The organism is Mycobacterium sp. IS-1556, assembly GCF_001499985.1.
In the GTDB taxonomy this organism is placed as follows: domain Bacteria; phylum Actinomycetota; class Actinomycetes; order Mycobacteriales; family Mycobacteriaceae; genus Mycobacterium.
In genome coordinates this window covers 229,844-341,600 of record NZ_LQIM01000038.1, presented here as the reverse complement: position 1 = coordinate 341,600, position 111,757 = coordinate 229,844, and the positions used below count along the sequence as shown (strand labels likewise).

115 protein-coding genes and 5 pseudogenes (2 of these 120 cut by a window edge) are annotated in these 111,757 nt (G+C 67.1%); 59 read left to right on the top strand and 61 right to left on the bottom strand.

The features are described from left to right. Positions 1-690, bottom strand: the 5' portion of a protein-coding gene (locus AU187_RS19985) for an RNA polymerase sigma-70 factor (RefSeq protein ID WP_082683741.1). Its footprint begins 201 nt before the window's first position; the window shows 690 of its 891 coding nt (coding positions 1-690); the start codon lies at positions 688-690; its stop codon lies beyond the left edge, outside the window. Further along, positions 687-1,850 carry an NAD(P)/FAD-dependent oxidoreductase gene (locus AU187_RS19980; protein WP_059102263.1) on the bottom strand — a complete coding sequence of 388 codons (1,164 nt, stop codon included), beginning with the start codon at positions 1,848-1,850 and terminating at the stop codon, positions 687-689. Before AU187_RS19980 ends, AU187_RS19985 begins: the two co-directional genes overlap by 4 nt. 155 nt (positions 1,851-2,005) lie before the next feature. Between AU187_RS19980 and AU187_RS19975 the strand changes: the two genes are divergently transcribed. Next, positions 2,006-3,139: an acyl-CoA dehydrogenase family protein gene (locus tag AU187_RS19975; protein WP_156425403.1), complete on the top strand. Its 1,134-nt coding sequence runs from the start codon at positions 2,006-2,008 to the stop codon at positions 3,137-3,139. On the opposite strand, the gene AU187_RS19970 is transcribed toward AU187_RS19975, so the two are convergent. The 3 genes from AU187_RS19970 to AU187_RS19960 form a co-directional block, all read right to left on the bottom strand. Further along, positions 3,140-4,099 carry a haloalkane dehalogenase gene (locus AU187_RS19970; RefSeq protein ID WP_059102261.1) on the bottom strand — a complete coding sequence of 320 codons (960 nt, stop codon included), beginning with the start codon at positions 4,097-4,099 and terminating at the stop codon, positions 3,140-3,142. It abuts the gene before it with no gap. Further along, entirely contained in the window at positions 4,096-5,655 is a 1,560-nt protein-coding gene (locus tag AU187_RS19965; RefSeq protein ID WP_156425397.1) for a class I adenylate-forming enzyme family protein, read from the bottom strand. The genes AU187_RS19970 and AU187_RS19965 overlap by 4 nt, the downstream gene beginning before the upstream one ends. A 66-nt stretch (positions 5,656-5,721) precedes the next feature. Continuing rightward, positions 5,722-6,681: an esterase family protein gene (locus AU187_RS19960; RefSeq protein ID WP_059102337.1), complete on the bottom strand. Its 960-nt coding sequence runs from the start codon at positions 6,679-6,681 to the stop codon at positions 5,722-5,724. Positions 6,682-6,971: 290 nt separating this feature from the next. Between AU187_RS19960 and AU187_RS19955 the strand changes: the two genes are divergently transcribed. Next, entirely contained in the window at positions 6,972-8,183 is a 1,212-nt protein-coding gene (locus AU187_RS19955; RefSeq protein ID WP_059102336.1) for an NAD(P)/FAD-dependent oxidoreductase, read from the top strand. On the opposite strand, the gene AU187_RS19950 is transcribed toward AU187_RS19955, so the two are convergent. After that, positions 8,152-8,799: an MOSC domain-containing protein gene (locus AU187_RS19950; RefSeq protein ID WP_197413465.1), complete on the bottom strand. Its 648-nt coding sequence runs from the start codon at positions 8,797-8,799 to the stop codon at positions 8,152-8,154. The two genes, AU187_RS19955 and AU187_RS19950, sit on opposite strands and share 32 nt — an antisense overlap. A 127-nt stretch (positions 8,800-8,926) precedes the next feature. On the opposite strand from AU187_RS19950, the gene AU187_RS19945 reads away from it, so the two are divergent. Continuing rightward, positions 8,927-9,361 carry a DUF4383 domain-containing protein gene (locus AU187_RS19945; protein WP_059102258.1) on the top strand — a complete coding sequence of 145 codons (435 nt, stop codon included), beginning with the start codon at positions 8,927-8,929 and terminating at the stop codon, positions 9,359-9,361. A 31-nt stretch (positions 9,362-9,392) separates the two neighbouring features. Here AU187_RS19945 and AU187_RS25555 read toward each other — a convergent pair whose 3' ends face one another. Beyond that, positions 9,393-9,533 (bottom strand): hypothetical protein, encoded by a 141-nt coding sequence (locus tag AU187_RS25555; RefSeq protein ID WP_156425396.1) that lies wholly within the window; start codon positions 9,531-9,533, stop codon positions 9,393-9,395. A gap of 593 nt (positions 9,534-10,126) precedes the next feature. On the opposite strand from AU187_RS25555, the gene AU187_RS19940 reads away from it, so the two are divergent. The 3 genes from AU187_RS19940 (at position 10,127) to AU187_RS19930 (ending at position 12,738) form a co-directional block, all read left to right on the top strand. Then, on the top strand, positions 10,127-10,687 hold the full coding sequence (locus AU187_RS19940) for a hypothetical protein (RefSeq protein ID WP_231740459.1): 561 nt from the start codon (positions 10,127-10,129) through the stop codon (positions 10,685-10,687). 51 nt (positions 10,688-10,738) lie between these two features. Continuing rightward, positions 10,739-12,325, top strand: a complete 1,587-nt coding sequence (locus AU187_RS19935) for a threonine/serine exporter family protein (RefSeq protein ID WP_059102257.1) — start codon at positions 10,739-10,741, stop codon at positions 12,323-12,325. A 92-nt stretch (positions 12,326-12,417) separates the two neighbouring features. After that, positions 12,418-12,738 carry a hypothetical protein gene (locus AU187_RS19930; protein WP_172800314.1) on the top strand — a complete coding sequence of 107 codons (321 nt, stop codon included), beginning with the start codon at positions 12,418-12,420 and terminating at the stop codon, positions 12,736-12,738. Positions 12,739-12,748: 10 nt separating this feature from the next. Here the strand turns inward: AU187_RS19930 and AU187_RS19925 are convergent, their stop codons facing one another. From AU187_RS19925 to AU187_RS19910, 4 genes are all read right to left on the bottom strand, one after another. Beyond that, complete coding sequence (locus tag AU187_RS19925; RefSeq protein WP_172800313.1) at positions 12,749-13,396, bottom strand: FKBP-type peptidyl-prolyl cis-trans isomerase; 648 nt, start codon at positions 13,394-13,396, stop codon at positions 12,749-12,751. Positions 13,397-13,433: 37 nt separating this feature from the next. Continuing rightward, positions 13,434-13,862, bottom strand: coding sequence for a nitroreductase/quinone reductase family protein (locus AU187_RS19920; protein ID WP_059167223.1), 429 nt, complete (start codon positions 13,860-13,862; stop codon positions 13,434-13,436). 122 nt (positions 13,863-13,984) lie between these two features. After that, complete coding sequence (locus tag AU187_RS19915; protein ID WP_059102254.1) at positions 13,985-14,269, bottom strand: DUF1905 domain-containing protein; 285 nt, start codon at positions 14,267-14,269, stop codon at positions 13,985-13,987. Between the two features lie 38 nt (positions 14,270-14,307). Next, the gene (locus AU187_RS19910) at positions 14,308-14,691 is read right to left on the bottom strand and encodes a VOC family protein (protein WP_059102253.1); all 384 of its coding nucleotides are present in this window, start codon (positions 14,689-14,691) and stop codon (positions 14,308-14,310) included. 194 nt (positions 14,692-14,885) lie between these two features. On the opposite strand from AU187_RS19910, the gene AU187_RS19905 reads away from it, so the two are divergent. Then, entirely contained in the window at positions 14,886-15,509 is a 624-nt protein-coding gene (locus AU187_RS19905) for a class I SAM-dependent methyltransferase (RefSeq protein WP_059102252.1), read from the top strand. A gap of 79 nt (positions 15,510-15,588) precedes the next feature. Here the strand turns inward: AU187_RS19905 and AU187_RS19900 are convergent, their stop codons facing one another. Next, a complete protein-coding gene (locus AU187_RS19900) occupies positions 15,589-16,155 on the bottom strand; it encodes a dihydrofolate reductase family protein (RefSeq protein WP_059102251.1) in 567 nt (188 codons plus the stop codon). Positions 16,156-16,409: 254 nt separating this feature from the next. Here AU187_RS19900 and AU187_RS19895 point away from each other — a divergent pair, with 254 nt between their 5' ends. Together AU187_RS19895 and AU187_RS19890 are read left to right on the top strand one after the other, a co-directional pair. Beyond that, positions 16,410-16,616, top strand: coding sequence for an antitoxin MazE family protein (locus AU187_RS19895; RefSeq protein ID WP_059102250.1), 207 nt, complete (start codon positions 16,410-16,412; stop codon positions 16,614-16,616). Next, positions 16,613-16,945, top strand: a complete 333-nt coding sequence (locus tag AU187_RS19890; protein WP_059102249.1) for a type II toxin-antitoxin system PemK/MazF family toxin — start codon at positions 16,613-16,615, stop codon at positions 16,943-16,945. The genes AU187_RS19895 and AU187_RS19890 overlap by 4 nt, the downstream gene beginning before the upstream one ends. Positions 16,946-17,622: 677 nt before the next feature. Here the strand turns inward: AU187_RS19890 and AU187_RS19885 are convergent. Together AU187_RS19885 and AU187_RS26165 are read right to left on the bottom strand one after the other, a co-directional pair. Further along, a complete protein-coding gene (locus tag AU187_RS19885) occupies positions 17,623-18,015 on the bottom strand; it encodes a nuclear transport factor 2 family protein (RefSeq protein ID WP_172800312.1) in 393 nt (130 codons plus the stop codon). Positions 18,016-18,370: 355 nt separating this feature from the next. Beyond that, positions 18,371-18,820, bottom strand: a complete 450-nt coding sequence (locus tag AU187_RS26165) for an SRPBCC family protein (protein ID WP_082683738.1) — start codon at positions 18,818-18,820, stop codon at positions 18,371-18,373. A 266-nt stretch (positions 18,821-19,086) separates the two neighbouring features. Here AU187_RS26165 and AU187_RS19880 point away from each other — a divergent pair, with 266 nt between their 5' ends. Together AU187_RS19880 and AU187_RS19875 are read left to right on the top strand one after the other, a co-directional pair. Further along, on the top strand, positions 19,087-19,872 hold the full coding sequence (locus AU187_RS19880) for a bestrophin-like domain (RefSeq protein WP_059102333.1): 786 nt from the start codon (positions 19,087-19,089) through the stop codon (positions 19,870-19,872). Between the two features lie 88 nt (positions 19,873-19,960). Beyond that, positions 19,961-20,365, top strand: a complete 405-nt coding sequence (locus tag AU187_RS19875; RefSeq protein WP_059102247.1) for a death domain-containing protein — start codon at positions 19,961-19,963, stop codon at positions 20,363-20,365. Positions 20,366-20,384: 19 nt separating this feature from the next. Here the strand turns inward: AU187_RS19875 and AU187_RS19870 are convergent, their stop codons facing one another. The 5 genes from AU187_RS19870 to AU187_RS19850 are packed head-to-tail and all read right to left on the bottom strand — an operon-like array spanning position 20,385 to position 24,351. Beyond that, positions 20,385-21,206 carry a thioesterase family protein gene (locus AU187_RS19870; RefSeq protein WP_059102246.1) on the bottom strand — a complete coding sequence of 274 codons (822 nt, stop codon included), beginning with the start codon at positions 21,204-21,206 and terminating at the stop codon, positions 20,385-20,387. A gap of 37 nt (positions 21,207-21,243) precedes the next feature. Beyond that, positions 21,244-21,945, bottom strand: a complete 702-nt coding sequence (locus tag AU187_RS19865) for an SDR family NAD(P)-dependent oxidoreductase (RefSeq protein WP_059102245.1) — start codon at positions 21,943-21,945, stop codon at positions 21,244-21,246. Positions 21,946-21,949: 4 nt separating this feature from the next. Then, the gene (locus AU187_RS19860; RefSeq protein ID WP_059102244.1) at positions 21,950-22,549 is read right to left on the bottom strand and encodes a TetR/AcrR family transcriptional regulator; all 600 of its coding nucleotides are present in this window, start codon (positions 22,547-22,549) and stop codon (positions 21,950-21,952) included. Between the two features lie 53 nt (positions 22,550-22,602). Beyond that, entirely contained in the window at positions 22,603-23,718 is a 1,116-nt protein-coding gene (locus tag AU187_RS19855; RefSeq protein ID WP_082683737.1) for a CapA family protein, read from the bottom strand. Positions 23,719-23,736: 18 nt separating this feature from the next. Continuing rightward, entirely contained in the window at positions 23,737-24,351 is a 615-nt protein-coding gene (locus AU187_RS19850) for a class I SAM-dependent methyltransferase (protein WP_059102243.1), read from the bottom strand. Positions 24,352-24,397: 46 nt separating this feature from the next. Between AU187_RS19850 and AU187_RS19845 the strand changes: the two genes are divergently transcribed. From AU187_RS19845 to AU187_RS19835, 3 genes are read left to right on the top strand one after another with little or no spacing between them, the layout of a single operon-like run. Continuing rightward, positions 24,398-24,889 carry a MerR family transcriptional regulator gene (locus AU187_RS19845; RefSeq protein WP_059102331.1) on the top strand — a complete coding sequence of 164 codons (492 nt, stop codon included), beginning with the start codon at positions 24,398-24,400 and terminating at the stop codon, positions 24,887-24,889. Then, positions 24,886-25,770: an alpha/beta fold hydrolase gene (locus AU187_RS19840; RefSeq protein WP_059102242.1), complete on the top strand. Its 885-nt coding sequence runs from the start codon at positions 24,886-24,888 to the stop codon at positions 25,768-25,770. The genes AU187_RS19845 and AU187_RS19840 overlap by 4 nt, the downstream gene beginning before the upstream one ends. Positions 25,771-25,808: 38 nt before the next feature. Then, positions 25,809-27,281: an MFS transporter gene (locus AU187_RS19835; protein WP_059102241.1), complete on the top strand. Its 1,473-nt coding sequence runs from the start codon at positions 25,809-25,811 to the stop codon at positions 27,279-27,281. 15 nt (positions 27,282-27,296) lie between these two features. Here AU187_RS19835 and AU187_RS19830 read toward each other — a convergent pair whose 3' ends face one another. After that, the gene (locus AU187_RS19830; protein ID WP_059102240.1) at positions 27,297-27,725 is read right to left on the bottom strand and encodes a type II toxin-antitoxin system Rv0910 family toxin; all 429 of its coding nucleotides are present in this window, start codon (positions 27,723-27,725) and stop codon (positions 27,297-27,299) included. 209 nt (positions 27,726-27,934) lie between these two features. Here AU187_RS19830 and AU187_RS19825 point away from each other — a divergent pair, with 209 nt between their 5' ends. From AU187_RS19825 to AU187_RS19805, 5 genes are all read left to right on the top strand, one after another. Further along, positions 27,935-29,059, top strand: a complete 1,125-nt coding sequence (locus AU187_RS19825; RefSeq protein WP_059102239.1) for an ABC transporter ATP-binding protein — start codon at positions 27,935-27,937, stop codon at positions 29,057-29,059. A 52-nt stretch (positions 29,060-29,111) separates the two neighbouring features. Further along, positions 29,112-30,278 carry a polyamine ABC transporter substrate-binding protein gene (locus tag AU187_RS19820; RefSeq protein ID WP_059102238.1) on the top strand — a complete coding sequence of 389 codons (1,167 nt, stop codon included), beginning with the start codon at positions 29,112-29,114 and terminating at the stop codon, positions 30,276-30,278. A gap of 2 nt (positions 30,279-30,280) precedes the next feature. Beyond that, positions 30,281-31,156, top strand: coding sequence for an ABC transporter permease (locus tag AU187_RS19815; protein WP_059102237.1), 876 nt, complete (start codon positions 30,281-30,283; stop codon positions 31,154-31,156). Further along, entirely contained in the window at positions 31,153-31,998 is an 846-nt protein-coding gene (locus AU187_RS19810) for an ABC transporter permease (protein ID WP_059102236.1), read from the top strand. Before AU187_RS19815 ends, AU187_RS19810 begins: the two co-directional genes overlap by 4 nt. Positions 31,999-32,070: 72 nt before the next feature. After that, a complete protein-coding gene (locus AU187_RS19805) occupies positions 32,071-32,943 on the top strand; it encodes an alpha/beta fold hydrolase (protein ID WP_082683736.1) in 873 nt (290 codons plus the stop codon). Here AU187_RS19805 and AU187_RS19800 read toward each other — a convergent pair whose 3' ends face one another. The 3 genes and pseudogenes from AU187_RS19800 to AU187_RS19790 form a co-directional block, all read right to left on the bottom strand. Then, complete coding sequence (locus AU187_RS19800; RefSeq protein WP_059102235.1) at positions 32,944-33,777, bottom strand: mycofactocin-coupled SDR family oxidoreductase; 834 nt, start codon at positions 33,775-33,777, stop codon at positions 32,944-32,946. Then, on the bottom strand, positions 33,774-34,580 hold the full coding sequence (locus tag AU187_RS19795; protein WP_059102234.1) for a mycofactocin-coupled SDR family oxidoreductase: 807 nt from the start codon (positions 34,578-34,580) through the stop codon (positions 33,774-33,776). Before AU187_RS19795 ends, AU187_RS19800 begins: the two co-directional genes overlap by 4 nt. After that, positions 34,581-36,196, bottom strand: a pseudogene (locus AU187_RS19790) (flavin-containing monooxygenase). A gap of 19 nt (positions 36,197-36,215) precedes the next feature. On the opposite strand from AU187_RS19790, the gene AU187_RS19785 reads away from it, so the two are divergent. The 7 genes from AU187_RS19785 (at position 36,216) to lipP1 (ending at position 43,421) form a co-directional block, all read left to right on the top strand. Next, entirely contained in the window at positions 36,216-36,641 is a 426-nt protein-coding gene (locus tag AU187_RS19785) for a 2Fe-2S iron-sulfur cluster-binding protein (protein WP_231740458.1), read from the top strand. Positions 36,642-36,732: 91 nt separating this feature from the next. Then, positions 36,733-37,914, top strand: coding sequence for an acyl-CoA dehydrogenase family protein (locus AU187_RS19780; RefSeq protein ID WP_059102233.1), 1,182 nt, complete (start codon positions 36,733-36,735; stop codon positions 37,912-37,914). A 13-nt stretch (positions 37,915-37,927) separates the two neighbouring features. Further along, entirely contained in the window at positions 37,928-38,836 is a 909-nt protein-coding gene (gene bphC, locus AU187_RS19775) for a biphenyl-2,3-diol 1,2-dioxygenase (RefSeq protein ID WP_059102232.1), read from the top strand. Then, on the top strand, positions 38,833-40,293 hold the full coding sequence (locus tag AU187_RS19770; protein ID WP_059102328.1) for an FAD-dependent oxidoreductase: 1,461 nt from the start codon (positions 38,833-38,835) through the stop codon (positions 40,291-40,293). Before bphC ends, AU187_RS19770 begins: the two co-directional genes overlap by 4 nt. 43 nt (positions 40,294-40,336) lie before the next feature. Further along, positions 40,337-41,494: a zinc-binding dehydrogenase gene (locus tag AU187_RS19765; protein ID WP_059102231.1), complete on the top strand. Its 1,158-nt coding sequence runs from the start codon at positions 40,337-40,339 to the stop codon at positions 41,492-41,494. Positions 41,495-41,634: 140 nt separating this feature from the next. After that, on the top strand, positions 41,635-42,474 hold the full coding sequence (locus AU187_RS19760) for an IclR family transcriptional regulator (protein WP_059102230.1): 840 nt from the start codon (positions 41,635-41,637) through the stop codon (positions 42,472-42,474). After that, positions 42,471-43,421, top strand: a complete 951-nt coding sequence (gene lipP1, locus AU187_RS19755; protein ID WP_059102229.1) for a LipP1 family hormone-sensitive lipase — start codon at positions 42,471-42,473, stop codon at positions 43,419-43,421. The genes AU187_RS19760 and lipP1 overlap by 4 nt, the downstream gene beginning before the upstream one ends. Here lipP1 and AU187_RS19750 read toward each other — a convergent pair. Further along, the gene (locus AU187_RS19750; RefSeq protein ID WP_059102228.1) at positions 43,376-44,587 is read right to left on the bottom strand and encodes an NADH:flavin oxidoreductase; all 1,212 of its coding nucleotides are present in this window, start codon (positions 44,585-44,587) and stop codon (positions 43,376-43,378) included. The two genes, lipP1 and AU187_RS19750, sit on opposite strands and share 46 nt — an antisense overlap. Before the next feature lie 99 nt (positions 44,588-44,686). Here AU187_RS19750 and AU187_RS19745 point away from each other — a divergent pair, with 99 nt between their 5' ends. From AU187_RS19745 to AU187_RS19735, 3 genes are read left to right on the top strand one after another with little or no spacing between them, the layout of a single operon-like run. Next, positions 44,687-45,028: a hypothetical protein gene (locus tag AU187_RS19745; protein WP_059102227.1), complete on the top strand. Its 342-nt coding sequence runs from the start codon at positions 44,687-44,689 to the stop codon at positions 45,026-45,028. 5 nt (positions 45,029-45,033) lie between these two features. After that, entirely contained in the window at positions 45,034-45,654 is a 621-nt protein-coding gene (locus AU187_RS19740) for a Dabb family protein (protein ID WP_059102327.1), read from the top strand. After that, complete coding sequence (locus AU187_RS19735) at positions 45,651-46,088, top strand: nuclear transport factor 2 family protein (protein WP_059102226.1); 438 nt, start codon at positions 45,651-45,653, stop codon at positions 46,086-46,088. Before AU187_RS19740 ends, AU187_RS19735 begins: the two co-directional genes overlap by 4 nt. Positions 46,089-46,136: 48 nt before the next feature. On the opposite strand, the gene AU187_RS19730 is transcribed toward AU187_RS19735, so the two are convergent. Further along, on the bottom strand, positions 46,137-47,024 hold the full coding sequence (locus AU187_RS19730; RefSeq protein ID WP_059167221.1) for an SDR family NAD(P)-dependent oxidoreductase: 888 nt from the start codon (positions 47,022-47,024) through the stop codon (positions 46,137-46,139). Then, positions 47,021-48,940, bottom strand: coding sequence for a flavin-containing monooxygenase (locus AU187_RS19725; protein WP_059102224.1), 1,920 nt, complete (start codon positions 48,938-48,940; stop codon positions 47,021-47,023). The genes AU187_RS19730 and AU187_RS19725 overlap by 4 nt, the downstream gene beginning before the upstream one ends. Before the next feature lie 101 nt (positions 48,941-49,041). On the opposite strand from AU187_RS19725, the gene AU187_RS19720 reads away from it, so the two are divergent. The 5 genes and pseudogenes from AU187_RS19720 (at position 49,042) to AU187_RS19705 (ending at position 54,079) form a co-directional block, all read left to right on the top strand. Next, on the top strand, positions 49,042-50,619 hold the full coding sequence (locus AU187_RS19720; protein WP_059102223.1) for an acyl-CoA synthetase: 1,578 nt from the start codon (positions 49,042-49,044) through the stop codon (positions 50,617-50,619). 15 nt (positions 50,620-50,634) lie between these two features. Then, on the top strand, positions 50,635-51,741 hold the full coding sequence (locus tag AU187_RS19715) for a zinc-binding dehydrogenase (protein WP_059102222.1): 1,107 nt from the start codon (positions 50,635-50,637) through the stop codon (positions 51,739-51,741). Positions 51,742-51,798: 57 nt separating this feature from the next. Next, positions 51,799-51,927: pseudogene (locus tag AU187_RS25550) on the top strand (enoyl-CoA hydratase); the annotation flags it as partial. An 8-nt stretch (positions 51,928-51,935) separates the two neighbouring features. Next, entirely contained in the window at positions 51,936-53,081 is a 1,146-nt protein-coding gene (locus AU187_RS19710) for an acyl-CoA dehydrogenase family protein (protein ID WP_156425402.1), read from the top strand. Next, positions 53,078-54,079, top strand: a complete 1,002-nt coding sequence (locus AU187_RS19705) for an acyl-CoA dehydrogenase family protein (protein WP_059102221.1) — start codon at positions 53,078-53,080, stop codon at positions 54,077-54,079. Before AU187_RS19710 ends, AU187_RS19705 begins: the two co-directional genes overlap by 4 nt. A gap of 38 nt (positions 54,080-54,117) precedes the next feature. On the opposite strand, the gene AU187_RS19700 is transcribed toward AU187_RS19705, so the two are convergent. Next, a complete protein-coding gene (locus AU187_RS19700; RefSeq protein ID WP_059102220.1) occupies positions 54,118-55,554 on the bottom strand; it encodes an HNH endonuclease signature motif containing protein in 1,437 nt (478 codons plus the stop codon). A gap of 129 nt (positions 55,555-55,683) precedes the next feature. Here AU187_RS19700 and AU187_RS19695 point away from each other — a divergent pair, with 129 nt between their 5' ends. From AU187_RS19695 to AU187_RS19675, 5 genes are all read left to right on the top strand, one after another. Then, entirely contained in the window at positions 55,684-56,166 is a 483-nt protein-coding gene (locus AU187_RS19695; protein ID WP_059102325.1) for a nuclear transport factor 2 family protein, read from the top strand. Positions 56,167-56,170: 4 nt separating this feature from the next. Continuing rightward, positions 56,171-57,022 carry an SDR family oxidoreductase gene (locus AU187_RS19690; protein ID WP_059167220.1) on the top strand — a complete coding sequence of 284 codons (852 nt, stop codon included), beginning with the start codon at positions 56,171-56,173 and terminating at the stop codon, positions 57,020-57,022. Beyond that, positions 57,019-57,963 (top strand): alpha/beta hydrolase, encoded by a 945-nt coding sequence (locus AU187_RS19685; protein WP_059102218.1) that lies wholly within the window; start codon positions 57,019-57,021, stop codon positions 57,961-57,963. Before AU187_RS19690 ends, AU187_RS19685 begins: the two co-directional genes overlap by 4 nt. 162 nt (positions 57,964-58,125) lie before the next feature. Further along, positions 58,126-59,202 (top strand): hypothetical protein, encoded by a 1,077-nt coding sequence (locus tag AU187_RS19680; protein ID WP_059102217.1) that lies wholly within the window; start codon positions 58,126-58,128, stop codon positions 59,200-59,202. 18 nt (positions 59,203-59,220) lie between these two features. Beyond that, positions 59,221-60,003 (top strand): SDR family NAD(P)-dependent oxidoreductase, encoded by a 783-nt coding sequence (locus AU187_RS19675; RefSeq protein WP_059102216.1) that lies wholly within the window; start codon positions 59,221-59,223, stop codon positions 60,001-60,003. A gap of 3 nt (positions 60,004-60,006) precedes the next feature. Here the strand turns inward: AU187_RS19675 and AU187_RS19670 are convergent, their stop codons facing one another. Further along, positions 60,007-60,819: an SDR family NAD(P)-dependent oxidoreductase gene (locus AU187_RS19670; protein WP_059102324.1), complete on the bottom strand. Its 813-nt coding sequence runs from the start codon at positions 60,817-60,819 to the stop codon at positions 60,007-60,009. Between the two features lie 34 nt (positions 60,820-60,853). After that, positions 60,854-60,961: pseudogene (locus AU187_RS26055) on the bottom strand (theronine dehydrogenase); the annotation flags it as partial. Positions 60,962-61,052: 91 nt separating this feature from the next. On the opposite strand from AU187_RS26055, the gene AU187_RS26050 reads away from it, so the two are divergent. Then, positions 61,053-61,175, top strand: coding sequence for a hypothetical protein (locus AU187_RS26050; protein ID WP_286132071.1), 123 nt, complete (start codon positions 61,053-61,055; stop codon positions 61,173-61,175). Here the strand turns inward: AU187_RS26050 and AU187_RS19660 are convergent. Beyond that, positions 61,172-61,450 carry a hypothetical protein gene (locus AU187_RS19660; protein WP_059102214.1) on the bottom strand — a complete coding sequence of 93 codons (279 nt, stop codon included), beginning with the start codon at positions 61,448-61,450 and terminating at the stop codon, positions 61,172-61,174. The two genes, AU187_RS26050 and AU187_RS19660, sit on opposite strands and share 4 nt — an antisense overlap. 7 nt (positions 61,451-61,457) lie before the next feature. Next, positions 61,458-62,588 carry a 3-ketosteroid-9-alpha-monooxygenase, oxygenase component gene (locus AU187_RS19655; RefSeq protein ID WP_059102213.1) on the bottom strand — a complete coding sequence of 377 codons (1,131 nt, stop codon included), beginning with the start codon at positions 62,586-62,588 and terminating at the stop codon, positions 61,458-61,460. Between the two features lie 99 nt (positions 62,589-62,687). Here AU187_RS19655 and AU187_RS19650 point away from each other — a divergent pair, with 99 nt between their 5' ends. Next, on the top strand, positions 62,688-64,394 hold the full coding sequence (locus AU187_RS19650; protein WP_059102212.1) for a 3-ketosteroid-delta-1-dehydrogenase: 1,707 nt from the start codon (positions 62,688-62,690) through the stop codon (positions 64,392-64,394). Here AU187_RS19650 and AU187_RS19645 read toward each other — a convergent pair whose 3' ends face one another. Further along, positions 64,395-65,060 carry a PadR family transcriptional regulator gene (locus tag AU187_RS19645; protein ID WP_059102211.1) on the bottom strand — a complete coding sequence of 222 codons (666 nt, stop codon included), beginning with the start codon at positions 65,058-65,060 and terminating at the stop codon, positions 64,395-64,397. It lies immediately after the preceding gene. A gap of 98 nt (positions 65,061-65,158) precedes the next feature. Between AU187_RS19645 and AU187_RS19640 the strand changes: the two genes are divergently transcribed. From AU187_RS19640 to AU187_RS19625, 4 genes are all read left to right on the top strand, one after another. Further along, positions 65,159-65,776, top strand: coding sequence for a PaaI family thioesterase (locus tag AU187_RS19640; protein WP_059102210.1), 618 nt, complete (start codon positions 65,159-65,161; stop codon positions 65,774-65,776). A 76-nt stretch (positions 65,777-65,852) separates the two neighbouring features. Next, positions 65,853-66,359 carry a DUF6328 family protein gene (locus AU187_RS19635; RefSeq protein WP_059102209.1) on the top strand — a complete coding sequence of 169 codons (507 nt, stop codon included), beginning with the start codon at positions 65,853-65,855 and terminating at the stop codon, positions 66,357-66,359. A gap of 36 nt (positions 66,360-66,395) precedes the next feature. After that, positions 66,396-67,325 (top strand): DoxX family protein, encoded by a 930-nt coding sequence (locus AU187_RS19630; protein ID WP_059102208.1) that lies wholly within the window; start codon positions 66,396-66,398, stop codon positions 67,323-67,325. A gap of 62 nt (positions 67,326-67,387) precedes the next feature. Then, positions 67,388-67,864 (top strand): RDD family protein, encoded by a 477-nt coding sequence (locus AU187_RS19625; protein ID WP_059102207.1) that lies wholly within the window; start codon positions 67,388-67,390, stop codon positions 67,862-67,864. Positions 67,865-67,879: 15 nt separating this feature from the next. Here the strand turns inward: AU187_RS19625 and AU187_RS19620 are convergent, their stop codons facing one another. Together AU187_RS19620 and AU187_RS19615 are read right to left on the bottom strand one after the other, a co-directional pair. Then, positions 67,880-69,331 carry a GntP family permease gene (locus tag AU187_RS19620; RefSeq protein WP_059102206.1) on the bottom strand — a complete coding sequence of 484 codons (1,452 nt, stop codon included), beginning with the start codon at positions 69,329-69,331 and terminating at the stop codon, positions 67,880-67,882. Next, the gene (locus tag AU187_RS19615) at positions 69,331-69,843 is read right to left on the bottom strand and encodes a gluconokinase (protein WP_059102205.1); all 513 of its coding nucleotides are present in this window, start codon (positions 69,841-69,843) and stop codon (positions 69,331-69,333) included. Before AU187_RS19615 ends, AU187_RS19620 begins: the two co-directional genes overlap by 1 nt. Before the next feature lie 123 nt (positions 69,844-69,966). On the opposite strand from AU187_RS19615, the gene AU187_RS19610 reads away from it, so the two are divergent. The 3 genes from AU187_RS19610 to AU187_RS19600 all read left to right on the top strand — a co-directional run bounded on the left by AU187_RS19610 (position 69,967) and on the right by AU187_RS19600 (position 72,049). Further along, entirely contained in the window at positions 69,967-70,683 is a 717-nt protein-coding gene (locus AU187_RS19610; protein ID WP_059102204.1) for a FadR/GntR family transcriptional regulator, read from the top strand. A gap of 66 nt (positions 70,684-70,749) precedes the next feature. Next, a complete protein-coding gene (locus AU187_RS19605; RefSeq protein ID WP_059102203.1) occupies positions 70,750-71,634 on the top strand; it encodes an SCO6745 family protein in 885 nt (294 codons plus the stop codon). An 88-nt stretch (positions 71,635-71,722) separates the two neighbouring features. Continuing rightward, positions 71,723-72,049 carry a YnfA family protein gene (locus AU187_RS19600; protein ID WP_059102202.1) on the top strand — a complete coding sequence of 109 codons (327 nt, stop codon included), beginning with the start codon at positions 71,723-71,725 and terminating at the stop codon, positions 72,047-72,049. 30 nt (positions 72,050-72,079) lie between these two features. On the opposite strand, the gene AU187_RS19595 is transcribed toward AU187_RS19600, so the two are convergent. Further along, a complete protein-coding gene (locus tag AU187_RS19595) occupies positions 72,080-74,032 on the bottom strand; it encodes a DUF7064 domain-containing protein (RefSeq protein WP_059102201.1) in 1,953 nt (650 codons plus the stop codon). A gap of 39 nt (positions 74,033-74,071) precedes the next feature. Next, positions 74,072-75,592 (bottom strand): carboxylesterase/lipase family protein, encoded by a 1,521-nt coding sequence (locus tag AU187_RS19590; protein ID WP_059167229.1) that lies wholly within the window; start codon positions 75,590-75,592, stop codon positions 74,072-74,074. A gap of 71 nt (positions 75,593-75,663) precedes the next feature. Here AU187_RS19590 and AU187_RS19585 point away from each other — a divergent pair, with 71 nt between their 5' ends. Then, a complete protein-coding gene (locus AU187_RS19585; protein WP_059102200.1) occupies positions 75,664-76,347 on the top strand; it encodes a hypothetical protein in 684 nt (227 codons plus the stop codon). 25 nt (positions 76,348-76,372) lie between these two features. Here the strand turns inward: AU187_RS19585 and AU187_RS19580 are convergent, their stop codons facing one another. The 5 genes from AU187_RS19580 to AU187_RS19560 all read right to left on the bottom strand — a co-directional run bounded on the left by AU187_RS19580 (position 76,373) and on the right by AU187_RS19560 (position 80,679). Next, positions 76,373-77,470 carry an LLM class flavin-dependent oxidoreductase gene (locus tag AU187_RS19580; protein ID WP_059167219.1) on the bottom strand — a complete coding sequence of 366 codons (1,098 nt, stop codon included), beginning with the start codon at positions 77,468-77,470 and terminating at the stop codon, positions 76,373-76,375. 18 nt (positions 77,471-77,488) lie between these two features. Then, positions 77,489-78,502 (bottom strand): ABC transporter substrate-binding protein, encoded by a 1,014-nt coding sequence (locus tag AU187_RS19575; protein WP_059167218.1) that lies wholly within the window; start codon positions 78,500-78,502, stop codon positions 77,489-77,491. Between the two features lie 26 nt (positions 78,503-78,528). Then, positions 78,529-79,251 (bottom strand): ABC transporter ATP-binding protein, encoded by a 723-nt coding sequence (locus tag AU187_RS19570; protein WP_059167217.1) that lies wholly within the window; start codon positions 79,249-79,251, stop codon positions 78,529-78,531. Further along, positions 79,248-80,069 (bottom strand): ABC transporter permease, encoded by an 822-nt coding sequence (locus AU187_RS19565; RefSeq protein ID WP_059167216.1) that lies wholly within the window; start codon positions 80,067-80,069, stop codon positions 79,248-79,250. The genes AU187_RS19570 and AU187_RS19565 overlap by 4 nt, the downstream gene beginning before the upstream one ends. Positions 80,070-80,349: 280 nt before the next feature. Further along, positions 80,350-80,679: a hypothetical protein gene (locus tag AU187_RS19560; RefSeq protein ID WP_502687778.1), complete on the bottom strand. Its 330-nt coding sequence runs from the start codon at positions 80,677-80,679 to the stop codon at positions 80,350-80,352. Positions 80,680-80,815: 136 nt separating this feature from the next. Between AU187_RS19560 and rbpA the strand changes: the two genes are divergently transcribed. Continuing rightward, complete coding sequence (gene rbpA, locus AU187_RS19555) at positions 80,816-81,151, top strand: RNA polymerase-binding protein RbpA (protein WP_059102195.1); 336 nt, start codon at positions 80,816-80,818, stop codon at positions 81,149-81,151. A gap of 37 nt (positions 81,152-81,188) precedes the next feature. On the opposite strand, the pseudogene AU187_RS19550 reads toward rbpA, so the two are convergent. The 4 genes and pseudogenes from AU187_RS19550 to AU187_RS19535 all read right to left on the bottom strand — a co-directional run. Continuing rightward, a pseudogene (locus tag AU187_RS19550) lies at positions 81,189-81,950 on the bottom strand (polyprenol monophosphomannose synthase); the annotation flags it as partial. Beyond that, entirely contained in the window at positions 81,938-83,578 is a 1,641-nt protein-coding gene (lnt, locus tag AU187_RS19545) for an apolipoprotein N-acyltransferase (RefSeq protein WP_059167214.1), read from the bottom strand. The gene lnt and the pseudogene AU187_RS19550, both read right to left, overlap by 13 nt. After that, positions 83,571-85,169, bottom strand: coding sequence for an amidohydrolase (locus AU187_RS19540; protein WP_059167213.1), 1,599 nt, complete (start codon positions 85,167-85,169; stop codon positions 83,571-83,573). The genes lnt and AU187_RS19540 overlap by 8 nt, the downstream gene beginning before the upstream one ends. Next, the gene (locus AU187_RS19535; RefSeq protein WP_059167212.1) at positions 85,170-85,682 is read right to left on the bottom strand and encodes an FxsA family protein; all 513 of its coding nucleotides are present in this window, start codon (positions 85,680-85,682) and stop codon (positions 85,170-85,172) included. Positions 85,683-85,729: 47 nt separating this feature from the next. On the opposite strand from AU187_RS19535, the gene AU187_RS19530 reads away from it, so the two are divergent. Then, positions 85,730-86,437: a dienelactone hydrolase family protein gene (locus AU187_RS19530; protein WP_059102190.1), complete on the top strand. Its 708-nt coding sequence runs from the start codon at positions 85,730-85,732 to the stop codon at positions 86,435-86,437. On the opposite strand, the gene AU187_RS19525 is transcribed toward AU187_RS19530, so the two are convergent. From AU187_RS19525 to AU187_RS19490, 8 genes and pseudogenes are all read right to left on the bottom strand, one after another. Then, complete coding sequence (locus AU187_RS19525; protein WP_059167211.1) at positions 86,421-86,819, bottom strand: PPOX class F420-dependent oxidoreductase; 399 nt, start codon at positions 86,817-86,819, stop codon at positions 86,421-86,423. The genes AU187_RS19530 and AU187_RS19525 overlap by 17 nt on opposite strands. A gap of 2 nt (positions 86,820-86,821) precedes the next feature. Next, a pseudogene (locus tag AU187_RS19520) lies at positions 86,822-87,202 on the bottom strand (PPOX class F420-dependent oxidoreductase). Positions 87,203-87,263: 61 nt separating this feature from the next. Further along, complete coding sequence (gene cobN / locus AU187_RS19515) at positions 87,264-90,869, bottom strand: cobaltochelatase subunit CobN (protein ID WP_059167210.1); 3,606 nt, start codon at positions 90,867-90,869, stop codon at positions 87,264-87,266. A gap of 265 nt (positions 90,870-91,134) precedes the next feature. Continuing rightward, the gene (locus AU187_RS19510; RefSeq protein ID WP_059167209.1) at positions 91,135-92,592 is read right to left on the bottom strand and encodes a flavin-containing monooxygenase; all 1,458 of its coding nucleotides are present in this window, start codon (positions 92,590-92,592) and stop codon (positions 91,135-91,137) included. Between the two features lie 63 nt (positions 92,593-92,655). Further along, positions 92,656-93,627: a glycine betaine ABC transporter substrate-binding protein gene (locus tag AU187_RS19505; RefSeq protein ID WP_059167208.1), complete on the bottom strand. Its 972-nt coding sequence runs from the start codon at positions 93,625-93,627 to the stop codon at positions 92,656-92,658. Then, positions 93,624-94,394, bottom strand: coding sequence for an ABC transporter permease (locus AU187_RS19500; protein ID WP_059167207.1), 771 nt, complete (start codon positions 94,392-94,394; stop codon positions 93,624-93,626). Before AU187_RS19500 ends, AU187_RS19505 begins: the two co-directional genes overlap by 4 nt. After that, positions 94,391-95,578: an ABC transporter ATP-binding protein gene (locus AU187_RS19495; protein WP_059167206.1), complete on the bottom strand. Its 1,188-nt coding sequence runs from the start codon at positions 95,576-95,578 to the stop codon at positions 94,391-94,393. Before AU187_RS19495 ends, AU187_RS19500 begins: the two co-directional genes overlap by 4 nt. Next, positions 95,575-96,222, bottom strand: coding sequence for an ABC transporter permease (locus AU187_RS19490; RefSeq protein ID WP_059167205.1), 648 nt, complete (start codon positions 96,220-96,222; stop codon positions 95,575-95,577). The genes AU187_RS19495 and AU187_RS19490 overlap by 4 nt, the downstream gene beginning before the upstream one ends. A gap of 134 nt (positions 96,223-96,356) precedes the next feature. Here AU187_RS19490 and AU187_RS19485 point away from each other — a divergent pair, with 134 nt between their 5' ends. The 5 genes from AU187_RS19485 to AU187_RS19465 all read left to right on the top strand — a co-directional run bounded on the left by AU187_RS19485 (position 96,357) and on the right by AU187_RS19465 (position 101,778). Next, complete coding sequence (locus tag AU187_RS19485; protein WP_059167204.1) at positions 96,357-97,289, top strand: TauD/TfdA dioxygenase family protein; 933 nt, start codon at positions 96,357-96,359, stop codon at positions 97,287-97,289. A 42-nt stretch (positions 97,290-97,331) separates the two neighbouring features. Then, entirely contained in the window at positions 97,332-98,486 is a 1,155-nt protein-coding gene (gene cobG, locus AU187_RS19480; protein WP_059167203.1) for a precorrin-3B synthase, read from the top strand. A gap of 9 nt (positions 98,487-98,495) precedes the next feature. After that, positions 98,496-99,122, top strand: coding sequence for a precorrin-8X methylmutase (locus tag AU187_RS19475; RefSeq protein ID WP_059167202.1), 627 nt, complete (start codon positions 98,496-98,498; stop codon positions 99,120-99,122). Continuing rightward, entirely contained in the window at positions 99,119-100,591 is a 1,473-nt protein-coding gene (locus AU187_RS19470) for a precorrin-2 C(20)-methyltransferase (RefSeq protein ID WP_059167201.1), read from the top strand. Before AU187_RS19475 ends, AU187_RS19470 begins: the two co-directional genes overlap by 4 nt. 110 nt (positions 100,592-100,701) lie before the next feature. After that, positions 100,702-101,778: a phosphotransferase family protein gene (locus AU187_RS19465; protein ID WP_059102177.1), complete on the top strand. Its 1,077-nt coding sequence runs from the start codon at positions 100,702-100,704 to the stop codon at positions 101,776-101,778. Here AU187_RS19465 and AU187_RS19460 read toward each other — a convergent pair. From AU187_RS19460 to dprE2, 4 genes are read right to left on the bottom strand one after another with little or no spacing between them, the layout of a single operon-like run. Beyond that, positions 101,753-102,487 (bottom strand): cobalt-precorrin-6A reductase, encoded by a 735-nt coding sequence (locus AU187_RS19460; protein WP_059102176.1) that lies wholly within the window; start codon positions 102,485-102,487, stop codon positions 101,753-101,755. The genes AU187_RS19465 and AU187_RS19460 overlap by 26 nt on opposite strands. Then, a complete protein-coding gene (gene cobM / locus AU187_RS19455; protein ID WP_059102175.1) occupies positions 102,487-103,242 on the bottom strand; it encodes a precorrin-4 C(11)-methyltransferase in 756 nt (251 codons plus the stop codon). Before cobM ends, AU187_RS19460 begins: the two co-directional genes overlap by 1 nt. After that, positions 103,239-104,417, bottom strand: a complete 1,179-nt coding sequence (locus tag AU187_RS19450) for a bifunctional cobalt-precorrin-7 (C(5))-methyltransferase/cobalt-precorrin-6B (C(15))-methyltransferase (RefSeq protein ID WP_059102321.1) — start codon at positions 104,415-104,417, stop codon at positions 103,239-103,241. Before AU187_RS19450 ends, cobM begins: the two co-directional genes overlap by 4 nt. Next, positions 104,414-105,172: a decaprenylphospho-beta-D-erythro-pentofuranosid-2-ulose 2-reductase gene (gene dprE2 / locus AU187_RS19445; RefSeq protein ID WP_059102174.1), complete on the bottom strand. Its 759-nt coding sequence runs from the start codon at positions 105,170-105,172 to the stop codon at positions 104,414-104,416. Before dprE2 ends, AU187_RS19450 begins: the two co-directional genes overlap by 4 nt. Before the next feature lie 35 nt (positions 105,173-105,207). Between dprE2 and AU187_RS19440 the strand changes: the two genes are divergently transcribed. After that, positions 105,208-105,633 carry a F420-dependent biliverdin reductase gene (locus tag AU187_RS19440; protein ID WP_059102173.1) on the top strand — a complete coding sequence of 142 codons (426 nt, stop codon included), beginning with the start codon at positions 105,208-105,210 and terminating at the stop codon, positions 105,631-105,633. Here AU187_RS19440 and AU187_RS19435 read toward each other — a convergent pair. Continuing rightward, positions 105,630-106,787: a M24 family metallopeptidase gene (locus tag AU187_RS19435; protein WP_059167200.1), complete on the bottom strand. Its 1,158-nt coding sequence runs from the start codon at positions 106,785-106,787 to the stop codon at positions 105,630-105,632. The two genes, AU187_RS19440 and AU187_RS19435, sit on opposite strands and share 4 nt — an antisense overlap. Before the next feature lie 32 nt (positions 106,788-106,819). Here AU187_RS19435 and AU187_RS19430 point away from each other — a divergent pair, with 32 nt between their 5' ends. After that, on the top strand, positions 106,820-107,785 hold the full coding sequence (locus tag AU187_RS19430; protein WP_082683735.1) for a 5'-3' exonuclease: 966 nt from the start codon (positions 106,820-106,822) through the stop codon (positions 107,783-107,785). Positions 107,786-107,800: 15 nt separating this feature from the next. Here the strand turns inward: AU187_RS19430 and AU187_RS19425 are convergent, their stop codons facing one another. Next, positions 107,801-108,586 (bottom strand): DUF4333 domain-containing protein, encoded by a 786-nt coding sequence (locus tag AU187_RS19425; protein WP_059102170.1) that lies wholly within the window; start codon positions 108,584-108,586, stop codon positions 107,801-107,803. Positions 108,587-108,697: 111 nt separating this feature from the next. After that, positions 108,698-109,363 carry a winged helix-turn-helix transcriptional regulator gene (locus AU187_RS19420; protein ID WP_059102169.1) on the bottom strand — a complete coding sequence of 222 codons (666 nt, stop codon included), beginning with the start codon at positions 109,361-109,363 and terminating at the stop codon, positions 108,698-108,700. A 102-nt stretch (positions 109,364-109,465) separates the two neighbouring features. Here AU187_RS19420 and AU187_RS19415 point away from each other — a divergent pair, with 102 nt between their 5' ends. Beyond that, positions 109,466-109,969: a nuclear transport factor 2 family protein gene (locus AU187_RS19415; RefSeq protein WP_059102168.1), complete on the top strand. Its 504-nt coding sequence runs from the start codon at positions 109,466-109,468 to the stop codon at positions 109,967-109,969. Here the strand turns inward: AU187_RS19415 and AU187_RS19410 are convergent. After that, on the bottom strand, positions 109,966-111,757 hold the 3' portion of the coding sequence (locus tag AU187_RS19410; RefSeq protein ID WP_502687777.1) for a DEAD/DEAH box helicase. It continues 980 nt past the right edge of the window; only the last 1,792 of its 2,772 coding nucleotides appear in the window; its start codon lies beyond the right edge, outside the window; its stop codon occupies positions 109,966-109,968. The two genes, AU187_RS19415 and AU187_RS19410, sit on opposite strands and share 4 nt — an antisense overlap.

Below are 111,757 nucleotides of genomic sequence, written 5' to 3'. Positions count from 1 at the left end.
CGGGCGTTGAACCGTTCCGGCGATCCAGCGTGCGACCTTTTCTGCACCGATCAAGGGGCGCATCGCCTGGCGGACCTTGCCACCGCCGTCGGTCCACAACGTAACCTCAGGCGCGAGTAGCTCCATCAGCGCATTGATATCACCACCCACGCTCGCGGCGAAGAACCGCTCGGTGGCCTGCCGCTTCTTGGACCGGTCGGCCTCGAATCGCGGCCTGCGGGCCTGCACGTGTCCGCGAGCGCGATGCGCGGCCTGCCGCACCGCGGACTCGGAACGCTCCACGGCTTCGGCGATTTCGCGGTAGCTGAAGTCGAATGCCTCTTTGAGCACGAACACCGCGCGTTCCAGCGGGCTGAGGGTCTCGAGCACAACGAGCATCGCCATCGATACCGAATCGACGGCGACAACGTCGTCGGAGGCGTCGGATTCGGTCAGGATCGGCTCTGGAAGCCACGGCCCGACGTACGTTTCGCGCTGACGCTGCGTTGCACGCAGCCGGTCCATCGACAGGTTGGAGGCGATGCGGGAAAGATAGGCCTTGGGATCGGAGACCATTGCGCGATCGTCGGCCGACCACCTGAACCACGCGTCCTGCACCACATCCTCGGCGTCGGCGGCCGAGCCGAGGATGCGGTAAGCGATCGCGAACAACAGGTTCCGGTGGTCGGCGAATGTCTGCTGATCGTTCACCGGGTGGCCCTGCCGCCGCGGCGCCACATCGCAGCGCCGAGTGCCGGAATCAGTTTCACCAACCGATAGGTCGACCACGGGCTCGAGCTCACCGTCTCTTTGTACGCCGCCCCCATTCGGCCGGCCAAGTAGAACCGGCCCGGCGTGTCATCGGCGTGGGTGAACTGGATCACCGCGTCGTTACGGCCCAGGCTCACCGGCTGGTGAATGTAGCCGAAGCGGAACCGCCTGGGCTGCTTGCCTTTCAGCTCCCGGGCGATGGAGGCGGCGACGTGCATCGCGGTGGGGATGCCGCTTTGGCAGGTGCCGTGGATGACGCCGTAGCCCTGGCGAACTGCGGCCGCGTCGCCGACGGCGTAGACGTTCGGGTGCGTGATCGACCGCAGCGACTCGTCGGTGACGATGCGACCATGGTCGTCCACGGCCAACCCGCCCGCCGCCGCGACCAGGGAGACGCGCACGCCCGCCGTCCATAGGACCGCCTGTGCGGTGATGACCTCACCGTCGCCGAGCGCGACGCCGTCCGACATCACCTTGACGACGTCGACTCCGGCTCGAACCCGAACTCCGAGCCGCTCAAGACCAGCATGCAGGCGCACCTGTGCGCGGGCGCCCATCATCGAGCCGGGTTCCTGCCGGCTCAACAGGACAACGTCGAGTCCGGGGTGCTGTTCAGCGATCTCGGCGGCTGCCTCGATGCCGGTCAGTCCGCCGCCAGCGACCACTACCGTGCCGTCATCCCCGAGCCGAGCCAGCTGGTCGGCGAGCAGCTGGGCGTCCTGCGCGCTGTTGAGGGTGTAAGCGAACTCGTCGACCCCGGGCACCCTGACGGTGTCGGCGACGGAGCCCAGCGCGAAGACCAGGGTGTCGTAGCGCAGCGTCGTCGCGTCATCGACCCGAACGGTCCGCGCCTGCGCATCGAAGCCGGTCACCCAGCCCTGGACGAATTCGACACCGGTGCCCGCGAGCTGGTCCGGAATCTGCAGGTCGTTCAATCGCTGTCCGGAGGCGACCTGGTGCAGACGGAGCCGTTCGGTGAACCGGGCCTGCGCGTTGACCAGCGTGACGCGCACGTCGTCGCGGCGCTTCAGGCGCCCGGCCAGCCCGGTCGCCGCCGCCATACCGGTGTAGCCGCCGCCCAGGATCACGATCTCGTACATGGTGCTGCCTTCCTTGTTCGGTGATTGACAACCCCAAGACGTATGCAGGCACCCGATTTGTGACATGTCGGCGCTTTGACGCGGCCTTCTGATAAAGAGGACGGGTGACGTCGACACTGGAATCCGCCGAGAGCATCGCGGGGCGGGTCCGCACCATGCGCGAGACCGTACAGGGCGAAGCCGGGGAGTCGGAGCGGCTGCGCACGCTGAGCCCGGCGATCGTCGAGGCGATGTGGGATACCGGTCTGATGACGGCGTTCAATCCGGCACCCGCAGGCGGGGTGGAACCGTCCTTCGCCGAGATGATCGAGACCTGGATCGAAATGGCATGGCAGGACGGATCGTTCGGGTGGATCGGGATCGCCAACCTGCCGTCGTCGTTCGCCGCGGCCGCCTACCTGCCCGACGCGGGATTCGCCGAGGTGTTCACCGCACACGACAATCGCGTGACCATGGGCGGGCAGTTCTTCCCCAATGGTCAGGGCACCGCCGTACCGGGCGGTTACCGGCTGACCGGGTCGTGGAGCTTCGGGTCGGGGATCGGGCATTCGCACTATGTCGCCGCGGGCTTCCTGCCGATGGACGGCAGCGAGATGCGCTGGGTCAGCGAAGGTGTGCCGGACATGCAGGTCGCGGTGCTGCCGCGCGAGCAGGTGAGCTTCAACGACGGCTGGCATGTGCAGGGGCTCAAGGGTACGGGCTCCTACGACTACAGCGTCGAGGACGTCTTCGTGCCGGCCGAACGGACTTTCGCGTTGTTCACCCGCGAACCGCTGCGCGGATCGTCGCCCGCGACGAGGATGGGGATGATGCCGGTCACCGCCGCCGGCCATGCGTCCTGGGCACTCGGGGTGGCCAAGAGCATGCTCGACGATGTCCAAGAGCTTGCCGCGACGAAGTTCCGGATGAGCGACATGGCGTCGCTGGCCAGTCGGCCGACCTTCCAGAAGGGGCTGGCCCACCACGTCGCTGCCTGGCGGGCGGCGCGGCTGCTGGTGCTCGACGCCTTCGAGACGGCCGAAAGCGCTGTCGCGGCGGGCGAGGATCTGACCCCGGCCCTGCGCGCAGACATGCGGGTGGCCGCCGTATACGCCACCGACGTGGCCCGTCAATGTGCGGAGTGGGCGCATCTCGTCGCGGGCACCAGCTCGATTCGCGAGGGCACCCGCCTGGAACGAGCGTTTCGCGACATGTACACCGGCACCCAGCACGCGTTCATCAGCGAGAAGGTGGCCATCGACGCGGCCCAGATCTGGCTCGGCGTCATCGACGACCAGTTCGGTCTGTAATCAGCCGGTGCGCGTGACGAACTCGGCGATGATGCGACCGAGTTCCTCACCCCGTTGCTCCTGGACGAAATGGCCGGCACCTGTCACGGTCGTGTGAGGTTGGCCCTTCGCACCGGGAACGTGGTCGGTGAACACCTTGTCCCAACCGCGCGTTGCCGGATCGCCGTCGGAGTACGCGGTGAGGAACGGCCGCCGCCAATCACTCAGCGCGGCCATGGTGGCGCGTCCGATCGCAGCCCCGCGATCGTTGCGCGTCAACGGGATCAACGCGATCATCTGACGCAGCCCGGCCGTGAACCTACGGTCGGGGAACGGTGCGTCGTAGGCGGCGAGGACATCTGGGCTCAACGGCCCGGCCACCGCGTCGAGGAAGACGCTCGGGACCAATTCCGGCGAGCGTTGGTAGTACGCCACATAGTCGAGCAGAGTCTCCTGGTGGATGACCTGTCCGTCACCGAGCGCGTGGTGCGGCCACTCCAGCTTCCCCGCGAGGTCGGGTTCGCACGTGTGCAGGATGGTGTTCGTCGCGACGACGCGCGCGAATCGGTCGGGGTCGCGTGCCAGCACGCTGAGCCCGATGGGTCCGCCCCAGTCCTGCACGACCAACGTGACATCCGAGAGATCCAGTCGGGTGATCGCGCTGTGCAACCAGTCGATGTGCCGGTCGAACGTGTAGTCCGTCGGGTCGGTCAGTTTGTCGGACCGGCCGTAGCCGATGTGGTCCGGCGCAATCACCCGAAGCCCAGCGGCGAGCAGCACGCCGATGACGTGCCGGTAGAGATACGACCAGGTGGGCTGCCCGTGGAGCAGGACGACGACGGGCGCCTCGGCGGGGCCTGCATCGACGTAATGCATTCGCAGTGGGCTGACTCCGCGCGATTCGACATCGACGTAGCGGGGCTCGAACGGATAGTCGGGCAGCACCGCGAAGCGCTCGTCCGGGGTTCTGATCACGGTCATCGGATCACCGTGGAGTCGAGGAGACCGTCGACTACCATGGCGCGCAGCGTCTTTCGGTCGAACTTTCCGCTGGGCAGCGTCGGAACCTGCTCACTGGTCACCGAAACCCAGCGGGTCGGCACCTTGTAGGCCGACAGGTGCGCGCGGGTGTAGGCGGCCAGCGAATCGACATCGATGCCGGCGCCGACGGGCACGACGACCGCACAGACTTCCTCGCCACGCGTGGGATCGTCGATGCCGAGCACGAGACACTGCGCGACGTCGGGGAATTCGCCGATGACGGCCTCGACCTCGAGTGGCGACACGTTGGCGCCCGCGGCCTTGATCAGCTCGGTGGTCCGTCCCACGTAGAACAGTCGCGGGTCCCCGTTGCGGCGGTAGACGCGGTCACCGGTGTGGTACCAACCGTTTGCGTCGAACGTCTCCCACCGCTCCCGTTTGTTGTAGCCCGCCATCACGCCGATGCCGCGGACGAGCAGTTCGCCGACCGCCCCGTCGGCGACGTCGTTGCCGTCCTCGTCGACGATACGCATGTCGGTGAACGCGAAGCCGCCCGCCGTCTCGGACATGGTGCGGTGCACGGGAAATCCGTCGGGCACATCGACCATCGCGATGTCGAGCGGCCCGTCGCGCAGCATCGGCGCACTGCTCAGATCGCGGTCGCCGAAGCTCGGGTGCTCACGCAACCGCTGGGTGAACGCCGGCCATCCGACGACGCCGGCGGCCCGCTCCCGTTCGATCAGGTCCAGCGCGGTCTCGGCGTCCAGGCGTGGCATCGCGAGCACGGTGACGGGTTCGTGCAACGCCCCGGTGGCGGCGAGCAGCCCGCCGACCCAGAAGAACGGCATCGCACACAGGATCCGTGTCGGCCCTTCGCTTTTCGCCACCGCGCGGATCGCGCTCGGCCACGTCGACGTCTGCCGCACCAGCGTGCCGTGGGTGTGCACGACGCCTTTCGGGTCCGCGGTCGAGCCCGAGGTGTGGATGACGACAGCGAGATCGGCGGGGGAGACCTCGGCCTCGGCGGCGCTCAGCAGTTCGGCGGTGACACCCTCGGCATCGTCGTCCCACCGGGTGGCCCAGTCGGGAACCGGATCGTCGACGAACACGATGCGGCGCAAGTACGGCGCGGCCGCCAGGCCCAGCCGCCCGGCCGGCTGGGCTGCCAACTCGCGCCAGGCCGCCTCGAAACGCTCGGCGACATCGATGGTCAGTACCCGGCTGGGAGCGATGAGCACCGCGATGTCGGCCAGCCGTGCCACTTTGGCGATCTCCGCCGGGGTGTAGAGCGTGCTCAGGGGCACGGCCAGCGCGCCGATACGTGACACCGCCAGCCACCAGATGACCCAGTCGACCCCGTTCGGGAAGAACAGCCCGACGCGGGTGCCCTTGCCGACGCCCTCGCGCAGCAGCCATTGCGCACGCCGCGCCGAGCGCTGCTGCGCCTCGCGGTAGGTGAGCCGATCCGCCGGGGTGATCAGATAGAGCTGCTCGCCGAACTCGTCGCAGGCGTGGTCGAGGAGCGCGGGAACGGTCGGGCGTGGCTGCTGTGTCACGCAGCGATTGTCTCCGACGACACCGGGCGACCGCACGAGGCGGCCGCCCAGCGACGTCTGCGGACCTCAGGCGCCCAGCGTGGCCTGGATGTCGCCCTTCATCGCGTTCAGCTGCGAACCCCAGTAGCCCCACCCGTGGGTGCCGTTGGCCGGGAAGTTGAACGTGCCGTTGCTTCCGCCCGCGGCCTCGTAGGCCTGCTGGAAATTCTTGTTGCTGTCCAGGGTGATGGTCTCGAGGAACTGGCCGGCGATGTCCCCGCCGCCGCCGAGTTCCGACGGGACGCCGTTGCCGCAGTACACCCAGATGCGGGTGCCGTTGCTCACCAACCGGCCGACGTTGACCGTCGGGTCGTTGCGCTGCCACGCCGGTCCGCCGGGCGGGCCCCACATCGCGGTGGCGCTGAACCCTCCCGCGTCGCGCATCGCGACGCCGACCAGCAGCGGCCAGACGCCGTCGGACAGGTTCAGAAAGCCCGACAGCGATGCCGCATAGCGGAACTGACCCGGGTGGTAGGCGGCCAGGATCAGCGCCGCACTACCCGACATCGACAGACCCACGACGGCGTTACCGCTAGACGAAATGCCCTTGTTGGCGGCCAGATACGCCGGCAACTCGGAGGTGAGGAACGTCTCCCACTGATAGGTGTAGGTGCCGCCGTTGCCCACCGCCGGACTCTGCCAGTTGGTGTAGAAACTCGACATGCCGCCGACCGGCATCACCACCGAGAGCCCCGACTCGAAATAGTTCTCGAACGCCGCCGTCTCGATGTCCCAGCCGCTGTTGTCGTCACGGGCGCGCAATCCGTCGAGCAGATACACCGCATGGGTGCCACCTCCCTGGAATTTGACCGGAATGTCGCGGCCCATCGCGGCCGACGGGACCATGAGCGTCTCGACCGGCAGACCCGGTCGCGAGTACGCCGCGGCGGTGGACGATCCGCCCGCCACCGCGACCAGGGCCGGAATCATCAGGGCCACCGTGGCGCCGGCCATCAACCGGCGCACCCAACTGTGTAGCAATGTCATCGCCTGGACTTTCCTGTTGAGGGATACCGCCGAGCGGTCGTTGCGGATGTGGCCGACCGGCGCCGGTGGCCGGCTGCCGAGTAGATGCTGCTGCTTCACACCTGCCGGATATGGGGAGAACCCGCCGCGCAACCGCTGCTGACTGTTTGTCGGCACCGGGCACCACCGCGTTACGAAACCGTCGATTGCAGCGCCGTGAGCGTCACCAATCGGTAATCGCCGACTTTCTGCGGCGCGCCGACGCAGCGAATAGCGTCGGTGCCGAGAACGAGGATGCCGAGGCGAGTGAGATGAGACGGGGCTACGACCTGGTGATCGCGGGCGGCGGACCGGCCGGGGCGGCGGCGGCTTGGCAGGCGGTCCGCACTGGCGCACGCGTCGTTGTGCTCGACAAGTCCACGTTTCCGCGCGACAAACCGTGCGGCGACGGGCTGACACCGCGCGCCGTGAGCTTCATGCAGAAAATGGGATTGGCCGAAGAAGTCGCGCGGTTCCACCGTGTGAACGGTGCCAAGGTCTTCAGCCCGAGCGAATGGAACCTCGCGTTTCCACGCCGCCCGGGGATGCCCGACCACGGCTACGTGGCTCGCCGTACGGACCTCGACACGCTGCTGCTCGAACGGGCCCAGACCGCCGGCGCCGAAGTGCGGCAGGGCGCGGAGGTCGTCGCTGCGATCGTCGATCGCGCCGGCCGCGTCGCCGGTGTCACACTTCGAGGCGGCGAACACGTGCGGGCGGACGCGGTGATCGCCGCCGACGGTGCCTATTCACCGGTCAAGCGTGCGCTGAACCTCGACTCGAGGTATCACGGGTATTCGGCGATCGCGATTCGCGCCGAGATGCCCGTCGACCGACCCGACACCGATACGCTCGACATCTACTTGAAGCTGACCTTCGACGGGGACCAACTGCCCGGCTATGGCTGGCTGTTCCCTTTGGGCGGCGGGCGAGCCAACATCGGCCTGGGCTACTGCACCAGTTACAAGAACTGGCACCGGATCAACGCCACGGCCCTCCTCGACGAGTTCTTGGCCGGACTTCCGCGCGACTGGAAGCTGCCACCGATCGACGACCTGAAGAAGTCCAAGGCGCTTCAGGCGTGGCGGCTGCCGATGGGTTTCACCGCCTGGCCGCCATGGCGGCCGGGTGTGCTGTTCGCCGGTGACGCCCTCGGAGCCGCCAGACCCGTTTCGGGAGCGGGCATTTCGAAGGCGCTGCAGTCCGGGATGGCCGCAGGGGAGTGCGCGATTGCGGCGTTGACTAATGGCGGGCCCGACGACTTCACGAACTACGCGCAGCGCGTCGAGGCGGACTGGGGAAGGCAGTACCGTCTGGGCCGGTTCTTTCACCGGGTGGTCGGCGTCCCGGCCATCGCGAATGCCGGGATCAAGGTCCTTGACACGGTGAGCCATCCAGGTGTGCGGTCACACCTGCTGTTCTGGGAGGGATGGGGCAATCCGGACGCCGCGGCTAGCCGTGACGCCTACGCACATATGCCTTGAGTTCGGCCGACAGGGCATCGGCCGTGAGCAACTGTGGGAGCAGCGACGGGTCGGACATCCGTGCGCGGAAGGCCATCTCGATGGTCACGTCGTGTTCGGGGTGGGCCTCGACGACGATCTCGTCACCCGCGCGCACCGTCCCCGGCGAGATAACCCGAAGATACGCACCGGGTTTCGCGGCTTCAGTGAAGGTCTTGATCCAACGGTCCAGTTGCAGAAAGGCCGAGAACGTGCGACACGGCGTGCGCGGCGCGGACACTTCGAGCAGCAGCCCATCGGTGCCGACGCGCCACCGTTCGCCGATCCGCGCCTGCGTGACGTCGACCCCTGTCGTGGTGAGGTTCTCGCCGAACATGCCGTTGGTGAGTGGGCGATCCAGCCGGGTTTCCCAGTCGTCGAGGTCTTCTCGGGCGTAGGCGTATACCGCTTGGTCGTCTCCGCCGTGCAGCTTCGGATTACCGATGGTGTCGCCGACGAGCCCGCTGCCCAAGCCGCCCCTCATCGGGCCCGGCGCGCGCACCATCACCTCGTGGGCGGCGGCTACCTTGTCGATGCCCGTCGATCTCGACGGCGCGTCCGGATTCACCCGTACTCGAGCGACATTCACCGACAGCACTTTCGTCACCCGCACAGGGTAACGGCGGCCGGCGCGGCGACTCGGAACGCAGAAAGTTACTTCACCATCTCTACTACGTAGCGTAGTATCCACGACGAAGCTGCCGACACCAACGGGAGGTGCGACCGTGAAGTGGAGTTTCGCCCAGGTCGGTCTACTGGTCATCGCCGTCTTCCACGTCATCCAGGCGGTGATCGGCTTCATCGTCGAACCGAGCTTTGCGACCGGCCCGGATGCGCCGACCGCGCAGATCCTCGGAATGGACTACAACGGCTGGCATGCGGTCGCCGGGTTGGCGCTGTTCGGGCCGGGTCTGGTTTTCGCGATGCGCAAGTCGTGGTCGGTGTTGTATCTGCTCGTCGCGGCGGTGGCCGGCGCACTGCCCGGGATCTGGGCGTTCTTCTCGCACCAGGTCGCCTACGTGTTCACGTTCCCCAACAACATCACTGACGCGGTCGTGCACCTGGTGACCGCCGCGGTGATGATCGCGGTCGCCGGTATTCAGATCCGCATGGATGGAGGCTTACGCAACTCGCTTGCCGATCTGCGTCGGGGACCGTGATCGGTGTCCGAACTTGACCTTCGCTGAACGCTCAGCCGGAAGCGTCCTGGTCGTCAGCCGAGGGCACGCCTTCCGGCGGAGGCGTGGAATATGCCGGAGCGGTCGGCGGCACCGCCTGTCCAACGTCGTCGCCCTGTGGCGTTTCCTCCGCGGGCTGTTCCGGTGAGCTCATCGATTCTCTCCTGGTCCATCAGGTTTCCTGCACTGCGATACCCAGTGACCGGCTGAGGAAACCGCTCGGTAGTTGGGATCGGTAGCCGAACACTCTTCGTGTAATTGCCCCGACGGCGCCTTGCGCGGACGACGATGAGCACGAGGGACAGACATGACCGCAACTTCCAACCCGAAGCGAACCCTCGGCGCTGTGCTGATGTCGGTAGGCGTCGCGATCGCCGGTGTCGGACCAATGGCGGGCACTGCTCAGGCATTTCCGGGCCGCCCGGTCCCGATGCAGGCCTGGCCCGGGTGCCCGGATGAAAGTCCCGCGGGTCCATGTCGCTGGTGTCCGGGGGATCCTCCGGTGCAGACCGGCAATCTGCGGGTGAACCCGGTGGTATGGGACGAAACCGTTTGTCACACTTACTGGTACGTCTACCACGGGCAGGGCAACGTCGCTCAGAACATCTTCGAAGGAGAGGCACCACCGCCGCCGCCTCCGCCGCCTCCCAACCTCACTCCGCCGCTTCCGCCCGGATGGTGCTGGTCACTGTTCCTTCCCGGGCCCTGCCCTTGAGGACGACGAGAGCCGAATATCTTTGCGTGACAATGCAGTACGTTTTCGGACGCCGGGTGCCGGTATGGTTGATCGACATGCGGCACTCGACGTTCGGTCACTCGGACTGCGAGCGGATCGCGGATGGAGTGTTGGCACAACCTGTCCTGGCCCTCACCAGCCTGGCGTACGTGGCCGCCGGGCTGGCCGTTCTGTGCTGGGCCCTACGGGGTAGGGGAGTCCTGGCGCCAGCGGCTGGAGCCGCGCTTGTCGCAGTGGGTTTCGGCAGCGTCGTCTACCACGGCCCTCAGCCGTCGTGGGCGGGGCTGGTCCACGACTGGCCTATCGTCGCCGCGGGGGCGCTGTGCATGGTCGGCTTGGCCCGCGGCGTTCGCGGGAAGCGGCGGTCGGCGTGGATCACAGCGGCAGGTGTCTTCATGCTCGGTGTGGCGGCCTATGTCGCAGGCCGATCCGGCTCGCCGCTGTGTCGACCCGACAGCCTGTGGCAGTACCACGGCGTGTGGCATGTCCTGTCGGCCGCCGCAGGGGGAGTGGCCGCCTGGGCCATGGTGTCCGCCCGAGGGCCGGCGCAGGTGACAGTTGCGGGCGACTAGCGGCAGCGCTGGGTGCGGCACTGCGACGCGGCGTCAGTATCCTGCACCTCAATGGCGCTAGATCGAACGCCCGGCAATGGTCGCGTCCGTCGTGGTTTGCGAAGTGCACTGCGCGGTCGACGCGATCCAGCGCCCATCGCCGGGCAGCGGCGGCGCCGTTCGGACGGCATGGGCGACCTGCACACCCGCAAGGTCCTCGATCTGACGATCCGCCTCGCCGAGGTGATGCTCTCCTCGGGGTCAGGTACCGCCGACGTCGTCGCGACCGCTCAAGACGTGGCGCAGGCCTACCGCCTGACCGACTGTGTCGTCGACATCTTCGTCACCACGGTCATCGTGTCGGCGTTGCCGACCGCGGACAGTCCGCCAGTCACCATCGTCCGCGGCGTGCACGCTCGTTCGACCGACTACACCCGACTGGGTGAACTCGACCAACTCGTCCAGCGGATCACCTCCGGCGGTGTGACGGTCGATCAGGCTCATGAGGCGATGGACGAGCTGTCCGAACGGCCACATCCTTATCCGCGTTGGCTGGCAACGGTGGGATGGGCGGGCTTCGCCCTGGGCATCGCGATGCTGCTCGGTGGTGGCTGGTTGACCTGCATCCTGGCCGCCGTGACGTCGGCTGTCATCGACCAGGTGGGCCGCAGGCTGAACCGCATCGGCACGCCGTTCTTCTTCCAGCAGGTGGCCGGAGCAGCGATAGCCACCTCGGTCGCCGTGGCGGCTTACCTCTACGCCGACTTGGGTCCGACGGTCATGGTCGCAACCGGAATCGTCATGTTGTTGTCCGGGCTGACATTCGTGGGCGCGATGCAGGACGCGGTGACCGGCTACATGCTCACCTCGCTCGCCCGGCTCGGGGAAGCGGTGCTGATGACCTCCGGAATCGTCGTAGGGATCCTCGCGGGTTTGCAGATCGCCGAAATCGCTGGCGTCTCCATCTCGTTGCACGTCGACGCGACGGAATCCTTCATCGCGCCGAGCCGACCGTTGTCCATCTCTCTCGCAATATTCGGCGCGGCGCTGGCGGGTGCCTGTCTGACCGTTGCCAGCTACGCACCGCTGCGGGCCATCCTCACCGCCGGACTCGCGGCGGGACTCGCCGAGGCGGTGTTGATCGCTCTCGGCAATGCGGGCTTCGGCCAGATATTCGCGAGCGGAGCCGCCGCGGTCGGTGTCGGTCTGGTCGCCACCCTGATCTCGATCCGCCGACAAGCGCCCGCCTTGGTGACGGCCACTGCGGGCATCATGCCGATGCTTCCGGGTCTGGCTGTCTTCCGCGCCGTATTCGCCTTCGCCGTCGACGGCAACTTCGACAACGGCATCCGCCAGATGATGTCGGCGATCGCGATTGCGCTCGCGCTCGGCAGCGGGGTGGTACTGGGCGAGTTCCTCGGCTCACCGCTGCGCTTCCGCGCCGGCCGGATCGGCGACTTCATCCGGAAGGAAGGACCGCCTGGGCTGCGCCGGGCCGTCGGCCGTGTCGTGCGCCTACAACCGGCCGAAGATCAGCCGACGGAGATCATCCCGCGGATGCGAAGCGTCGCGTTGGAACCGGAGTCGACCGACGACGGGACGGAAGAACCCGAGAGCAGCGACACGTCCGGCAACGACGACGAGGACCCCCAGGAGTAGTAGCTTGAAACACGTGTGCGGCGGTTTGGCCGCCGCACACGAAGGTTATAAGTTCTAAGTATCGAATTCGGTCTACCGCTGGAGGCGTGCTCATGAGCTTGTTGAAGACAGCGATACCTGTCGTCGCAGTCGCAGGCGGGTTGACCGCAGGCATCGTCGGCCTGGGTGCTCCGGCAAGCGCGCAGCCGCCGCCACCACCACCTCCGGCACCGGCGCTGGCGGCGGAGTCGCCCGGGCCCGCCCCGAGGCCGATGCTCGGGGACCCAGTGCCACCCAACGCGCCGCGGAAGCCTGCCGAGTTCTGGCTCGGAGAGCCCGTCGTGTGGTTCTCCGGCTGGGGCGGCCGTTGGGGTGTGTGGAAGAACGGTGCTTTCATCCACCTGTCGAAGAACATCGTCACCGGTGGCGGCTGACAGTCTCGGATCAGCGTGAGGCGTCCAGGATCTTGATCGCGAAGATCAGCGAGTCGCCGGGCTGGATCCCAGCGGTGGGCTGACCTTCGGGGTAGCCGTCGGCCGACGTCATCGCGACGGCGACCGTCGACCCGACCTTCTGTCCGGCGATGGCCTTCTGAAATCCCGGTACGACTCCGTCGAGCGGGAAGTCAACCGGCATGCCGCGTTCGTAACTGTTGTCGAACACGGACCCGTCGCGTCCGTTGACGCCCATGTAGCAGACGAAGACCGTGGCCGTGTCTGCGACGACCGGTCCGTCACCGGCCTGCAGCGTGTGCACCTGGGTCTCACTCACGCTGAACGGCGGCTCGACCTCGATAAGCGGTGCCGCCGTCGCGGTGGAACCGGTGACGGCGACGCTGCCGGTGTCCCCATTGAACGTCCACTCCGGCGTGCCACCGCCTTGCGGCGCAGCCGTCGGGCACGTTGCGGCGGCCGGATCCGCCGTTTCGGTAACCGAGGGGATGAACTCGTCGGCCAGGGAGGAGGTGCTTGTCGATGAAGTGGTGGTTGTCGATGAGGCCTCCGTGTCAGAGCCGCAGCCGGCGAGCGTCATGGTCAAGGAGGCGGCGCAGGCCGCGAGCGCCACGGAGGAAGACATACGAGAAAGGTTCACGGCCGTCACGCTACCGACAGCCGCAACCGCAGCGCCGCTAGGTGCGCTTGAGTGCGAGTACCGGGATTGTGCGGATACCGGCGGTCTTCGTTTCGTACTCGGCGAAACCGGGGTAGCGGCGGGCTTGTTCGCCGAAGATGCGATCGCGGTCGGCGCCGAGGACCTCGGTGGCGCTGACGGGATGGGTGTCGCTACCCAGTTCGATCCGTGCGGTGCCGGCCGCGGTGAGGTTGTAGTACCACGCCGGGTTCGTCGGTGCGCCCGCCTTGGAGGCGAAAACATAGATGGTGTCAGGGTCGTCGTCGTCGGGCAGGTATATCATCGGCGTGACGCTCTGCTTGCCGGTTTTGCGGCCGGTGTGGTGGACGAGCACCATCGGCGCGCCCTCGAAATTGCCGCCCACGCGACCGTCGTTCGCGCGGAACTCGTTGATTATCTGGGTGTTCCAATCATCAGGTGCGCTCATCGTGGTGTTCTCCCATGCTCGGTGCTCAGATGATCGTGACGGGCGAGGTGGACCTCTGCCGACCCTACGACGACTTGCACTGCGGCTGAAGGAATTGGGAGCTTCGAGCGATGAGAGAACGGTTAGTTCAACCGCTCGGTGAGATGGACCTCGACCTCGTCACCGTCGCCCTTGTGGATTGCCCTGCGGGTTGCAGCAGCCACCGGAAGTTTGTGGGTTCCGTCGCCCAGGGCCATGAACGCTCCGGTGAACGGCTGTCCGTCGACGGTGCCGGCGACTTTGACCAGACCTCGAGTACCGAAGATCTGCGCCGAGCCGGCAAGCTGTACACAGGTCCAGGTATCACCGGGGCGTGCCTTGCCCAGGCGAGCGGTGAATGTGATGTCCAATGGTCGTGCATCCGCCATGACCGTTGTCCTCCTTGCAGATACGCCGAGCCGGTTGGTCAGCGCGAGTCGAACCCATCGGTGTCCTCCAGGTAGACCAAGCCGTTGCCATCGGGGTCGGTGAAGGAGAACATCGCCGGTATTCCCTCCATCAGGACCAGCGATTCGTTGTGCAGGGTGACCCCCGACTTGCGGATCGTGTCGTGGGCTTGTTGCGCATCAGTGGTGCCCAACCGGATTGCGACCGGGATCTCGCTGTCGGGCGGAAGAAGGACCAGCGAAACGCTCGAGCCCGGCGGCGCGACCTCGATCAGTCGCGCACCCGGCCAGACTTCCACGTCGGTGCGGAGTTCGAGCCCGAGTACCTCTGTGTAGAACTTCAGCGCTGCGTCCTGGTCAGCCACCGGAACCGACACGCTCAGCACTCTCGTTGTCATCGTCATACTCAGTAAGACTCCTCCGCAGGACGAAAATCATCGCCTTGCCGGCAAGTCGCCCGCAGGCCGGCACGCGATACGCCGTCGTTGTCCAGTCGACGAACACTCCATGATCGCAATTGCTCGCGGCCCGGGCGCGTGCTGCGATGCAGACGATCTGAGAAGTGTTGCCTCGCAGAACGGTTGATAACGTTGCGCTTATGGGAGGAGAGCAGCCCCAGCGCTGGAATCACAACATTCACTACCACCAGCTCGTACTCGATGCAGTGCCTGTTGAGGCTCGCTCCGCGCTCGACGTGGGGACGGGCAACGGTTTGCTCGCCGCCGATCTACGTCAGAAAGTCCCGGAGGTGGTGGCGATCGACGTGGATGATGACGTGCTGGAAGCCGCGCGCGGGGAAGTCGAAGGTGTCGACTGGATTCTCGGCGATGTGATGGCCCACCGATTTCAGCGGACTTTCGACGTGGTCGCATCCGTCGCTGCGTTGCATCACCTGCCTGATCTCCGGTCCGCTCTTCGACGCTTCGCGGAACTGACCTCGCCTGGGGGTGTTCTGGTTGTGGTCGGCCTCGCGCGGTCGACACGTCCCTGGGACTTCGCCGTCGACGTGCTGGGCGTGGTCCAGCACCGGTGGCTGTCGTTGCGTCGAAACCATTGGGAGCACACCGCGCCGACCGTATGGCCGCCAGCGCACTCGTATTCGGAAGTACGTCAGTGTGCGGAAGAGGAGCTCCCCGGTGTGCAATGGCGACGGCTGCCGATGTTCCGGTATGCGTTGACCTGGCGAAAGCTCCCGATCGGCCGGGACGTAACGCCGGGATAGTCCCGACAGGGCGCCTCCGAGCGCTTCATGCAGCGTCGGGGGATTGGTGTGCTCGAAGGTAGGCGGGGGGATCGACTCGTTAGTCGTGTTTCGCCTCGTAGCGCAGCAGGACGGTGCCACACGGGAAGGTACGATTTTCCAACAGTCGCAGCGAGATCCATGACGGCAGGGTCGGGAAGAATGGGATGCCGCCGCCCACGGCGGTCGGCGCAACCACGATCCGGTATTCGTCCACCAGCCCGGCCTGCACGATCGGTGCGGCCAGCGTCGCGCCGGCCACCTCCAACTGGCCGTCGGTTTCGGCTTTCAGCTTCGTCACCACCGCGACCGGGTCGCCGCGTTCCAGGCGGGAGTTCCAGTCGACGGACTCCAGGGTGCGCGAGAACACGACCTTCGGCATGTCGCGCCAGATGCGGGCGAAGTCGACGATCAGAGGAGTGGCGTCTGGAGCCTCGTCGGCGGTCGGCCAGTACGCGGACATCAGTTCGTAGAGCCGCCGCCCGTAGAACGACAGGGAGGTCTCGCGCTCGAAGTCGTTCCAGTACTGGTGCAGTTCTTCGCTCGGATCAGACCAGTCGATGTTGCCTTGTGCGTCGGCGATGTAGCCGTCCACCGACACGTTGAAGCCATAGATGAGTCTGCCCATGCAGATCAGACTGCACCGGAGGGCGAGACTCATCGCGACGCGACACGAGATGTTTGCAAATCCGGCAAATGGGCGAGCGACAGGCGGCGTCCTTCGTAGGTTGCCGTCGCCCCATAAATTTGTGCACGGCGAGACTGTGCCGGCGACTTAGCCTTGGGATCATGGGGGAGAGGTGGCTTTGGAATGTCTGTTTGCTGACCCGGTCGATCTGCTATCCGGCTGCACAGATTCTTCGTTACATGTAACATGGCGGCATGGCAGTGAGGGAAAGGGTCGCAGAATACCGACGGCGAATGCGGGAGCGGGGCCTGCGACCGCTGCAGGTCTGGGTGCCTGACGTGCGCACTGAGAGTTTCGCCGCCGAGGCGCACCGCCAGGCTTCGTTGGTCGCGCGAGCGGACGAAAGCACCGACGACCAGGACTTCATCGAGGCCATCTCGACGCCATGGGATGAGGAGTGAACAGAGGGGAGATCTGGTCCGTAGCAGGAGGCGTCTACGCGACCAAACCGCGTCCCGCGGTGATTGTTCAGGACGATCTCTTCGACGCCACGAGTTCAGTAACTGTTGCTCCCATGTCCAGCACGCTGTTAGATGCGCCGTTGATGCGCATTCGGATAGCCGGCGGAGACGGGCGGTTATCCGGACTTGATCACGATAGTGACGTGATGATCGACAAGCTCACTACCGTCAAAAGGTCGAACGTCCAAACCCGAGTCGGCCGGCTGACAGCGGAGCAAGTCATCGAGGTCGAGCGAGCGATGACGGCATTCCTTGGTCTTGCTCGATAGGTGAGAACCGTTGGGAGACAGCGCAATATGCAGTTTCCTACTTGACATAATGTGGCTTATCGGTACTTTGGTGACCTTGGGTGGGGCGGGGGGTCTCCGACACGGAACGCCATTGATGCGGTCCGCCCCCGCCGTCGATTGTGAATCTGTCGACGGCTTCCCTCGCAAATTGCGTCGCGAGTTTCACAAACGGGGAGCCGCACGTCCGACCGCGCTATGGGATGCGCCGACTAGCGCCGGCCACGCCTCACGCGCAGCGCCTCCCGCGACTGGATACCCCCTCGCCACTTCCCCCACTATGCTGCATTATTCCGTCACAGTGACGAATTGGGACCGACTGACTGCTGGCGAATCACGTTCACAACTAACGTATTTCAGTCAGCCCTGTTCGCGTCGCCGATCCTACCTCCCGGCGGCTCCCTTCTTTTGGGAAGTAGCACCACTCCCCCCGCTGGCCACAAGCAACTCGCACCTTGTGAGCGCGCACCACTAGCCCGGGGGCACTCCTGGCGGAGCATCGAACACGACTGACCCCTCCTCATTGTCCGGCCCCAACCTCCATCATTACGTCACAGTGACGTAATGGCCTTGACTGGCTGGGCAGGCGAATTACGCGGGTGCACAATGCATTCCGTACGTTCTGACCAATCGCAAGGTGCAGATTGAATTGAGCCGATCTACGGCTGGCTCAGGAGCTCAGTAACGCGACTCTCCAGCAACCGGGAGTCGTAGTAGTCACGCCATCGGGTGATCCGTCCATCCCCATTGACCTCAAGTACGCCCGTCACTTCCACGTTGAAGGCACAGCCCTTGAAATCGAAGATGTCCGTACGTTCAACCATGACGATGCGGCGACTCGAAAGGAGATTCGTAATCTCGACCGTGGTGCTAGGAACCAGCTGCCCGATTTTTTGAAGCTGGGTCTCGATGGCAGCGATACCGCTATAGGGCTCGCTATGACCGTCGGTCCAGACCGCATCTTCGGTGAAGTAGCCGGTTAGCTCGTCGACACTCCAGCGCGGCCACGCAGCAAGAAACCCTCGAACCACCGACTCCGCCGATTCGCCCACCTTTGAGACCTCCCGCAAGACCGCTACTAGCCGCGATGTTAGGGCGGCTACCTTTCAGATGGGCTGAAATGGCGTTCCGCAGCCAGAACAGTACGCTCCCACGAATCGACGGCGAGTCAACCGCTATGCACCAGGACCGGAGAAGGCAGAGCCATGGTGGGCTCCTCCAGTGACGTGCGCGCTGGACGGCATCGTAAGCCCGGCGTCGCGCCGGCGCCGATCTCGCAGCTGAATAGTTTGCTAGCGCCGCTCGAGCCGACCGCACCGCAACGAGCAACTCGCACCCATTGAACACGCACCATTACCAGTTGAAGGGCAGTGACTTGCATTGAGTTACAATGGTTTTCATGCCCAGCTAAGTGTCAATACTACGCTCTGCCTCTCGTGCCAGGGCTTCCGCCAACCGCGCATAGCTTCTTTCGAGCGACTGATGGAGGCTTCTTAGGCCCGGGATTCGAGGCGTACATGACGCTGTCCACACGATGAGGGACCCAGTCGGTCGGTCTTCAATACGGATATCGCCTCGGTAGTCCCTCAGCGGCACGTACCACGGAAACGCTGCGACGTAAGCATGATGGTGGGGTCTCGTCCCGCCCACGATGTGGTCGCGGGTCACGCCCAATCCGAGGCGCATCCTTCTGATGCCACCGACTCCCGTGTCGGGCGCTCCTTGCACTTCCCATGACGCAGCAGAGACGCCCGGCATGAAGTCCGACCACCGGTCGAGGTCCATGAGGACGTCGTACACCGATTCCGGTGTCGCCGTCGACGGTTCTTCGACCCTGATTGACACCGACGTTGGCATAACGCGCAAGCTACTAGGCGTATAGGACGTAAAGGCAGGTTTCAGCCAGTCGGACCTGGCCCCCTGTAGTCGGTGATCGACCACCGGTCCCCTCTCTCCCGTGCCACTGCCAATACGTCACAGTGACGAATACCGCTGTGCCGCAAGAGCGATACGACCTACTCGTCGGTATTGTTGCCCGACGATCGTTCAGCGCAGTGCAAAACTTGAGACGAAGCGATCGAATCTGGCGCCGCGACGAAATGTTGGCTGGCATCCTGTCAACCATGGGCGACTTTGGGGTGATCGGCGCTTGGTTACTGCTTGGCGCCGTAATCGTTGGCGGAGTGGCGCTAGCGGTCGGCAGCGTGCTACTAGCCAGCCGCATCGTTGCCCGGAACTCGCGCCCGGAGCACAACTCGATACTGTCGCCGTTCCTCACGGTGGTCGGCCTGATTTACGGTGCTCTCCTTGGGTTCACCGTGGTCGTCGGGTGGCAGCAGTACCTCTCGGCCGAGACGAATGTCGCCAAGGAGGCGTCGCTACTCAAGACGATGTACCGCCAGACCGTCGCAATGCCGCAGCCCGAACAATCGCAGGTGCGTGAGCAACTCCGCAGGTACGCCGCCGCGATGCATGGTCCGGAATGGGGCAAGAACGAATTCGGAAGTATCAGCAACGAAGGCCGAGCGGCGATCACGGCAATGTACCGGATCGTCGGTGCTGACAAGCCAGGTGTGGCAGCCAGCCCGGTCGACCAGCAGTTCCTCAGCCAATTGACGGAAATGTCGTCTGTCCGCAGCGCACGGATCCTGGACGCCAAACCGCGCATCCCGACGCTGTTGTGGTGCGCATTGATCTTCGGCGGACTTGTCCTCATCATGCTCACCAGCCACATGCGACTGGCTGATAGCCGTGCTCACATCGTCTTGGTCAGTGCCGTCACCGTGCTGCTTGTCCTGCTGCTGTACCTCATCTTTGTCCTGGACCACCCGTTTGGGCCGATGGGCGTTACCCCAGAACCTTTTTCAGAGGCTTTCATGGTGTTCGATCTGGTCGACAGGGGAACGTGAGCGTCACGTTGCGAAACTTGGCCCAGCCGGTGCAAGCGGCTTGTGCCAATCAACGGACAACGCGATCACAGTGCGGCATCGTTGTCACATGAGCCCCAAGGTTCCGACTCCCAAGGAGATCAAGGAAGCCGCACAGTCGGCTGCCGATACCGCACAGTCGCTCGCGAGCGAAGCCATGCGCATTCCGCCGGCATCGATACAGCTGGCTAGTCAAATGCCCGATCTCATCGAGAATCTGGCCACTGCCACAGAGCGCCTCAACGCGGCGATCGACCGCGCGGAACGCTATCTCGCACTGGCTGATCCGATGATCCGGACCATGGACTCGATCCTGCCTCAACTCGAGGCGCTTGTGGCGACCGGCAACGAGGTGTACAACTCTGTGTCGCGTATCCCAGGCGTTTCCACCGTCGGCCGGTTCGCGAGTCGAGGTTCGAGCCAGCCGCCGAGCAAGGAATCCTCGGGCGGCCGGACCACGCGGAAGAAGCCCTGACCGCCTTGTGGAGCCGTGATCACTCGTAGTTGATCTCGCCCCTCGGGAACGGTCGATTCCTGAAGTCGATCTGCGCGGCCGGGTTCGCCACCGCCGTCACCATGCCGGACCCGAACGCGCCCTGGCGGTCGAACAACGTCGCGGTCCCCACTGCGATGCCGTCGGCCGCCCAGTGCGAGTCGCCCTGCACGAGGATCCAGTCGTCGACCGGCAGACGCGACATCGCGACGGTCAGATCCCCGTTGATGTAGCCGATTCCGTCGCTGCCGAGGTTGGTCACCAGGCTGGTCGACTCCGCGACCGTGACGGCTCGAGCAAACGGCGAAACCTTCTCGTCCGCAACGATATTCGCGCTCGAAAAGTAGAAGCGCTTGCGTGAGGTGTTCTGGTGCGCCGCTGGTGAACGTGTCCATCCGGCGTCGTCGCTGCCGATGTAGGGCGCCAGCGCGTCGTCTCGCTCAGGAAGCTCGGGAGCAGAATCCGGTGTGGCCCATTCCTGCCCGGGTGGCGGCGACGACCGCCGGTACTGCACGAGGGTGGCATGTGCGACCGGGCGGCCGTCCTGCACCACATCGCATTCCGCGTTGCGCACCCGGCGTCCGTCCCGTATCAGCCGTACCTCGACGGTGGTGGGGACGTTTCGCGCGGCCCGAAACAGGTCCACCGTGAGCCGTGTCGGCATGAACTCGGCTGAGCCGTAGTGGTTCTCCAGCGCCTGCGCAGCCAACCCGACAATGGATGGACCGTTGAGGTGGTCATCGCCCCAATGGCTTTGGGCGAACACGGTCGGCATGAATCCTCCGTCCGTGGTCGGGGTGAAATACGCAGGCTCGGTGGTCATTGGCGGATCTTCGCACAGGGTGTCGGCGGGCCGGCGGTCAGGTGTTGCGACCGCCGTTGACGCCGAGGATCTGCCCGGTGATATAGCCGGCCTCTTCGGAGATCAGGAATGCGCATGCCGCCGCGATGTCTTCGGGCTTGCCCATGCGGCGCACGGGTGTCGCGTCGATGGTGGCCTGGATATCCCCGAGGTTGCCCCGCGCCTCGGCCGCCCGCAGCATCGGGGTGTCGATGAAGCCGGGCGGCACGGCGTTCACCGTGATGCCGGCCGGGCCGTACTCGAGCGCCAACGTTTTCGTCAGGCCGTTGACCGCCGACTTCGCCGCGACATAGTGCGCCATGTACGGCGCGCCGGAGTGGGTGCTCGACGAGGAGATGTTGACGATCCTGCCCCAACCCGCCTCGACCATGTCGGGCAACACCGCCTGCACGCAATGGAACACCCCGTTGAGGTTGACGTCGATGACGCGCTGCCATTGCTCGAACGTGATGTCGCTGAACCGCGAGAAGCCGTCGAGGCCAGCAGCATTGACCAGGATCGTCACCGGCCCGAGTCGGGCGCGGACGGCCGACAGCGCGGCGTCGACCTGTGCGCGGTCGGTCACATCGGCGGTGAACGCCAACTCGTCCTCGTTCGGCGTCAGGTCGACAACGGCGACGTGGTACCCACCGGCGCGAAGCCTGTCCACGACCGCGCGTCCGATCCCCGAGCCGCCGCCCGTGACCACCGCTGTCTTCATCTGCTCATCCCTTTCGTTGATGCGTTATGCGCCGTGGCGTTCGTAAACCCAGCGTTCGTCTGCCTGCATCCGTCAGATGTGCGGCCAGTGCAGCGTCGTCGAACTGCACCCACATCGGTCCCACCGCTCCGGCCAGGCCCGCGAAGACCATCGCCGCCTTGATCTCCCCCGCCGGGCCCGGTTCGACATCGGCGAGCAGGCGTAGCTGCCGGGTGATCAGATCGCGCCAGTCGCGACGCTGCTGCAGCGCGGTGGCGACGCTGGGGTCGGCGGCCAGGACCGCGACGAGCCCCCGGTTGCGCACCGCCACATCCGCGTAACCGCTCAGCATCCATTCCGCCCTGGCGTGCGGGGTGCGACGCGCTTCGGCCACTTCGACGACCGTGCGCAACTCCCCCAGTATCGGCTCGAGCACCGCCCCGAGGAGCTCCTCACGGGTCCGAAAATGGTGGTATATCGCCGCTTTCGTGAATCCCAGTTCGTCGGCGATCATCTGCAGTGACGTCCCGGCGAAGCTGTGCCGGGTGAACAGCGCGACCGCCGCGTCGATGAGCCGCTGCCGGGTGTCGGTGGCGTCGGTTCTGTCCGTCGCGGCGGTCGCCATCACCAAACCCGTCTGCTTTACGATCGTCAAGTTTCTACTAGCCGATCGTAAAGCTACCAGATGACCGCCAATGCTCCATCCGACTCCCAGCGCACCTTGGTCGCGAACCGGGCGCTCATCCGCTCGACCGATGCGCGCAGCCATTCGACATCCGGATCCGCGGCGCGTTCGAGCCGCATCCGGCGCATCCTCATCGGCACCAGTGTCAGCCGGGTGAGACGGCCGCTGTGGCGATCGACCGACGCGAAGTACAGCAATCGCAGATCGTGCCGGAAGGCCTCGTATGTGGCGATGCCCTCGTAGTCGTCGATCGTGTCGCCGCACCCGTACAGGATCAGCTTGCCGCGATACACCTCGATCGGTCGCGGATGGTGGGACGAATGACCGTGTACGACATCGATGCCCTCGTCGACGAGTCGATGCGCGTAGCGGATTTGCGCCTCGTCGACCTCGTAGCCCCAATTCGAGCCCCAGTGCATCGATACGACGGTGATGTCGCCGGGCCGCTTCTCCGCCAGGGTGCGACCGGCGACCGCCGTTGCGGCGCGGTCGGACATGTCGGAAACAAGCGCTACGCCGGGCCGGCTGTCCGTCGCGCCCCAACCCGACGGGATGCCGCTCGAGGGGAAACCGATCGCACTCACCACTGCGCGGGCGCCGCCGGTGATCTCCACCGCCACCGGTCGCTGCGCCTCGGCGATGTCTGAACCAGCTCCGGCGCAACGTGTTTCACGCCCAACGACGCGCAATGTTTCGGCCAGCCCGACATGACCGAAGTCGAGACTGTGGTTGTTCGCCAGCACGCAGACGTCGGGTCTGACCGCGGTGAGGCAACCGATGTTGTGCGGATGCATCCGGTAGTGCACGGCCTTTCGGGCTGCGAACTCGCTGCTGGTCGTGACACTGGTTTCCAGATTGAGCACGCGGACGTCGGGAGTCATCTCGTCGAGGATCGACAGCGCGTCTCCCCACGGCCAGCTGACGTCGACCGGCACGGGAACGGGTCCGTTGATGCGCTCGGCGAGGCGCACATAGGCTCGGGCATCGGAGACCACGGATTCGCGCAGCGTCGGGTCCCCCGGATGCGGCAGGATCTGATCGATGCCGCGACCCGTCATCACGTCTCCGGTGAGGAAGACGACGGCATCGGATCCCGTCGCGCGCGACACGGTTTCATTGTCCGCCGGTCACGGTCGGCGGGCGCGCACCACCCACATGTCGCGGCGGCCCGCTTTCCGGGCCTCGGCCTCGACGTCGCGGAAGCCCGCGGAGCGGCACTGCGCCACAAAGGAATCGACTTGCTGCCGCGTCCATCCGTGACTCGCGATGCCCGTCGCTCCCGGCGGCGAATGACGCTCGACGGCGAGCAGTCGGCCACCGGGGGCCAACAACCGGTGCGCCTCGCTCAGCCCGGCGGCCAGGTCCTTCCAGTGGTGCACCGTCGCCAGCGACCACACCACCGTGGCCGAACCGTCCGGCAGCGGCACCCGCTCGGCGACGCCCTGTCGCCAGTCGATAGCCCCGTCGCGCGTGAAGAGTCGGGCGAGCCGAAGCATCACCGGGGCGGGGTCGACGCCAGTCACCGTCGCGCCGCGGCGTGCGGCCTCACGGGCGGCCGTGCCGGGACCGCAACCGATGTCGACCACCCTGTCCTGTCGGAACACCGGGGCGGCGTCGGCGGCCAGCCGCGCGTTCGCGCGGCCCACGATCAGAAAGGCAAGCCCGCACAACGCTCCCATGGGGCCGGAGAAGCCCGGGTGGTCGGCGTGGTGGTTGGCGGGCATTTCCACGGAAGATGACATGATCGCGAGCTTGCCGGTTCAAGTCGACTTGAAGTCAAATGTCGATATGGAAACGATCCCGATCGGCGAGGCGGCGGCCCGGCTCCAGATGACGTCGTCGGCCCTGCGGTACTACGACGAGCGCGGCCTGGTGTGCCCGCAGGCGCGGCGCGCCGGCACCCGCATGTACGGGCCCGAGGAGCTTCGCAGGTTGGCGTTCCTCAAGATCTTTCACCGATTGGGGCTGCCACTCGACACCGCCGCCGCGGTTCTCGACGCGCCCAGCCCGCAATGGCGCGACCTCGTGCGCGAACAGATCGCTCACCTCGACGATGTCATCGCCCAAGCCCGCGGTGCGCAGGACTTCCTCACCCACGCCCTGCACTGTCCGACGGATCACCCCGTGCGCGAGTGCCCGACGATGACCGGCGCACTGGACCGCCTGGTCGACGGTATGTCGGTCGAGGACCTCGCGTCCGAGCGCGGCGGCGCGGGCGATACCCGTAGCGGTTTCTGGGTAGGCACTGTGGACGACCGCGAAGGGGCCAGTCACGCATGAGCGACATCAACTTTCTCGAGCTGCACGGTGACCGTGTGGCCTATCGAGACATCGGTGACGGCGAAGAGGCATTGCTGTTGATCCACGGAATGGCCGGCAGTTCCGAAACGTGGCGGGCCGTCATCCCCCAGTTGTCGCGGAAATACCGCGTGGTCGCACCCGACCTGCTGGGACACGGTCAGTCCGACAAGCCGCGCGGCGACTACTCCCTGGGTGCGTTCGCGGTGTGGCTGCGCGATCTACTCGACGAGTTGAAAATTTCACGTGCCACCGTGGTCGGGCAATCGCTCGGCGGCGGCGTGGCCATGCAGTTTGTCTATCAACACCCCGACCGGTGTCAACGGCTGGTGCTCATCAGCAGCGGCGGTCTGGGTCCCGATGTGGGCTGGACGCTGCGGTTGCTGTCGGCGCCGGGTTCGGAGTTCCTGCTCCCACTCATCGCGCCGCGGGCGATCCTGGCCGCGGGCAACAGGCTGCGCAACTGGTTCTCCACCGCTGGTATCCAATCGCCCCGAGGCGCGGAGATGTGGAGCGCCTATTCCTCACTTGCGGACGCCCAGACCCGCCACGCGTTCCTTCGCACGCTGCGCTCCGTAGTCGACTATCGCGGGCAGGCGGTCAGCGCGCTGAACCGGCTGCACGTCGCATCGGAGATGCCCGTCATGGCTATCTGGGGTGACCAGGATCGCATCATCCCGGTCGACCACGCGTACATGGCGCAAGAAGCGCGGCCCGAATGCCGGCTCGAAGTGCTCGAAGGCGTCGGCCACTTCCCGCATGTGGAACGCCCGAGTGAGGTGGTGGATCTGCTCGACGACTTCATCACCACCACGCGGGACGGCGCACACCCGGCACCGGCTCCCGCGGACCACCGGACATAATCGACAGAACCGAAGATGGGCTAACGATCGGAGCGGGCGTGGTCGACACCGACACGACACGCTCGACCGGTCTCCCGCCACTCCAGTCGCCGCGCCTGCTGGTCGCCGGGCTGTCCATCGTCGTGCTCACCGTCGCCGTCCTGCAGACCGCCGTCGTCCCGGTGCTCGGCATCATCGCCGACCAGCTGGACGCGTCCATCGTCGGGGTGAGTTGGGCGGTCACCGCCAACCTGCTCGCCGCCGTCGCCGCGTCCCCGCTGCTCGGGCGGCTCGCCGACCTGCACAGTAAGCACCGGGTGCTGCTCGGCGTACTCGTCGTCGTGCTCGCCGGATCGCTGCTCGCCGCCACCACGTCGTCGCTCGAACTGCTCATCGTCGCCCGGGTGCTGCAGGCGGCGTCCTACGCCCTGTATCCGATCAGCATCGCCATCCTGCGCGAGGAACTGTCCTCCGACCGGCTGATGTCGGCGATGGCGGTGCTGTCCGGCACGTTGGGGTTCGGCGGCGGAACGGGCCTCGTCGTGGTCGGGTTGCTGATGAGCGGTGACGCCGGCTACCACCGGGTGTTCTGGTTGACGACGGCGTTCACGGTGATGGTGATCGCGATCGTGCTTCTGGTGGTGCCGCGGCGTCCGCGCAGCGCCGCCGGATCCATCGATTGGCTCGGCGCCACCGGGTTGGCGGTGGGCCTGTCGGCTCTGCTACTGGCGATCACCCAGGGACAGACGTGGGCGTGGACGTCACCTGCCACCCTCGGCTGCGCGCTCGGCGGTGCGGCTGTGCTGACCGGATGGTGGTGCTGGGAGCGGCGAGCCAGACAGCCGCTGGTGTCGACGACGATGCTCACGCGGCGGCCGATCATGCTGACCAACCTCGCCACGATCTTCGTCGGTATGGGGCTGTACTTCGCGTTCCTCGGGCTGACCCTGTTCGTCCAGATACCCCGTGACGGTGCGGGGTACGGCTTCGGCGCGTCGGTGTTGGAAGCCAGCGTCGTCTATTTGTTGCCCGGCGCGTTCACCGGCTTTCTCGTCGCGTTGGTCAGCGGGCGGTACATCGACCGCTTCGGCGCCCGACCGGTGCTCATGCTGGCGGCAGTGGCGGGCATCGCCGGGTTCCTGTTCATCACGTTCGCGCACTCGCACACCTGGCAGGTCATCGTCGCGGGCATCCTCGCCAACGCCTACATCAGCCTCGGCTACGGCGCGCTGCCGGCACTGGTCGTCAGCGAGGTCGGCGCAGGCGAAACCGGTGTGGCGACCAGCATGAACGCGATCGCGCGCACGATCGGCAGCTCGATGGCCGCCGCGCTGGTGGCCATGCTGCTCAGCCGGTCGACGCCCGGCGCCGGAGTACCGATGGAAAGCAGTTTCTTCGCGATCTTCCTCGGAGGCGCGGTGACGGCCATGTTGGCTCTGGTGTTGATCGCGGTGTCACGACCGACGCCACGGCCCGTCGATTCCGTCGAGGCGCGCTACGAGTCCCGCGCCATGAACCACGAATGGGGCTGAGGATCCGGCAATGGTTCACCGGAGGGCGGCCAAGTTGGTGACCGACTTGCGCACGTCGGACTCGATGACCCTGGCGACCAGGTTGCCGATGCGGGTGTTCAACAGCCCGCCGGACAGATCGGCGACCACCTGGAACGTCGAGCCCGGTTTCTCGTCGCGGACGCACAGTGTCAGGCATATGCGGATGCCCGGCCTGCCGCGGCCGATCATCTCGATGACCTTCGGCTCGTCATAGCGGGTGACGCGCCAGTGGATGGTGTTGCGGAACCCTTTGACCTTGATCGACGAGGACACACAGGTCCCGACCTCGATGTCCGACGGCACCTCGCTGCGCCAGCCGCCGAAGATCGTCAGCCATTCGTCGAACCGGCTCAGATCCGAGGCCAACGCCCACGCCTTGTGCGGCTCCAGATCCGATGACACCGAAACATCCACTGCGGCCATGCCCAATGCCGTACCCGGCGAAGCGGGACGGGTAAACGGTATTTCCCCCAACCAGCGCCTTCGGCTGGGAAACTGACCGAGAAACACCGTTGGGGCGCCCCGGAGGAGGATCCGCACTGACCGGCTCACACACCACCGCGGTTGACCGATCATCGGGACGTGACGAGGCGACCCACCCCACAGGTGCCCCAGTCATCGAACTCGACCACGTGACGAAACACTTCGGCGGCGATGTCGCGGTGGCCGACGCGGACTTCTCCATCGCATCGGGCGAGTTCTTCTCGGTACTCGGGCCGTCTGGCTGCGGCAAGACCACCACGCTGCGCATGATCGCCGGGTTCGAAACCCCGAGCGCCGGCGCGATCCGCCTCGAGGGCGCCGACGTGTCGGGGGTGCCGCCGCACAAACGCAATGTCAACACGGTGTTTCAGCACTATGCGCTGTTCCCGCACATGTCCGTGTGGGACAACGTCGCTTACGGCCCGCGCAGCAGGAAGCTGGACAAGGCACACGGGAAAGGCACGGTCCGCAAACGGGTCGGCGACCTCTTGGAGATCGTGCGGCTGACCGAATACGCCGACCGCAGACCCGGCCAGCTCTCCGGCGGCCAACAGCAGCGCGTAGCGCTGGCCCGGGCGTTGGTGAACTACCCGAGCGCGCTGCTGCTCGACGAGCCACTCGGCGCGCTGGACCTCAAACTCCGCCACGCCATGCAAGACGAGCTCAAGCGCATCCAGCGCGAGGTCGGCATCACGTTCGTCTACGTCACCCACGATCAAGAGGAAGCACTGACCATGAGTGACCGCATCGCGGTCATGAACGCCGGCAATGTCGACCAGATCGGCACTCCCACCGAGATCTATGACCGTCCCGCAACGGTTTTCGTCGCGAGTTTCATCGGGCAGGCGAATTTGTGGGCAGGCACGCAGACCGGGGCCGTGCACAGCGATTTCGTCGACATCGAGGCGCTGGGGACCCGGTTGAAGGCCCGTGCCGGCGAAACCGCAATCGAACCCGGCGGGCACGCGACGCTGATGGTGCGCCCCGAACGCGTCCATGTCGCTCCCCTTTCCCAGGATGCGCCGACCGGCGACGTCGCAGCAGTGCGTGCGACGGTCACCGACCTCACCTTCCAGGGGCCCGTGGTGCGGCTGACGCTGGCCGCGCCCGACGATTCGACGATCGTCGCCCACGTCGGTCCCGAACAGAACCTGCCGCTGCTGCGGCCGGGCGACGACGTCCACGTCTGCTGGGCGCCCGAGGCGTCGCTGGTCCTGCCCGCCGCCGACATCCCCACCACCGAGGACCTCGAGGAGATGCTCGACGACTCCTGAGTCGAAGGTTGTCGACGCCCTCCCCTCCCCTCCGACGAAAGGCATAGCCGCCATGTCCGCACGCATAGAACCCGCAGATTCTCGCTGGGTGTCACGTCGACGCTTCATCGGCGGGGGCACCGCGGCGGCGGCCGCACTCGCCCTCGGCCCGTCCTTCCTGGCAGCGTGCGGTTCCGACACCAGCCCTTCGGGCACCACCACCGAAGACGGCGCACCGGCGAGCGGCACATTACGAATCTCGAACTGGCCGCTGTACATGGCCGACGGATTCATCGCGGCCTTCCAGCAAGCCTCGGGCATCACCGTCGACTACAAGGAGGACTTCAACGACAACGAGGAATGGTTCGCCAAGGTCAAGGAACCGCTGTCACGCAAGCAGGACATCGGCGCCGACCTCGTGGTGCCGACGGCGTTCATGGCAACCCAGGTCCGCAAGCTGAACTGGCTCAACGATTTCAGCGAAGGCGGCATCCCGAACAAGAAGAACCTGCGCCGCGACATGCTCGACGCGCCGATGGACCCCGGTCGCAAGTTCAGCGCGCCGTACCTGACGGGCATGGTCGGTCTCGCGTACAACCGCGCCGCCACCGGGCGGGAGATCTCCAGGGTCGACGACCTGTGGGATCCGGCGTTCAAAGGCCGCGTCAGCATGCTCTCGGATTTCCAGGACGGCCTTGGCATGATCATGCAGTCGCAGGGCGGCGACCCCGCCTCGCCGAACACCGAATCGGTGCAGAAAGCGGTCGACCTCGTCCGCGAGCAGAACGACAAGGGGCAAATCCGCAGGTTCACCGGAAACGACTACGCCGACGACCTCGCCGCGGGCAATGTCGTGCTTGCGCAGGCGTATTCGGGCGATGTCGTGCAGTTGCAGGCCGACAACCCCGACCTGCAATTCGTGGTCCCGGAAGCCGGCGGCACCGACTTCGTCGACACGATGGTGATCCCGTACACGACGCAGAACCAGAAGGCGGCCGAGGCGTGGATCGACTACGTCTACGACCGGGCCAACTACGCCAAACTGATCGCCTTCACGCAGTTCGTGCCGGTGCTCTCGGACATGACCCGCGAGCTCGACAAGATCAACCCGAACCTGGCCAAGAATGAACTGATCAACCCGCCGCAAGCCACGCTCGACCGCATCAAGGCCTGGGCGCCGCTCGAGGACGAGCAGAAGCAGCAGTACGCCTCGATGTTCGCAGCTGTCACCGGCGGTTGAGCATGGCAGGCGTCGCCGGCAGCCGTCGACAGCGCAGCAGGATCGCACCGTATCTGATGATCCTGCCCGCGATGGTCTACCTTGCGGTGTTCTTCGTCGTGCCGTTCGTCTCGTTGGCCCGGACATCGCTGTCGACGGCGAGCGGTTCGATATTCCTTCCGACGCTGACGTTTTCGTGGGACTTCGCGAACTACACCGAGGCGTTCGACAAGTATCACGACCAGATACTGCGGTCATTCGGCTACGCCGTCATGGCGACGGTGCTGTGCGCGCTGCTGTCTTTCCCGCTTGCCTACGTGATCGCATTCAAGGCCGGCAGGTTCAAGAATCTGCTCCTCGGCCTGGTGATCCTGCCGTTCTTCGTGACGTTCCTGATCCGCACCATCGCATGGAAAACCATTCTGGCCGACGACGGTTGGTTGGTCGGGGCACTGGACGCGATCGGGTTGCTGCCCGGCGAGGGCCGGCTGTTGTCGACCAGTTGGGCCGTCATCGGTGGACTCACCTACAACTGGATCATCTTCATGATCCTGCCGTTGTACGTCAGCCTGGAGAAGATCGACCCACGGTTGATCGAAGCCTCCAAAGATCTGTACTCATCGAACACCCGAAGCTTCACAAAAGTCGTTCTGCCGCTGTCGATGCCGGGCCTGCTGGCCGGCAGCCTGCTGGTATTCATCCCGGCTGCGGGTGACTTCATCAACGCCGAGTATCTCGGCAGCACGCAGACAACGATGATCGGCAACGTGATTCAGCAGCAGTTCCTGGTGGTCAAGGACTATCCCTCCGCGGCGGCGCTGAGCATGGTGCTCATGGGCATCATCCTGTCGGGGGTCCTGCTGTACACCAGGGCGTTGGGCACGGAGGAACTCGTATGACGCTGCAGGCGATGAACGCCGCGACGAGTCCGTCACCGGCCAAGCGGGTCAAGGGATCCGCGCGATGGGGCGACGTCCTGCTGCGGATCGTCGCGGGCCTGGTGCTGCTGTATCTGTTCCTGCCGATCTTCGTGATCGTGCTGTTCTCGTTCAACGATCCGAAGGGCAAGTTCAACTACAGCTGGCAGGGTTTCACGCTGGACAACTGGGCCGATCCGTTCAAGTACCCGGCGCTGACCGAGGCGCTGCGGCTGAGCATCAACGTGGCAGCGGTTTCGACGGCGGTCGCGTTGGTGTTGGGCACGCTGGTGGCGATAGCGCTTGTGCGGCAACGGTGGCGGGGACGTCGCGCGGTCGACACCTTCCTGGTGCTCCCGCTGACCGCCCCCGAAGTCGTGATGGGTGCGGCGTTGCTGGTGCTGTTCCTCGACCTGGGGTGGGCCACCGGCTACCTGACGATCGTGTTGGCGCATATCGCATTCGAGGTCAGCTTCATCGCGATGACCGTGCGCGCCCGGGTGCGGGGCTTCGACTGGACGCTCGAGGATGCCTCCATGGATTTGGGCGCCGGCCCTGCGCGCACCTTCTTCAAGGTGACGCTGCCGCTGATCGTCCCGGGCGTCGTCGCGGCGGCCATGCTGTCGTTCGCGTTGTCGCTCGACGACTTCATCATCACCTACTTCGTCAGCGGTTCGACGGTGACTTATCCGCTGTATGTGAACGCGGCGGTCAAGGCCGCGGTGCCGCCGCAGATCAATGTGCTCGCGACGGCGATCCTGGTGATCAGCCTCGCCCTGCTGGCGGCCGGAACCCTGTACCGCCGCAGACGCATCGAGAGCTAGCCGGACTGACCGGGAGGTCCGATCAGCGGAACAGCGCGACGGCCCGGCGGCCGCGCATGGCAGGCTGACATCGTGACCGACACCGCCGCCTTCACCTCCCGAGTCGAAAACGATCTGCGCGAGGTGCCGACGCCCTCCGGCGTGCTTCGCTACTACGACGTGGGTAAGGGACCCGTTCTGCTGTTTCTCCACGGCTCCGGCCCCGGTGTCACCGGTTGGCGCAATTTCCGCGCCGTGCTCCCCACCTTCGCCGAGCGCTTCCGGTGTCTGATCCTCGAGTTCCCGGGATTCGGGGTCAGCGACGATTTCGGCGGTCATCCGATGGTCACCGCTCAGGGTGCCGTGGTGCCGTTCCTCGATGCGATGGGAATCGATCGCGTCGACATCGTGGGCAATTCCATGGGCGGCGGCGTCGGAATCAACTTCGCGATCAACAATCCCGACCGTATCGGCAAGCTGGTGACCATCGGCGGTATAGGCACGAACATCTTCAGTCCCGGCCCCAGCGAAGGCATTCGACTCCTGCAGGAGTTCACCGAGGACCCGACCCGGCAGCGGCTCGTCGACTGGCTCAACTCCATGGTCTACGACCAGTCGCTGGTCACCGAGCAGCTGATCGAGGAGCGGTGGCAACTCGCGACCGACCCGGAGACGCTAGCGGCCGCCCGGCGCATGTACGGCAAGGCGGCTTTCGCGCAGATGATGGCGTTCATGCGCAGCAGCGACGCCCCGATGCCGTGGGCTCAGATGCACAGAGTCGCCGCCCCCACACTGCTGACGTGGGGACGCGACGACCGCGTCAGTCCCCTTGACATGGCACTGATCCCGATGCGCACCCTCCCCAACGCCGAACTGCACGTGTTCCCGAATTGCGGACACTGGGCCATGATCGAGGCCAAGGAGGCGTTTGAGAGCACCGTGCTCGGCTTCCTGGCCCGTCCGTGACTATCGCTGCGTCGCTCCGGCGTCCACCGGCAGGGTCGCGGCGGTGACGTAGCGGGCCTCATCGGAAGCAAGGAAAAGGCTGGCGTTCGCGACGTCGATGGGGTCGACCCACGGGATGTCCAGCATGTTCATCGTCCGGGCGGCTTGCGCGAACTCCTCTCGGGTGGGCGGCCGGTCGAGGTCCGGACGAAATGCAGTTGCCACCGCGTCGTTCTGGATCATCGGTGTGTCCACGTTGGTCGGATGCACCGAGTTGACTCGGATGCCGTACGGAGCCAGGTCGTTGGCCAGACTGCGCATCAACCCGACGACACCGTGCTTGGCCGCGGTGTAGTGAACGACACCGACCAATCCGCGCAGCCCCGCAATGGAACTCACCAAGATGACCGATCCGGATCCTCTACGGATGAGGTGTGGAACGGCGACCTTGCAGGTCCGCCACACACCGGACAGGTTCACGTCGAGCATCGTCTGCCAGGCCGCCTCGGTGAGCTCGGCCGCCATCCCGCGCGACGTGATTCCCGCTGTCGCGCAGACGATATCGAGGCCGCCAAGCTCGGCGACGCCTCGGTCGGTGGCCTCCTGTAATTCCTCGGAGTCACGCACGTCCACGATGCCGGTGACGATGTTGCGACCGTTGGCGCGGACCAGGCGCGCCGTTTCTTCCAGGTCGGCCGGAGTCGCCGAGGGCACGACGACCGTGTCGACGGGACCGCAGACGTCGAGCGCGATCACGTCGGCGCCCTCGGCCGAGAACCGCACCGCCTGGGCCCGGCCGATACCCCGGGCAGCGCCGGTGATCAGCGCGACCTTGTCCGCCAATCGTCCTGTCATGCCGTCGTCTTCTGCGTCAGCCCGGCGTCGACGACGATCTGGGTGCCGGTGATGTAGCGCGCCTCGTCGGAGGCGAGGAAGACCACCGCGTTGGCGACATCGACAGGTTCGACCCACGGCACCGGCAGCAGGTTGCGCGCGGCCAGCACCTCCGCGGCGTCGGCGGCGGTCGGGTCGGCAAGGTCGGGCCGCAGTCGCTTGAACGTCGCGTGGTTGAGCACCATCGGCGTGGCGACCGCGCCCGGATGGACGGTGTTCACCCGGATGCCGCGGGGCCCGAGTTCGTTGGCGAGCGTGCGCGCCAGGCCCACAATCGCATGCTTGCTCGCCGTGTAATGAGCGGTGTTGGCCGTACCACGTAAACCGTTGGTGGAGCTGATGATCACGATCGATCCGCCGGTCTCGCCGATGTGCGGCAGGCAAGCACGCACGGTGTGCCACACCCCGGTCAAGTTGACATCGAGCGTGTGGTGCCAGGTGTCCTCGGTCAACTCCCACGCCGGCGCTCCGGCGGTGTGAATGCCGGCGTTGGCGATGACGACATCCAGGCGGCCCAGGCGTGCCACCCCGTCGCGCACCGCGGACTCCAGGCCGGCCAGGTCGCGGACGTCGGCCACAGCGACCGCACATCGGCGTCCGCGCCGCTGCACTTCTGCTGCGGTGGTTTCGAGGTCCTCGACGTTGGCTTGCGTGTCGACGGCGATGACGTCGGCGCCCTCCTCGGCGAACCGTTCACAGTGCACGCGCCCGGTGCCCCTGGCCGCACCGGTGACGACGACGACCTTCTCGGCAAGACCCGACATCTATTGCGCCCCCAGGAGGCTGAACCCCTTGTAGCCGGCGGTCGCCACCTCGTTGCAGATATCGAGGTACGCCCCGAAGCCACCGAGGAACAGCATGAAAACCCGTGGCTTGCCGGGCACATTGGCGCCCATGTACCAAGAGTTGGCCTTGGTGAACAACGTGGCCTCGGCGCGACGGTTGAGTTCCGCCACCCAGTTGTCTACCGCCTCGGGGGTCGCCTCGAGCGCGCGTATCCGTACTCGTCGAGGTGGGTGATCGCGTCGGCGATCCAGTTGATGTGGGCCTCGGCGTGCAGAACCATGTTGGCCAGCACAGCGGGTGCGCCCGGTCCCGACACCAGGAAGAGGTTCGGGAACCCGTCGACGCAGAGCCCCAGATAGGTGCGAGGCCCATCGCCCCAGTCGTCGCGCAGCGTCTTCCCGTCGCGCCCGACGATGTCGATCTTGGCCAGAGCGCCGGTCATCGCGTCGAAACCCGTGGCGAGCACGATGGCGTCCAGGTCGTAATGGGAGTCGGAGGTGTTGATGCCGCTGGCGTCGATCGACACGATGGGTGTCTCGCGGACGCTGACCAGCTTCACGTGCGGCTTGTTGAACGTTTGAAAATAGTTGGTGTCGGTGCAGATTCGTTTTGTGCCGATCGGGTGATCGGTGGGGATCAGCAGGTCGGCGACGTCGGGATCGGCAATGACCGCGCGAACCTTCTCCTCATAGAACTTGCGGGCCTCCTCGTTGGCCGCCATGTCGGTCATCTGATCGCTGAAGGTCTTCGAGAACAGCACGCCACCCAGTTCCCAGCGCTTCTCGAACGCGACCCTGCGCTCGTCGGGCGTGGCCTCCATCGTCAGCTTCGGGTGTGCGATGTGTGGCGAGCCCCCGCCGCTGCGCCACGACAGCCGACGGCGCTCGCCGTAGGTCGCCTTGATCTGCGCGCGGTCCTCGTCGGTCAGCGGCTTGTTTCCCGCCGGCACACTGTAGTTGGGCGTGCGCTGGAACACGTAGAGCTGTGCGGCCTGCTCGGCGATGATCGGAATCGACTGGATGCCAGAGGATCCCGTCCCGATCACGGCGACCCGTTTCCCGGTGAAGTCGACGGGCTCGTGAGGCCAGTGCGCGGTGTGGTACAGCTCGCCGGCGAAGTCGTCAAGGCCGGGAAAATCAGGTGTCAGCGCGGCCGACAGCGGGCCGGTCGCCATGATGCAGAACCGGGCGGTGACCGCCTCGCCGCCGTCCGTCGTCACGGTCCACCGCAAGGTGTCCTCGTCGAGGACCGCGGAGACAACCCTCGTGTTGAGCGTGATGCCGTCGCGCAGACCGAGCCTGTCGGCCACCCAGTTCATGTACCGCAGGATCTCGGCCTGGGTCGCGTACTTCTCCGACCAGTCCCACTCCTGCTCGAGTTCGGTGGCGAACGAGTAGCAGTAGTCAACGCTCTCGACGTCGCACCGCGCGCCCGGGTAGCGGTTGTAGTACCAGGTTCCGCCTATCTCCGGAGCCGCTTCGAAGAGCCGCACCGACAGTCCCTGCGAGCGCAGCCTGTGCAACGCGTACAGCCCCGCGAACCCCGCACCGACCACGACCGCGTCGACGACGGTCTGTTCACCCGAGATGCTCACGCCGTCACGGTAGGTCCTAGTGACGCCGCTGGCGGGCTGGCTTCCCGTTGACCGGACGTTCGCGATCACCGTGTTCCGGCCAATGGAAGTGCAGGTCGACTGGGCATGGTGGGTCGGCCAGGATCGCCTCATGCCACAAGCCGAAGCATGCGACACGCCAGTCGATACCGGTGTCGATGCGACCGTCGCCGTGGACCTGGACGGCGCTCGCCACTACCTGCGATGGCCGCGCGACAGGACGCTCATCGACGTGCTGCTCGATGCGGGCATCGACGCGCCGCACTCGTGTCGTGAGGGCCACTGCGGGTCGTGCGTCGCGACCGTGGTGTCCGGCAAGGTCGACATGGAGACCTGCGACATTCTCGAACCCGCCGATCTCGCCGACGGCCTCATCCTGGGCTGCCAGGCCCGCCCGGTGAGCGACGAGGTCCAGATCGAGTATTGACGCCGATTCTCGTCCGCTGACCGGGATTCGGCCCCCTACGGACGCCGTCTGCGGTAACCATGAATCACGCCCACACAGTTAGGACATCAGCATGACCGAGCGCGTACTCGACCGGGTGATGGAACTGGCCGACCAGTTCAAGGAGCAGGCCGTTGAGGCCGAGAAGATCGGGCGGCTGACCGACGCCACGGTCAAGTCGATGAAGTCCGTCGGTTCCATCCGGCTGCTGCAGCCGAAGAAGCATGGCGGCTATGAGGTCCACCCGCGCGAGTTCGCCGAGACGGTGATGGCCACCGCGGCGCTGGACCCCGCGGCGGGTTGGGTCAACGGCGTGGTGGGGGTGCACCCGTATCAACTGGCCTATGCCGACCCGCGGGTGGGCGAGGAAGTCTGGGCCGACGACATCGACACCTGGATGGCATCTCCATATGCCCCACAGGGCGTCGCGAAGCCGGTCGACGGCGGCTATCTCTTCAACGGCCGATGGCAGTTCAGTTCCGGCACCGACGCGTGTGACTGGATCATCCTGGGCGCGATGCTCGGTGACACCGACGGTAAGCCGTTGATGCCGCCGCAGATGCTGCACATGATCCTGCCGCGCTCGGACTACGAGATCGTCGAGGACTCCTGGAACGTGGTGGGCCTGCGCGGTACGGGTTCCAAGGACGTCATCGTGCGCGACGCCTTCGTACCGGAATACCGCACGATGGACGCCACGAAGGTGATGGACGGAACCGCCCAACGCGAAGCCGGCATGACCGAACCGTTGTACCTGATGCCGTGGTCGACAATGTTCCCGTTGGGTATCTCCTCGGCGACCATCGGCATCGCCGAGGGCGCCCTGGCCGCGCACCTGGATTACCAGCGCGAGCGTGTCAACGCCACCGGGGTGGCGATCAAGGACGATCCCTACGTCATGTACGCGATCGGCGAGGCCGCCGCGGACATCAACGCCGCGCGTCAGGAGCTGTTGGCCAACGTCGATCGCATCTACGACATCGTCGCCACGGGCAAGGAAGTGAGCTTCGCTGACCGTGCCGCGGGACGCCGCACGCAGGTACGGGCGGTGTGGCGCGCCGTCTCGGCGGTCGACGAGATCTTCGCCCGCTCCGGCGGTAACGCCGCGCGCATGGACAAGCCGCTACAACGGTATTGGCGCGACGTGCACGTCGGCCAAGCCCACGCGATCCACGCACCAGGCACTATTTACCACGCGTCGGCACTGAGTTCGCTGGGCGTGGATCCCGAAGGCCCGCTGCGGGCGTTGATCTAGAAAGGCCGCGCCGATGAGCGATCTGAAAAGCCTTGGCTACGTGGAGGTTCAGGCGACCGACATCGAGCGCTGGCGCCATTTCGCGTTCAAGGTGCTCGGCTTCGCCGAGGGTTCCGGCCCTGAGGGCGACGCGTTGTACCTGCGCATGGACGAGCGTGCGGCCCGCATCATCGTCGTGCCCGGCGACGTCGACAAGATCGTCACTGTCGGTTGGGAAGTGCGCGACCACGCCGCGCTGACGCGGGTCAAGGCCACCCTCGACGGCGCGGGTGTGGCGGTCAAGGAACTGTCGCTCGAAGAGGCCGATGCGCGGCGCGTCGAGGAGGTCATCGCGTTCGACGATCCCGCCGGCACGTCGACCGAGGTCTTTCACGGAGCCGTGCTGGACCACAGTCCCGTCGTCACGCCTTTCGGCGCCCGGTTCGTCACAGGCGCCCAGGGCCTCGGCCACGTGGTGCTGCCCGCTCTCGACGTGCCGGGGCTATTCCGGTTCTATACGGAGGTTCTGGGCTTCAAGTCCCGCGGCGCCTTCCGGGTTCCGGCGCCGCCGGAGTTCGGACCGATTCGCGTGCGGTTCCTCGGGATCAACGAGCGCCACCACAGCCTGGCGGTCTGCCCGGCGATGACGCTGCGCGACCCCGGCCTGATCCATCTCATGGTGGAGGTCGACAGTCTCGACGCCGTCGGCCAGGCGCTGGACCGGGTGAACAAGGACGGTTTCCAGTTGTCCTCGACGCTGGGCAGGCACACCAACGACAAGATGGTGTCGTTCTACGTGCGCGCTCCCGGCGACTGGGACATCGAGTTCGGCACCGACGGCATGCGCGTCGACGAAACCTACTACACCGCTGAGGAAATCACCGCCGACAGCTACTGGGGCCACGAATGGGTGTCAGACCTGCCGGCGGCCATGCGGCCATGACCAACGACGTCACTCCCCTGCCGGCGTCGGAGATCGCTTGCTGGGACGACGAGGCCGACGTCGTCATCGCCGGATTCGGAATCGCCGGAGCGGCCGCGGCGGTCGAGGCCACCCGCCGCGGCGCCGACGTGCTGGTCCTCGAACGAACCGGGTCGTGGGGCGGCGCGGCGTCGATGGCCGGCGGCTTCATCTACCTCGGCGGCGGCACCCCGATCCAAAAGGCATGCGGCTTCGACGATTCCGTCGAGAATATGCAAGCGTTCCTCAACGTGGCGATGGGACCGGGTGCCGATGAGAAACGCATCGCCGACTACTGCGAGGGCAGTCTCGACCATTTCGACTGGCTGGTCGAGAACGGCGTGGTGTTCAAGCCGGAGTTCTTCGGCGAGCCCGGCTGGGAACCGATGGGCGATCAGGGTCTGATGTTCAGCGGCGGCGAGAACTCCTACCCGTTCAACACCATCGCCGCGCCGGCGCCGCGCGGGCACGTCCCGCAGATGTCGAACAAGAAGCAGGGTGAGTCCAGCGCCGGATACATGCTGATGAAACCACTCGTCGAAACCGCCACGGGCGCAGGAGCGCGGGCGCTGTACGACGTGCGGGTGCAGCGGTTGATCGTCGAGTCCGACGGCCGCGTGGTCGGCGTCTTCGCGCGACGCTACGGCGAGGACGTGGCGGTCCGCGCGCGCCGCGGTGTGGTGCTGGCCATGGGCAGCTTCGCCTACAACGAGGCGATGGTCGCGCAGTACGCCCCGCGCATCGCCGGACGTCCCGCCGCGTCGATCGAGCAGCACGACGGTCAGGCGATCCGGATGGCGCAGGCGCTGGGCGCCGATCTCGCCCACATGGACGCGACCGAGGTCGCGATCTTCATCGACCCGCAGCAGTTGGTGCGCGGGATTCTGGTGAATGCTCGTGGACAACGCTACGTCGCCGAGGACACATATCCCGGGCGCATCGGCCAACTCACGCTCTACCACCAGGACAACACCGCTTACCTGATCATCGACGGCGATGCCCAGGAGGAAGCGATGGCGTCAGTGTCGCCGCAACTGATGCTGCGTCCCGCCACCTGGGTGTGCGACACCGTCGCCGACCTCGAAGCCGAGATCGGCCTGGCGTCCGGTTCGTTGCAGGCGACCGTGGCGGCATACAACGCGGGCGCATCGCGGGGCGAGGACCCGCTGCTGCACAAGAAGGCGCAGTGGCTTCGTCCGATCGGATCACCCGTCGGTGCGATCGACCTGCGCGACAGCACCGGCGGATTCACGCTCGGCGGGCTGCAGACCTCACTGGCCGGTGAGGTGCTCCACGTCAGCGGCGAACCCATCGCCGGTTTGTTCGCCGCGGGACGGTGCTCCGCGGGGCTGGCGGCGTGGGGCTACGCGAGCGGTATCTCGCTGGGCGACGGCAGCTTCTACGGCCGACGCGCAGGACGCAGCGCCGCGAAGGCCTGAGATTCGCGGGTCCTCTGCCGGGCGCATGGGAGAGGATGCAGGGATGAGAGCCGTCAGCTGTGAGCACGGGAGCCTGTCGGTCGTGGACCTACCGACACCGCAACCGGCACGCGGGCAACTGTTGCTCGAGGTGCGGCGATGCGGGATCTGCGGATCCGATCTGCACGCGAAGGACCACGCCGACGAACTGACCGGCGTGATGGACGAAATGGGCTACCCCGACTTCATGCGCGGGGACACGCCTGTCGTGTTGGGCCACGAGTTCTGCGGCGAAGTCCTCGAGCGCGGCCGAGGAGCTGCCAAGGAGTTCAAGGTCGGCACGCCGGTGGTCTCCTTCCCGTTGTTGCGCGCAGCCGGCGGGGTACACCTGACCGGGTTGTCACCGCTGGCGCCCGGCGGCTACGCCGAGCAGGTGCTCGCCGAGGCCGCGATGAGCTTCGTCGTCCCGAACGGGCTGGACGCGGACACCGCAGCGCTGACCGAGCCGATGGCAGTGGCGCTACATGCCGTGCGCCGCAGCGACATTCGCCGTCGCGACACCGCGGTCGTGATCGGCTGCGGACCGGTCGGACTCGCGGTGATCTGCCACCTGAAGTCGCTCGGCGTGCAGACGATCGTCGCCAGCGACTTCTCCACCACCCGTCGCGAGATGGCGTCACGCTGCGGTGCGCACGTCGTGGTGGATCCCGCCGTCGAATCGCCCTACGCCGCCACCGAGCAGTCCGGCGCCATCACCCGGGCTCCACAACTTTATGAACTGGGCGTCGGCTCGATGGAAAAGTTGCGTCGACTGCCCGGTTGGTCGCACCTTTACCGCATGGCCGACGCTGTCGGCGCTGCGAGCCCGAAGCGTCCAGTGGTCTTCGAATGTGTCGGCGTGCCCGGCATCATCGACGGCATCGTCGGCGCGGTACCCGTGCAGACCCGCGTCGTCGTGGTCGGGGTGTGCATGGGCACAGACGCGATTCGGCCCGCCATGGCGATCGGTAAGGAGATCGACATGCGGTTCGTGTTCGGATACACGCCGCTGGAGTTCCGCGACACGCTGCACATGCTCGCCGACGGCAAACTGGACGCCTCGGCGCTCGTCACCGGCACCGTTGGGCTGAACGGTGTGACTCGGGCCTTCGAGGTGCTCGGGACCGCCGAGGCTCACGCAAAGATCCTCATCGATCCGTCGAGCACGGCCGGCGCCCCCTAGAACGTCCTTCGCAAACCCCCAGCTCAGCGCTGTGATCGGTTACATGCCTGTGCCGGGTATGTGACAGGCTGCACATTTGTGCTACAAATAGTCATATTCCTATTAGGAATGTGCCTATCGTTCCTCAGCCCGGAGGCCTCATGACACCGCCTGTCGAAACCCCCAGCGCAGTGATCGACCGCGTATCCCTCGTCCTCGACGCTTTCGACGGTCCCGGCCGGTTGACGCTGGCCCAGATCGTCCGGCGCACCGGCCTGCCCCGCTCTTCGGCGCATCGCATGCTCGAGCGCTTGGTGCAGCTGCGCTGGCTTCGCCGCAGCGGGCGAGACTACGAACTGGGCATGCGTCTGGTGGAACTGGGGTCGCTGGCCGTGCACCAGGATCGGATGCACCGCGCCGCGGTCCCACTGCTGCACGATCTACACCGCGCGACCGGCCTCGTCGTCCACTTGGCGGTCCTCGACGGATCCGACGTCGTGTACCTGGAGAAGATCGGCGACCGGATGAGCGCCGCGCTCCCCAGCCGTGTGGGTGGGCGCCAGCCGGCACACTGTTCGGCCGTCGGCAAGGCGATGCTGGCCTACAACTCCGACGCCTGGGACGGCGTCGACCTCTCGAACCGGCGCACCCGCTACTCCATCAGCACTGCGGCCCAACTGTCGACGGAACTGGCCAAGGTGCGCGCGCACGGGGTCGCGTTCGATCGGGAAGAGTCGCTGGCCGGATTCGGTTGTGTGGCAGCGTCGATCGGAGGACCGAACGATGCGGTCGCGGCGGTGTCGGTATGCGGACCGATGAACAGGATGGCGTTCGACCAGCGTCTGGTGGCACCGGTGCGGATGACCGCGATGGGCATCTGGCGCAATGTCGAGGACGGCCCGAAGCGGGTGGCGCCGACGCTTCAGCAGGCGCGGCCGCTCCGTGGCGGGCCGGCGTTGCGGCCGGTGGCCGACCGGGAACGGGCGCTGCAGTACGCATGAGTCTCGACCCCCAGATCGCCCCGCTGATCGAGGCGCTGGATTCCGGGTTCCCGCCCGTTCACACGATGACCGGCGTCGAGGCGCGTGCCGCAATCCGGTCGCGCTTCGTAGCGCCGGCTGAGCCTGAACCGGTTGGGGCAGTGGAGGACTTGGAGATCCCCGGCGGTGACGGCCCGATCGCGGTGCGGATCTACCGGCCGTCTTCCGGTGTGCCGTTACCGGTCGTGGTGTATGCGCACGGCGGGGGTTTCGTGTTCTGCGACCTTGACAGTCACGACGGGCTGTGCCGAAGCCTCGCGAATCTCGTTCCTGCCGTGGTCGTCTCCGTCGCCTACCGGTTGGCGCCGGAGCACAGGTGGCCCGCCGCGGCCGACGATCTCTACGCGGCGACGCAATGGGTGGCAGACAACGCGACCGAGATCGGTGCTGATGCGAGCCGGATCGTCGTCGGCGGTGACAGCGCGGGCGGCAACCTGGCGGCCGTGACGGCGCTGATGGCGCGTGACCGCGGCGGGCCGGCGCTGGCGGGTCAGTTGCTGCTGTATCCGGTGATCGCCGCCGATTTCGACACCGAGTCATATCGCTTGTACGGCAAGGGCTTCTACAACCCTCGGCCTGCGCTGCAGTGGTACTGGGACCAGTACGTCCCGTCGCATTCGGACCGTACCCATCCCTACGCCTCGCCGCTGCATGCCGACCTCGCCGGGCTTCCGCCCGCGGTGGTGGTCGTCGCCGGTCACGACCCGCTACGCGACGAAGGCGTCGCGTATGCCGATGCGCTGAGGGCCGCGGGCGTTCGCACGGTGCGGTGCGACTTCGACGGCGGCATCCACGGCTTCATGACGATGCCGATGCTGGACATTGCGCATGAAGCCCGGCGACGGGCCAGCCGGGAATTGGCTCAGCTGCTCGCCGGCTCAGCTGACAGCACGGTGGTCGCCCCGTAACGCTGTTCGGGGTCGAGCACGCAATGGGTGCGGCCGAACACCGTGACCATGCACTTGTTGTTGTGCGTACACCGGCTGCGCGCACCTGGATCGGCGATCATCGTGTTGACGAGGTCGGGCTCACGCAGTAGCGCTCGACCCATGGCCACAAAATCGAACCCCTCGCGCAGCCCCGTCTGCACGTGATCACGGTTCGTGATGCCCCCCAACAGAATCAGTTTCGTGTGGCGGACCAATGGTACGAACTGCCTTGCCGCCTCGAGCATGTAGAGATCGCGGTACGGATAGCTGCCCATGACCCGCTTGCCCGCCAATCGGACGCCCGGCCGCAGTGCCTGCGGCATCACTTTCGCGAACTCCTTGACCGGCACGTCACCGCGAAACAGATACATCGGCTTGAACACCGACGAACCCTGAGTGAGCTCGATGGCGTCCAGGGTGGCATCACCGTCGAGCAACTGCACTGTGCGCAAGGCCTCGTCGATCCAGATGCCGCCGGCCATGCCGTCGTCCATGTTCAACTTCGCGGTGACCGCGATCTGGTCCCCCACGACCTCGCGCACTCGCGCCGCGATCTCACGCACGAACCGCGACCGGTTGTCGATCGATCCGCCGTAACCGTCGTTACGGCGGTTGATCAACGGGCTCAAGAACGAGCTCGGCAGATAGAGATGGCCGAAATGAAGTTCGACGGCGTCGAACCCCGCATCGATCGCCACCTGTGTCGCATGTGCGAATTGTTCCGTGACGGCGGCGATCTCGTTGCGGGTGATCTGGCGGCAATACGCTAACGAGGTCGGGTTGACGAACCGGCTGGGAGCCACCGCGGTGACCCCGGTGAGCCTTTTCTGCGCGACGACGCCCGCGTGGCCTAGTTGCGCAGAGATCGCCGCGCCGGCGCCGTGCACCGCGTCGACCAGTCGGCGCAGGCCCGGCAGCGCCGTCGCGGTCATCACGATCTGGCCGGGCGCGCTGGCGCCTTCCTTCGACACGCAGCAGTACGCGACCGTCGTCATGCCGACGCCACCCTCGGCGAATGCGACGTGGAAGTCGATCAGGTCGTCGGTGACCAGGCCGTCAGGCGAGCGGCCCTCCGACGTCGCCGCTTTGATCACGCGGTTGCGTAGAGTCACCGGCCCGAGCCGGGCAGGGGCGAACGGATCCATGCCGCCACGATGCCGTTGGGATCGGATGTCTGAGCGGGCCCTTCCCGATGGATGGGAGCGGACGCCGTCATGACCCGCCGCCCGCAATATCGTCGCCCCATGGGCGCCGTCTACGTCGTCGACCGCGTGGTCACCCGGCCGGGCTGCGCGAGACGGTTCGTCGACGCGTATCTCGCCGAATACGCGCCAGGGGCAAGGGAACGCGGTATGACGCTGCGCGACATCCTGGTGAGCCCGCCGATCTGGTTCGACGACCAGTCGAACGTCGTCACGGCGACCTGGACGCTGCCGTGTCCGCGGGCCTGGTGGGAGATGACGTGGAAGGGCAGGCCGGACCCGTCGCTCGGGCGGTGGTGGCAGGACGTCAGCGAGATGATCGTTGAGCGGACCCGCAATGTCGCGGCAGCGGCCGAAGATGTCGATGGGTTGGGCAGCGTTTGATGGGCATGTTTAACGTGATCCGCCTGATCGACACCGTCGACGATGCGGCCTGCGATCGTCTGATCTACGAACTGCGATCTGCGGCGAGCACCAGCGGTGCGAAGCGGGCGCTGATTCAGCCGACACTGCCCGGCACGCGAAACGGCGGCGACATCCTGATGCATCTGCAGTTCGACGGGGTGGCTCAATGGAATTCCGCGGCGGGGGCTTTCGAAACGATCCTCGCCGATCCTGCGGTCGACCACGTCAACGGCGCCACCTATACCGGCAACCTGGTCACCGCGTCGCCGGATCGAGGCAGCATCTACCGGACGCTGTTGCTGCGGGTGCAACCCGGTAGCGACGAGGCGATCCTCCGACGGTTCGAAGACGACCTGCGCCTGCTCCCCCGCTACGTCACGTCGATCTGTACGTGGCAGCTCAGCCGCGTCGACTCGGCCGTCGGAACGTCGCCGTGGACCCATGTGTTCGAGCAGGAATTCCGGGACGTCGAGGGGTTGATGGGCCCGTATCTGATGCATCCGATCCACTGGGCCTACGTCGATCGTTGGTTCGACCCGGAATGCCCCGAGTGCATTGTGCGCGACCGCGTGTGCCACAGCTTCTGTCGAGCGGAGACGCCATGAATCCTGACGCGGTACGGCGCCTTCTCGACGAACGCGACATAGAGCGCGCACTTTACACCGCCGCACGCGCGATGGATGAGCACGACTGGACGGCTGTTGGCGAGGTGTTCGCCCACGACGCGACGGGCGACCTCGGCACGGGACCGCTCGTCGGCAGCGCCGCCATCGTTGCGCTCATTCGAAGCTATCTCGACGCCTGTGGTCCGACCCAACATCTGCTGGGCAACGTGATCGTCGACGTCGCGGGCGACACCGCCGTATCGCGGGCCTACGTTCACGACCTGCACCTGTCCCCTGACGGTTCGGAGCGCTTCTACACGATGGGCGACTACCACGACCACTGGGAGCGACGGGCGGGCCGATGGCGAATTGTCGAGCGCATCAAGGTCAACCGCGCACACGTCGGCTCACTCGAGCGCGTCTTCGCCGAGTGATTTCGGTGCCGAAACAGTCGGTGAGCGACTGTTCTGACACCGAAATCGCTACATGCCGGCGGGCTGGATGTTCGGGTTGGCCGTCGCCGGCGGTTCCAGCGGCGGCAGTACCGTCGCACCGTCGAGACTGTGCACCGGCAACTGTTGCGACCACGGATAGTGCAGGCTGAACGCGACGAGCCCGGTGCGTTCGGCAGCGGGCCGATGACACATCGCCAGCACCGTCTCGGCAAGGTAATCGACCGGTTCTGTCGGGAACGTGTCCGGAATCAGTTGCGACGCACCGGGTGTACGGATAGCGGTCGACGGGCCCACGCAGTTGACCGCGATGTTGGCATCGACCAGCTCGGCGGCAGCCCCCTGGGTGAAGCGGTGCAGCGCGGCCTTGCATGACGCGTAGATGACGTCGCCGGACGTCTTGTTGTATTCGCGGTAGGGCCGCACCGGTGCCACGCCGGTCACCGAACCGATGTTGACGATCCAGCCCGCACCCTGCTTCCGCATGTGCGGAGCGGCGGCCTTGGTGAGCACGAACGGCGTGCGCAGGTAGTGCTCGACGGTGCGGTCAAAGGTTTCCATGCTCATCTGCTCGACGACCGAGTAGTCCGCGTAGCCGGCGTTGTTGACCAGAATGTCGATGCGGCCCAACCGCTCCACCACTTCGGCCACCAACCGCTCACGCTGCTCGGCGTTTTCCAAGTCGGCGGCGATCCCCACCGCCTTGCCGCCACCGCGCTCGATGAGCTCGATGGTCTCGCCGATCGTGCCGGGCAACGCGGCGGATGCGCCGGCGCGCACCGACGCCGACGGCTCGAACGCCCGAGCCGTCACGACAACGGTGGCGCCTTCGGCCGAAAGCCGTTGCGCCACAGCTCGGCCGATTCCGCGGCTACTGCCCGTGACGAGCGCCGTCCTGCCTTCCAGCAATCCGGTCACGACAGCTCGAAGTGTTCTTCGACGGGTGCCCGGTGCTGATGCCACAGATCGACCAGTCGGTATGGCGTCGCGACCACCACACGGCCCGAACCGGACCGGTAGTAGGTGTGCGCATTCGGGGTGTGACACCACACCGTCCGCGACATCGCCTCGTCGATCTGCGCCACGTAGCTCACGTAGGCGTCGCGCTTCACCTCCATGGTCGCCGCGTCGCGCAACGCCATCAGTTGCAGGCACTCGATGATGTAATGCGCCATCACTTCCATCGAGAAGTTGGCACCGGCACCGTGACCAGGGCTGTAGTTCGGAGCCGAGTTGATGAACAGGTTCGGGAAACCGGGCACGGTGCCGCCGCGGTATGCACGCGGACTGTCCCCCCACTCCTCGCGCAGGGTCCGGCCGTCGCGGCCGCGGATGTCGAGGGTCGACAGGAAGTCGAGGTGGTAGCCGGTGGCGTAGATGATGACGTCGAGGTCGATCTGCCGACCATCCTGGGTGACGATGCCGCGCGCGTTGACCACGGCCGGTTCGCTGGCCTCCATGTCGACGTGGTCGCGGGTCAGCGCCGCGTAGTAGCCGCCCGGGTCGCGGATGATCCGCTTACCATACGGCGCGAAGTCGGGAGTGACCTTCTTCGCCAGTTCGCTTCCCTCGCCGAATGTTTCGTTGATATAGGTCAGGCACATCTGCAGCAGCACGTCGTTGGCCGGCGAGATCGACAGATGATCCTTGGCCCATTCGGGGTCCTGCAGGATGACGGGATAGTTGTTGTCGGCCGTCGCCCAATACGACTTCAGTCGGTGCCAGTTCGCGTAATACGGCACGTGACGGCCCAGGAATCGGCGGTACTCGGGCACGTCGTCGGAGGGCCGCTTGCGCGGCGCCACCCAGTGCGGCTGTCGCTGGAAAACCGTGAGATGGTCGACCTCGTCGATGCACGCGTCGACGATCTGCACCGCGGTGCAGCCCGCCCCGATGATCGCGACGCGCTTGCCACTGAGGTCGAGCGTCGGGTCCCACATGGCCGAGTGAATGCTGATGCCCTCGAACGACTCCCGGCCCTCGAGATCCGGCCACCGCGGTCGGTTGAGATAGCCGGCGGCGGTGACGACGACGGTGGCGAAACTGACGTCGCGGTTGCCGTCGCGATCGACCGCGTGAATCTGCCATTGCTTACGGTCCTCGTCCCACCACAACGCCTCGACTTCGGTGCCGAATCGGGTGTGCTGGCGAAGGCCGTACTTGTCGGCGAGCGCGACGAGGTAGTTCTGGTACTCCCCGCCTTGCGGGTAGTAGCTCGTCCAGTCCGGATTCACCTCACGCGACAGCGAGTAATACGCCGACGGCGTGTCGACGCCGATCCCCGGATAGCGGGTGGTCAGCCAGGTGCCGCCGACCTCGTCGTTGCGGTCGAAGATCTGATATCGGACGCCCGCGTCTGCGGCGGCGAGCGCGGTGATGATGCCGGCGATTCCGGCGCCGATGATCGCCACCGTCGTGGTCTCCGGAATCGGCACCGTGCGCGGCAGCGTCGGCTGCGACAGTTGGAAGCCGCCCTGTTCGAGCAGCAACGGAATGAACTCGTCCTCCACGTCGGAGCCGAGTGCCACCGGCAGCAATCGGGCGAACAGTTGCGGGTCCTCTGGGGCCACGGCACCGGCCGGCCGGGGCGCGTCGATCGCCTCGATCACGGCCGTGACGAGCTCCTCCATGGTGCCGGTATCGGTGGTGCCCAGGCGCTCCGGTGGATCCGGCACATGGGTGATATTGGCGCCGTACCGGTCGATGACAGACGGATCACCGGTCAATTGGGCGAGCACCGCGACCAGCACACCAGCGTCCGCCTCACGCAGATGCGTCCTCAGTTCGTCGCGGTCAACCGTCGACTCCGGCCTGGTTTGCGCATCAGCAGTCACGGCTCCGAGTATCGGAGCGCAACGGCCCGACGAGCGCCATCCTGCCTACTGAGCGGGACACCAGCCGCTGAGCCACCGGTGCCAGGCCATACGCTGCGGCCATGCAACTGGACACCGTGGTAGCCCAGGCGCGCAGCCATACGCTCGGCGACATCCCACGGCGGTCGGCCCGCAAGCAGCCGGACAAGGTGGCGATCATCGATGGCGACGTCGTCCTGACGTTCGCCGAGTTCGACAACCTGGTGGATAGAGCAGCGGCGGCTTTGCAGGACAACGGCTTTGCACCCGGTGACCGCCTGGCGCTCTTGGCGCACAACTGCTGGCAGTACGCCGTGTTGGCTTTCGCGACCGCCCGCGCCGCGGTGGTGTTGGTCCCGGTCAACTTCATGCTCACCGCCGACGAGATCTCCTACGTCCTGGGCCACAGCAAGGCCAGCGGATTCATCGTCGAGGCCGGCCTGATCCCGACGGCCGAGCAGGCGATGCGGCAAGGCGGGACGGTGCGCACCACGACTGCGCTGATGCCGGCCGGCCGGCCCGCACCACCCGGTTGGGGCGACTTCGCCCACTGGTTGACCACCACCACCGCGGCCCCGGCCCCGCACATCGACGACGACCAGCTCCTGCGGTTGATGTACACGAGCGGCACCGAATCACGGCCGAAGGGAGTCATGCACAGCAGCCGCACCCTGATGTGGCAGTACATCAGCACGATCGTTGCCGGCTCGATGTCGGGCGACGACGTCGAGATCCACTCGCTGCCGCTCTACCACTGCGCGCAGCTCGACAACTTCCTCGCGACCGACATCTACCTCGGTGCGACCAGCATCATCCTTCCCAAACCCGACCCCGACACGGTGTTGCGCACGATCGCCCGCCACGCAGTGACGAACTACTTCGCGCCTCCCACGGTGTGGATCAGCCTGCTCCGCAGCCCAGTCTTCGACACTGTGGATCTGTCCAGCCTGCGCAAGGGCTACTACGGCGCCTCCGCGATGCCGGTCGAGATCATCAACGAGATCCGGGAACGGCTGCCCAACTTGCGGCTGTGGAACTTCTACGGGCAGACCGAAATGGCGCCGCTGGCGTCCGCGCTTGCACCCGACGAGCAGGAAGCACACGGCGGCGCGGCCGGGCGGCCGGTGGTCAACGTCGAGACAACCATCCTCGACGAAGAGGACCAGCCCGTCGCGACGGGCGTGGTGGGTGAAATCGCCCACCGCAGCCCACATCTGATGTTGGGCTATCTCGACGACCCCCCCAAGACGGCGGAGGCCTTCCGTGGCGGCTGGTTCCACTCCGGTGACCTCGGCTATTACGACGAGCATGGCCTGCTGCACGTCGTGGACCGCAAGAAGGACATGATCAAGACCGGCGGCGAAAACGTCGCCAGCCGCGAAGTCGAAGAAATCCTCTACCGGCACAGCGGAGTACAGGAAGCCGCGGTGTTCGGGTTGCCGCATCCCACGTGGGTCGAGGTCGTGGTGGCCGCGGTGGTCGCGCGCGACGGTTTCACGCTGACCGAGGATGACGTGATCGCGCACTGCCGCAAGCATCTGGCCGGCTTCAAGACGCCCAAGCGGGTCTTCTTCGTCGACTCACTGCCCAAGAACCCGAGCGGCAAGCTGTTGAAACGTCAACTGAGGCAGCGCTTCGGCTCCGAAGCGCTCACCCACTGAAGGGATAACGCCGTCGTGTTCACAGGACGCATCGCGCGGTTCGACGGGCCCGGCGAACCGTTCCAGATCGAGACCGTCGGCCTGACCGGGGCAGAACCCGGTGAGATCCTGATCCGGGTCACTCGCACCAACATCTGCGGATCCGATCTGCACGCCTGGCACGGAACATTCGCGACCGGTGGACTCGGTGGCAAGCTGCCCACCGTGCTGGGGCACGAAATGGTGGGCATGGTCGAGGCCCTCGGCGACGGCGTCAGCACCGACTCCAACGGCGCGCCGCTGGAGGTGGGCACCCGGGTGGTATTTCCGTACTTCTTCTGCTGCCACCGCTGTCGCAACTGCCTGATGGGTCGGCGAAATGCATGCCTGAACCTCACGATGGCGATGCTGGGCCGCGCCGACGAACCTCCGTACTTCGTGGGGGGCTATGGCGACTACTTCCTGCTGCCCAGCGGTGCTGTGATCTATGCCGTTCCCGGCTCCGTGTCTGACGACATCGCCTCTGGCGCCAATTGCGCTCTCTCCCAGGTTATATACGGCCTGGAGCGCGTCGATCAGCAACTCGGGGAAATCGTCGTGGTGCAGGGCGCCGGCGCTCTCGGCCTGTACGCCGTCGCCGTGGCGAAGGCACGTGGGGCGGGGCTGGTCGTCGCGATCGACGGGGTGCCCGAACGTCTGGAGTTGGCGACGGCGTTCGGCGCCGATGCGGTGATCGACATCAACGAGGCGGCCACCGCGAAGGACCGGACGAAGGTCGTACGCGAACTCACGGACGGGCAGGGCGCCGACGTGGTGGTGGAGGTGGTCGGCCACCCGTCGGCCATCGACGAGGGTCTCAAGATGCTCGGCCAGTTCGGCCGCTACGTGGAGATCGGCAACATCAACATCGGCAAGACGTTCGAGTTCGATCCGTCGCGGTTCGTGTTCGCCAACAAGACGATGGTCGGCGTCTCGCTCTACGACCCGCCGGTGCTGTCGCGCGCGCTCACCTTCCTCGAGCAGCACCAGGACTCGCTTCCGCTGAAACGCCTTGCTGCGGCGCAGTATCGGCTTGACGATATCAACGAGGCGTTTGCCGCCGCCGACGGCAAGCGCGATGTCCGCGCCAGCATCGTTCCTTGATCAAGGAAGTCCATGCACCATCACACGCGTGAAACGCTGTTCATCGACGGGCAGTGCAACCTCCCGCACGCGTTGCGGATGGCCAAGCGGCTGCTGCAAGAATCACGGGTGGGTCCGCTGGACTCAACGTTGTCCATGGCGGCGGCCATGCAGCGCAGCCACCGATATGAGTGGAGGAGATGGTGACGTCGCAGGTGTCACTTCCGCGGCTGGTGCCGCCGGCGACTGTCGAACCGGCGACCACGGAGCCGCTGCGCGCCGAGGTTCGCGCCTTTCTGGCCGAGCAGCGCGCCGCGGGCACGTACACCCCCGCCGTCGATGCCTGGTTGACCGGCTGGGACGAGAAGTTCACTGCCGCGCTCGCCGTTAAGGGCTGGCTGGGCATGACGGTGCCCGTCGAATACGGCGGCCACGGGCGCTCATTCGTCGAACGCTTCGTGGTGACCGAGGAACTGCTCGCGGCCGGCGCGCCGGTGGCCGCGCATTGGATCGCCGACCGGCAGATCGTGCCGTCGCTGTTGAAGTACGGCACCGAACACCAGAAGTCGGAGTTCCTGCCGAAGATCGTGCGCGGCGAATGCTACTTCGGCATCGGGATGAGCGAACCCGACTCCGGCTCTGACCTGGCGAGCGTGCGGACGAAAGCGGTTCGCGTCGACGGGGGTTGGGAGCTAACCGGCACCAAGGTGTGGACATCGGGGGCCCATCACGCGCACGCGTTCATCGCGCTGGCGCGTACCGCACCGGTGGATCCGGGCGATCGGCACGCCGGGCTGAGCCAGTTCATCGTCGACCTGCGGGGTCCGGGTGTGGATATCCGGCCGATCGTCTCGATGAACGGCGCACACCACTTCAACGAGGTGGTCCTTGATGCGGCGTTCGTGCCCGACGCAATGGTGTTCGGTGCGATCGGCGACGGCTGGCAGCAGGTGACCTCGGAGCTGGCGTTCGAGCGCAGCGGACCTGAGCGGTTCTTGTCGACGTTCGTTCTGCTCGCATCGTGCGCCGAACACATGGCGTCTCAGCGGATCTCGCCCGACGCCGACCTCGGGCGGCTGGTGGCGCGCATCGCCGGCCTGCACCAGATGTCGACCGCGGTGGCGGGTGCGCTGGAGCGAAATGCCCCGGCGGATGTGCCCGCGGCCGTCGTCAAGGTCCTCGGCACCACCACCGAGGGCGATATCGCCGAATTCGCCGGCCAGTTCGACGATGGCGATATCGATCCGGCGTTTACCGAACTCGTTTCGGCTGCGGCGGATCAGCGTCCGGGTTTCACGCTGCGCGGCGGAACAAACGAAGTGCTGCGCGGTGTCATCGCGCGCGGATTGGGCCTTCGATGACCGAGACACCGTCGGCCGGCGTGGATCCGGCACTGGTCGCGATGATGGACGCCGTCTTCGCGGAACATCGCGGCGATCCGGCGCTGTGGCAACAACTCGACAAACTCGGACTGGTGCGGCTCACGGGTCCCGAGGATGTCGGCGGCAGTGGTGCCGGATGGTACGAAGCCGCCGAACTGCTGAGCGCCGCGGCCCGTCACGGCGTGCGAGTTCCGTTGGCCGAAAACGACTTGCTGGCGTGCTGGCTGTTGGATGCGATCGGCCTGCCCAGTACCGGGACGGTGCGTACGGTTTGCCTATTGGACTCGTATGGGACGGCGCGCGGTGTGCCATGGGCGGCGGGCGCCCAGCGGGTCGTGGTGGTGTGGAACGCCGGTGGCGAACACCGTGCCGCCGACGTTGACATCGAGAGACTGGGCATCACATCGGGATTCAATACGGTCGGCGAGCCACGCGACACTGTCACCGCCGACATCTCGGCCCTCGACGGCGTGTCGGTTCCCGCACCACTAGTCACGCAATTGCGGCTGAAGTCTGCACTAGTGCGCTCAATTCAGGTGTGCGCAGCGCTCGATCGCGTCGTCCAGATGTCCGTCGAGCATGCGACGTCGCGCATCCAGTTCGGTCGCCCGTTGGCCCGCTTTCAGGCGGTGCAGCATCTGATCGCCGATCTCACCGCCGAGGCCGCGCTCGCCCGCGCGGCGACCGAAGCCGCGCTGACCACGGCCGTGACCACCGACTGGTCGGGCGAGAGCCTCGAATTCCGGGTGGCGGCGGCCCGTTCTTGCGCAGGCCATGCCGCGGAAGTCGTGGTGCGCAACGCGCACCAGGTCCACGGCGCCATTGGCACCACACAGGAGCACCGACTGCACGAATTCACCCGGGCTGCCCTAGCCTGGCGCTCGGAGTTCGGCTCAGTACGGTACTGGGACCAGCGGGTGACCGATGCGGCCCTGGCGGCGGGCGCAGCCGGACTGTGGAGCATGGTCACTGGCTAGGGTTACGGCGAATGACGGTCAGCCGCGAGGCGCGTTCGTCACGCGGCGTCGGTTGTTGGTCCCGCTCGACTTTCGTTGTCGTCGTTCGGGGTTCGTCCGTCGACGATTTCGTCGGTTTCGTCGGACGGTCGGTGGAGACGCTCGGGGCGATGGTACTCGTTGACGCGGGCTTGCCCTGTGTCGAGATGTGGGGGTGGAATCCACTCGACGTCGTTGTCTTCGTTGATCCGTGTCTGCCAGCCGCCTGGCCCGACCATGCGGTTGTCGGGCCCACACGCCAAACCGAGTTCGTCGACGTTTGTTTGCCCGTCGTCGGCCCAGTCGCGAGCCGCGTGATGGGCTTGGCAACCGTAGGCAGGCACGGTGCAGCCCGGCTTCGTGCAGCCGCCGTCGCGGGCGATGAGCATAATCCGCTGAGCCGGCGAGGCCACGCGCCGAGCGCGAAACAAGTCCAGCGCCGACCCGGTCGCCTTGTCGAACACCGCCAGGTAATGGTTAGCGTGGGCGGCCATCCGAATCACGTCGCCGATGGGGATGACGGTGCCCCCACCGGTGACGCCGACCCCTGCCCGGCTCTCCAACTCCTGCAGTGTGGTGCGGACGATGATCGAGGCTGGTAACCCGTTGTGCTGCCCCAATTCACCGCTTTCCAGCACGCTGCGCCCGACCGCGACCAGCGCGTCGTGCTGGCGCTGCGCCAGACTGCGGTGGTCGTTATCGATCTGGGCCTGTGATGGCGTACCTGAAACGCAGGGTTGCTCGTCGTCGGGGTTGCACATGCCCGGCGCCGCCCACTTCGCGAAGATCGCCTCGTATATCGCCCAGGCTTCGGGAGTCAGATTGCCTCTGAACGGGATCATCTTGTCTGACCCCTGGGGTCCTTTCCACACGCCACGGCGCCGCGCGCGTTCACGCTCGTCGGGTTCGGGACCATCCTGGTCGAGCAGGAACAGGATGCGCTCGGCGTTGTCTTTCAATTCCTTCGGTCCCACGCCGATCGCGGTGCGCACCAGGTCGACTTCGATCTGTGCGCGGGTGCCGGCGTCGACGCCGGCCGGGATGCGCTCCATCGCCTCGCGCACGACCTTGACATGCTCGCGATTGATCGACCCGTGAGCTTGGGCCAGTGCGGTGCAGGGTAACTCGGGCTCGAGCGGTTCACCCGTCAGTGTGCGACGCGGACCCAACTTGGCGGCTTCGTCGAGCCGGCGGCCGGCCTCACTGGTCGAGATCCGCCACCGGATCGCCAGCACGTCGCGCCAGGATTTTGCGCCCATTTCCGTGGCGGTGGTCTCCCCTTGCAAGCGCGCCAACATGCGATGGCTCTGAGTCGGCAGCTGGCAGGCGAGGGCTTCAAGGTCGTCAAGCGCACCGATCAGGTCGTGCTCGGTGAGCGCCTCGATGGGCAACGCGGCCAGCTCGTCATAGGCGGCGCGAAGCGAGGCAACCGTGGCCTGCACCGCTTCCGCACTCATGACTCGAACGTATGTGCGAATTCTAAGAACTTCGCGACGTATCTCTGAAAGGTTCCATGAGAGTTGGCGACGTTCCACTCACCGGGCACTCCCGGTGTCGACCGGCGGCTCCGACGGTTGACTGCAATGGTGAGCAACGACATCACGCTGTCCGAATTGCAGGAATTCATCGCGGCCTACTGGTACGCCTACGACGAGGCGAACTACGACGACATGGCGGCGGCGAAAGCCGAGAACATCCGATTCGTAACCCGCAGCGATTCGGGCGCAAGCCCCTTCGAAGAGCTTATGTCGCCGGAGCTGCACGGCCGCGACGCCGTCATGGAGTGGCTCACCGACCACCGCAAGCAGAGCCCGTACCCGCTGCGTCACCACGCCACCAACGTGCACCGCACCGGCGTTAAAGAGGACGCCGCTCTCGTCCGTTTTTATATCTTCGTCAACCAGATCGCGAACTTCGTGCCGTTCGCGGTGTCCAGCGGTATCGCCAACGTCGCGGTGCGCCGCGGTGCCGACGGGCTCGAGTTCACCGAAATGGAGATGGTTCTCGACACCACCGACTCGGTGCCACTGGCCGAGCTCGCCACCGAAACCGCAGCATCCGGCAGCTAGTTCGGTGACCGCTCGCGAGACGTTCTCCGGCGGCGTCGCGGTCATCACCGGCGCCGGTAACGGGATCGGGGCCGGTCTGGCCCGCCATGCCGCCGCGCTTGGCATGACGGTGGTGCTTGTCGACGTCGATGGTAAGGCGATCGCCGCACTGCGTGACGAACTGCCCAGCTCCATCGACGCCGTGTGCGACGTGCGCGATCCGGATGCGCTGGAAAGACTTGCAGCCCAGGTGTACTCCGAGACCGGTCCGGTGCGGCTGTTGGTCAACAACGCCGGTGTGGAACAGTTCGGCTACCTGTGGGACACGCCCGTGGTCAACTGGGATCGCCTGGTGGCGATCAACGTCAGCGGCGTCTTCTACGGCGTGCGCGCGTTCCTGCCGCACATGCTCGCCGCCGATACGCCGTCGTGGGTGTGGAACGTCTCGTCGATCGGCGGCGTCGCGGCGGTGCCATTGCAGGCGCCGTACATCATGAGCAAGCACGCGGTGCTCGCCCTCACCGAATGCTTGCGCCTGGAGGTGCAATTGGCCGGCCACGCCGACCGGATCCATGTGCAGGCGGTGTTACCCGGCGCGGTGAAGTCGAACATCTTCGAGGCGGCAGGCGGTGTCGACGGCGGCGATGTCGCGGCGGCCGAGTCGCAGCGATCGGCGATGCTCGACATCAAGGCCGACGCGATGGACCCGATCGAGGCGGCGCGGACGGTGTTCGAGCAGGCGGCCGCAGGCGATTTCTATCTGCTGACGCAACCCGAATATGTCGGCAACGCGATGGCTGAGCGCGCCGACATCCTGGCGGACCGCCGCCCGCCGGCGCTGCGCACCAAGCGTCGTTTCGATCCAGCACAGCAATGACGATCTCCAAAGCCGCTGAACCGCTGTTGGATCCGGACGCCGCGGCCCGCGTCGCGGAGTTCGGTGTTGTGCCGCCGATGCGCGAGCGCGGACTGGCCGCGGTCCGCGAGGCCCTGGAGTCCGCTCCCCTGCCTCCCATGCCGGAGATGGCCGAGGTGGAAGACCGGGTGATCGACGGACCGGTCGGGCAGATTGCGTTGCGGATCTACCGACCGACTGTGCAGGCGGCGGCGCCGGCGATGGTCTACTTCCACGGCGGCGGCATGGTGTTGGGATCGAATCATTCGTTCGAACCGCTGGCGCGCACCCTCGCCGAGAAATCCGGCGCCACCGTGGTTTCCGTCGACTACCACCTGGCGCCGGAAGCGCCGCCCCCGGCCCAGTTCGACGACGCATACACCGCGACGTCCTGGGTTGCGGCGAATGCGCACGAACTCGGCATCGACGCAAGCCGATTGGCGGTGGCCGGCGACAGCGCGGGCGGCACCCTGGCCGCGGCCGTCGCCCTGGCCGCCCGAGACCGCGGCGGCCCAGACCTGTTCGCGCAGCTGCTGATGTACCCGGGACTCGACAAGGATCTGACGGTGCCGTCGGTCAGAGCCATGCCCGACGCCCCGATGCTCACCCTCGTCGACATCGAGTACATGTATGAGTTGGCCGACGGCCCCGACCACCCGTACGCGGTGCCCGCCCGTGCGGACGATCTGTCCGGTCTACCGCAAGCCATCGTCGTGACCGCGGCCGCCGACCCCATTCGGGACTGGGGCGAGCGATACGCCGCACGACTGCAGGACGCCGGCGTGCAGACCACACTGACCCGCTATCCCGGGGCGTATCACGGTTTCCTGATGCGGTCGGACGCCACCGCGCGTGGTCGGTTGGCGGTGGCCGAGATCGGCGCGCTGATGAGCGCCAAGTTCGCCAACCCCCTGCCCTTCTGAGCGCGCCTCCGTCCGCGCGAGCCTTCGCGCGAGCAGACGCAAATGTCCCTCAGACCTCGGCGTGTCGGGGACATTCGCGTCTGCTCGACGGGAGAAATGAGCGTGTCCCGATCACTGGACAGGTGGCCTTTCGAAGGTGCGCGGCCGCACCACAATCGAGCCATGCTTACCGACCAGCAGCGCATGGAGCTTTCCGACGTTCTGCGGCCGGCGTCGCCGCCGCGTGAGATCGACGATATCTACACCGACGATCAGCGCGAGCGCCTGCTCGACGTGGTTCGCACGCAGGGGCCGTGGCGGCTGATCATCGCCCAGCACTTCGCCTCTGCGGAAGAGCTGATGGCCACGATGAGCGGCATGTTCCCGGAGGGCTTCGAACCGTCCCTGGACCTGTTCCTGACGCCGACATTCCGTGGCTACCTGGCCAACTACGGCACCGTGCTGTATCCCGAACTGCACGACTGCTTCTACAACCAGCGCTTCGTGGAGTTGGCGAAGAGCTATTGGAACGCCGAGTACGCCAAGCCGGAGATGATGTTGTTCAACATCAATGGGCCGTGCGCCAACCGGGATCCGGGCCACCTCGACTCCCCCAGCTTCCGCGGTGTGCGTCACGAGAACGCGCCGACATGGCTCACCAGCGTCATGGGCAAGTCCGGTCTGTTCCGCGACTACCTGATCAAGATGGCCCAGGTCATCACCTGGTTCTCACACGACGAGAGCAGCGGCTTCACCTACTGGCCGGACGGTCCGCTCAAGGCGCCGCGGCGTCTCCTGCCGCCGGTGTACAACCGCGGTGTGCTCGTGCAGAACGAGATGATGGTGCACCGCGGCGAGGCCAACGGCCCGCTCGAGCAGCAGACCCCGGCGGGCCTGGCGTTCGACACGGTGTTCACCGGCGACCCGGCCGACAAGGATGCCTGGCTGCTGAAGAACGGCAACGACGTGATCGCCCGCCACCACACCGACGAACTGCGGTTCCTGGTGCACTGGTCGGCCGAAGTGTTCGCCGACTACGACGAGTTGAAGAAGAACATGGACGGCAGCGACGACCTGACGATCGACAAGGCCATCGACATGCTCGTCGACGACGCCGGCAAGAAGGGGATCAAGCTCGACGTGCCCGGCGAGCCGCTGCACGACCCGGAGTTCATCGGGGCGCTGAATGCGGTCTACGACCTTGGCGGGCCGGCCGAGTACCCGAAGGAAGCGCCGATCAGCGCGTTCCAACTCGCCTGACCCAGAAAGGCTTTCAGCGTGGAGCGCTTCAACGACCGGCGGATCATCGTGACCGGCGCCGGATCCGGCATCGGTGCGGCCACCGTCGCCCGACTGCTCGACGAGGGCGGAACGGTCGTCGCCTGCGACGTCTCACCGGACGGCCTGGCGGCGACCGCCACCGCGGCCGACGACGCGGGCACGGGCAAGCGGTTGACGACGACGGTGCTCGACGTCTCGGACGAAGCTGCGGTCGCGGCGGCCGTCGACGCGGCGGTCGCCGAGATGGGCGGGCTCGACGTGTTGGTCAACGCCGCAGCCATCCAACGGTGTGCGCACACCCACGAGCACACGCTCGAGGACTGGAACACGACGCTGGCAATCAACCTCACAGGCACCTTCCTGATGACGCGGCGCGCCTTGCCTGCGTTGCTCGACTCTGGCCGCGGCGTGGTGGTGAACTTCACCTCGACTGCCGCTTCGTTCGCGCATCCCTATATGGCCGCGTATGCCGCCAGCAAGGGTGGCGTCCTCGCGTTCACCCACTCGCTGGCACTCGAATACTCCAAACAGGGTCTACGCGCGGTCAACATCCAACCCGGTGGAGTCGCAACGGCTCTGGCCAATTCGACGCTGGACAAGATGCCTGAAGGTTATGACCTGGCGCTGTGGGCGAAGCAGACGCCGCTGTTGCACGGCCGCGAGAGCGAGGTCCTGGGCGACCCGAGTTCGGTCGCGTCGGTCATCGCCATGGTCGCCTCCGACGACGGCGCCTTCATCACCGGCACCGAGATCCGCGTCGACGGCGGCGCGCACGCCTAGCGCTCAGCGCACCACCACGTCGCTCGGCTCGCGCGGCGCGCCCAGCATCGCCCGGTGCGATGGCGGTTGCCGGCCACCGTCATCCGTGACGCCATACCGCTGCGCCAGTTCGGCACCGATCAAGGTGTGGCCGCTCAGTTGGTCCAGTTCCGGGTCGCGGTACAGCGCGTCGATCACCCGGCCGGTGAACTCGGGGGTTTCCGCGTGTTCGGCCATGGTGGCCAACGCTTCCGGCTTGCCGTCGAACGCCGCGCGCATCTTCTCGGTGAGCAGGATGCCCATCCAGATCGACACCGTATTCACCGCCGTATCCCGGAAGTCGATCGCCATATCAGCGGCCATCTTGTCGATGCCGGCCTTCTGCGCACCATAGGCCGGCCCGTGCATGTAACAGACCGAACCCGGCGAGGACGTGAACGCGATCAACCCGCGCGGCCGGCGCACCATCAACGGAGCGGCGTAGTACGACGCGGCGTAGGCCGAACGTAATCCGACGTCGAGGATATCGCCGAGTTCAAGCTCCTTCTCCCAGAACGGCTTCGGATCAGTAAGCGCGTCGTGGACCGCCGCGGCGTTGTTGACGAGCAGGTCCAGGCCACCGCACTCGTCGGCTACCCGGCTGAACAGCGCGGCAACAGCGACATCGTCGCGATGGTCGACCCGGACCGCGATCGCACCGTCGCCGGCATCGGTCACCGTCCGTCCCGTCGCGTACACCCGCCAGCCGCACGCCAGCAGTGCCCGGGCGATGCCCCGGCCGGCGCCGCGGCTCGCACCTGTCACGACGGCGACCGGCGCGTCGAGGTTTTCGGTCACCACACGAGATTACGGTGCGGCGTACACCGTAGGGCTAGAACGTGACCACCACCTTGTCGGTCGCCCCGGGGGTGGAGGCGGCCTCTAACGCCGCGTCGATGTCCTCGAACGAGAATGTGTGACTGACGATCGTCTGGTACTTGCTGCCCGACGAACTCGACGACGCAGCGGAATGCCCGCTGGCGACGATCTCGGCTCCCCTCCTCGACTCGACCGGCGCGATCGTCATGTCGGTGTCGGCTCAGCCGTATCGGCGGCTCAGCCCGGAAGCGGTTCGTGACATCGGGGCGCAGGTCCTTGCCTTCGCAGAGGACGTCCGGCCGCTGGTTGCGCAGTACGTCGCCGGCGGAGGCTAGTCGACGACCTCATCGAGGATCGGGACTGAACCGCGCCTCGCCGCATCCTCGATCGATTCGCGAAGCGCCGCGCAGACGAGGACCAGGCCCCGGCCGTGATTCTTGAGCGCCTCGGCCTCGCGCAATTCTTGGCAGCTGGCCATCGCATCCGCGTCCCACTGGATGCTGGTCTGCTCCCAGCTGCTCTTGCGAACCAGTACGCGGGCACCACAAGTGCCGCAATCGACAGGAACCAGCGGTGAATCCTGCAGACGGTTGTCGACGCGAACAGCCATGAGAGCCTTACCCGCTGGCCGCCTGTGCGATGTTCGCCTCAACCTCCTGCTGCCAGGCTTCGCGGGGCCGCGTGACGTCGATCTCGTATTCGAAGCGGTCGACCATGTCCGGTGCTACGTCGGCGACGTCCACGTAGAACTGCTCGTACCACCGGCGCAGCTGATACACCGGCCCGTCCTCCTCGCACAGCAGCGGATTGTCGATGCGGGCCTTGTTCTTCCAGATCTGCACGTCCTGCTCGAAGCCGACCTTGACCCAGTCGCCGAGCGCGATCGCAGCCTGCATCGCCGCTTCCTCGGGAAGGTTTGCCGACTTCTTGACGATGATGCCGTACTGCAGCACAAAGGAATTGGCGTCGATCGGGTAATGGCAGTTGATCAGAATCGTGTTCTGATCGTCGTTCTCGAAATGGTAGGTCAGGTCGTCGATCATGAACGAAGGGCCGTAGTAGGACGCCACCGAGGTCGTGCCGAGCAGTCGCGGCTGACCCTCTGGATCAGGAATGTCCCCACGGGAACCGCTGTTCATGTACTGCGTCGCGAGATGCCCTTCGAAGATGTTCTTGAAGTGTGTCGGCATCGAGCCGTGGATGTAGAAGAAATGGGCCATGTCGACGACGTTGTCGATGATCTCGCGACAGTTCGTGTTGACCACGGTCGTGTACCAGTGCCAGTCGGTCCACTCATTGCTCGTGGCGCCCTCGATCCGCGGAACGGTCACGTCATCGGGCGGCGGATTGCCCTCGGGATCGTTCCACACGAACAACATCCCGTCCTGCTCGAGCGTGGTCCACGTCGCGGTGCGCGCCAGGCGCGGTGTGCGCTTGCTGTAGGGAACCCGCTTGCACCGGCCGTCACCGCCCCACCGCCAGTCATGGAAGGGACACGCGATCTCGTCGCCCTTCACCGTGCCCTGGCTGAGGTCGCCGCCCATGTGCCGGCAGTAGGCGTCGAGAACGTTGATCTTCCCGTCGCCGCTGCGAAACACCACCAACTTCTGACCGAACGCGCTCACCGAATGCGGTTGGCCGTCACCGAAATCACGGATGAGCCCCAGGCAATGCCAACCCCGGGCGAACCGGGTCGGCGCCGACCCAGCTTCGATCTGTCGGACCTCGACATCGGACTCTAACGTCATTGGACCTTTGTACTCCCGCACGCAACGGCGCAACACCGATCGTTCCGCTCATCAGGACGCCTGGTGCCAACGGACGCCGAGACGGCCTAGCGTCAGGCCGTGACCACTGCGCCGCACCCCGCCATTCCCTCGAGCGTGCCCCTCGAGGACTGCACCGTGGACCTTCTGGTCGTGGGATCCGGCACCGGGATGGCGGCCGCGTTGGCGGCCCGCGAGCAGGGCCTGAGCGTCTTGATCGTCGAGAAATCCGATTACGTCGGCGGTTCGACGGCGCGCTCCGGCGGAGCGCTGTGGTTCCCCGCCAGCCGGGTGCTCGCGGAGAGCGGTGGCGGCGACACCACGCAGCGGGCACAAACGTATCTCGACGCGGTGGTCGATGGCACCGCAGCGGCACAGCGATCCACGGCGTTTGTCGCACACGTCGACGCGACCGTCGAGCTACTGCGGCGGACCACGCCGATGAGGCTGTTCTGGGCGAGGGACTACTCGGACTATCACCCGGAGGCGCCCGGCGGTTCCGCGGCGGGCCGGACATGCGAGTGCCGCCCGCTGGACACCGCCGTGCTCGGTGCGTACCGCTCGCGACTGCGTCCCGGTGTCATGGAGGCGAAGATCCCGATGCCGACGACGGGCGCCGACTATCGCTGGCTCAACCTGATGTCGCGGGTTCCCCGAAAAGGTTTGCCTTTGGTGGTGAAACGGCTCGGCCAAGGCGTCGGCGGCCTGCTGTTGGGCCGTCGGTACGCCGCAGGTGGTCAAGCGCTGGCCGCCGGACTGTTCGCCGGTGTGCTCAAGGCCGGCATCCCCGTTTGGACCGCGACGTCGTTGCAGCGGCTCACCACCGATGACGACGGCCGCGTGACCGGCGCGGTCCTCGACCATCGAGGCCGCTCGATCACCGCCGTCGCCCGCCGCGGCGTCGTGCTCGCGGCCGGCGGCTTCGACCACAGCATGGACATGCGCTGGAAGTTCCAATCGGAATCGCTCGGCGAACATGCAAGCCTCGGCGCGGAGACCAACACCGGCGATGCGATCCGCGTCGCCCAAGAGGTCGGCGCCGCAATCGATCTCATGGACCAGTCGTGGTGGTTCCCGGCCGTCGCCGCGCTCCCCGGCGGTGCCCCCAAGGTGATGCTGGCCGAACGCTCACTGCCTGGATCACTGATCGTCGACCAGACGGGTAACCGGTTCGTCAACGAAGCGACCGATTACATGTCGTTCGGCCAGCAGGTGCTGGAACGTGAACGCGCGGGCAATCCGGTCGAATCGATGTGGATCGTGTTCGACCAGAAGTACCGCAACAGTTACGTCTTCGCCGCCGATCTGTACCCACGGATGGCCATTCCGGCGGCGTGGTACGACGCCGGCATCGCGCACCGCGCCCATGACCTCGCCGACCTCGGCCGCAAGATCGGCGTACCGGAATCGCCGTTCGTCGCGACTATGCACCGGTTCAACGAGATGGCCCGTGCCGGACAGGATTCGGACTTCGGACGCGGCCGCAGCGCCTATGACCGCTACTACGGAGATCTGACCGTCACGCCGAATCCGAATCTGCGGGCGCTCGAGCGCGGCCCGTTCTACGCGGTGAAGATGGTGCTCAGCGACCTGGGCACCTGTGGCGGCCTGCGCGCCGACGAGCGGGCACGGGTGCTACGCGAGGACGGCACCGCCATCGACGGCCTGTACGCGATCGGTAACACCGCCGCCAACGCATTCGGGGCCACCTATCCCGGTGCCGGCGCGACGATCGCGCAGGGCATGGTGTACGGCTACATCGCGGCGCACGACGCGGCTGGCGGATAGTCAGTCGTCGGCTTCGGCCTTCTTCTCGATCTCGTACCAGTACTCGGGCGCCGGCCACGGAACTTTCGTACGGCCGCCCTCCCCCGCTTTGGGGAACGAAGCCTGAGCCTCATCAAGCTCTTTGATCATCTTCAACGCCAGCTCGCGCTCGTTGGCGTAGTACCGCTCGGCCCACTGCAGCGCCACGCGGGCGTATGCCCAGGCCGGATCCGCGCCCGCCCACCGAGCGTCCTTGGCGGCGTTGCGATGCATCTCGTCGGCATACGCCACGTGTTCCTGCAGCACCTCTTTGAGCCGGTCGGGTGTCGTCAGATGTCCCAACGTCACCCGCAGCAGCGGCCCATGCTTGAGATTGGGCGGATCGACCGGGGCTTCGTTCGCCCACCGCGTGACCGCATCGAGGCCCGCCTCGGTGATCTTGTACAACCGGCGATTGCGCGCGCCCGTGTCGTCCGAGCGCGATGTCACCAGGCCGAGTTTCTCCAACTTCTTGAGCTCGGTGTAGATCTGGCTGTACGCCGGGCTTCCGTAGTAGAAGCGCATGCTCCATTCGATCCACTTACGGATGTCGTAGCCCGAGAGTTCGTACTCGTACGACAGCATGCCCAGCAGCGCAAAACTGGTCGCCGCCAGGTTCGGCTTCGCGCCAGACGCGTCGTCGGTCATTTGTCCAGACTAACAATGGCAGGTCAGATAGGTCGTCGTCTCACCACTGGCCGGGACATGGTGTTGCGGCCCACCGCCGATCCGCCGACGCTGAGGCGGTGACGACTTCACCCCTCGAGCAGCTGCGGGAGGTCTACGAACCTCTCGCGCAGTCGGTACGTCGACTCATCGACGTCAGCATCCGCACGCACGCCGACGAGGCGACGGTCAAGACCGCGATCGACAACATCGACTGCGCCGCAAACCAACTCGAGAGCGCCGCGCTGCGAGCCGGCTCGTTCGGCCTCGAGCAAACCAACGACGGACAGCCTATGGCCTGGGGCAACGTCGTGATGGGAGTGCGCAACCCCGTCGCTCCCCCGCTGATCGTGCACCATGAGGCCGATGGATCAGTATGGGCGGATTTTGTGCTCGGCGCGGCTTTCGAGGGTCCGGCCGGACATGTACACGGCGGGGTGTGCGCGATGCTGCTCGACCATGTTCTCGGCGCCACCGCGCATAAACCCGGAATGCCTGCTGTCACAGGCACTTTGACGCTGCGCTATCGTCGCGGCACCCGGCTGGGACGGCCGCTGCGCGCCGAGGCTCATGTCGATCGCGTCGACGGTGTCAAGACCTTCGCGGTCGGGCACATCGCCGACGACGAGGGCGTCACCGTCGAGGCCGAGGGCATCTTCATTCACCCTGGCAGAGGCGCTCGCGACGACGTGGGATGAGCAGACAAAGCTCACCGCGAAACCGGAAAACCGCTATTCAGCGGGCCGGCCGCCGAACAGGCTGCCAGAATCAGCTGTGGACATCGAGCACCCCGAAGCGCACAAGCGCGGGGACGACGGCCGCTACGAGACGGAAACTCAACGGTTGGACCGCAATTGGCTGAGCCTTCTGCAGGAACTGCGGGTCGCGCAGACCGGAGTCCAGCTGCTCACCGGCTTCCTGTTGATCTTGCCGTTCACCGACCGCTTCTACGGGCTGGACCTCGTCATGCGGACGGTGTATCTGGTCACCGTGGGCTGCTCGATCGGGGCGACGATCCTGCTGATCGCCCCCGTCAGCATGCACCGGCTGCTGTTCCGCCGTCGCCGCATGAGAGTGCTGGTGTCCTCGGCGCACACCTACGCGCTCATCGGCATGCTCCTGCTGGGTATCGCCCTCGCCGGCGTGGCGACGATCATCTTCGACACCGTCGTCGGGCGGACCCCGGCCTGGATCGCCGGTGGGGTTTCACTGGTCGCGCTCGCTCTGTTCTGGTACGCCCTGCCGCTACGCCGACGTGGCTCCGACGCCGCATCATATTGACGTTTGCGCCCCGATCCGCCTGGGAACTCCTGCGCCATGTTGATTCGACGTATCGCGCGCCCGATGCTGTCAGCAGCCTTCATCGCCAGAGGTGTCGAGGCCTTACGCAGCCCGAAACCGGCGGCCGACGCCGCACGCCCCACCCTCGAGGGGTTGAGCAAGCTGCCCGATCCCGTCGGCACCAACGTGCCCGCCAACGCCGAGACGGTCGCCCGGGCTACTGCGGCCGTCCAGATCGGCGGCGGACTGCTCCTGGCCACCGGCAAACTGCCACGGGTGGCTTCGGCGGCGCTCGCGCTCAGCGTCGTGCCTGGCAGCCTTGGCGGGCATACGTTCTGGAGCGAGACCGACCCGCAGCGCAAAGCCGACGAACGCCGCGCATTCATCACCGATGTGAGCTTGATCGGCGGGCTGATCATCGCCGCAGTCGACACCGAAGGCAAACCCTCGCTCGGCTGGCGCGGTCGACGCGCGGCACACAAGGTGTCCGAAGCGGTCACTGCGGCGCTGCCCGTCGGCGCAGCCGCAGGTGGCGCACTTTCTGACAGTGCGTTCGCGGACAAGGTCGGCCACGGTCTCCACGTCGGCGCGGAACGAGGTCGCGAGCTCGCCGGCGTCGCGCGCGAACGCGGCGCCGAGCTCGCCGAGGTTGCGCGCGAGCGCGGCCCGGAGATCGCCGAGTTGGCACGCAAGCGCGGTGCCGAACTGGCCGATGTCGCACGCGAACGTGGACCGGAGATCGCCGAGGTCGCGCGCAAACGAGGAGCGGTGCTCGCCGACGCCGCGCGCGAGCGGGGTTCGGAGTTCGCCGATGTGGCCCGGGACCGCGCACCGGAACTGGCCGAGACCGCGCGTGGTCGTGCCGCGGAGCTCGCCGAGACCGCGCGCAAGCAAGCCAAGACGGCGCGGAAGCAGGCCGAGCAGGCGCGCAAAGAGGCCAAGCGGCAACAGCGCAAGCTTCGCTGAGGCTCCCGGGGCGCGCGCCAAAGGGACCCTGACCGGTGCCGCTCACCGGTACATTGACCCGAATGACTAGCGGAAACTTCGCACCCGACCCCGGCCAGTACGGCGGCTATTCGACGAGCGGGCAGCCCGGTGGCCTGCTCATGCGCTGGCTCGCCCGGCTCATCGACGGAATCATCGTCGGAATCGTGAGCTGGCTGCTCGCGTTCGCGACCGACAGCGCCTCCAACATCATGGTGACCGGCCTGTTCACCGGGGTCTTGATGTTCCTCTACTTCTTCGCATTCGAGACCACTCAGGGCTGGACACCGGGCAAGAAGGTGCTTGGGCTCAGGGTCCGCGGGCCCGGTGGAGCGTCCAAGCCGACGGCCGCGCAGTCGGCCATCCGCAATTCCTGGACGGTGCTTCCGGTCATACCGTTCGTCGGCGGCCTACTGGGGGTCATCGCGATCATCGTCATCGCAGTCACGATCAGCGGAAGCCCGACCAAGCAGGGCAAGCACGATGAGCTCGCAGGCGGCACCCAAGTCGTCAAGGGCTGACGACGACTCGGGGCGTCAGATGACCAGCCCGAGTAGCAGCACCAGCGCCAGGCCGGTCACCGACAGCACGGTCTCCATGATCGACCACGACTTGATGGTCTGCCCCACCGTCATGCCGAAGAACTCCTTGATCAGCCAGAAGCCCGCGTCGTTGACGTGTGAGAAGAACAGCGAACCCGCGCCCACCGCCAGCACCACCAACGACACCTGGCCGGTGCTCATACCCTCGACCAGACCGAGCATCAACGAGGACGCGGTGATCGTGGCAACCGTCGCCGAACCCGTCGCCAGTCGGATCAACACGGCCAGCACCCACGCCAGCAGGATCACCGAGACATTGGCTCCCTTGGCCCACTCGGCCAGTTGGGTGCCGATACCGGTATCGACCAACACCTGCTTGAATCCGCCACCGGCCGCGACGATCAAGATGATGCCCGCGACCGGGGGCAGCGACGATTCGATGCACTTGGTGATCTGATCGCGGGTCATCGCGGCGCCCCGGCCGAGCGTGAAGATCCCGACGATGACGGCGATCAGCAACGCCATCAGTGGGCGGCCCAGGATGTCGAAAGCCTGTCGCAGTACGTTGCTTTCGTCGTCGATGAAGATGTCGGCGAGCGCCTTGCCCATCATCAGACCAACCGGCAGCAGCACCGAGAACAGGGTGATACCGAACTTCGGCCGGACACGGGTCGCAGTCTGCGTCGCGGTGCCGCCTTCGGCCTGCGCAGTTCGCGCGCCGCCACCACCGTTGCCGCCGAAGTCGTCGGCTTCGAACCGGTCGGGGATGTCGATGACGACCCAGCGGCCCGCGAGCTTGCCGAATAGCGGCCCCGCGACGATCACGGTCGGAATCGCAACGGCCACACCCAAAGCCAGGGTGACACCGAGGTCAGCGTCCAACAGGTCGATTGCGGTCAACGGACCCGGATGTGGGGGCACCAACCCGTGCATCGCGGAAAGGCCTGCCAGCGCAGGTATTCCGATGGTTATCAGCGAGAGGCCCGACCGTTTGGCCACCAGGTAGATGACCGGCATCAGTAGGACCACGCCGATCTCGAAGAACATCGGCAGGCCGATGATCGCGCCCACCAACGCCATCGCCCACGGAAGCGCCCTCGGCGAGGCACGTCCCACGATCGTGTCCACGATCTCATCGGCCCCTCCGGAGTCGGCGAGCAGCTTGGCGAACATCGCACCCAACGCGATCAGGATGCCGACGCCGGCCGCGGTGGTGCCGAAACCGTCGCCGAACGAGTCGAGCACGTCGCCGATGTTCACGCCGGAGACCACACCGACGGCCAACGCACCGAAGATCAACGCGAGGAACGGGTGGATCTTCGCGACCGTGATGAGCACGACGATGAGCGCGATACCGGCCAGCGCCGCGGCGATCAACTGCCAACCCGACGCGACGGGTTCAGGCAACTCGGTGTCGGCCGCCAGCAAGGTGAGCGTCGCGTTCATCAGTTCTCCTCGGTTGAGCGCACATCGGTTGAGACCACGAATTTTTCGACGATGGCATCGATGCTCTGGTCGACATCGATATCGACACCGCGCTCATCGGGTTCCAGTGGTTCGAGTGTGTCGAATTGCGAGGCCAGCAGCGAGGCGGGCATGAAATGACCGGGCCGGCTGGCCTGTCGCCTCGCGATGACCTCCGGTGTCCCGGTCAGATGCAGCATTTCGATGCCGGGGCAGTGCCGTCGCAACTGATCGCGGTATTTGCGCTTGAGCGCCGAGCAGCTCATCACCCCGCCGGTGGCGCACCGCTCGGCCAACCATTGACCGATCGCTTCCAGCCACGGGTAGCGGTCGTCGTCGTTCAGCGGTTCACCGGCGGTCATCTTCGCGACGTTCGCCGGCGGATGGAAGTCGTCCGCGTCGGCGAACGGAACCCGCAGGCGCTGCGCCAGCGCGGCGCCCACAGTCGACTTTCCGGAGCCCGAGACGCCCATGACGACGATTGGTGAGGCCATTCCTCCACCTACTCAACTTGTGTTTGGCGTCACACAGCATGCCTTAAAAGGCATACTATTGCAATAGGGTTACACAAAGATATGTCTTTAGCCTGGTAGGTAAACCTATGAAAAGATGTATGCGTGGCGTCTGAACCAATCGTCGGCGCGTTGCACGGCGGTCTGCTCACTGCGCTCGGGACGGCGATCGTTTCCGGAGAGTATCCAGCCGGGGCGGTGCTCACCCTCGACGGAGTAAGCGCGCGGCACGGGTTGTCACGCAGCGTCGCGCGCGAGGCGATCCGCGTGCTCGAGTCGATGGGCATGGTGGAATCGCGGCGCAGGGTCGGCATCACGATTCAGCCCGCCCAGAAGTGGAACGTCTTCGACCCCCGATTGATCCGCTGGCGGTTGGATGCCGGCGATCGTGCCGCTCAACTGGTTTCGCTCTCCGAGCTGCGCCGCGGCTTCGAACCTGCCGCGGCGGCGTTGGCCGCGCGGCGGGCCGATCCCGATCACTGCCGCATCATGGCGGCAGCCGTTTCCGACATGGTGATGCACGGGCGGGCCGGTGACCTCGACGCCTATCTGGAGGCCGACAAGCTGTTTCACCGGACCTTGCTGGAGGCCAGCGGGAACGAGATGTTCCGTGCGCTGGACGGCGTGGTCGCCGAGGTACTCACCGGGCGGACGCATCACGGCATGATGCCCGCGACACCGAACCCGGCCGCCATCGACCTGCATGACGAGGTCGCACGAGCGATCAGGATGCGCGACGAATTAGCCGCCGAGAAGGCGATGCGCGCCATCATCGACGAGGCGAGTTCAGCTGTATCCGAAGAGGTTTCAGAGCCGAGCTAGACCGCATGCCGCATGCCGGCGCCGTCTTCAGCGGCCCGGCGGCGGGGATCGTGGTTAACTTCTGAGGTGGACAGGCAACCAACCCTGGCGCGCCGATTCTTCGAGCGACTCGAACCCGTGCACGCCGTCACCTATTTCGCTCCTGAGGCTCGCGCCGCGCTCGACTTGCTGGGCTACAAGGGGTTCTGGATGGGATACTTCGCGGCCCGGTCGGCACCGTTCGGGGTGGTGCCCGCCGAAGTGGTGGCGGCGGCTTTCTACAACTTCGCCCCCCACCGCGTTGCCAAAGCCTTGCCCGCGGTCTGGGACGTCGCTGCGCCGGCCGACGCGCTGCGCGCTCGACTGGATTCCGCTGTTGCGGCGCTGAAGCGGTACGGCGTGGGGGACGGCGACGACGTGGCCGTTGCGGCGGATCTGGCGACAAAGGCGGCGCGTAACGCCTCGCTGGACGGCCGCGTCCTGTTCGCCGCCAATGCCGCGCTGCCGTGGCCGGACGAGCCGTTGGCCAAGCTCTGGCATGCGACCACGTTGCTGCGGGAACAGCGCGGCGACGGCCACGTCGCGGCGCTCGTGGCCCATGGAATATCGGGTCGCGAAAGCAATGTCATGCACGCCGCGGCAGGCCGGGTGCCCACGGAGATGATCATGCGCAGCCGCGACTACGACGACGAACAGTGGCGCTTCTACGAGGGCCGGCTTGCGAGCCGCGGACTCCTCCACGACGGCGGCCTCACCGATTCAGGCCGCGACCTCAAGCAGCGGATCGAGGACAGCACCGACAGACTTGCGCTGCCTGCGTTGGACGCCTTGGACGATGGCGAGGTCGAGACACTGTTTCGGGCATTGACTCCGATCACCCGCAAGGTGATCGCCGGCGGCGACCTCCCGGCCGCGACGCCGATGGGCCTCAGCCGCGATGACCTCGACGACGACAGCGCCCACCTGAGCTGATTTCTTGTCCGCGAGCGTGTGTGTTTGCGCACGACATGCCACGGTCTGCCAGCATTTTGAGCACGTTCACGGCACGCTGAGTGTCGTGATGGTGCTCAAATCGGTGGTGCTGTTCGTCCTCGCCGCGGTGCTCGAGATCGGCGGCGCGTGGCTGGTGTGGCAGGGGGTGCGCGAGCACCGCGGCTGGTGGTGGATCGGCGCGGGCGTGATGGCGCTCGGCGCTTACGGTTTCGTCGCCGCGTTTCAGCCCGACGCCCACTTCGGCCGGGTGTTGGCGGCCTACGGCGGCGTCTTCATCGCCGGTTCGCTCGCCTGGGGCATGGTCGCCGACGGGTTCCGGCCCGACCGATGGGACGTTACCGGCGCCCTGATCTGCCTCGTCGGGGTGGGCCTGATCATGTACGCGCCGCGGTAACTCATGCTCGCGGCAGAACGGTCAGGTCTCCTACGGTTGGTTGCGGTTCCACTCCAGCCAGCCGACGCCCGTACGGCCGTCGGCTGTCGTCACCGTGGCCCAGGCGCGCGGGAAATGGCTGATCCGACCGTCCGGCGAGGTCAACAGAACGGGCGCGTGACCGCGGACCTCGACCGTCGCCGTGACGTCCCCGGGCGTGAGCGTGAGCGCTGTCTGCACCGGTAAACCGTTGTCGGCGAACGTCTCTCGCGCCGCGACCGTCTGCAGCTCGGTCAACGGCTCGTCGGGCGCTTGCACGTAACCGATTCCGAGCGGCGGCGCACCGGGAATGCGGATGTCGACGCCGTGCAGGTGGGTGCCGTCGTCGAGGTGCAACGCGCTCCACACCCAGTCCATCGCCCACCAGTCGCGCACACCCCAGGAGTGGTCGCGCTGCCCCGGCACGTCGGTGAACGTGAACTCGCGGCCGTCGACCCGAACGGAGCCCGACACCGTGCACGGAATCTCGTATCGCGGGGTCATCCGGTACAGATACGGCGTTCCCGCCGTCGTCCACTGCAGTTCCATCGACACATCGACCGGTCTGCCCGGCTCGTCACGCAGCAGTGCCGCCGGATCGTCGTGCGCGTGACCGCGTCCACGCATGGTGACGCGGTAGGTCTTCAGCGGTTCGGTGGCCGTGAGTACCAGCTCGATGGCACCGGTGTCCTCGAAGTCGAGCAGGGCGTAGGTCGGCATACCCGGACCGCACACCAAGCTGTTGACCCAGGACGTCTTCAGGTTCGGGTACAGCCCGAGCCGCACCCATCCTCCGATCTCCTGCTGCGGGTCGACGAAGTCGAAGTACCAGCTTTCGTTCCACAGCGGCTCGTCACCGGCGGGATGTTCGCCTTCGTCTTCCACCGACGGGCAAAGCGGCTCGGGGGCAACGGGTTCGGGCAACACGCTCAGCGCGTTGACGTCGAGAACGTGCTCGCAATGGCGCTTCAGCATGGTCATGAACATCTCGTCGCCACGGTCGGTCCGCTCAACCAGCATCGAGGAGATGATCGCCATCATCACTCCGAAGAAACTCTGCCTGCGCACGCCGTCGCGGACGTCGTCGAGACTGATGGGCGCGTCCGGCCCGAGCGCCCGGTGGTAGGCGACCAGCAGCGCGTCGTAGTGCTCGCGACGCAGGTCGACAGGCAGCGCGCAACCCAGGAAGTATGCGACGTCCGTCATCGCCGGCCCCCATGTGACGGTCTGCCAATCCACCACGGTGAGCGGACGGTCCGCGCCGGGTTGCCCGAACAGCATGTTGTCGAGGCGGTAGTCGCCGTGCACGAGTCCTTTGACCCGGTCGGCCGCGGCCTCCGCGTCGAGATACGCGTCGAAGCTGCCGACCAACCGTTCGCACACCAGGCGGTGCTCGGGCGCGATCTTGTCGGCGTAGCGCTCCGCGAACGCGGCGTACAGCCCAGAGATCAGCGCCTGGTCGACCGGTGCGTCACGGTTGAGCCAGTCGGCGCTGGCCGCCGCCGCGTCGCCGAGCAGCGGGCCGTGCAAGCGGCCGAGTTCGGCCAGCGCCAGCATCGCCTGTTCGGCTGCAGCGCCGCGGATTTCGTCGCCGACGATCGCAGGCCCCGCGTCGCCGAGCAGGAGATGGAACGCGCCGGTGTCGGCGTTGAAGGCGGACGAGAAGCACGGCGCGACCGGTCCGCCGATGCGCGGCGCGATGTCGGTGTAGAACCGCACCTCGCGTTCGTAGAGGCCGAGCGCCAACCCGGTCTGCCTGCTGACCGGGTCACTGGCGGCGACCTTGAGCACCACCGACGCCGGTCCGTCGTCGCCGCCCGAATACGTCAGTGCGACGCGGTAGCACTCGCTCATCTGGCCGGTGCCAATGCGCTCGTAGTAGAAGTCCGCGACCGGTACGCCGAGCGACGACGTCAGCCATTCGGCGGTCAGGTCTGCGGGACGCTCGACGACTGTCGTGGGCACTGGTCACCTCCGTGTGACAGGGGCCCGGCGGGCCACCACTTATCGCGCGGCCAGCGAGAAGCCTTCCCACGCTTCCCTGCGGGCGGCATGGGGGTCGTACTCGATGCGCGGACGCTGATCAAACACTCGCACAGCACGGTCGGCGGTGGTGTAGGCAGGCCAGTCGGCGCCGGGAATCCCGGTGCGGGCGAACTCGCGCCAACGGTGCTGCACGTCATCGCTGACGCGCAGCGCGGTGCGGCGATCGCCGACCGCGGTGAGCAGTCGACCGAACTTCGTGCGGTACACGTCGAAAACGGCCAGCAGTTCGGTGGCGTGCGTGGCGCCGAGCCCCGACCAACGCAGGGGGCGCGGCGCGTAGTCGTAGCGGTACAGGTAGGTCGGGGCATGGCGGCTGTGTGCCTCGGCGATCTGCCATGCGGCCGAGCCGAATGCGAAGTCGCCGCCGAATTGGATGCACGCGCTCTGATCCGGATATCCCGGATACGCCGCTGTGATCCGTTCGCGCTCTTCGGGTTCGGTTTCGGCGAGCAGCCGCTCGATCATCGGCTCCGACATCGGCAGCAGCTTGAGGAAGCGGCCGAACAGCCGCGCCTCCTCGGCGTTCGTCCCGACGATCAGCGGCACCCGGTGCGCCGTCCCACTGCGCATCGCCTCGATCGGGTCCAGCGGCAGATAGTCGGTGCCGCTGGTGGGCCCCGCAGCGAAAGCTCCCAGCATCTCGCGCTGCCCCTGTCTGACGAGCCGTTCGAACGCGGTCACCAGGTCGGCCGGGCGAGCCGCCATCACCGCGTCGGCGCCGTCGTGCTCCCCCGCCCCGAGTAGCGCCGCGAACCTCGTCGCGTATTGGGCCGCCACCTCCGGGGTGCGGACCATTCCCGCGGCCGGGCTCTCCGAAATCGCATGGGCGAACAGCCCTTTGGCCGCGGGTACGGCGAGCAACGTGGCCACGGCGTGCGCACCGGCGCTCTCGCCGAAGATCGTCACCTTCTCGGGGTCGCCGCCGAACACCGCGATGTTGTCGCGGACCCAGCGCAACGCCATCGCCAGGTCGCGCAGGTACAGGTTGTCGTCGAACGTGACGTCCTTGTTGGACAACGACGAAAGGTCCAGGCAGCCGAGCGCACCCAACCGGTAGTTGACCGAGACGTAGACACAACCGTTGCGTGCCAACGCCGCACCGTCGTAGATCGGCGTGGCCGAACTGCCCATGAAGTAACCGCCACCATGAATGAAGACCATGACCGGCAGTGCCGACTTTCGGGCCGCCCCCGACCGCTTCTTCGGGCTCACCACGTTGAGCGTCAGGCAGTCCTCGCTCATCGGCTGGTACTTGCCGGGCGCCAGCATCGTGTACATGCGTTGCTGCGGCGCACAGTTGCCGTATCCGTGGCAATACCGCACGCCGCGCCACGGCAGCACGGGCTGGGGGGCGCGCAGTCGCAGCGGACCCACCGGCGGGCGGGCATAGGGAATGGCTCGCCACCGGTTCACCCCATCGCGGGTGAAACCCTCGACCGTGCCGGAGGAGATCGTTGCGCGGACAGTGTGTTCGTGCATCACCCGACGGTAGCAATGCTCTTCCGCCGCGCCTGGTCATGGATTGCGTGTCGGACCGCTAGCCTGGCCGTATGCGAATGGCTGTGCTGATCGCGTCTGTGCTCGTAGCGGGATGTTCCTCGACGACCGGCGGGGAGGCCGAACGAATCGAGCCGATTCCGCCGGACCCCTCGGCGAGTTCACCCTCGGTCACCACGACCACGCCGAGCACGACCAAGCCCGTCGCTCCGCCCGCACCCGGCGCGCCGGTCGGGGCCGTCATCGCCTGGATCGAGGCCGGCGAACCTGCCGATGACGCGCAGTACCATGCGGCCACCCGCGACGGCCAGACCACACAGCTCGGCGACGATGTCGCGTTCACGACGCCGTCCGGCAAGACCAGCTGCATGACCGACGCCGACTACAGCGAAGGCGCCCTGGCGTGCCTGGTGGATTTGCTCGACCCGCCGCCGCGGCCGGCGGACGCCTACGGTGAGTGGAAGGGCGGCTGGGTCGACTACGACGGCAGCAGCCTGACAGTCGGATCCGTGCACGGCGATCCGGGTCGGTTCACCGCCGGTCAGGGTCCCGAGCTGCCGTACGGCCAGACCTTGGCGTTCGGCAACTACCGCTGCCGTGCCGATCCCGTCGGGCTGTTCTGCGTCAATTACGCGAACCGGTCCGCAGTGAAGTTCAGCGACGCCGGCATCGAACCGTTCGGCTGCCTGCAACCGGTCACCGCGCCCCCGCAGACCGGCGAGAAGTTCAGCTGCTGACCGGCGGGGCCTCACGCCGCACTGATCAGGCCACGCCCTTCTGCTTCAGCAACGGCAGCACACCTTCGGCGAACCAGTACGCCTCCTCCAGGTGTGGGTAGCCCGACAGGATGAATTCGTCAAAGCCAAGCGAGTAGTACTCGTAGATGAGGTTGGCGACCTCCTCATGGCTGCCGACCAGTGCCGTGCCGGCACCGCCGCGGACCAGCCCGACGCCGGCCCACAAGTTCGGGTAGATCTCCAGCTGGTCGATCCGGCCGCCGTGCAGGGCGGTCATCCGTCGCTGCCCCTCGGACTCCGATTTCGCATGCAATTCAGTGGCTTTGGCGATCTGCTCCGAGCTCAGCCTGGCGAGCAGCTCGTCGGCGGCCGCCCACGCAGCCTCCGAGGTGTCGCGACTGATGGTGTGCAACCGGATTCCGAATCGCACGGTGCGGCCCCGATCCTCGGCCAGCTTGCGGACGCGGGCGATCTTCGCCGCCGCGGCTTGTGGCGGCTCGCCCCAGGTCAGGTATACGTCGACGTACCGTGCGGCGATCGGCATCGCGGCGGGTGAGGACCCGCCGAAGTAGATCTGCGGCAGTGGGTCCGGCGGCGCCCACACCCGTGCGTCGGCGACGGTGTAGTACTCGCCCTCGAAATCGACCGAGGGTTGACGCCAGACCGAGTCGACGATGTGGAGGAACTCCCCCGTCCGTGCGTAGCGCTCGTCGTGGTCGAGCCAGTCGCCGAAGCGGCGCTGCTCGAGGTTGTCGCCGCCGGTGACGATGTTGAGCAGCACACGACCCTCTGAGAACCGCTGCAGCGTCGCGGCCTGCTGCGCGGCGAGTGTGGGCGGTGTCAGCCCCGGCCGGAATGCGACCAGAAACTTCAGCCGCTCGGTCTCGGCGATCAGGGCCGAGGCGGTCAACCAGGCGTCCTCGCACCAGGTTCCGGTTGGCGTGAGTACTCCTTCGTAGCCGAGGCGGTCGGCGGCGCGGGCCACCTCGGCCAGGTAGCGCCGCGACGGCGGCCGGTAGTTGGCGGGCACGGTCTGCTGCGACGACGCGTGCGACGAGCCGACGATGGAGCGGCTGTCGCCGCTGGTGGGCAGGAACCAGAAGAACTTGGCGGGGGTTGGCAACGAGACTCCTAATTGCGATTAATTGCGATCCAGATACAGGGGCTTGAGCACATCGGTGTAGCGGCGGTCGACCCACCGCGCGAAGTCCGGTGCGGCCGCGATCTGTTCGGACTCCGCGAACAGGTCGGCCATCTCCTGCTCCGATGCGATCAACTCGTCTGACAAATCGGTGGGCAACCGCAGGCTGCGGCCCTGCGCCAGCGCGGCGACCGCGGGATCGAGACCGACCTCCTCGCCGTAGCGCTTCGCCCACTGTTCGCGGTGATCGTTGGCCCACCGCACTGCCTTGGCGTACCGCTGCAGCAGATCGCTCAATGCGGTGTTGCGCTTCGGGTCGGCCAACGCGGCTTCGGACGCGACGCCGAACCCCGCGCCGTTGGTGATGCCGGTGGCGCGGGCGATGCTGCGCACCGCGTGATCGGTCTCCGCCGCAGCGGTGTAGGGGTCCCATACCGCCCACACGTCGACGCGGCGCTGGGTGAACGCCGACAACGCGTCGGCGGGCTGTAGGAACACCAGCTTCACGTCGGACACGCTCAGCCCTGCGCGATTGAGCTGAACCAACGTATGTCCGTGCGCCGAACTGCCTTTGGCGACGGCGATGCTCCTACCGCGCAGGTCTGCTATGCGTTGGATGGGCGCGTCGACGTGGACCAGGATCTGGTCGCCGTATCCACCGCCGTCGTAGGCCGACACCACTTTGACCTTGGCGTTCGAGGCGGCACCGAAGATCGGCGGAGTGTTACCGGTGATCGCGAAGTCGATCTTGCCCGCGGTGGCGGCCTCGATCTGCGGTGGCCCGGACGTGAACGTCGAGAAGTTGATCTCGTACGGCAGACCGTCGAGCGCTCCGGATGCGCGTAGCAGCGCCTCGGTGCCGCCCTTCTGGTCGCCGACGTTGAGTGTGACTCCGGCGAGTTCGGACAGCGGCACGGTGGCCGGCGCCTCCTGGGCCACCGGGCTTTCCTCCCGCGACACGCACCCGGTGAGCAGCACGCCGAGCAGTACGAGTGCAGCGATGACTCTGGGCATGGCAATTCCTCTCGGTTGCAGGTGGTTCAGCTCTGCACGCCGAGCTGGTCGAGCAGTTCGATGCGGTGGTTGTCTGCACCGATCGACGTGCGCGGGTCGGCGATCTGCAGGGTGTGCACGACCCGGCCCTCGTCGAGGACGAGGACACGGTCGGCGAGCGCGACGGCTTCGTCGACATCGTGAGTGACAAGCAGGACCCCGAAGCCGTGCTCACGCCACAGATCGAGCAACAGCTTCCGCATGCTCAACCGGGTCAACGCGTCCAGTGCGCCGAACGGCTCGTCGAGCAGCAACAGCGCCGGCTCGGCGACCAACGCGCGGGCGAGTGAAACCCGTTGCGCCTGACCGCCTGACAGTGTCAGCGGCCACGCGTCGGCCCGGTCGGCGAGGCCCACGTCGGCCAGCGCCCGCTCGGCCCGCGCATGGGCTTCGGCGTTGCGCAGTCCGCTGCGGGTGAGCCCGTAGACCACGTTGGTGCGCACGCTGCGCCACGGGAGGAGCCGCGGCTCTTGAAACGCCAACGCCGGTGCCTCCGGCACGGCTCGTTCCCCGGTGTGTCCGGTCGACAGACCGGCGAGCACCCGCAGCACGGTCGACTTACCGGATCCGCTGCGGCCGATCAGCGCGACGATCTCGCCGCGGCCGATGCGGAGCGACACGTCGACGAGCACGTGATGGTCGCCGTACCACTTGTTGACGTGCCGCAGTTCGCCCGCGGTGTCCAGTTCTCGTGCGGCGGTCAATGTCATGAGCGGTACCTCAATGCGCGTCGTTCGAGTGTGCGGACGATCCCGTCGGTGCCGATGCCGAGCAGCGCGTACACGATCAGGCCGAAGATGATGATGTCGATCCGGAGGAAGTCGCGAGCGTTGTTGATCAAGAACCCGATTCCGCTGTCCGCGTTGATCTGCTCGGCGACGATCAGCGTCAGCCAGGCGATCGCCAGCGACTGCCGGAAACCGACGAGCACCTGCGGTGCCGCGCTCGGCACGATGATGCGGCGGAACCGCTGCCACAACGAAAAGCCCAGAACCTGAGCGGTTTCGAACAGCTTCGGGTCGACCTGGCGGATGGCTGAGAAGGTGTTCAGATAGAGCGGGAAGCTGACCCCCAGCGCGACCAGCAGCACCTTGGGCAGTTCGCCGATGCCGAACCAAAGGATGAACAGCGGGATCAGACCGAGATGCGGCAGCGCCCTGATCATCTGCATCGGTGGATCGATGCTCGCTTCGACCCAGCGGGACAGCCCGACAGCCGTGCCCAGCGCGACACCGACGACACCGCCGAGTATCAGACCCTCGAGCACCCGGATACCCGAGACGTGCAGTGCATCGGCCAGCTGCCCGTTGCGGAGCAACTCGACACCCGCCTCGAGGATGAGCGACGGCGCGGCCAACACGTCCTGCGGGATCCACCCGACGGCGCTACCCAGTTGCCACAGCGCCAGCAGTACCACCGGTGAGGCGAGCCTGATCGCATCCCATTTCCGTTGCCGCCAGCCGGGATTCGGCGATGGAACGGGCGCAACGGGCGCGCTGGGCGCAGCGAGATCTACTGGACTGGTCACGGTGGCTCGACGCTACGTGCGGCAGCATCGGGCCTGAAGGTTTTCATTCGGGCTGAGGGAAAGACGCGGCCCTGCCGGTAACTACGCGGGCGGTGCGTGCCCCTCTGGTAACGGGTCATTCTTCCGCCACTGCTTTGTTGCCGCCGCCGTCGTCGGTGCCCGAGTAGTCAGGGTTGCCCGCCCAACCCTGCGGTCACAACTTGCTCGGGATTTCCGCCCAGCCCTGATCGAGCGACCCGGCGGTTCGAAGGCGCGGTGGACTACCAGCGCGGCCGATTGGTCATCGCCAACCGTCGGCGGCCTTGGCAACCTGTATCAGCGCGTCGCACAGCTCCCGCAATTCGCCGGTGTCGGCGCCTTCCTCGACCGCGATCGCGACGTCTTCGGCGGCGCATCTGACCTGGTAGACCCGGTCGGAGAGTTCGGCGGCCTCCTCGGGGCTGAGGACGACCGCGTCGGGGGCCAGCGAGGTGCCCTTGATCAGGCTGCGCTGCTCGTATGCGCGTTGCCGGCACGACTGCCTGCAGTACTGCCGGCGCCTGCCCAACCCCACGTCATCGACCACACGGCCGCACCAGCGACATGATTGGGGGCGTAGACGCTTCTTGATCCCGGGTGCCACGGCGTGACTGTAATCCCGGCCTCCGGCGATTCCCGGTAGCATGGACGGTCGAGTCGGGAACTTCACAGCGTGTTGCTGCGTTGTTTGTCCGGATCTTTACGCGCTGATCGAGGAGTGTTTGACGATGGCTGATCGTGTCTTGAGGGGAAGTCGCCTCGGAGCCGTGAGCTACGAGACCGACCGCAACCACGACTTGGCGCCGCGTCAGGTCGCGCGCTACCGCACCGACAACGGTGAGGAGTTCGACGTCCCGTTCGCCGACGACGCCGAGATTCCCCACACCTGGCTGTGCCGCAACGGCATGGAGGGCACCCTCATCGAGGGTGACGCCCCGGAGCCGAAGAAGACCAAGCCGCCGCGGACGCACTGGGACATGCTGCTGGAGCGCCGATCGGTCGAGGAGCTCGAAGAGCTTCTCAAGGAGCGGCTCGACATCATCAAGGCCCGCCGCCGGGGCTGACCTTCGGCGACGCTCAGCGCGTGACGCCGACCCCGCGGGCGCGGTTGAAGCGGCCGCGGATGCCCCAGTCCGCGACCTTGAACAGGGCTTCGCGGATGTTGGATCCGCTCATCTTGGACTGACCGAATTCGCGCTCGGTGAAGGTGATCGGCACCTCGACGACGACGAACCCGTTGTTGATCGTGCGCCAGGTCAGGTCGATCTGGAAGCAATACCCCTTCGAATCGACCGCGGTCAGGTCGATTTTCTCCAGCACCTCGCGCCGGTAGGCGCGGTAGCCGGCGGTGATGTCGTGGATGTCCACGCCGAGCAGGATGCGGGAGTAGCCGTTGGCGGTCCGCGACAGCACCAGGCGCCTGCGCGGCCAGTTGCGCACCTCTCCCCCGGGCACGTAGCGCGAGCCGATCGCGAGGTCGGCCCCGGCGTCGACGGCGTCGAGCAACCGGTACAGCTGCTCAGGCGGGTGGCTGCCGTCCGCGTCCATCTCGACGAGCACGGCGTACTCGCGGCTCAACCCCCACGCGAACCCGGCCAGATAGGCCGCGCCGAGGCCGCCCTTGGCGGTGCGGTGCATGACGTGGATGCGGTCCGGGTCGGCGAGAGCCAGCTCGTCGGCCAGCGCGCCGGTGCCGTCGGGACTGCCGTCGTCGACGATCAGGATGTGGACTTCGGGCCGCGCCTGCTGGACGCGGCCGACGATCAACGGCAGGTTCTCCCGCTCGTTGTAGGTGGGGATGATGACCAGCGTGCGCTGGCTTGGGCTTTCCCCCGGGACCCGGCCCGTCGTCATGTAGCTCCTCTACCTTTGTTGTCGCCGCTCACTCGACGACGCACAAAGCCACCATTGTGCAGCATCGCGGCGAACAGGCTTCCGACGCCGACCGCGATGAGCAGCCCTTCCACCAGCGGACCCCACCGGGTTGCCGCCGTGAGCTGCGTTTTCAGGCGCACCGCGGCGTCAAGGTAGGCCGCCTCGTAGAACGCGGTACGGGCCAGCTCCCGCCCGTCCGGGGCGATGATCGCGCTGATTCCGGTCGTCCCCGCCACCACGACGTAGCGGTCGTGTTCGATCGCGCGCAGGCGAGCGAACGCGAGCTGCTGCTCGCTCATCGACTCGGTGAAGGTCGCGTTGTTGGAGGGCACCACGAGCAGTTGCGCGCCGTTGCGCACCGCCTCGCGGGGTGCCCGGTCGAAGATCACCTCCCAGCAGGTGGTCACCCCCACCGGCACACCGGCGGCGTGCACCACCCCGGTGCCGTCGCCCGGAATGAAGTACCCGGCGCGATCCGCATGCTTCGAGAAATGGCGGAAGAAGCCGCGCCACGGCAGATATTCGCCGAAGGGCTGCACGATCTGTTTGTCGTGACGCTCGCCGGGTCCGGTACCCGGATTCCACACGATCACCGAGTTCGTCGAGGTGGGATTTTCGGGACTGGCGCCGGGAGCCTCGACCACTCCACCGACCAGAATCGGCGCGTTGATGGCCGCCGCGGCGCTGGAGATCAGCTCGCGCGCATCGGGGTTGGCCAGCGGGTCGATGTCCGAGGAGTTCTCCGGCCAGACGACGAACCGTGGCTGCGGCGCCCGCCCGGCACGCACGTCCTCGGCCAGCCGCATCGTCTCGCGGACGTGGTTGTCCAGCACGGCGCGCCGCTGGGCGTTGAAGTCCAGCCCGAGCCGGGGCACGTTGCCCTGCACGACCGCAACGGTGATCGACCTGTCGTCGCCGGCGCCGACACCGGACTGGCGAACGTGCGGCCACGTCAACGCGGTGACGAGCAGCACCACGCTGATGCACACACCCGGCACCACCACAGCGGGCGGCGCGGAGTTGCGTCCGCTATCACGACTCCACCACTGCACCACCTCCAAAACCATTGCCGCCAACGCGAACCCGACGAGCACGACCGCGAAGGACAGCAGCGGCGCCCCGCCCAGTTGTGCGATCGACCGAAGCGGACCCTCGGTCTGGCCGTAGGCGACGACGCCCCAGGGGAACCCGCCGAACGGCACCGTCGACTTGAGCCACTCCTGCGCCGCCCACAGCCCGGCGAACCACAGCGGCCAGCCTGCCAGCCTGCGCACCGCCACCGCGGCGGCGCCGAACAGCGCGGGGAACAGCGCCTGCACCAGCGACAATCCGATCCACGGTACCGGGCCGACGAACGCGCCGACCCACGGCAGCAGCGGCAGGTAGAACGTCGCACCGAACACGAAGCCGTACCCGAATCCACCTCGCACCGTTGTGGTTTCGCGGGTCAGCACCCAGGCCAGCAGCGCGAACGCGGCGAACCCCAGATACCACCAGCCGAACGGCGGGAAGCTCAGGCACAACAGCAGCCCCGCGACTATGGCCACACCGAGCTGCGGTAGCCGATCCACCACAGCACGACTGAACCGCCGTGCCCTGGAATCGTTTTCAACCATGGAGGACGACACCCCGATGGACCGTCTGCCGGCACCGCGGCGACGGGCCGTCGAGCCGGGGCAGCGGTGGCACCCGCGACCGCTGGTCGGTCGACCAGCGCTGCACCGCGTCGGCCGGGGCGCTCACCTCGAGTTCGTCGGCTTCCCAGATCGCATACGACGCCGGCGCGCCGGGAACGAGGGTGCCCGTCACCCCGTCCCGCACCCCGGCGGCCCGCCAGGCACCGCGAGTGAGCGCCGCGAACGCCGCCCGAGGCGACAACGCACTTCCCGGTGTCCGGTGACGCGTCGCTGCGCGCACCGTCGCCCACGGGTCCATGCCAGTGACCGGGCTGTCCGAGCCGAACGCAAGTGGCACGCCTTGGGATGCTAACAGCGCGAACGGGTTCAATGACCTGGCGCGGTCGGCGCCGAGCCGCTGGGCGTACATCCCGGTTTCACCGCCCCAGAGCGCATCGAAATTCGGCTGCACGCTGGCGAGCACGCCCCATGCGCCGAGCCGGCGCGCCTGCTCTTCGGTGACCATCTCCAGGTGTTCGAGCCGATGCCCGCACCGGGCGACAGCGGGCGCGCCGAGCGTCGCGACGACGGACTCGAACGCCTCGACCACCGCGGCGACGGCCGCGTCACCGATCACGTGGAAACCGGCCGTGATGCCCGCCTCCGTACAGGCGTGCAGGTGAGCCGCGATGGCCTCGCGGTCCAGGTAGGTGTTGCCAGTCAGTCCGGGAGAGCAGTCGGGCGCGTCGGCGTACGGCCGCTGCAGCCAGGCCGTGCGCGACCCGAGCGCCCCGTCGACGAAGAGGTCGCCCGCCAGCCCGCGGGCCCCGGTGCGCTCGATCAGCTCGCGCGCCTGACTGGCGGTGGTGACCGCTTCGCCCCAGTACCCGACGATCTCGACGCCGTGCTCGAGGGCGCGGATCTCGTCCCAATCGTCGAGGCCGCCGATGTCCGGTCCTGCGCATTCGTGCACCGCGACGATGCCCGACGCTGCCGCCGCGCTCAGCGCCGCCGATCGCGCGCGAGCGCGCTGCTCAGGGGTCAGCCGTGCCCGAGCGGCGGCGCGGGCCAGATGGTGCGCGTCGCCGGTCAGCGGTCCTTGCGGGGCGAAGCCGGGCGCCTCCGGCAGGTGGGGCACCAGCCGGCGCAGCGCCGTGGACGCCGCGGCCGAGTGGACGTCGACCCGCGCCAGATAGACGGGCCGGTCACCGACGACCGAATCGACGTCTTCGGTGCTGGGCGGGATGCGTTCGGGCCAGTTCGACTCGTCCCAACCGTGCGCCCAGATCGGATCATCGGGAGTGGCGCGGGCGTACTCGCCGAGCAGTTGCATGCAGTGTCGCAGCGAGGTGGCGGGCCGCAGGTCGAGCCCGGACAGCGAAAGCCCGGTGGCGGTGAGGTGGATGTGGCTGTCGACGAAAGCGGGCGCGACGAATGCGCCGCCGAGGTCGACGACCCGCGCGTCGGGGAATTGGCCGCGCCCCACGTCGTCACTGCCCAGCCAGGCGATCACACCGTCGCGGACGGCGAGTGCCGTGGCGTCGGGCATGGCGGGGCTGTAGACCCGCCCGTTGAGCAGAAGGGTTGTCACCTACGGGAGGTTCTCACGCCCCTCGGCGGTGCGGGGCGGGGCGGTGCGGGGTGCGGGCTCCACCGCGGGCGGTTCGACGTCGACGACGTCGACAACCTCACCGTCGATGTAGTCCCGCCGCGTCCTGGCCGCGCCGTAGCCCGCGACACCCGCGGTGATCAGCGGCATCCGGCGCGCGGCGAGTGCGGTCACCAGCGGGCGGGCCGCCGCCCGGGTGGCGGGGATCAGCAGCACCGCTCCGGCCACCGAACTGGCCAGGCCCGGGATCACGACGAGCACCGTGCCGAGCGCGACCAGCACGCTGTCGGCGGCGGCTCCGTGCAGGTTCGACGGTGTCAGGCCGCTGCGCAGCCGGCCGAGATGACGCCTCACCTGCGATCCGGCCAGGACGAAGCCGAGCACGAACGTCGCGAGCAACAGCAGCAGCGTCCAGCCGACGCCGATCGTCGACACCAGCGCCGCCACGACCGCGATCTCGATGACCACATAGATCAGGAACAGCCGCATTGCCATACGCGGTAAACGTCCGGACGACCCGATCGGTTCCGTAGATTGGCGACGTGACAACGATCAAGATCGATACCCCGGACGGCCAGATCGACGCGTTGCTCGGTGTTCCGGACGGCCCGGGGCCGTGGCCTGCCGTGGTGGTGGTGCACGACGCAATCGGCTACGGCCCGGACAACGAGGCGATCTCGGCGCGGGTGGCCGCGGCGGGTTTTCTCGCGATCTCCCCGAATCTGTACTCGCGCGGCGGTCGGGCGCGCTGCATCACGCGGGTCTTCCGCGAGTTGCTCACCAAACGCGGACGCGCGCTCGACGACGTGCTGGCCGCGCGCGATCACGTGCTCGCGATGCCGCAGTGCACGGGTGCCGTGGGAATCGCGGGGTTCTGCATGGGCGGACAGTTCGCGTTGGTGATGTCACCGAAGGGGTTCGGCGCGTCGGCACCGTTCTACGGCACACCGCTGCCCCGCCCGTTGGACGAGACGCTGACCGGGGCGTGCCCGATCGTCGCCAGTTTCGGCCGGCGAGACCCGGCGGGGATCGGGGCCGCAGACAAGCTCCGAAAAGTGGTGCAGGACAAGGGCATCCCCGCTGACATCAAGGTCTATCAGGATGCCGGGCACAGCTTTGCCAACAAGCTGCCGGCGCAACCGCTGCTGCGGATCACCGGCTTCGGCTACAACGAGGCCGCCACGAACGACGCCTGGGATCGCGTGTTCTCGTTCTTCGGCGAGCACCTGGCGGCTACCCCGCGGGCGTGATGGCCGGCTCGATTTCGATGCCGATGTGGACCTTGTCGATGCCGCCGCGAAACAGCGCCTGCGGGATCCACCACCACGCGTGGTACCAGTAACGCTTGGTCACCCGGTCGAACACCCGGCGGGTTTCGGATTTCGGCAGTACCCGGGCGACGGCCTCGACAGGTTGGCCTTTCGGCTTGCCCAACACGCCGGACTTCTGGATGGTCACCCGCGGCGTGTTGGCGATGCGCCTGGTCTTCCACGAGCCGTCGTCGGTGATGACCAGCAGCTTGTCGCCGTCGGGAGCGCCCCAGATCGGCGTCGGCTTGGGCCTACCGTCCTTGGTGAACGTCGTCAGCAGGATGTACTTCGAGTTCGCGATGTCATCGAAGGTGTCGGCCATGGTCACCGGGGCTTGATCTCGATGGTCACGTTGTTCTTCATTCCCCCGCGCAGCTTCGAGAAAAAGTTGAAGGTCCTACCCAGCAGCCCGTAGCGCTTGCCGATCGCGTCGTAGGTCGCGCCGTTGGCCGACTAGTCCAGCACCGTCGCGACGGCCTCGACCGGCTCACCTCTCGGATTGCCGCGCACGTCGCACGGCGCGATGGTCACCCGTGGCGTGTTGCGAATCCGCTTGACCTTCCACGACTTTTCCTGCGTGATGGCCACCAGCCCGTCGCCGTCGGACGCCGCCCAGATCGCCGTCGGCTTGGGCCGCCCATCCTTGGTGAACGTCGTGAGCAGGATGTATTCGGACTTCGAGACATCAGCAAAGGTGGCAGCCACGCCACCGAAGATACTGTGCCGCCGCCGGCTCCGCGCACAGAGCGCGAAGTCACCGCTCGGATCAGCCCTCGAGATCGCCTTCGGCCTCCAGTAGCACCTGGCGCAATCCGTCGAGGGTGGCCTTCTCCGGAGCTGCCCACATGCCGCGGTCGGCGGCCTCCAACAACCGTTCGGCCATGCCGTGCAGGGCCCACGGGTTGGATTCCGCCATGAACTTGCGATTTTCGTCGTCGAGTACGTATTCCGCCGACAGCCGCTCGTACATCCAGTCGGCCATCACGCCGGCGGTGGCGTCGTAGCCGAACAGGTAGTCGACGGTGGCGGCCATCTCGAAGGCGCCCTTGTAGCCGTGCCTTCGCATGGCGTTGATCCAGCGCGGGTTGACCACGCGGGCGCGGAACACCCGGGTGGTCTCCTCCGAAAGGGTGCGGGTCCGCACGGCGTCGGGACGAGTGTTGTCGCCGATGTAGGCCGCCGGCGATTTCCCGGTCAACGCCCGCACGGTGGCGACCATGCCGCCGTGGTACTGGAAGTAGTCGTCGGAGTCGGCGATGTCGTGCTCTCGGGTGTCGGTGTTCTTCGCGGCGACCGCGATCCGGCGGTACTGCCGGCTCATGTCATCACTGGCGGCGGCTCCGTTCAACCCGCGGCCGTAGGCGAAGCCGCCCCAGGCGGTGTACACCTCGGCGAGGTCGGCGTCGTCGCGCCAGTTGCGGCTGTCGATCAGCTGCAGCAGGCCTGCGCCGTAGGTGCCCGGTTTCGAGCCGAAAATCCTTGTGGTGGAGCGGCGTTGGTCGCCGTGCTCGGCAAGGTCGGCTTGGGCGTGGGCGCGGACGAAGTTGTCCGCATCGGGTTCGTCGAGGTTCGCGACGAGCGATACGGCGTCGTCGAGCATCGTGACGACATGCGGGAACGCGTCGCGGAAGAACCCGGAGATGCGCACCGTGACGTCGATGCGCGGCCTGCCGAGATCGGCGAGCGCAATCGGTTCGAGATCGACCACGCGCCGCGAGGCCTCGTCCCACACCGGTCGTACACCCAGCAATGCAAGGACTTCGGCGATGTCGTCACCGGCGGTTCGCATCGCGGACGTGCCCCACACCGACAGGCCGACCGACCGCGGCCAGTCACCGTAGTCGTTGCGGTAGCGCTCCAGCAGCGAATCAGCCATCGCCACACCGGTTTCCCACGCCAGTCGGGACGGCACCGCTTTGGGATCCACCGAGTAGAAGTTGCGCCCGGTGGGCAGCACGTTGACCAGACCGCGCAGCGGTGAACCCGACGGGCCCGAGGCGATGAAGCGCCCGTCGAGCGCCCGCAGGATGTGCACGATCTCCTCGGCCGTGCCCGCCAGCCTGGGCACCACCTCGGTGGCGGCGAACCGCAGCACGGCAGCGACGTCGGCGTTGTCGGTCAACGTATCGACCACATCGGCATTCCATCCCGAATCCTGCAGTGCTGCAACGAGTTCACGGGCATGGGCCTCGGCGGCGTCGACGGCGGTGCGCTCGTCGTTGCCGTCCTCTGCCAGGCCGAGCGCCTGTCGCAGTCCGGGCACCGTCTGTTCGCCGCCGAACAACTGCCGGGCCCGCAGGATGGCCAGCACGAGGTCGAGTTCTTCCTCGCCGCCGGGCGCCTGGCCGAGGATGTGCAGCCCGTCGCGGATCTGGACGTCCTTGATCTCGCACAGCCAGCCGTCGACATGCAGCAGCATGTCGTCGAACGAGTCCTCTTCCGGCCGCTCCTGCAACCCGAGGTCGTGGTCCATCTTCGCCGCGCGCATCAGCGTCCAGATCTGCTGGCGGATCGCGGGCAGCTTGCCGGGATCGAGCGCCGAGACATTGGCATGCTCGTCGAGCAGTTGTTCCAGACGCGCGATGTCGCCGTAGGTTTCGGCGCGGGCCATCGGCGGGATCAGATGGTCGACGAGGGTGGCGTGCGCGCGGCGCTTGGCCTGCGTACCCTCTCCCGGATCGTTGACCAGGAACGGGTAGATCAACGGCAGGTTGCCCAGCGCGGCGTCGGAACCGCACGCCGCCGACATGCCAAGCGTCTTGCCCGGCAACCACTCCAGGTTGCCGTGCTTGCCCAGGTGGACGATCGCATCAGCGCCGAACGTGGTGTCGATCCAGTGGTACGCCGCCAGGTAGTGGTGGCTGGGCGGCAAGTCCGGGTCGTGGTAGATGGCGACCGGGTTCTCGCCGAACCCGCGCGGTGGCTGGACCATCAGCACGACGTTGCCCGCCTGCAGTGCGGCGATCACGATCTCGCCGTCCGGGTCGGCGCTGCGGTCGACGAACAACTCCCCCGGCGGCGGGCCCCAGTGCTCGACGATCGCGTCGGCCAGCTGGGCGGGCAGCGTGGCGAACCAATCGCGATAGTCCTTGGCGGACACCCGAATCGGGTTGCCCTCGAGCTGACCTTGGGAGAGCCAGTCGGGGTCCTGGCCGCCACGTTCGATCAGTGCGTGGATGAGCGCATCACCATCGCCGGAGGCGATGATCGTGCCGACGTCGCCGGCACCGTCGGCGTCGTCGATGCGGTAACCGTGCTCGCGCATCGCGCGCAGCAGGCGCACCGCGCTGGCCGGTGTGTCGAGGCCGACGGCGTTGCCGATTCGGGCGTGCTTGGTCGGGTAGGCCGAGAACACCACCGCGATCCGCTTGTCGGCGGCCGGGATCGCCCGCAGCCGCGCATGCCGCACGGCGAGCCCGGCGACGCGGGCGCAGCGCTCTGGATCGGGCATGTAGGAGATCAGGCCCTCGTCGTCGATCTCCTTGAACGAGAACGGCACGGTGATGATCCGGCCGTCGAATTCCGGCACCGCCACCTGTGACGCGACATCCAGCGGTGAGAGCCCGTCGTCATTGATGGCCCAGTCCGACCTCGAGCTCGTCAGACACAGACCCTGCAGGATCGGGACGTCGAGGGCCGCCAGATGGGCGACGTCCCAGCTGTCGTCGCTGCCGCCGGCCGATACGGATGCCGGGGTCGCACCACCCGCGGCGAGCACGGTCGTGATGAGCGCGTCGGCGGTGCCCAGCAGTTTGAGCAGTTCCGCGTCGGCGGTGCGCAGCGATGCGCAGAAAACCGGCAGGGCACGACCCCCGGCCTCTTCGATCGCCCCGCACAGCGCATCGACGTACGCGGTGTTGCCCGCGAGATGCTGGGCGCGGTAGTACAGCACCGCCACCGTGGGGCCGTCGTCGGAGCCGCCGTCGCGGTGCGTCACGCCCCAGTTCGGGGTGGCCTCCGGAGGGTGAAAGCCGAAACCGGTCATCAGCAGCGTGTCGCACAGGAACGCGTGCAGATTTCGCAGGTTCGACACACCGCCCTGGGCCAGGTAGACGTGCGACTGCAGCGCAACGCCCGCGGGCGTCGTCGAGTGGCCCATCAGTTCGGCGTCGGGCGCCTGTTCACCGCTGACCACGACGGTCGGCACCCCGCTGGCCACCACCGTGTCGATGCCGTCCTGCCATGCGCGGTATCCGCCGAGGATTCGAACCACCACGACGTCGGCGTCACGAAGCAGGTCCTCGAGGTCGCCGTCGACGAGCCGGGACGGGTTGGCCCACCGATACCGCGCACCGCTGGAACGAGCGGTGATCAGGTCGGTGTCAGAGGTGGACAGGAGGAGAACGGTGGGGTTGCGAAACGGCTGAGCCACCCACCATTACTACCCCACGCCCGTCACCGACGGGTCAGCGCCGATTCCAGCGGCCATAGGTGCTCTGCGGATACGGCAGCCCGAGCGCGGCGACGAGCACAACCAGAAGAGCGCCGAAAACGATGAGTTCGAACATCGTCGTTCCTTCCAGACATCGTTACTGCACACGCGTGCAGTAACTCGGAACTTACGACGTCAGCGCGCGTTTGTGACCGTTGTGTGTGGCACGGATCACTCGATCCGTCGATGTGACGGCCGTCACTTCTCAGCCGGTGCGAACCTCGAAGTCGGCGACGTCGGGCGCCTGAAGCAGCTCGCGGTGGCGTTCGGGCCGCCAAGGAAACAGCTCAGGCAGGCCGTCCTTGCCGAGATACCAGCTGTTGCATCCGGTTACCCAGACCGTCTGTGGCATGGCGGCTTTCATGTCCTCGTTGTACTCCTTGGTGGCCACCTCGGTGGGTGCGACGGCCGAGACTTCACCGGCGCGGATCTGGTCGATCCACCGCACGACGTAGTCGGCCTGGTGCTCGGCGATGATCACCAGCGACTGGTTTCCGATCGGCGAATGCGGGCCCATCAGCATGAACATGTTGGGAAATCCGGGGACGGCCACCGATCGGTAAGCGTGCGGGCCGTCGGCCCAGGCTTCGTCGAGCGTGAGCGCCGCAGCCCCGACGATGGTCATCGGCCGGACATAGGCGCGCGCGTCGAAGCCGGTCGCCATTACGAGTACGTCGAGCTCATGCAGCTTGCCGTCGGCGGTGACCACGCCTCGTGGCTCGACACTCTGAATTGCCTCCGTGACGAGCCGGACGCCGGGCTTCTGCAATGCCTGGTAGTAGTGGCCCGCAAACACCTGGCGCTTACACATCGGGTGATACGCCGGAGTGAGCCTGGCCCGCAGTTCTGGATCCCGCACGGAAAGGCGCAGATTCAGCCGGCACAACGCCACCATCACCCGTCTCTGCCAGCCCGGTTCGACGACCGCGCGCGCGGGGAAGCGTTCGAAAGCGTTCTGCCAGAACCGGTATCCGATCATGCACAGTTTCGGCCACCGACGCAGTACCTTCCTGGTCAGCTCCGAATAGCGGAGGTTGGGCACGGGGAACACCCACTGCGGCGTGCGCTGGAAAACGCTGAGTTCTCGCACCTTCCCACCGAGTTCGGCGGTGATCTGAACACCGGTCGAGCCGGTGCCGATCAGGCCTATTCGCTTGTCCTCCAAACGCACCGAGTGGTCCCACCGCGCAGAGTGAAAGCATGCGCCGCCGAACGTCTCGAGTCCAGGTATGTCGGGGGTCTTGGGCACCCGCAGCACACCGGTCGCGGTGACGAGAACGTCGAACTCCTCGTCGCCGTCGGCAGTGCTGACCACCCACCGCCCGCGCTCGTAGCGTGCCGACTCGACGGCCGTGCCGAATCTGATGTGCGGGCGGATGCCCCGTTCGACGGCGACCTGGCTGAAGTACGAATGTATCTCGCCGCCTGGAGAATACAGATGCGACCAGTCCGGGTTGGGCCTGAAGGAATACGAGTAGAAGCGCGACGGCACATCGCACGTGAGCCCCGGATAGGTGTTGTCGCGCCATGTTCCACCGACGTCATCAGCCGCCTCGTAGATGACGTAGTCGTCGATGCCCGCCTCTTGCAATTTGACCGCCATGCAAATGCCTGACATGCCGGCACCGACGATCGCGACCTTGACCGCGCGCTTCTCTGCCATGAGGCCTCCTTCGGCGAGAGAAAAGAGTACGCCGGTACCGCGCAATTATTGACGCGATCGCCGCTATTGCGCGGTCACGAAGCCCTGTGCCACCATCCAGTCGCGCGCCACCACGCTCGGGTCGCGACCCTCGACGTCGACCTGTTTGTTCATCTCGATGATCGCGTCGTTGGTCAACGCCGCCGTGACTGGCGCCGTCACCTCGGCGATCTGTGGATGTGCCTCGTAGAAGGCACGTTTCATCGTCACCGAGGGGTTGTAGTGGGCGAAGAACTGCTTGTCGTCGGTCAGCACGACGAGATCGAGCGCCGCGATGCGGCCGTCGGTGGTGAACACCTCACCGAAGTCGCACTGCGTCGCGTCCGCTGTGGCCTGATAGATGATGCCGACCTGCAGCACCGGCGTCTGCGCACGCGCGGGGTCGAACCCGTAAGCCGCCGCCATCCCCGGGTAACCGTCCTGGCGGGCGCGGAATTCGGTGTCGACGCAGGTGCGGGCCGCGGACGGGTTTCGCCTGACCAGGTCTGCGTACTGCGACAGGGTTCGCACCCCGGTCCGCTCGACCACCGCCCGGCTGGCCGCCAACGCATATGTGTCGTCCATCGGCCCGGGTTTCAACCAGACCATGTCGTTGCGGGCCAGGTCCTCCTCGCGGACCGCTTCGAACTGCTCGCGGCTGTCGGGAATCGGCTTCTCGTGGCCGAGATAGTTGATCCACGCGTTGCCGGTGAATTCGTAGGCGACGTCGACCTGACCCGACAACTGCGCTTCCCGGGTGCTGCGTGAGCCGACGATGCCGGTCAGGTCGCGCACGTCGGCACCGGCCGCCACCAAGGTGTACTCGAGGATGTACCCGAGGATCACCTGCTCGGTGTATTCCTTGGAACCCACCGTGATTGGCACGCCTTCCAGCGCAGGGTGAGGTTGAATCGAACCAGGTCCGACCTTCAGCGGCACCGCGCCACCCGCACCGAGACCGCAACCGGCCAGCAGCAGCGCGCAGGCCAGCGCGGCGCCGATCCTGCGGCGGATCATCGAAGGCCCTTGGGGTTGAGGTAGAACTCGGCCAGTCCTCCGAACCAGTCGACCAGCAGGGCCAGGCACACCGCCAGGACACTGCCCAGGATCAGGGTCACGTTGTCCTGCAGCTTGTATCCCGTGTCGATGAGTATGCCCAGCCCGCCGGCGTTGACGAGGAACGACAACGTCGCGGTGCCCACCGCAAGTACCAGCGAGGTTCGAAGGCCGGCTAGGATGTAGGGAATCGCCAGCGGCATCTCGACCCGCGTCAGCACCGAGCGGCGGGACATGCCCTGTCCCAGTCCGGCGTCGACCAGCGATCGGTCCACCTGAGTGATACCGAGGATGGTGCTGGCCAGCACCGGCAGCAGCGAGTACAGGGCGATCGGCAGCACCCCGATCCAAAATCCGGTCCTACCGGTCCACAGGAACAGCAACACCAGCAGACCGATCGCCGGCGCGGCCTGCCCGACATTGGCCACGCCCATGAACACCGGCCGCAACAGCCTGGCTCCCGGACGGGTGACGAGCACACCGAGCGGGACACCGACGACGAGCACGATCGCGGTGACCGCAACCGTGATCAGGAGGTGCTGCCAGATCAGCGTCGCGATGTTGCCGGGGTTGATGTTCTCCTGCTGCGTGGCGGTCAGGTCGCGGTTGAACGCCCAGAACACCACGGCCGCAGCGACAATGAGCACCAGAACCGGTTGGATGAGCAGCCTTCTGCGCTCGCCCGGGTCGGCGCGGGCCGACTGCGCAGTGTCCGCGACGGCGGTCACGGCTGCCCGTCCATGCTCGCCTCCGCCGAGGCCCGCAGCCAGGTGATCGTGTCGATCAGCGTGTCGAGCGTGACCACACCCTCGTACCGGCTGCCCGCGCCGGTCACCACGGCCGAGGCGTGCTGTTCGGCCAGGATCGCCTCCAGCGCGTCCTCCAACGTCGACTGTGTGCTCACGACGTCGAGCGATTCGGCGGCATCGGCCAGCGAGGTGGCGTGGGCGAGGCTGCTCTCCCGTACCCAGCTGACCGGGCGGTCCCGCTCGTCGAGCACCACGACCCAGTCGAACTCACTGTCGGCCAGACTGTTTCGCACCTCGTCGATCGAATCCGACTGGCGCACCGAAGGATGCGGTCGCAACTCGACGTCCTTGATCCGCATCAGGCCGAGTTGGCGCAGCGATGCGCCAGAACCGACGAATCCGGCGACCGTGTCGTCCGCGGGACTTGCGAGGATGTTCTGCGGCGTATCGTACTGCAGCACCTTGGATTGATTGCCCAGCACGGTGATCCGGTCACCGAGCTTGACCGCCTCGCCGAAGTCGTGGGTGACGAAGACGATCGTCTTGCGCAGTTCGCCTTGCAGCCGCAGAAGTTCGTCCTGCAACGTGCTGCGCGTGATCGGGTCGACCGCGCCGAACGGTTCGTCCATCAGCAGAACCGGAGGATCGGCGGCCAGCGCACGCGCGACACCCACGCGCTGCTGCTGCCCGCCGGACAGTTGACGCGGATATCTACCGGCATACTGCGCAGGTTCCAGACCGACCATGTCGAGCAGTTCGTCGACACGCTCGGCGATGCGCTTGCGGTCCCAGCGCAGAAGTCCGGGCACCAGTCCCACGTTCTGTCGGATCGTCATGTGCGGGAACAGGCCCGCCTGTTGGATGGAGTAGCCGATCGAGCGGCGAAGGTCCGTCGGCCGGATCGACAACGCATCGTTTTCGCCGATCATGATCTTGCCCGATGTCGGTTCGGACAGCCGATTGATCATCCGCATCATCGTGGTCTTGCCACAGCCCGACGGACCGACGAAAACCACGATCTCGCCGGCGGGGATGTCGAGCGACACGTCGTCCACCGCGGGGCGGTCTGCACCGGGATAGACCTTGGACACGTGGTCGAGCACGATGCGCACACCGGTGCTACCGTGCGATTCGGTGTTCTCGGGGGCGGATTGCGTTGTCATCGAATGCCTTTCGAGGTGGTGAGACGCCCGACGAGCACGAGAATCGCGTCCAGCGCAAGTGCTAGGACGACGATGAGCAGCGTCCCGGTCAACGCCATCGGGACCGCGGTCGGGCTTCCGACGCGGGCCAAGCCCGTGAAGATCAGGTTGCCCAGGCCGGGCCCCTTGACGTAGGCGGCGATGGCCAGCACGCCCATCGACATCTGCGTGCTGATCCGCATCGCGGACAGGATCGACGGCCACACCAGCCGCAGTTCCACCCGGGCCAGGGTGTCGAGCCGGCTCATCCCGATCCCCCGCGCCGCGTCGGTGAGCGCGGGATCGACCGCGTTGAGTCCGACGATCGTGTTGCGCACGATCGGCAGCAGTGAGTACAGCACCAGGGCGGCGATGCTGGGCACCACCCCGAGCCCGAACAGCGGGATCAGCAGGCCGAGCAGCGCGAATGCCGGCACGGTCAGAATCACGCTGGACGTCGCGGTCGCGAGGTTGGCTGCCAGCGGGTTGCGGTAGGTCAGCACGCCGACCGCCACCCCGAGGACCGTCGCGATGAGAACGCTCTGGACGACCGCGCTGAGGTGTTGGTACGAGTCGAACATCAACTGCGCGTAATGGGCGGTGACGTAGTCCCACAGTGCCCTCACGGGGCTGCCCTACCCGATCTTGATGGGACCGAAACCGCGCCCGGTTCGATTCGCGCTGAGTCGAAAGGTTGTCCTCGCACGTTCGGACGGCGAACGTAGCGAATTGATTCGCGCATCGTCTGGAGGTTACCCACGTGCCGTCATCTCTGCGGGTGATAAAGCTCGGCGCCCACATCGGCGCCCACATCGACGGTGTCGATCTCGGTAAGGGGATCGATCCGGAGACCGCGAACGCGATCAATACCGCGATGCTCGAACACAAAGTGGTCTTCTTCCGTAATCAGTACAACGTCGACGACGACGCGCAGCTCGCCTTCGCGCGGGCGCTGGGCACCCCCACGACCGCCCACCCGACGGTGACTTCGCGCGGGGACCGGTTGCTGCCCATCGATTCCCGCTACGACAAGGCGAACAGCTGGCACACCGACGTCACGTTTGTCGATCGGATACCGAAAGCATCGGTCCTGCGGGCCGTCACCCTGCCGCAATACGGCGGCACGACGACGTGGGCGTCCACCGAGGCCGCGTACGACCGCCTTCCGGCATCGTTGCGCGCGTTGGCCGAAAGCCTCTGGGCGGTGCACACCAATCGATACGATTACGCGTCACTGCACGACGAGCCGGACTCGGCGCCTACCGCCGAACAGCGTTCCTACCGTGAGGAATTCGTCTCAGACCGCTACGAAACCGAGCATCCCGTGGTCCGCGTGCACCCCGAAACCGGCAAGCGAGTGCTGCTGCTCGGCCACTTCGTCGAGAAGTTCGTGGGGCTCGGCTCGACGGAGTCGGCGGCATTGTTCGATCTGCTGCAGAAGCGAATCACCAAGCTCGAGCACACCATTCGCTGGAACTGGCGGCCCGGTGACATCGCGCTCTGGGACAACCGCGCGACGCAGCACTACGCCGTCGCTGACTACGACGACCAGTATCGACGGCTCAACCGCATCACTTTGGCCGGCGACGTCCCGGTCGACGTCCACGGCCGGCGCAGCCGTTCCGTCGTCGGCGACGCCTCGACGTACTCCGAAGTGGTCAACCCCCTCGGGATCGGGGCGCTGGCCAGCTGACGACGACTTCGGTCCGTAGCGCTGCGGGCGTACCGTGAACCGGTGGCCAGAACCCGCGAGCAGGACGCCTGCCCCGGTGCGTTGCAGGTGCATCGCGCCGCGGACGGTGCGTTGGCGCGGATACGGTTACCGGGCGGCGCCATCACCGCCGCGCAGTTGGAGACCCTCGCGCGGGCGGCCATCGATTGGGCCGCGGGCACGCTAGAGCTGACCTCGCGGGGCAACCTTCAGATTCGTGGCGTCACCGACGCGGCCGCGGTCGCCGACGCCGCGGCGTCCGCCGGCCTGCTGCCGTCGCCGACCCACGAACGCGTGCGCAACATCGTCGCCTCGCCGCTGTCCGGGCGGGTCGGCGCGACCACCGACATCCGTGCGCTGATCACCGAGCTCGACGTGGCGATTTGCGCCGACCCGGCACTGGCCGCGCTGCCGGGCCGGTTCCTGTTCGGCATCGACGACGGCCGCGCCGACATCTCGGGCCTCGGCGCGGACGTCGGCATCCACTTCCAGACTGATGCGGCCGGCGACACCGCCGCGCTGCTGTTGGCCGGTCGCGACACCGGTGTCCGACTGGAGCTGAACGCCGCGGTGCCGGCGATGGTCGAGCTGGCGCGGCGATTCGCTGCCAGTCGCGGGACCGCTTGGCGCGTCAAGGAACTCGTCGACCCCGACGTTCTGCTCGGCGAGCTGCCCCGGTCGGAAGCGCCGGGAGAGACGTGGCCCGCGGTCACCCGCCCGCCCGTCGGCTGGCTCGACCAGCACGACGGCCGCGTCACGCTGGGCGCCGCGGCCCCGCTCGGCGTGCTGCCCGCCCGGACCGCCGAGTACCTCGCCGCGATCGGGGCGCCGATGGCGATCACGCCGTGGCGCTCGATCCTCGTTTTCGACCTCGACGAGGGAGTCGCCGACGTCGCCCTTCGTGTACTCGCCCCCCTCGGACTGGTGTTCGACGAGAACTCCCCCTGGCTCTCGGTCAGCGCGTGCACGGGAAGCCCCGGCTGCGAGCACTCGATGGCCGATGTCCGGGCGGACGCCGCCGCTGCGGTCGTCGAACCGGCTTCAGCGCACGCGACGGGCAATCCAATCCCAGGCCACCGCCATTTCGTCGGTTGCGACAGGGCCTGCGGCAGCCCGCCCACCGGTGAGGTGCTGGTGGCGACCGGAGACGGATATCGGGCGCGCGACACGCACCCGTAGGGTGATCGCGTGCTCGACTACATCCGCGACGCCGGAGAGATCTACCGGCAATCGTTCGCGACGATTCGCGACGAGGCGGACCTGGCTCGGTTTCCCGACGACGTGGCCCGCGTGGTCGTCCGACTGATCCACACCTGCGGACAGATCGACGTCACCGATCACGTGGCGTTCAGCGCAGACGTGGTCGCCAGGACCCACGCCGCACTGGCCGCGGGCGCGCCGGTGCTGTGTGATTCCTCGATGGTCGCCGCGGGCATCACCCGGTCGCGCCTGCCCGCCGCCAACGAGGTGGTGTCGCTGGTGGCCGACCAGCGAGCCGCCGACCTGGCCGCCCGGCTCGGCACCACCCGGTCGGCGGCGGCCGTGGACCTGTGGGCCGACCGGCTCGGCGGTGCCGTGCTGGCGATCGGCAATGCGCCGACCGCGCTGTTCCGGCTGCTCGAACTGCTCGACGACGGCGCCCCGACGCCCGCTGCGGTACTGGGCGGACCGGTCGGTTTCGTCGGCTCGGCACAGTCCAAGCAGGAACTCATCGACCGGCCGCGCGGAATGTCGTATCTCGTGGTGACGGGCCGTCGCGGCGGCAGTGCGATGGCCGCCGCGGCCGTGAATGCGATTGCGACCGAACGCGAATGAGCGACCGCGGAGTGTTGTGGGGGGTGGGGCTGGGGCCCGGCGACCCTGAACTCGTCACCGTCAAGGCGGCACGGGTGATCGGCGAGGCCGACGTCGTGGCGTACCACAGCGCGCGGCACGGCAACAGCATCGCGCGGGGCATCGCCGAGCCATATCTGCGGCCGGGCCAGATCGAGGAGCACCTGGTCTACCCGGTCACCACCGAAACCACCGATCACCCCGGCGGCTACGCCGGAGCGATGGAGGACTTCTACCGCGAGTCCGCCGACCGCATCGCCGCCCACCTGGAGGCCGGCCGCAATGTGGCCTTGCTCGCCGAGGGCGACCCGCTGTTCTACAGCTCCTACATGCACATGCACACCCGGTTGACCGAGCGGTTCGACGCGGTCATCGTGCCGGGCGTGACGTCGGTGAGCGCGGCTTCGGCGGCGGTCGCCACTCCCCTCGTCCAGGGCGACGAGGTGTTGACGATCCTGCCGGGAACGCTGCCGCCCGACGAGCTCGAGCGCAGGCTCGCCGACACCGACGCAGCGGTGATGCTGAAGTTGGGTCGCTCGTACCCCGCTGTACGCCAGGCGCTTTCGGCATCCGGTCGGTTGGACGACGCGTTCTACGTCGAGCGTGCGAGCACTCCGCGGCAGCGGGTCCTGGACGCGGGCGACGTCGACGACGAAACGGTCCCGTATTTCTCGCTGGCGATGCTGCCGGGGCGCCGCCGCCAGGACGTGACGACCACCGGCAGCGTCGCCGTCGTGGGACTGGGTCCCGGCGACCCGAACTGGATGACCCCGCAGTCGCGACGCGAACTGGCCGCGGCCACCGACCTCATCGGCTACGGCCCCTACCTCGACCGCGTTGCCGCCCGCGACGATCAGCGCAGACATCCGAGCGACAACACCGACGAACCGGCGCGCGCCCGGTTGGCCTGCACGCTGGCCGAACAGGGCCGCGCGGTGGCGGTGGTGTCCTCCGGCGACCCGGGGGTCTTCGCGATGGCGACCGCGGTGCTGGAAGAGGCCAAGCAGTGGCCCGGGGTTTCGGTGCGGGTGATCCCGGCGATGACCGCCGCGCAGGCCGTCGCGAGCCGGGTCGGCGCCCCGCTCGGGCATGACTACGCGGTGATCTCGCTGTCGGACCGGCTCAAGCCGTGGGACGTGATCGCGGCGCGGTTGACCGCGGCCGCGACGGCCGACCTGGTGCTGGCGATCTACAACCCGGCCTCGAAGACCCGGACCTGGCAGGTGGGGGCGATGCGGGATCTTCTGCTCGAGCACCGCGATCCCGGCACTCCGGTGGTGATCGGTCGCGACGTGTCCGGGCCCCGCGAGCAGGTCACGGTGGTGCGCCTGGCCGACCTGGATCCCGCCGACGTCGACATGCGCTGCCTGCTGATCGTCGGCTCCTCGCAGACGCAGTGGTATTCCGGGGACGGCGATCGGGTCTTCACACCGCGCCGCTACCCCACGTAGCGCTACCCGCGACCTCACCAGCCGCGAGCGCTCATCCCGGTACGGTTTTGGGCCTTATTTTCGTACCAGGGTGAGCGCTCGCGACGGCCGGCAGTGTTAATCTCCGGCGCGTGACCTCCGTCCTCAACATTCCACGCGGGCCCGAAGATGTAACGCCGGCGTGGCTCGGGTCAGTGCTGGGAACCGATGTCGAGGCGGTCGCCGTGACACCCATCGGAACCGGTCAGACGGGCGCCACCTACCGGGTGTCGGCGACCTACGGCGGGGAAACCGACCTGCCCGCCTCGTTCGCGATAAAGCTCTCGGCGCAGGACGACACGGTGCGCGAGCGCGTCGCGCTGGGTTACCGCTCGGAGGTGGAGTTCTACTCGCTGGTCGCCAACCGGATGCGCATCCCCGTTCCGCGCAGCTTCCATCAGGACATCTCCGAGGATGGCGCCGACGTGGTGCTACTGCTGGCCGATATGGCACCCGCGGTCCAGGGCGACCAGATCACCGGGTGCAACGCGGTCGAGGCGCGGCTCGCGGTCGAGGCGCTCGCCGGGCTGCACGGCCCGAGTTGGTGTGCGCCCGAATGGATGGAGCTGTCCGCGGTCGTGATGCCCAAACCCGGTGACGCCGACGCGGCCAAGGGACTCGGCGATGTCTCGCGAATGGCTGCCGACATTGTCATCGACCGCCTCGGCTCGTCGATCAGCGCCGAGGACCAGGAAACGCTCACCGCGGCAATGGCTTCGGTGACGCCGTGGCTGATGGCCGAGCCCGGCCGCTATGCGCTGATGCACGGCGACTATCGGCTCGACAACATGCTGTTCGATCCCGGCCGCACGCGGATCACTGTGGTTGATTGGCAGACCGTCGGCGTCGGGTTGCCGGCCCGCGACCTTGCGTACTTCACCGCGACCAGCCTCGAACCCACAGTCCGGGCGGAGATCGAGCGAGATCTCGTCGAGCACTATCACCGTGCGTTGCTCGGATACGGTGTGCGGGATTACGACCTGGACACCTGCTGGACCGACTACCGCCTCGGGGTGGTGCAGGCACCGTTGCTCGTCGCGTTGGGCACCGCGTTCGCGACGTCGACCGAACGGGGCGACGAGATGATGCTCGCGATGTTGAGCCGCGGCTGTCGAGCCATTCGGGAACTCGGCACGCTCGAGCTCATCGAGTCGTATTCATCAGCCTGACCCAGTCGACCGCGTCGTCGACGGTGGCGACCGTCGCCACCCCCGACGGCAGCGGCGGCCGGTCCACCATCACCACCGCAACACCAAGGGCCGCAGCCGCATGCAGTTTCGGCCGGGTCATCTGTCCTCCACTGTTCTTGGTGACCAACGCGTCGATGCGGTGCTCGCGCAGCAGGGTCAGTTCGTCGTCGTAGCGGTACGGCCCGCGCGACAGCACCACCTGGTGACGACGCGGCAGATCCGACACGTCGGGCGGCGTGACAGCACGAATCAGAAACCATGCATCGACGTCCTTGAACGCTGCGGCGCCAGAGCGCCCGGTGGTCAGGAATACGCGGGTGAACCGCTCGGCAGCAACGGTTTTCGCGGCCTCGATATCAGAGCTCACGACGATCGCATCGCCGGTCGGCCAAGCGGGTCGGGCCACCACCAGGTGCGGCAGCCGCACCTCGGCGCACACAGCCGCCGCGTGCGCGGTCATCGTCGCGGCGTACGGGTGTGTGGCGTCGACCACCGCGTCGACCCGGTTGTCGGACAGCCAGCGCCGCAGCCCCTTGACGCCGCCGAAGCCGCCGATGCGTACCTCGCCCACCGGCAGCGCGGGATCGGGCACCCGGCCCGCGAGCGAACTGATCACCTCGACGTCCGGATGCAGACGGGCAGCCAGCGCGCGAGCCTCAGAAGTACCGCCCAGCAGTAGTATTCGCATCAATGTCGTCCCCGCCGCACCCGGCTCGACGAGTACAGGTAGCTGTCGGCGAACCCCTCGGCCGCCAGCACGTCGCCCACGACGATCACCGCGGTGCGGGTGATGCCCGCGGCTTTCGTCTGCCCCGCCAACTCCGCGAGCGCGCAGCGCACCACCTGCTGCTGCGGCCAGCTCGCGAACGCCACCACGGCACAGGGCGTTTCGGGTCGGTACCCGCCGGCCAGCAGCTGCGGGACGATCGCGTCGATCTGCGCGGCCGCGAGGTGCAGCACCAGCGTCGCACCCGGCTTGGACAACGTCCGCAGATCCTCACCCGGCGGCATCGCGGTCGACAGCGTCGCCACCCGGGTCAGGGTGACCGTCTGCGCGACACCCGGAACGGTGAGCTCGCGGCCCAGCACTGCAGCGGCCGCCGCGAAAGCCGGGACCCCGGGCACGATTTCGTAGTCGACACCGAGATCGTCGAGACGGCGGCACTGCTCGGCGAGCGCGCTGTAGATCGACGGGTCGCCGGAATGCAACCGCGCCACGTCGAGGCCGGCGGCGTGGGCATCGGCGAGTTCGGTGACGATCTGTTCGAGAGTCAACGGGCCGGTGTCGACGACGCGGGCGCCCGGCGGGCACAGCGCCAGCAAGTCCTCGGGCATGATCGAACCCGCGTAGAGGCAGACCGGGCAGCTGCTCAGAAGTCGGTGTCCGCGCACAGTGATCAGGTCGGCGGCGCCGGGCCCGGCGCCGATGAAGTAGACGGTCATCGTTTGGTCACCGCCCACTGCGTGATCGGCATCGCCGGACGCCAGCCGGTGAACCCGCCGAGCGGCTCGCCGCGGTGATGCTCGAAGCGCCTGAGCGTACCGCCGTGTCGCGAATACCACTGGGCGACAAGCGCTTCAGTCTCCACAGTGACGGTGTTGGCGACGAGCCGGCCACCAACCGGCAGCCGGTCGAAGCAGGCCTCCAGGAGTCCCGGCTGGGTCAGGCCGCCGCCCACGAAGACCGCGTCCGGCGCGGGTACGGACTCGAACGACTCGGGCGCCTCGCGCTGCACCTGCACGCGCGCGCCGAACGCCACCACGTTGTCGGTGATGCGGTTGCGGCGTTGTTCATCGCGCTCGAAGGCGATTGCACGACAACCGGTACCGCTGCGGCACCATTCGATCGCGACGCTGCCCGATCCGGCACCGACGTCCCACAGCAGTTGTCCGGGCCGCGGGGCCAGCGCCGCCAATGTCACCGCCCGCACCGGTTGCTTGGTGAGTTGGCCGTCGTTGGCGAACATCTCGTCGGGCAGCACCCCGAATTGCCGCTCGTCGGGCAGGTAGCGAACCGCGACCACGTTGAGGTCGTCGACGTCGTCCGGGGGTCGCTGCGCCCATTCGCGGGCGGTGGCGGCCCGGCGGCGCTCTGTGGGCCCGCCGAGTTGTTCTAACACGGTGATCTCGGAGTCGCCGCGACCGGTGTGGGTGAGCAGTCGCGTCAGCGCCGCAGGGGTTGTGCCGTCGCGGGACATCACGACGGCGTGTCCGCCGCGGCGTACCGCGGTGTGTGGATCACTCCGCACCAGGCTGATGACCTCGGTGTCCTGCACTGCCCAACCCAGCCGCGAGCAAGCCAGCGTCACCGACGACACGTGCGGCAGGACGGTCACCCGCTCGGCGCCGTAGAGCCGGATCAGCGAGCTACCCACACCGTGCAGCAGCGGGTCGCCGCTGGCCACCACATGCACGTCACCGTCGACGTCCTCCAGCAGAGTGTGCAGTGCGGGCAGCATCGGCGACGGCCACTCTCGCCGCGCCGCGGTGACGGTGTCGTCCAGCAGCGCGAGTTGGCGCTTCGAACCGTAAACCACTGTTGCCCTGCATAATTCAGCCCGCGAGCCGGACGGCAGCCCGGCCATCCCGTCAGCTCCGATGCCGACGACGACGATCATCGCGGCATCCTTCGCCACACGAACCGGGGCGTGACACGGAACGCGAATGCCAGCAGCGCGAGTGGTGCGGGCACCCAGACCGCGCCTCGCCTTCGACGGAGTGCGCGCACGGTCGCGTCGGCGACCTGCGCCGGCGTGCTCGACAGGGGCGCGGGCGACATCCCTGCCGTCATGCGTCCGATCACAAACCCGGGCCGCACCAACAGCAGGTGCACCCCCGAACCGTGCAGGGCGTCGGCCAGTCCGCGGCAGAAGCCGTCCAGCCCGGCCTTCGCGGATCCGTACACGTAGTTGGCGCGGCGCACGCGGACGCCCGCGATCGACGAGAACGTCACGATCGACCCGGACCCTGCGCCGCGCATCGTCGCGGCGAGCACCGTCAGCAGGCTGGCCTGGGCGACGAAGTCGGTGTGCAGAATCGCCGCGGCGTGCGCGGCGTCCTTCTCCGCGAGCGCCTGGTCGCCGAGGATTCCGAACGCGAGCACCGCGGTGTCGATCGGCCCGTGCTCGGCGACGATCGCGTCGACCACCGGACCGTGCGACGGAAGGTCGTCGGCGTCGAACTCACGCACGTGCACGGCCGCCGCCCCCGCGGCGCGAACGGCCGCCGCCTGCGCCTCGAGGTCATGAGCGCGCCGGGCCGCCAGCACCACCGTCGATCCGGGCGCCAGCCGGGTGGCCACCTCGACGCCGATCTCGCTGCGACCGCCGAAAACCACGACCAATGCCGGACCGGTGTCAGCCGTGTCTGTCATGGCAGCGATTATCTCCTGCGCTACCGTGAAGCCCGATGGCCCAGTCAAGCCGCAAGGCAACCACCCGGCTGACAGACGACGCGCTGGCATTTCTGTCCGAACGTCATCTGGCCATGCTGACGACGCTGCGATCGGACAATTCACCCCACGTCGTCGCCGTCGGCTTCACGTTCGACCCGAAGACCCACATCGCCCGCGTCATCACCAGCGGCGGGTCGCAGAAGGCGGTGAACGCCGACCGGCAGGGTGTCGCGGTGCTGAGCCAGGTCGACGGCGCCCGCTGGTTGTCGCTGGAGGGCAAGGCCAAGGTCAACGCGGATCCCGACGCCGTCCGTGACGCCGAGCTGCGGTACGCGCAGCGCTACCGCACCCCCCGGGTCAATCCGAAGCGCGTCGTCATCGAGGTCCGGGTCGAGCGGGTGCTCGGGTCGTCGGACCTGCTGGACCGGGTCGAGGTCTAACTCGCGCCGGTGGGGACCACCACCAGCTCGTGTGGCCGGTTGTTGACCGCCATGGCGCCGTCGGCGGTGACGACCACGATGTCCTCGATGCGCGCGCCCCACTCGCCGGGGAAATAGATACCGGGCTCGACGGAGAAAGCCATGCCCTCTTCGAGGGGGAGCGTGTTGCCCGCCACGATGTAGGGCTCCTCGTGCACCGACAGCCCGATGCCGTGGCCGGTGCGGTGCACGAACGCGTCGGCCAGGCCCTCGGCGGCCAGCACGTCGCGCGCCGCGGCGTCCACCTGCTCGGCGGTGACGCCGGGCCGGACCGCCGCGACCGCGGCCCGCTGGGCGCGCTGCAGCACCGCGTAGCGCCGCGCCACGTCGGGGTCCGGCTCGCCGATGCTGTACGTGCGGGTGGAGTCGGAGTTGTAGCCGGGCTCGTAGGGTCCGCCGATGTCCACGACGACGATGTCGCCGGCCCGCAGCTCCCGGTCCGAACACTCGTGATGCGGGTCGGCGCCATGCGGCCCGGACCCGACGATGATGAACGCCACCTCCGAATGACCTTCGGCGACAATGGCTTCGGCGATGTCAGCCGCGATGTCGGCTTCGGTGCGGCCCGGCGCCAGGAATTCCGGCACCCGCGCGTGTACGCGGTCGATGGCCGCGCCGGCCTTGCGCAACGCGTCGATCTCGGCGGCGTCCTTGATCATCCGCAGGCGCCGCAGCACGTCGGTGGCCAGCACCGGCACCGCACCCAGCACGTCGGCGAGCGGCAGCAGATGCAACGCGGGCATCGAGTCGGTCACCGCGACGGCGAGCCGCCCAGACGGCCCGGTCTTGCACATACCACCGCCGAGCGCCTGGGCGACCAGCGCGTACGGGTCGTCGCCGTCGACCCAGTCCTGTACCGCCAGGCCGAGCTCGGGCACCGCGGATTCCGTGAGCGCCGCCAACTCCAGGCGCGGCACCACGATCGTCGGGTCACCGTCGGCGGGCAGCACCAGCGCGGTGAGCCGCTCGAACGTCTGCGCCCGCGAGCCGACCAGATAGCGCAGGTCATAGCCCGGCGTGATGACCAGGCCCGCGAGGCCGGCGTCGGCCGCCGCGGACGCCGCCGCGGCGAGTCGGTGCGCGTAGACATCGGAGCTGAATCGACTGGCGGTCATGCCACGAGGCTAATCCGCGGCGCACTGGCAGGATGGCTCGCATGTCATCCCTCGTGCTGCTCGACGGTGCCAGCATGTGGTTCCGCTCGTATTTCGGAGTCCCCGACAAGATCAAGGCGCCCGACGGCCGCCCGGTCAACGCGCTGCGCGGCTTCCTCGACGCCGTGGCGACCGTGATCACCCGCGAGCGTCCGTCGCGGTTGGTGGTGTGCCGCGACGACGACTGGCGACCGCAGTGGCGCGTCGACCTCATCCCGTCCTACAAGTCGCACCGGGTACTCGAGGAGCACCCGGACGGCGAACCCGACGTCGAGGTGGTGCCCGACGACCTCACGCCGCAGGTCGACATGATCTTCGAGATTCTCGACGCGTTCGGCATCGCCACCGCCGGCGCGCCCGAGTGCGAGGCCGACGACGTGCTCGGCACCCTTGTCACCCGCGAAGAACGTGACCCAGTGGTGGTGGTCAGCGGTGACCGGGATCTGCTGCAGTTGGTGCGCGACGAGCCGGTACCGGTTCGGGTGCTCTACCTCGGCAGCGGGTTGGCCAAGGCCACCAAGTGGGGTCCGACGGAGGTCGCCGAGAAGTACGGCGTGCCGGTCGATCGTGCCGGGCCCGCGTACGCCGAACTGGCCCTGCTGCGAGGCGACCCCAGCGACGGCCTGCCCGGCGTGCCCGGTATCGGTGAGAAGACGGCCGCGACGCTGCTGGCGCAGCATGGCTCACTGGAGAACATCCTGGCCGCGGCCAACGACCCGAAGTCGAAGATGAGCAAGGCGTATCGGACGAAGCTGCGCAACGCCGCCGATTACATCGAGGCCGCCGACCCGGTGGTCAAAGTCGCCACCGACGCCGATCTGAACTGGTCCACACCGTCGGATGCACTGCCGCTGGCCGCCGAGCACCCGCGCAAGGTCGTCAAGCTCGCCGAGACCTACGGCGTCACGTCGTCGATAGGCCGGCTGCAGAAGGCCCTCGACGGGCTGCCCGGCGGCTGAGCCGCCACCGGCCCGCTACTTGGGCCTGCCCACCTCGTAGGTGCCGTCGTCGTCCTGGAACGTGACGGTCACCTGACGCTTGGTGCCGTCGATGCTGACCTCGCAGTCGAACGTCGCGCCCTTCTCGACGGTCGGGTTCTGGCCGTCATTGCACTTGACGTCCTTGACGTTCTTGGCGCCGTAACCGTTCGCCTCATCGGTGAGGATCTGCTGCACCCCGGACTGCGCGGCGTCGATGTCGAGTTTGGTTGTGACGAAGAAGCCGGGCTTCCAGAAGCCCAGCACCAGCACCACCACGACGATCACCGCGGCCAGCAGGCCGATCACGCCGCCGATCACCGCCAGCGAGCGCTTCGAGCCCTCCTCGGCGCCCGGCTGCTGGTACTGCGGGTACTGGCCGAACTGGCCCGGCTGCCCGAACTGCCCGGTGGGCGGCTGGCCGTACTGCGGCTGGCCGGGCGGCTGCCCGTATTGGCCGTACTGCGGCTGCCCGTACTGACCGGGCTGCTGGTAGGCCTGCGGGTTGTACTCGCCGGGCTGCTGACCGTACTGCGGCTCCGTCGCCGGATACTGCTGCGGCGGCTGGTACGCGGGCTGCTGGTATCCCGGGTACTGCTGCGCCTGTGACGGGTCGTAGGCGGGTGGCTGCCACTGCGGCGCGGCCTGCGTCGGTTCGCTGCTCTGCGGCTGCTGCTGCCACGGCTGGTTGGCCGACGACTCGCTGGACGGCTGGTCCGTCGGCTGTTCCGGCTGCTGGCCGGGCCATGACTGCGTCGGATCAGATCCCTGCGGTCCGCTCATCTCACTCCTTGATCGACCGCGGCCGAGCCGCGAGTACATCCGGTGTCGTGCTTCAACACCCTACCGTTGCATGCACTTGCGATGACATATTCAGGCGGGCGCAGCCGCGCGTCATTGCGCGACGGTGCCCTTGCCGCTTGCCTTGGCCCTGCCATCGGCGCCGAAGACGGCTCGCACAGCGGCCTCATCGCCGTCTATGTCGACGAGCGGGAGTACATCGTCGAGCGCGAGCATTCCCGCTGCCAGGCCCAAGACGATTGCGGCGTCGGCCTGCACGACGGCGTCGAGTTCGCGACCGTCGTGCGGGCCGACCGTGATGCCCGTGCGCGTCGCCCGGAGCTGCACCATCCGGCCGTCGACCGCGATCCCGACCGTCAAGGCCCGGCGCCCAGCCGCCGTGCCACCGAGCAGGGCGGGTAGCGCCACGACGAGCCAGTCGGTGCGGAAGACGTCGTCGCCGGGTCCGTGCACCATCAGCGGACTCGACCAGCGAATGAGGCCCTCGATCGGCTCCCGCAGCTGCGCGCCCCATGAGGTGAGGGCATAGGTAACGGCGCCACCGTCGTCAGCGAGCCGCCGTTCGACCACTCCGGCCGCCTCCAGATCGCGGAGCCGACCGGCGAGCAGATTGGTGGCCACGCCCGGCAGCCCGTCGAGCAACTCGCGGTAACGAGCCGGTGCGACGAGGAGTTGGCGAACGATGAGGAGACTCCACCGATCGCCGACGACATCGAGCGCCCGCGCGAGCCCGCAGTACTGGCCGTAGTTTCGACTCATCCCACCACCTATGCTTGACTTATTAAAGCTCGCTTGATTATATCAAGCAGTCTGGCTGACGGATCCCGTTCCCCGAATGCTCTCTGCCGACAAGGAGTTTCAATGGCTGCCACCGGACCCAACGCGCCGCTGTGCACAGCGATCACCGCCCTGCGCGCGGCCGCGGAAAACGGCGACCCCGAAGCGGTGGCCGATCTTCTGGCGCCCGACGTCGTCTTCCACTCCCCGCTCACCTCGCGCATCCGCTTCGAGGGCAAGGACGAAGTAGTGGCGCTGCACCGCGATATCTTCGCCGTGCTCGATGATCTCGGCACAGGCGAAGCACTGACCCTCGGCGATACGGGATCGTTTCCCTTCACCGGGCGCGTGCGCGGACAGAAACTCGAGGCCATGAACGTCGTTCGGGTGAACGAAGACGGGCTGATCGCGGAGTTCACGGTTTTCGCCCGTCCGCTGCCGGCAGTGGCGACACTGTTCGCGACACTTCCGCCGCGGGTCACCGCCAGGCGTCGCGGCCGCGCACGGGGGACGCTGGTGGCAGTCCTGGCCCGACCGCTGGCTCTCGCATTCCGTACCGCAGACTTCTTCGTGCCCCGGCTGATCTAGCCGGTGTCAACAGCGACGACGCCTCGTCGAACGTCGTTGATCGCGCGTTTCGCCGTGGCCCGCAGTGCCGGGGTCGGTGCGGCGTTGCGTACCTGGTCGAGCAGGTCGAGCACTTGACGGCACCACCGGACGAAATCGCCCGCCGACAACGGCGATCCGCTGCCCGCCGCGTCAGAGGCGGCCAGTGCGCTGGTCAGGTCGCCGGTGGTGGCCCACCGGAAGACCGCCGCGACGAAGCCGTCGTCGGGCTCGCGACTCTGGTTGATGCGGTGACGTTGCTCGTCGGCACGCAGTTCCGCCCACAGCCGCCGGGTCTGGTTCACCGCCCGGCGCAGCTTGCCGGTCGGGATGTCGGCCCCGTCGCGTCCTCCCGGCGTGTCGCCGCGGGATTCGTAGAGCACCGCCGAGAGCACAGCCGCCAGTTCTGCCGCGTCCAGGCCCTCCCAGATGCCGGTGCGCAACGCCTCCGCCACCAACAGGTCGCTCTCGCTGTAGATCCGGGCCAGCAGGCGACCGTCGTCGGTCACTTTCGGGTCCTCTGCAGGGCCGGTGATGAAACCGCGTTCGGTCAGTAGCACCACGATCCGGTCGAACGTGCGCGCCAACGAGTTCGTCGCCGCCGCGACCTTCTGCCGGATCTGTTCGTTGTCGCGCTCGATGCGCAGGTACCGCTCGGCCAGCCGCGCTTTCTCCTCCCGCTCGGGCAACTGGTGAGCGGGGTGGGAGCGCAATTGCTCTCGCAGCGCGGCCAATTCGGGGTCGATGTCGCGCTCCTGGCCGGCATTGCCGCTGCGCTTGGGTTTGCGCGCCGGGAGATCGAGGCGGGCCGCGGCCGAGTTCAGCGCCGACGCAAGGTCGCGGCGCGCGCGCGGGTTTCGGTGCTCGACGCGCTTGGGCAGGGGCATCGAACCCAGTGGCGCCGAGGTTCCCGAGTAGTCGGCCGACGAAATCCGCCCGGCCCACCGATGTTCGGTCAACACCAGCGGCCGCGGATCGTCCTCGTCGCGGGCCGGTTCGAGCACGACGGCCAGTCCACCGCGCCGACCGTGGGTGATCGTGATGATGTCGCCGCGGCGCAGCGCCGCCAGCGCTTCGTTGGCCGCCCGGCGCCGCTGCAGCCGCGACGCCCGTGACTGGGCGCGTTCCCGTTCGGAGATCTGCAGCCGCAGCCGGACGTAGCCGAGAACATCGGCTTCCTGGCCGCCGGCCAGTTCGGCGGCGATCTCGTCGAGCATCCGCTCACCGCGCTCGACGCCTCGCCGTAGCCCGACCACCGACCGGTCGGCCTGGTACTGCGCGAACGAGCTCTCCAACAGTTTGTGCGCCTGCGCCGGCCCCATCTGCTGCACGAGGTTGATGGTCATGTTGTACGACGGCGCGAACGAACTGCGCAGCGGGAATGTCCGCGTCGACGCCAACCCGGCCACCTCGGCCGGTTCGACGTCCGGCGTCCACAGCACCACCGCGTGGCCCTCGACGTCGATGCCGCGGCGGCCCGCGCGCCCGGTCAACTGGGTGTACTCCCCCGGCGTCAACGGCACATGCTGCTCGCCGTTGAACTTGACCAGCCGCTCCAGCACCACCGTGCGCGCGGGCATGTTGATACCCAAAGCCAGTGTCTCCGTGGCGAATACCGCCTTCACCAGTCCCGCGGAGAACAGCTCTTCGACGGTGTGGCGGAACACCGGCAGCATCCCGGCGTGGTGGGCCGCCAATCCGCGCAGCAGACCCTCGCGCCACTCGTGGTAGTCGAGAATGATCAGGTCGGCTTCGGGCAGGTCACCACAG

Bases quoted from the DNA above. Each gene is read 5' to 3' on its own strand.
- AU187_RS19525 (WP_059167211.1), bottom strand. From the start codon at position 86,819: ATGGCCGACACCTTCGATGACATCGCGAACTCGAAGTACATCCTGCTG.
- AU187_RS19655 (WP_059102213.1), bottom strand. From the start codon at position 62,588: ATGACGTTAGAGTCCGATGTCGAGGTCCGACAGATCGAAGCTGGGTCG.
- lnt (WP_059167214.1), bottom strand. From the start codon at position 83,578: ATGGTTGAAAACGATTCCAGGGCACGGCGGTTCAGTCGTGCTGTGGTG.
- AU187_RS19460 (WP_059102176.1), bottom strand. From the start codon at position 102,487: ATGCGAATACTACTGCTGGGCGGTACTTCTGAGGCTCGCGCGCTGGCT.
- AU187_RS19645 (WP_059102211.1), bottom strand. From the start codon at position 65,060: ATGACCGACGACGCGTCTGGCGCGAAGCCGAACCTGGCGGCGACCAGT.
- AU187_RS19780 (WP_059102233.1), top strand. From the start codon at position 36,733: ATGACCGAGCGCGTACTCGACCGGGTGATGGAACTGGCCGACCAGTTC.
- AU187_RS19975 (WP_156425403.1), top strand. From the start codon at position 2,006: ATGCGCGAGACCGTACAGGGCGAAGCCGGGGAGTCGGAGCGGCTGCGC.
- AU187_RS19880 (WP_059102333.1), top strand. From the start codon at position 19,087: ATGGGCGACTTTGGGGTGATCGGCGCTTGGTTACTGCTTGGCGCCGTA.
- AU187_RS19735 (WP_059102226.1), top strand. From the start codon at position 45,651: ATGAATCCTGACGCGGTACGGCGCCTTCTCGACGAACGCGACATAGAG.
- AU187_RS19860 (WP_059102244.1), bottom strand. From the start codon at position 22,549: ATGGCGACCGCCGCGACGGACAGAACCGACGCCACCGACACCCGGCAG.
- AU187_RS19600 (WP_059102202.1), top strand. From the start codon at position 71,723: ATGGTGCTCAAATCGGTGGTGCTGTTCGTCCTCGCCGCGGTGCTCGAG.
- AU187_RS19770 (WP_059102328.1), top strand. From the start codon at position 38,833: ATGACCAACGACGTCACTCCCCTGCCGGCGTCGGAGATCGCTTGCTGG.
- AU187_RS19750 (WP_059102228.1), bottom strand. From the start codon at position 44,587: ATGGATCCGTTCGCCCCTGCCCGGCTCGGGCCGGTGACTCTACGCAAC.
- AU187_RS19960 (WP_059102337.1), bottom strand. From the start codon at position 6,681: ATGACATTGCTACACAGTTGGGTGCGCCGGTTGATGGCCGGCGCCACG.
- AU187_RS19590 (WP_059167229.1), bottom strand. From the start codon at position 75,592: ATGCACGAACACACTGTCCGCGCAACGATCTCCTCCGGCACGGTCGAG.
- AU187_RS19705 (WP_059102221.1), top strand. From the start codon at position 53,078: ATGACCGAGACACCGTCGGCCGGCGTGGATCCGGCACTGGTCGCGATG.
- AU187_RS19980 (WP_059102263.1), bottom strand. From the start codon at position 1,850: ATGTACGAGATCGTGATCCTGGGCGGCGGCTACACCGGTATGGCGGCG.
- AU187_RS19840 (WP_059102242.1), top strand. From the start codon at position 24,886: ATGAGCGACATCAACTTTCTCGAGCTGCACGGTGACCGTGTGGCCTAT.
- AU187_RS19660 (WP_059102214.1), bottom strand. From the start codon at position 61,450: ATGGCTGTTCGCGTCGACAACCGTCTGCAGGATTCACCGCTGGTTCCT.
- AU187_RS19430 (WP_082683735.1), top strand. From the start codon at position 106,820: ATGGCTCGCATGTCATCCCTCGTGCTGCTCGACGGTGCCAGCATGTGG.
- AU187_RS19800 (WP_059102235.1), bottom strand. From the start codon at position 33,777: ATGACAGGACGATTGGCGGACAAGGTCGCGCTGATCACCGGCGCTGCC.
- AU187_RS19575 (WP_059167218.1), bottom strand. From the start codon at position 78,502: ATGCCCAGAGTCATCGCTGCACTCGTACTGCTCGGCGTGCTGCTCACC.
- AU187_RS19940 (WP_231740459.1), top strand. From the start codon at position 10,127: ATGCAGTACGTTTTCGGACGCCGGGTGCCGGTATGGTTGATCGACATG.
- AU187_RS19850 (WP_059102243.1), bottom strand. From the start codon at position 24,351: ATGTCATCTTCCGTGGAAATGCCCGCCAACCACCACGCCGACCACCCG.
- AU187_RS19420 (WP_059102169.1), bottom strand. From the start codon at position 109,363: ATGAGTCGAAACTACGGCCAGTACTGCGGGCTCGCGCGGGCGCTCGAT.
- AU187_RS19935 (WP_059102257.1), top strand. From the start codon at position 10,739: ATGGCGCTAGATCGAACGCCCGGCAATGGTCGCGTCCGTCGTGGTTTG.
- AU187_RS19495 (WP_059167206.1), bottom strand. From the start codon at position 95,578: ATGACAACGCAATCCGCCCCCGAGAACACCGAATCGCACGGTAGCACC.
- AU187_RS19585 (WP_059102200.1), top strand. From the start codon at position 75,664: ATGCGAATGGCTGTGCTGATCGCGTCTGTGCTCGTAGCGGGATGTTCC.
- AU187_RS19740 (WP_059102327.1), top strand. From the start codon at position 45,034: ATGTTTAACGTGATCCGCCTGATCGACACCGTCGACGATGCGGCCTGC.
- AU187_RS19630 (WP_059102208.1), top strand. From the start codon at position 66,396: ATGTTGATTCGACGTATCGCGCGCCCGATGCTGTCAGCAGCCTTCATC.
- AU187_RS19920 (WP_059167223.1), bottom strand. From the start codon at position 13,862: ATGAGCGCACCTGATGATTGGAACACCCAGATAATCAACGAGTTCCGC.
- AU187_RS19895 (WP_059102250.1), top strand. From the start codon at position 16,410: ATGGCAGTGAGGGAAAGGGTCGCAGAATACCGACGGCGAATGCGGGAG.
- AU187_RS19900 (WP_059102251.1), bottom strand. From the start codon at position 16,155: ATGGGCAGACTCATCTATGGCTTCAACGTGTCGGTGGACGGCTACATC.
- bphC (WP_059102232.1), top strand. From the start codon at position 37,928: ATGAGCGATCTGAAAAGCCTTGGCTACGTGGAGGTTCAGGCGACCGAC.
- AU187_RS19535 (WP_059167212.1), bottom strand. From the start codon at position 85,682: ATGGCAATGCGGCTGTTCCTGATCTATGTGGTCATCGAGATCGCGGTC.
- AU187_RS19915 (WP_059102254.1), bottom strand. From the start codon at position 14,269: ATGGCGGATGCACGACCATTGGACATCACATTCACCGCTCGCCTGGGC.
- AU187_RS19795 (WP_059102234.1), bottom strand. From the start codon at position 34,580: ATGTCGGGTCTTGCCGAGAAGGTCGTCGTCGTCACCGGTGCGGCCAGG.
- AU187_RS19450 (WP_059102321.1), bottom strand. From the start codon at position 104,417: ATGATCGTCGTCGTCGGCATCGGAGCTGACGGGATGGCCGGGCTGCCG.
- dprE2 (WP_059102174.1), bottom strand. From the start codon at position 105,172: ATGACAGACACGGCTGACACCGGTCCGGCATTGGTCGTGGTTTTCGGC.
- AU187_RS19470 (WP_059167201.1), top strand. From the start codon at position 99,119: ATGAGCGACCGCGGAGTGTTGTGGGGGGTGGGGCTGGGGCCCGGCGAC.
- AU187_RS19830 (WP_059102240.1), bottom strand. From the start codon at position 27,725: ATGGCCGCAGTGGATGTTTCGGTGTCATCGGATCTGGAGCCGCACAAG.
- AU187_RS26165 (WP_082683738.1), bottom strand. From the start codon at position 18,820: ATGCCAACGTCGGTGTCAATCAGGGTCGAAGAACCGTCGACGGCGACA.
- AU187_RS19720 (WP_059102223.1), top strand. From the start codon at position 49,042: ATGCAACTGGACACCGTGGTAGCCCAGGCGCGCAGCCATACGCTCGGC.
- AU187_RS19760 (WP_059102230.1), top strand. From the start codon at position 41,635: ATGACACCGCCTGTCGAAACCCCCAGCGCAGTGATCGACCGCGTATCC.
- AU187_RS19865 (WP_059102245.1), bottom strand. From the start codon at position 21,945: ATGAAGACAGCGGTGGTCACGGGCGGCGGCTCGGGGATCGGACGCGCG.
- AU187_RS19820 (WP_059102238.1), top strand. From the start codon at position 29,112: ATGTCCGCACGCATAGAACCCGCAGATTCTCGCTGGGTGTCACGTCGA.
- AU187_RS19620 (WP_059102206.1), bottom strand. From the start codon at position 69,331: ATGAACGCGACGCTCACCTTGCTGGCGGCCGACACCGAGTTGCCTGAA.
- AU187_RS19425 (WP_059102170.1), bottom strand. From the start codon at position 108,586: ATGAGCGGACCGCAGGGATCTGATCCGACGCAGTCATGGCCCGGCCAG.
- AU187_RS19905 (WP_059102252.1), top strand. From the start codon at position 14,886: ATGGGAGGAGAGCAGCCCCAGCGCTGGAATCACAACATTCACTACCAC.
- AU187_RS19955 (WP_059102336.1), top strand. From the start codon at position 6,972: ATGAGACGGGGCTACGACCTGGTGATCGCGGGCGGCGGACCGGCCGGG.
- AU187_RS19810 (WP_059102236.1), top strand. From the start codon at position 31,153: ATGACGCTGCAGGCGATGAACGCCGCGACGAGTCCGTCACCGGCCAAG.
- AU187_RS19415 (WP_059102168.1), top strand. From the start codon at position 109,466: ATGGCTGCCACCGGACCCAACGCGCCGCTGTGCACAGCGATCACCGCC.
- AU187_RS19745 (WP_059102227.1), top strand. From the start codon at position 44,687: ATGGGCGCCGTCTACGTCGTCGACCGCGTGGTCACCCGGCCGGGCTGC.
- AU187_RS19910 (WP_059102253.1), bottom strand. From the start codon at position 14,691: ATGACGATGACAACGAGAGTGCTGAGCGTGTCGGTTCCGGTGGCTGAC.
- AU187_RS19440 (WP_059102173.1), top strand. From the start codon at position 105,208: ATGGCCCAGTCAAGCCGCAAGGCAACCACCCGGCTGACAGACGACGCG.
- AU187_RS19625 (WP_059102207.1), top strand. From the start codon at position 67,388: ATGACTAGCGGAAACTTCGCACCCGACCCCGGCCAGTACGGCGGCTAT.
- lipP1 (WP_059102229.1), top strand. From the start codon at position 42,471: ATGAGTCTCGACCCCCAGATCGCCCCGCTGATCGAGGCGCTGGATTCC.
- AU187_RS19570 (WP_059167217.1), bottom strand. From the start codon at position 79,251: ATGACATTGACCGCCGCACGAGAACTGGACACCGCGGGCGAACTGCGG.
- AU187_RS19845 (WP_059102331.1), top strand. From the start codon at position 24,398: ATGGAAACGATCCCGATCGGCGAGGCGGCGGCCCGGCTCCAGATGACG.
- AU187_RS19875 (WP_059102247.1), top strand. From the start codon at position 19,961: ATGAGCCCCAAGGTTCCGACTCCCAAGGAGATCAAGGAAGCCGCACAG.
- AU187_RS19870 (WP_059102246.1), bottom strand. From the start codon at position 21,206: ATGACCACCGAGCCTGCGTATTTCACCCCGACCACGGACGGAGGATTC.
- AU187_RS25555 (WP_156425396.1), bottom strand. From the start codon at position 9,533: ATGAGCTCACCGGAACAGCCCGCGGAGGAAACGCCACAGGGCGACGAC.
- AU187_RS19930 (WP_172800314.1), top strand. From the start codon at position 12,418: ATGAGCTTGTTGAAGACAGCGATACCTGTCGTCGCAGTCGCAGGCGGG.
- cobM (WP_059102175.1), bottom strand. From the start codon at position 103,242: ATGACCGTCTACTTCATCGGCGCCGGGCCCGGCGCCGCCGACCTGATC.
- AU187_RS19815 (WP_059102237.1), top strand. From the start codon at position 30,281: ATGGCAGGCGTCGCCGGCAGCCGTCGACAGCGCAGCAGGATCGCACCG.
- AU187_RS19700 (WP_059102220.1), bottom strand. From the start codon at position 55,554: ATGAGTGCGGAAGCGGTGCAGGCCACGGTTGCCTCGCTTCGCGCCGCC.
- AU187_RS19680 (WP_059102217.1), top strand. From the start codon at position 58,126: ATGCTTACCGACCAGCAGCGCATGGAGCTTTCCGACGTTCTGCGGCCG.
- AU187_RS19685 (WP_059102218.1), top strand. From the start codon at position 57,019: ATGACGATCTCCAAAGCCGCTGAACCGCTGTTGGATCCGGACGCCGCG.
- AU187_RS19505 (WP_059167208.1), bottom strand. From the start codon at position 93,627: ATGATCCGCCGCAGGATCGGCGCCGCGCTGGCCTGCGCGCTGCTGCTG.
- AU187_RS19615 (WP_059102205.1), bottom strand. From the start codon at position 69,843: ATGGCCTCACCAATCGTCGTCATGGGCGTCTCGGGCTCCGGAAAGTCG.
- AU187_RS19435 (WP_059167200.1), bottom strand. From the start codon at position 106,787: ATGACCGCCAGTCGATTCAGCTCCGATGTCTACGCGCACCGACTCGCC.
- AU187_RS19510 (WP_059167209.1), bottom strand. From the start codon at position 92,592: ATGGCAGAGAAGCGCGCGGTCAAGGTCGCGATCGTCGGTGCCGGCATG.
- AU187_RS19970 (WP_059102261.1), bottom strand. From the start codon at position 4,099: ATGACCGTGATCAGAACCCCGGACGAGCGCTTCGCGGTGCTGCCCGAC.
- rbpA (WP_059102195.1), top strand. From the start codon at position 80,816: ATGGCTGATCGTGTCTTGAGGGGAAGTCGCCTCGGAGCCGTGAGCTAC.
- AU187_RS19765 (WP_059102231.1), top strand. From the start codon at position 40,337: ATGAGAGCCGTCAGCTGTGAGCACGGGAGCCTGTCGGTCGTGGACCTA.